This is a genomic window from Sphingobium sp. WTD-1 (assembly GCF_030128825.1).
Taxonomy (GTDB): domain Bacteria; phylum Pseudomonadota; class Alphaproteobacteria; order Sphingomonadales; family Sphingomonadaceae; genus Sphingobium.
In genome coordinates, this window is sequence record NZ_CP119127.1 from 2,671,315 (window position 1) to 2,785,658 (window position 114,344).

The window sequence follows — 114,344 nt, forward strand, 5'->3', positions numbered from 1 at the left end:
ATGTCATATTGGGCGTCGAAATCCGCGCTGATGTTGAGCAAGGCGGGCTTGCCGGCATGGCTTTCGACCAGATTGACCAGCGTGTTGAGCTCCGACAGCACCTGGTCGCGACCGGGCCGCGTGGCGCAGGACGGATCAAACCCCAGCCGGATGACCGGGGGCAGGGCGGCATTGTCGCGCGGCACAGTGGTCATGAACTGGGTCGCCTGATCGACGGCCTTGGCGCACAGGCTATAGTCCAGCGCCGCGCCATAGCGCATGCCCGCGCTGCGTGCGCCGCGCCAGTTGGCGGCGAACAGCGGGTCGCGCAGGCTGGCGCCCCTGGCCGCGCGAATATAGGCGAAATCCGCTCCCTGCGCCGCCAGCGTGCCCCATTCGATCAAGCCGGTGTCGGATGTCACCGACACGCCCTGGGTCGGATATTCGTCACGTTTCGGAGCCCATCCGCGTGCATAGATCCACAGTGCTGAACCCAGCAGCATGATGATTGCCAGAACCGCCCCCAAGCGGATCAGCAAGCCCCCCAAAGTCAAACGCCCGATGATATTACCCCTTGATGTGCAGGACGCAGATCAGTGTGAACAGGCGGCGCGCGGTGTCGAAATCGACCGCGATCTTCCCCTCCAGCCGCTCCTTCAGCATGTCCGCTGCGTCGTTGTGAATGCCCCGCCGGGCCATGTCGACGGTTTCGATCTGCGCTGGCGAGGCATTGCTGATCGCCTGATAATAGCTGTCGCAGATCGCGAAATATTCCCGGATCGGCCGGCGGAAACGGCCCAAGCCCAGGATGATCGCCTCCAGCGGGCTGTCATCCGCGCGGTTGATCTCGATGACCAGACGCCCTTCCTCGACCCGCAGCACCACCTTGTAAGGGCCGGCATAGCCGTCGGCATGGACGCGCTCGGGCGCGAAATGATTATCCTCCAGCAGGTCGAAAATGGCGATGCGCCGTTCCTGCTCGACATCCGCGTTGCGCCACAAGATGGTGCGCTCGTCGAGCTTGATGTCTATGATGCGCGGATCGGCCATGGCGGGTCTGCTGTCAGTGCGGCGGCGGGCCACGAAAAGCAAGCGGGACTTGTGGCGAGGGAGATGCGGTTGTTTCAACCTTCGCCCTTGCGCGACACGCGTCGTGGCGCGATGAGGGCGCCATGGTCGAACTGGTGAAACTCAACGCAGCCCCCGAAGAGGGCGGGCTGGAACTCCCCCGCAATGTCGAAGCGGAGGCTGCGCTGCTGGGCGCGCTGATGATCGACAATCGCATCGCCGAAGATGTGCAGATCAAGCTGAAGCCGGAGCATTTCTTCGAGCCGCTGCATGGTCGCATCTATGAAGCGGTGATGCGCCTGGTCGAGCGCGACATGATCGCCAATCCAGTGACGCTCAAGCCGATGCTGGAACAGGATCCGGCGCTGAAGGAACTGGGCGGCGCGGCCTATCTGGCGCAACTGACAGGCAATGGCGCGGCACTGCTCGGCGCACGCGACTTCGCGGCCCAGATCTATGACCTCGCCCTGCTTAGGCAGCTGGTCAATGTCGGCCGCGAACTGGTTGAAAATGCGATGGATACCAGCGAGGATGTCAATCCGCGCGAGCAGATCGAGCAGGCCGAAGTCTCGCTCTACAAAGTGTCCGAGGGCGAGGGGGAGACCGGGTCGGTCAAGAGCTTCCTCTCCGCCTCCACCATGGCGGTGCAGGTGGCCGAACGCGCGCTCAACAGCGGCGGCCATGTGTCGGGTATCACCACCGGCATCAACAGCCTCAACGAGAAGATCGGTGGTCTGCACAATTCCGACTTGATGATCCTGGCTGGACGTCCGGGCATGGGCAAGACGTCGCTGGCGACCAATATCGCCTATAATGCGGCGTCGCGCTGGCTGCGCGACCATAGCGACGGCATTCCGCCGGAAAAGAATATGGGCGCCAAGACCGCCTTCTTCAGCCTCGAAATGTCCGCCGACCAGCTCGCCACCCGCGTTCTGGCCGAACAGTCGGGCATCAGCGGCGAAGCGCTGCGTATGGGCAAGATCAGCCGGGCGGATTTCCAGAACCTGTCGCGCGCCGCGCGCGACCTGCAGGAACTGCCGCTGTTCATCGACGACACGCCGGGCCTGACGATCGCAGCGCTGCGCACCCGTGCCCGTCGCCTCAAGCGCCGCCATGATGTCGGCTTCATCGTGGTCGACTATCTCCAACTGCTGCAGGGCACCGGCAAGGGCGACAATCGCGTCAACGAAATTTCGGAAATTTCCCGTGGTTTGAAGACGCTGGCGAAGGAGCTTCATGTGCCGGTGCTGGCGCTGTCGCAGCTCAGCCGTGCGGTGGAACAGCGCGAGGACAAGCGTCCGCAGCTGTCCGACCTTCGCGAATCGGGCTCGATCGAGCAGGACGCGGACATGGTCTGGTTTGTGTTCCGCGAGGATTATTATGTCGCCGCCAAGGAACCGGGCAACAAGGAAGGCCCCGAGCATCAGGAATGGGTGCAGGAGATGGAGCGCATCTACGGCCTCGCCGAAGTGATCGTCGCCAAGCAGCGTCACGGTTCGACCGGCCGTATCCGCATGAAGTTCGACGCCAAGATCACCCGCTTCTCGGACCTGGCCGAGGGCAGTTCCTACCTCGAAGACCTCGAATAAGTGGGCATGGCGGCGGATATGTCCGCCGCCACCCGGTTCAGCCGGCGACGAACGCCTTGAAGACGATGCACAGGCCGATCATGCTGGCGAGATAGGCGAGCGAGCGGACCACCGGCACGCCCAGCCCATAGAGCGGCAGGTAGAGCGCGCGCGACACCAGCCACAGCCAGCCGCCGATCGCCGTCCATTCGCTGGTGCGGCCGGCCACCACCACGCCGAACAGGACGATGATCGCGATCGGGAAGGTTTCCAGGAAATTGGCCTGGGCGCGGACCAGCCGGCCGCCGACAGGATCGAGCGGGGGCAGGTTTTCGTCCCGCGCCCCGGTATTCCATTTCAGGCCATATTGCTTGGTCTTGAGGTGCGCCGCCGCGAAGATATGGACCAGCAGCAAGACGCAGGCCCAGGCCAGGATCTTCAGTTCAACCGCCATCATGCCCTCCCTTGATCGCGGCGGCGCATTGCCATCCGCTTATTTGACGATCGGCAACCATATCGCGCTGGCGCCTGCCGCGCCATATTGCACGCTCTGGGTCGCCGGCTTGTAGTCGCCCGGCTTCGCATCGAAGATCGAGGGTACATAGGTCTGCGGGTTGCGGTCATACACCGGGAACAGGCTGGACTGGATCTGCACCATGATGCGGTGGCCCGGCTTGAACACATGGTTCACGTTCGGAAGGCCGAACTTGTAATTTTCCGCCTTGCCCGGCGTCAGCGCCTGCGGCTTGTCGAAGCCATGGGCGTAGCGGCCACGGAAAATGTCGATGCCGATCGGTAGCTCATAGCCGGCCATCACTGGATTGGCGGTGTTTTCCTCCGGATAGACGTCGATCAGCTTCACCACCCAGTCGCTGTCGGTGCCGCTGGTGGCGGCGAACAGGTCGACCATCGGCTGGCCGGCGATATGGACGTCCTTGTCCAGCACCGGCGTGACATAGGTCAGCACGTCGGGGCGGCCATCGACGAAACGCTGGTCCTTCACCAGCCAGGTGCGCCAGGCCTCATTCTGGTCCTGGTGGATCGGCCGGGGCAGATAGGGGACGGGCTTGGCCGGATCGGAGACATAGGAATCGCTGCCCGCCAATGCCGGCTTGGCCCAGGACAGGCTGTAGCTGGCGCCGAGATAGAGCGGGGTCGGCGTGCCGCCCGGCCATTTGGCGCGAGTTTCCCATTTGTCGATGCCGGTCGCATAGGTGAGCGAGCCGGGCATGGTGTAGCCGGCGGGCGGATTGTCCTTGAGATAATGGTCGAGGAAGGGCTTCATCGTGCCGACGCGGAACTGGCGTCCGGTATCACCCTCGAACTGGAGATCGCCCAGGCTCCGGCCCTCATAATTGACGCCGCTATGGCGCCAGGGGCCGATCACCAGGCTGACCATGTCATTCTTCTTGTCCTGCGGTTCCAGCGCCTTGTAGACGGCCGGGGCGCCATAGCTGTCCTCCTGATCCCACTGGCCCACGACCAGCATGGTCGGCACGGTCAGCGTGCGCTTGGCCAGCAGCTTGTCGACCGCCTGTTCCTGCCAATAGCTGTCATAGGCCGGATGTTCGAGCAGCTTGCGGACCGAGGGGAAGGCGTCGAGGCCATAGGCACGGGCGAAGTCGCCGGCCGATCCGGCGTTCAGCATCGTCGTATATTCATCACCATTGCCCATCGGGATCGCGCCGCCGCCCTTCTTGGCGGTCTGCGACAGGCTGTAGCCGAAGCCGAAATTGCGGAAGGCGCCATTGTGGAACCAGTCGTCACCCATCCAGCCGTCGACCATCGGACTCTGCGGCACGGCGGCCTTCAGCGCGGGATGCGGATCGATCAGCGCCATCAGCGAGGTGAAGCCGGGATAGGAGGAGCCGGTGATGGCGACCTTGCCGTTGGTTTCCGGCACATTCTTCACCAGCCAGTCGATCGTGTCATAGGCGTCGGTGCTGTTATCGACATCGGTCTTGTTGAGGGGGCCACGCAGCGGACGGGTCATGACATAGTCGCCCTCCGATCCGTGCAGGCCGCGCACGTCCTGATAGACGCGGATATAGCCGTCATTGACGAAATCCGCGTCCATGACCGGCAGGATTTCCTCGATTTTCTGGCTGCGGTTGCGGCTGGTCGCCTTGCCCGCATCATAGGGGGTGCGGGTCAGCAGGATGGGGCCGTGGCTCGTGCCCTTGCGCATGACGATGACGGTGAACAGCTTCACCCCGTCGCGCATCGGGATCATCACTTCCTTGCGCACATAGTCGGCCTGCGGCCGCGCCGGATCATAGGCATCGACCTTGTCCGGGGTCATCGGATCGGTCTGGGCGGCGATCGGCGCGGCGAGCGCGGCGATCATCAGGGCGGCAGTCGAAATCTGTGCGGCACGAAGCATGGCGATACCCCTTTGTTCTCTTGTAATCATGCAACGGGTCCGGCCTTGAGGAAAGGCCGGACCCGCTTGTCCGTCATCAGCCCTCGGTGAGGGCGCGGGCGCGATCCTCGATCCGCTTTTCCAGGATCGACAGCGGCATCGCACCTTCCTCAAGAACGGCGTGGAACTGCTTGATATCGAACTTGTCACCCAGCAGCGCCTGCGCCTTTTCGCGCGCCTTGGTCCAGCTGCCATGGCCGACCTTGTAGCTGGTCGCCTGGCCCGGCTGGGTGCAGTAGCGCTCGACCTCGCGCTGGCAGCGGGGGCGGGCAAAGCCGGTCTTTTCGACCATATAGTCGGTGGCCTGCTTGACGCTCCACTGCTTGGAATGAATGCCGGTGTCGACCACCAGGCGGGCGGCGCGGAACAGGAAGGACTGGAGATAGCCGGCGCGATCGATCGGCGTCGCATAGCCGCCCAGCTCGTCGGCCAGCTGCTCGGCATAGAGCGCCCAGCCTTCGCTATAGGCGCTCATGAAGGCGACCTTGCGCAGCATCGGCACGTCACCGGCAGTCTGCGCGGTCGAAATCTGGAGATGATGACCGGGCACGCCTTCATGATAGGTGAGGGCGGGCAGGCCATATTTCGGCCAGTCGCCGACATCCTTCAGGTTGATGAAGTAGATGGCCGGGCGCGAACCGTCGAGCGCAGCGCGGTTATAATAGCCGTTGGAGGCGCCATCCTGGATCTCGACCGGCACCGCGCGGATTTCGAGCGGCGTGTTGGGGATGGTCGTGAACGCCTGGGGCAGCTTCGCCTTCATGGCGTCGAGATCGCGGTTGAGCTGGGCAAGCAGGGCGGCGCGGCCGTCCGGGCTGTCGGCATAGAGCTGGGCCGGGTCGACGTTGAGCGCGGCGAGCTTTTCGCCGACGCTGCCCTTGGTGAAACCGGCGCCGTTCAGGATCACGTCCAGCTTGGCACTGATGTCGGCAACCTGTTCCAGTCCCATGGCGTGGATCTGATCGGCGCTAAGATCGGTGGTGGTCGCCTGCTTGAGCGCCGCCGCATAGATTTCGTTGCCGCGCGGGGTCCGCCATACGCCGTCGCCGGCGGCGGTCTTGGGCTTCAACGCCTCGATCGCGGCGATCTGTTCGTCGAGCGCGGGATAGATCGCCTTTTCGACGATGGCGGCGGCCTGTGCCTGCCAGTCACCGGCCACGCCCTTGGCCGCGGCGCGCTTCACCAGCGACTGGACCAGGCTGCTGGTCGCGGCGGGCTGGCCACGCAATTTCTTCATCTGGCCAAGCGTCAGGTCGAGCGACCAGCCGGGGGCGAGATAGCCGCGCGCGGCCTCGTCCCGCTGCAGCGCGGTGTCTGTCCGCAGGTTCCGGGCAAAGGCGTCGAGCCGGGCGACATAGGCCTCGCAATCACCGGCCGTGTTGATGGTGTGTGCGGTGTTCAGGAAATCCGGCGTCTGGAAATAGCTGCCGCCCTGCTGGAAGATGCGATAGGGACGCTGGACGCTGTTGAGGCCGAACTTGGCCGGCGCGACGGTCTGCTGGTCGAGCGAATAGAGGATGACCTCCAGGTTCAGGCGCTGCGCATCCGACAGGGCGGCGCCCTCATAACCCTTGAACTCCTTGATCGCGGCCTGGGTGGCGGCCAGTTTCTTCATCGTGCCCGACTTGCTATTGTCGTCGAGCTGGCTCTTGGCGGCGGAGCGCGCGCCCTTGTCGAGGCCGAGGCTGGTGACCATGGCCGGCGACAGGTCGAGCTGGCGCTCGAAGGCGGTGGCGAAGGCGGCCGACAGGCGCGCATCGTCGGCGCCGGCCGCCTGGGCGAATGCGCGGGGCGTGGCGGTGGCGAGCGCGACCGCGCCCGAGGAAAGCAGGAATTGACGACGATCCATGGGGCGACTCCCTTAAGTCCCGTTGGAAAGGGGGAGTGTATTGCGCTGCTGACACGACAGGTCCAGCGCGCGCCTGCGCTTGTTACGCAATGTTACAATAAGATAGGGGACGGGCGCCCCGCAGGGCGCCCGGTGAGATCAGAAGGCAGGCAGATTTGCCGGGTCTTCCGGATCAATGACGGGAATAGGCGAAACCGGCGAATGGATGCCGCATTCCACCTTGTCCCATCCGCGCCAACGACCGGCACGCGGATCTTCGCCCGGCAGAACCTTCGACGTGCAGGGTTCGCAGCCGATCGACAGATAGCCCTGTGCCTCCAGCGGATGGCGCGGCAGTTGTTCGGCCTCGAAATAAGCTTCCAGATCGGTCTTGGTCCAGTCGCCGAGCGGATTGATCTTCAGCCGGCCGTCCTCGACCTCGAAGCGGGGCAGATTCTGGCGCGTGACCGACTGGAATGCCTTGCGGCCCGAAATCCAGGCGTCCAGGCTCGCCTTGGCGCGCTTCATCGGCTCGACCTTGCGGATTTCGCAGCAGCCGTCGGGATCATAGGACCAGCGCAGGCCGGTCTCATCCTTCTTGGCCAGCACTGCGGCGTCGGGCGCGACGACGCTGCTGTTGGTGAAGCCCAGCCGCGCGACCAGCGTGTCGCGATAGTTGAGCGTTTCGGCGAACATCTTCTGCGTGTCGACGAAGATTACCGGGATGGCCTTGTCGGCCTTGGCCACCAGATCGAGCAGCACCGCGCTTTCCGTGCCGAAGGAGGAGACGACGCCGACATTGCCGGCGAGGCCTTCCGCGAACACGGTCTTGAGCATGGTCAGCGTATCGACGCCCTCGAAGCGCGCGTTGAGCGCATCGGCATCCCCCTGGGTAAAGACGGGGCGGGCATCGATCACATCTACTAGCCGCTCTGGGATCTGGCGGGCAGGTTCAGCCATCAATTTTCTCCGGATGCCGTTTCGCCCAGACGGGCTGACGGCCATCGATCGTCTTCTGATAGACGTCGGCATAGCGGGTGAGCGCACGCTCCACGGCGGCGTCATCCAGGGCTTTGGCGGGGTGGAAACTGTCGAAGCCGCAGCGGCGCATGGCGTTGATCTGGTCGACCAGCACGTCGCCCACGGCGCGCAATTCGCCCTGATAGCCCGATTCCCGCAGGATGCGCGCGGCCGAATAGCCGCGCCCGTCGCCATAGGCCGGGAAGTTTACCTCCACCAGTGAGAGGCGATCGAGATGCGGCAGCAGTTCGCGCGCATCCTCGCCCGGCTCGATGCGAACGGCGGTGGCGTTGGACTGGCCGGTGAAGGATTCGACCGTGACAGCCGGCTCCTGCGCGGCTTCACCGTCGCGGAAGGAGAGGAACTCAACCATAGATCGCCTCCTTGAAGGGCTTCATGCCGATGCGGCGATAAGTGTCGAGGAAACGCTCCCCGTCGGTGCGTTCGGCCAGATAAATGTCCGTGACCTTCTCGATTGCGTCGACCACGCCATCTTCGGAGAAACCGGGGCCGGTGATCTGGCCGAGCGACGCATCCTCCGCGCCCGATCCTCCGAGCAGCAGCTGGAAATTCTCCACGCCCTTACGGTCCACGCCCAAAATGCCGATATGGCCGGCATGATGATGGCCGCAGGCATTGATGCAGCCCGAAATCTTGAGCTTCAGCTCGCCCAGTTCGGCCTGACGCGCGTTGTCGGCGAAGCGCTGCGCGATCTTCTGCGCCAGCGGGATCGAGCGGGCGTTGGCCAGCGCGCAATAATCAAGGCCAGGGCAGGCGATGATGTCGGTGATGAGGTCCAGATTGGCCTCGGCCAGTCCCGCTTCGTCCAGCTGTTGCCAGATGGCGTAGAGATCGGCCTTCTTCACATGCGGCAGGACCAGGTTCTGCGCATGGGTGACGCGCAGTTCGTCGAGGCTATACTGTTCGGCCAGCGAGGCGACCAGTTCGATCTGCTCGGCCGACGCGTCGCCCGGAATGCCGGTCAGCGGCTTCAGGCTGATATTGACGATCGCATAGCCCGGCTGCTTGTGCGTTGCGACCTGACGGTCGACCCACAGGGCGAAGGCCGGATCGGCACGGTCGATCTCTTCGGAGAGGCCCGTTTCATAGGCCGGGTTGGCGAAGAAGGCGCGGATGCGATCCAGTTCCTCGGTCGGCGGGTTGAGGCCCAGTTCGCGCATATGGGCGAACTCTTCCTCGACCTGGCGCTTATATTCCTCGACGCCGATCTCATGGACCAGGATCTTGATCCGGGCCTTGTACTTGTTGTCGCGGCGACCGTAGCGATTATAGACGCGCAGGCAGGCCTCCAGATAGGAGACGATCTCCTCCTCCGGCACGAAATCCCTGATCTGCGGCGCGACCATCGGGGTACGGCCCATGCCGCCGCCAGCATAGACTTCGGCGCCGATGACGCCATCCTTCGACACCAGCTTCAGGCCGATATCGTGCAGGCGCATCGCCGCGCGATCATCGTCGCTGGCAATCACGCAAATCTTGAACTTGCGCGGCAGGTAGGTGAATTCCGGGTGGAAGCTCGACCATTGACGCAGCAGTTCGGCCCAGGGGCGGGGGTCCGCCACCTCGTCGGCGGAGACGCCGGCATATTGGTCGGAACTGATGTTGCGGATGCAGTTGCCGCTGGTCTGGATGGCGTGCATCTCCACCGTCGCCAGTTCGGCGAGGATGTCGGGCGCATCGGCCAGCTTGATCCAGTTATATTGCAGATTCTGGCGCGTGGTGAAGTGGCCATAGCCCTTGTCATATTTCGCCGCGATCTCGCCCAGCTTGCGCATCTGCTTGCCGCTGAGCGTGCCATAGGGGATGGCGACGCGCAGCATATAGGCGTGCAGCTGAAGATAGAGGCCGTTCATCAGCCGCAGCGGCTTGAACTGATCCTCGGTTAGGGCGCCGGTCAGGCGGCGCTGCACCTGGTCGCGAAATTCATCGACGCGGGCGTCGACGATGGACTGGTCGTAGCTGTCGTAGCGATACATGTCAGATCACCCAGTTGCCGGCGTCGGCGTCATTCGGTTTGAGATTGAGGTCGGGGCGCACCGTGGGGCCAAGCGCGCGAATGCGGTCCTTGATATGGGCCGGGCGCACGCCTTCGTCGGTGACGGTCGCGTCGATCACATAGGCGCCGACGACGCGCAGCGCCGCTTCCTCGGTGCGGGCGAGGTCGTCGCCCTGTTCGCCGACATCGGCGCTGTCGCCGACCTGGCGCGACCAGCCATCGCCGGCCCACCAGATGACATCACCGGTCACCAGATCATTGCCCGTCAGGATCTTCACGAACGCATCTCCGAAATACTCTCCCCTTTTGCCGCCCAGTCCGCCAGCACATCGCGTGCCAGGGCATGGGCTGCTACGTCGCCGACCACGATCAGGGCCGGGCTTTTGACATCTTCACGCGCCACCATGTCGCCCAGATCGGCGAGCAGGGTGCGCAGGCTGCGCATATCGGCGCGCGTGCCATTTTCCAGCACCGCGACCGGGATTGCCGGCGACACGCCGTCGGCCATCAGCTTGTCGGCGATGTCGGCGGCGGTCGCGACGCCCATATAGATGACGAGCGTGCGGCCTTTTCCCGCAAGGCCCGACCAATCCTGATCCGTCAGCCCCTTGCACTGGCCGGCAACGAAGCTGACCGCGCTCGACGCTTCGCGATGGCTCAGCGGCAGTTGCGCCTGGGCGGCGGCGCCGATCGCGGCGCTAATCCCCGGCACGACCTCGACCGGTACGCCGGCGGCGCGGCAGGCATCCACTTCCTCGCCACCACGGCCGAAGATGAAGGGGTCGCCACCCTTCAGGCGGACGACCGGCTCGCCAGCCAGGGCAAAGCGGACCAGCAGGGCGTTGATCGCCTCCTGCGGCATGGAGTGGCGGCTGCGCTGCTTGGCGACCGAGACCAGTTCGGTCTGCGGGCCGGCCAGCGCCAATATGTCGTCGGACACCAGCCCGTCATGCACGATCAGGCGCGCGTCGCGGATCAGGCGCACGGCCTTGATGGTCAGCAGTTCCGGGTCGCCCGGTCCCGCGCCCACCAGGTGGACGGTAGCAGGTGCAATGTCAGCCATGCTCGCCACATGGCGAAAGGGCGGCGGAGTTTCAATTCAGAATGGATATGGAGGGGCTTAGGAAAAGTTTTGTCCAGTAGCCGGGTTGTCAATCGCCCATGGCGCTGACGTCGATGTCCTTGAGGCCGATGCCGATGGTGGCGCGGGGCTGTTCGATCTCGGCGGAAGCGACCGGATAGGCGCAATAATCGGCGGCATAATAGGCGCTGGGGCGGTGGTTGCCGGATACGCCGACGCCGCCGAACGGCGCGGTGCCCGACGCGCCATTGGTCGGGCGGTTCCAGTTGATCACGCCGGCGCGGACATTGCCCCAGAATTGCGCATATTGTTCGGGACTGCCGCCGATGAGCGAGGCGGACAGGCCGTAGCGGCTGCTATTGGCCTCGGCGATGGCGGTTTCGAAATCGGGCACGCGCACGATCTGGAGCAGCGGACCGAATAGCTCGACATCGGGCCGTTCCGTCATCGCGGTCACGTCGATGATCGCGGGCGTCAGGAAGGGTAGGCCCTTTTGCGGCCGGACCATATGCTTGATCGGCCGGCCGCCATGGCTCATCAGATAGAGGAAGCTTTCGGTCAGGCCATCGGCGGTCGGATTGTCGATGACCGGCCCCATATAGGGCTGCGGATCGGCATGGGGGTGATCGACGATCAGCCTGTCGGCGACCTTCTTGACCTCCGCGATCAGGGCGTCGGCCATGGCGTCGCGCACGATCAGCCGGCTGGCGGCGGTGCAGCGCTGGCCGCTCGACAGGAAGGCGGACTGGATCACCAGCGCGGCGGCGGCGCCGATTTCCGGCGTGTCCCAGACGACCAGCGGATTGTTGCCGCCCATTTCGAGCGCGAGGATCTTGCCTGGCTGGGTCGCGAACTGGCGGTTGATGGCGATGCCGGTCTGGGCCGATCCGGTGAACAATATGCCCGCGACATCGGCATGGGCGGCCAGCGCCTTGCCTTCCTCCGCGCCGCCGAGCAGCAACTGGACGGCATCGGTCGGGACGCCTGCCTCATGATAGAAGCGCACCAGCATCTCGCCGACCGCCGGGGTCTTTTCCGATGGCTTGAAGATGACGGCATTGCCCGCCAGCAGCGCGGGGATGATGTGGCCATTGGGGAGATGGGCCGGGAAATTATAGGGGCCAAGCACTGCCATCACGCCATGGGGCTTGTGCCGCACCGACTGGCGGGCGCCCAGATTGGCCTCCAGCCGGCGCTGGCCGGTGCGTTCGGAATAGGCAGCGACCGACGTGTCGATCTTGGCCATGACCGCCGTCACCTCGGTCCGGGCGTCCCATAGCGGCTTTCCGGTTTCGCGGGCGATCAGGTCGGCCAGTTCCTCCTCATGGGCGCGCACGACATTGACGAAGCGGCGCAGCGTTTCGATGCGGAAGGCGACCGGCTGCGCGGCCCAGCGCGGCCAGCCGGAGCGGGCGCGGGCGACGATATCGTCCACGTCGCCGCTTTCGCCCTGCCATAGCAGGGCGCCGGTCGCGGGTTCATGGGACGTCAGCGCGGCGGACATGGTGCAGGATATGGCCGAAAATGGTTAATGAAGGAAGAGCGGGGCGGGGAGGGCGCTCTTCTACGTTCGGCCAATAGGAAATGTTCCGCTTAACTTCCCATATTTCCCGCAGATTTCGACATTTAAGAACCGAAGTTGGAAATTTTATGATGCTGGGCCGATCCGGCCGGGGTGGGCGCCCATGCCGGATCGATCCTGTACCATCCGGCCGTCGAATAGGACAGCGCGGCCGCCTGCAAGCGGCGCTCAGAAGCCGTAGCGGATCGACATTTCGGCGCTGCGCCGGGCTTCTTCGTTGCGAACCGCGGCAAGATTGGCCGGCGCCGTCCGATCGGTCAGGCGGTGGAGCAGGAACTGGCCGAAGCTCCATTCGCCCAGGTCCGACGCGGCGTTGATATGGCCGCTTTCGCCCGCGTCGGCGAACTGGCTGCCCCAGAATTGGGCGAGCCGCCGGGCGCTGGCAAAGTCGATATAGGGATCGTTGCGGCTGGCGACGACGATCGAGGGGAAGGGGAGTAGCCCCTTGGGCGTGGGGCCGAAGCCGACGAGGCGGCGGTCGACCGCGCCGCTGTCCACTTCCGGCGGCGCGACCAGCAGGGCGCCGGCCACCTTGTCCCGCAACTGTCCGGTTTCGAACGCTGCCCACCAGGCGACCGCATGGCAGCCAAGGCTGTGTGCGGCCAGGATCACCGGCCCGTCGACCTGGGCGATGGCATGGCCCAGGTTGGTGATCCAGGCGTTGCGATGAGGCGCGTCCCAACTGCCCAGTTCGACCCGATGGCAGTCGGTAAGTGCCTTTTCCCAAAGGCTTTGCCAATGGCCCGGACCACTGTTCATCAGGCCGGGCACGGTCAGGATGGTGGGGGTCTGGTCATCCGACAGGGTGTGAATCGTCATCTGTACCTCCAAATCTATGGGGCGATTTTATCACTACCAATTTGATTGACAATAAAGCTTTGCTGATGCGTGGCGAAGCTGCGGTGGATTACATCGCGCGAAAAATGCCAAATATAAAAATATTCCACCGACTGTTGGTGTAATTTTCGTGTGATAGATTTAATCTGCGCGAACTGGAGCCCGATTTTCCGGGCTTTCGGCAAATTGGCACGGCCCCTGCAATGCTCCTGGCACGACCCGATCGGGGTCGCGGAACGAGATTTCAGGGAAGGAATTTGCTCATGAAGACCATCGCCATCATCGCCGCCGCTACCGCCATGACCGTTGCCGCTGCGCCCGCTTTCGCCCAGCCCGTGGGCAAGTTCGGCAACGCCAAGATCAGCTATGAAGAAAAGACCGACCGCTACTGCTTCCGCGAAGCGCAGTCCGGCACGCTGGTGCCGCGCGTCGATTGCCGCAGCAAGCAGGGCTGGGCCGATGCGGGCCTGACCATCAGCCGCAAGCCGGCCGTCCAGTTGGCCCAGCGCTGAACGCCAGCGCCACCGATCCATCAAAATTAGGGAAGGAATTTGCTCATGAAGACCATCGCCATCATCGCCGCCGCTGCCGCCATGACCATTGCCGCCACGCCGGCCTTCGCCCAGCCCGTGGGCAAGTTTGGCAACGCCAAGGTCAGCTATGAAGAGAAAACCGACCGCTACTGCTTCCGCGAAGTGCAGCCCAGCACGCTGGTGCCGCATGTGGATTGCCGCAGCAAGCAGGATTGGGCCAATGCTGGCCTGACCATCAGCCACAAGTCGGCCGTCCAGCTTGCCCGGCGTTGAGGCGCAGTGCCGCCCGGCGATGCGAAGTCGGGAGGCAGCCCGGATGGGACGGATTTTGCGGCAGGTCGCGCTAGGCTCGCGATCAATTTCGGAACGGTGTCGCCCCGATGCCGTTGGTTCAACGGACGCGGCCCGCGCATGGTTATCACGGGGCGGCCTGCGACCGATGGAGCGTCCCGTCCCGCCTTCCGGGGCAAAGGCGGGACGCTTTTTCTGTGTCACGCTGCTGCGGGCTGCGGCAACTGGTCGGACTGGCCGGGCTTCTTCCCGAAAATTGGTTGCGGGTCTCGACTCGAAATCGACGCGACAGTCGAAGTTCACAGTGTCGTGAGGCTGTTTTTGGGGAAGGCACCGGTGATGCTCCTGCGACGCGCTGACGGCGCGCCTGCAAAGCGACACGCGCATCGAAATCGGGTCATCACTACGCGTCGGTGACGCGACAGCGGGGCGACAGTGAAGCGACGCCCATGCGCCAGCAGGCGGTTGCGGAGCGACTGCGAGATGGCGTGAAGATCTTGTGATTGATCCATTTCCAAGGGTAGATCAGAGAAAGGCGGAATAGGACAGGGAGGGAGTGGCCATTTTCAGCCAATCCGATGCAGGATGTGCTTTCCACAAAGCTGCCGTAGGCGGTCCCATTACCCTGCGGGTATCGACCGGCCTGAGTGGCGGACTGCGCTCCTCTTGCTCATGTCTACCGCGCCTGACACGATGACTGCATGAGGATACGCTGCCTGCCGCTGATCGTGATTGCATTGGAAGCCTGCACACCCACCGTAAGCGAACCGGCAGGACCATGCACAGAGAATTTCTGCCTCCCCGATGGGGCCAAGATCACCCGCACCCAAGAAGGGCCAGATTTCAATGTCCATGATGTCTCATGGATGGGCCAGAGGTTCGGCATCTACGAGGGCAATCATCCCCAAAAGGGGGATCAGGGCAGCCGTGCAGCCGTCAAGCTCCGCATTGACCCCAAGGCCCGCATTGGCGTCGCGGAGGGACGTGGCAGCATCATTGTCGCCACCGGGAAAGGCTGGCCCGCCTTTTTGGACGTAATGGGGCCATGCAGGTCGGATAAGGACTGCACGCTCGTGAAGTTTGCCGAGGGACTGAGGGGACGGTGAAGTCTGAATAGGCCAGAAAGACTGGACGGTCGCGCATCGACCAATTCCAGACCTGTTCCCCCTCCCGCAGGCGGGAGGGGAATGGCGGGAATCCACCCCATTCCGCCACTCGATCAGGTGTGGTGACACTTGCTTTGCCGGGTCTGGGCCTTTCTCACGGCAGCGCTGGCGCTGCCCCATGCGCTTCGCCCATGCGGCGGATGGCGGCGACCTTGGCGTGGAGCAGGGACCAGTCGTCGGACTGGTCGATCGCGCTCCAGATCGCTTCCACTTCATCGATATGCATGGAGCAGGGCGCCTCGTCCGACCAATAGGCGTGGTCGCGGGCGCCGGGGACGGGCGGATGGTCGGCCAGCTGGTCGCGCAGTTCGGCCCAGATGGGTTCGCTGTAGCGTGCCGGGTTACGGGGGCCGCCGCCGCGCCAGTCGTGGAAGAAGATGTCGATCGGCGTCGCCGTGGTCATCATCGCGCGCACGGCGGTTTCGGTCATGGTGGCGGTATCCCCGCCCGGCCGGACGCCGAGGCGCCAGCAGAAGCAGCGCTGCATCGCCTGGGCATAGAGGGCCGGGAAGCGTTCGAGCTGTTCGATCAGCGGCGGCGCTTCGGTAAGCGGCCGCAGCGATACGGCGAGCTGGGCGACGTCCCAGTGGATCGCCTCAGCCTGGCGGGCGAAAGCGTAGAGGCCGGCATGGTCGAAATAGGCGGCGGTGAAGCCGGCGTCCCACAGCGGCGTGAAGCGCCAGGGGCCATAGTCGAAGCTTTCGCCGGTGACATTGATATTGTCGCTGTTGAGCACGCCATGGACGAAGCCGGCGACCATATAGCTGGCGGCAAGGTCGGCGGTGCGATCGACCACGCGGCCGAGCAGTTGGGCGGGCGGGTTGTCGCCGGGCTTCTCCCCATAGAGGTGGGTGAGGGCATAGTCGGTCAGCCGTTCGAGCAACCCGTTATCCTCGATATAGGCGGCGCGCTGGAAGCTGCCGATGCGGATGTGCGAATGGCTGAGGCGGACCATCGCCGCGCCGCGCGTGGGCGAGGGTTCGTCATTGCGCTCCAGCGCCTCGCCGGTCTCGATGATCGAGAAGGTTTTCGATGTGTTGACGCCCAGCGCCTCCAGCATCTCGGTTGCCAATATCTCGCGCACGCCGCCCTTGAGCGTCAGGCGCCCGTCGCCGAAGCGGCTATAGGGGGTCTGCCCCGATCCCTTGGTGCCAAGGTCGAGCAGGCGGCCGTCCGCGTCGCGAATCTGCGCGAAGAGGAAGCCGCGGCCGTCGCCGATATCGGGATTATAGTGGCGGAACTGATGGCCATGGTAGCGCAGGGCGAGCGGCTGCGGGAGCGTGCCGGGCAGGGGCGTGAAGCGGCCGAAATGGGCGATCCATTCCACGTCGCTCAGATGATCGAGGCCGACAGTGGCGGCGGCGCGGTCATTGCGGAAGCGTAGCAGGGTCTGTGGAAAGTCCGCTGCATGCACCGGATCGGCGATGTCGGGCATCAGTGCGTTGATTTCCGTCGCGGGGGCGTAATTGGCGGCTTGCGGCTTCTGGTCCATGCGGCGATATGGGGGAGTATGGGCGGAAGGATCAAGCTTGACCGGCTATAGTGACGGATATTGGTGGTCTCCCGATGGACTGCGGCTGCATTTTCGCGACTATGCGGGCGGCGAGGACGGGCGGCCGCCTTTGCTGTGCCTGCCGGGGCTGACCCGCAATGCGCGCGATTTCGAGCCGCTGGCGCAGCGGCTGGCGGGCGAGTGGCGGGTGATCTGCCCGGATATGCGGGGGCGGGCGGAAAGCGCCTATGCCAAGGATCCGATGAGCTATGTGCCGCTCACCTATTTGCAGGATATCGGCCGGTTGCTGGCGGACCTGGCGATCACCCGCTTCGTCGCGGTCGGCACGTCGCTGGGCGGGATCATCACGATGCTGATTGCCGCGACCCATCGCGAATGGCTGGCAGGCGCGGTGCTGAACGACGTCGGCCCGACGCTGGACGAGGCGGGGCTGGAGCGGATTCGCGGCTATGTCGGCGTGGGCCAGTCGCACCCCAGCTGGGTTCATGCGGCCCGCGCGCTGGAGGACGCGAATGGCGATGTCTATCCGGCCTATGGGCTGGAGCAATGGCTGGCCATGGCCAAGCGCCTCTATCGGCTGAACAGCGGCGGGCGGATCGTGCTCGACTACGACATGCGCATCGCCGAGCCGTTGCGCGCGCCCGGTGGCGAGGCGGGCGTCGACATGTGGCCGGTGATGGCGGCGTTTCAGGGCATTCCCACCCTGCTGCTGCGTGGCGGCCGGTCAGACCTGCTGAGCGCGCCGACGGCGGAGCGGATGGCGCGCGAGGTGGGGGCAAGCGCGGAACTGGTGACGGTGCCCGATGTCGGCCATGCGCCCGCGCTGGACGAGCCGGAAGCGGCGGCCGGGATCGACCGCCTGTTGGAACGCGTGCTGCGTGACTGATGGTGGCGGCGTGATGCGGGGCGACCCGCCGCGCATCCTGCATATCCATGGCAGCTTCACCCTGGGCGGCAAGGAAGCCCGCGCGATCCGGCTGATGAACATCTGGGGCGACAAGGCGCGGCACAGCATCGTCAGCGCCGCGCCCGAGGCGCTGGGTGCCCGCAGCGCGATCGCGCCGCAGGTGCCGGTTGATTTTCCCGAAGCGCCGCCCTTTGCCGGGCGGCCGGGGTTGGCGCGGTTCCGCGCGATCGCGCAGTTCCTGTCCGGCTATGACCTGGTGCTGGGCTATAATTGGGGGGCGATGGACGGGGTTATGGCGCACAGGCTGTTCGCGCGGTCGATGCGCCTGCCGCCGCTGATCCATCATGAGGATGGCTTCAACGCCGACGAGGCGGCGGGGCTGAAGCCGCAGCGCAATCTCTATCGGCGCATGGCGCTGGGACGGGCGCAGGCGCTGGTCGTGCCCTCGGCCCGGCTGGAACGGATCGCGCACCAGGCGTGGAAGCAGCCGGCGGGCAAGGTGCATCTGATCCGCAACGGCATCGATGTGGCGCGCTATGCGCTGGCGCCGGCGCCCGACGCCATGCCGGGCCTGGTGCGCACGCCGGGCAAGCTGTTGGTCGGTACGCTGGCGGGGCTGCGCGCGGTCAAGAATATCCCGCGGCTGGTGCGGGCGGTGGCGACCCATCGCGAGCGGCTGCAACTGGTGGTGGTGGGCGAGGGGCCGGAGCGCGAGGCGATCCTGGCCGAGGCGGCGGACCATGGGCTGGACGATATCTGCCTGGCGGGGTTCATGGCCGATCCCTGGCGCTTCGTCGGCCTGTTCGACATTTTCGCGCTGTCGTCGGACAGCGAGCAATTCCCGATCTCGCTGGTGGAGGCGATGGCGGCCGGGTTGCCGGTGGCATCCACCGATGTCGGCGACGTCGCCAATATGGTGGCGCCGGTCAATCGCTCCTTCGTTGTGGCTGACGAACAGGGGCTGGCGGAAGCGCTGGGCAGGCTGGCGGCAGATGCGGAGTTGCGGGCTGCGCTGGGGAGCGCCAACAGAATGCGGGCGCAGCGCGATTATGACGAGAAGACCATGGTCGACGCCTATGCCGCATTATATGGCGAGGCTCTGGCCAGCCCTCATATTTTGCGCTAGGGCGCGCGTCAGTTCGTCATCCCTGACAAAAACTGTTATAGGACGACATTTCAACCGGTCTGGGGAGGCCGGTTCATTTCGCGGGAGAAGTCGTTGTTCAAGGGTTTGAAACCCATCGTCTATGGTGGCCGTGAAGTCTGGCCGCTGGTCGAAGGTGGCAAGGGTGTTGCTGTTTCCAACCATGCCAGCTCGGGCGCCTGGGCGGCTGCCGGGGGCATCGGCACGGTATCGGCGGTCAATGCCGACAGCTATGACTCCATGGGCAATATCATCCCGCAAATCTATCATGGCCGCACCCGCCGCGACCGCCATGAGGAACTGATCGCCTATGCCATCGACGGTGCCGTCGAGCAGGTGAAGCGCGCTTATGAAATTGCCGGTGGCAAGGGCGCGATAAACATCAACGTGCTGTGGGAAATGGGCGGTGCGCAGCGCGTGCTGCACGGCGTGCTGGAAAAGACCAAGGGCATGGTCGCCGGCGTTACCTGTGGCGCGGGCATGCCCTATAAGCTGTCCGAAATCGCAGCCTCCTACAATGTCAGCTATCTGCCGATCGTGTCGTCGGGCCGGGCCTTCCGCGCGCTGTGGAAGCGCGCTTATTCCAAGGCGTCGGAATGGCTGGGCGCGGTGGTCTATGAAGATCCCTGGCTGGCGGGCGGCCACAACGGCCTGTCCAACGCGGAAGATCCGCGCGCGCCGCAGGATCCCTATCCGCGCGTGCGCGACCTGCGCGCCACGATGCGCGAAGGCGGCATTTCCGATGATGTGCCGATCGTCATGGCCGGCGGCGTCTGGGCGCTGAAGGACTGGAACGACTGGATCGACAATCCCGAATTGGGCGCGATCATGTTCCAGTTCGGCACCCGTCCGCTGCTGACCCAGGAAAGCCCGATCCCGCAGGATTGGAAGGACCGGCTGATGCAGCTGGAACCGGGCGACGTGCTGCTGCACAAATTCTCACCCACCGGCTTCTACAGCTCGGCGATCCGCAATCCCTTCCTGCGCTCGCTCGAAGCGCGGTCGGACCGACAGATCCCGTTCAGCACCGAACAGGCGGGCGACCATACCCACCAGCTCGACGCGGGCGTGAAGGGCAAGAATTTCTGGGTGACGGTCGGCGACCTGCTGCGCGCACGCGAATGGGTTGGCCAGGGCTTCACCTCCGCGCTCAAGACGCCGGACAACACGCTCGTCTTCGTGACCGAGGAAGAGAAGGCGGAAATCCGCAAGGACCAGACCGACTGCATGGGCTGCCTGTCGCAGTGCAGCTTCTCCAGCTGGATGGACAGCGAGACCAACTCGACCGGTCGCCTGGCCGATCCGCGCAGCTTCTGCATCCAGAAGTCGCTGCAGGAATCGGTCCATGGCGGCGATCTGGACAAGAATCTGCTGTTCGCCGGCCATGCCGCCTATCGCTTCAAGCAGGACCCCTTCTATTCGAACGGGTTCGTGCCGACCGTGAAGCAGCTGGTCGACCGCATCCTGACCGGCGACTGATGGCGTCGATGACAACAGGCGATATCCAGGGCCTTGCGGTGCTGCATTATGACACGCCGCATTTCGACATGGTACGGCCGGGGCAGTTCGTGCTCTGCGCCGTATCAGGTGCGCGAATCGACCTCGACGATCTGAAATATTGGAGCGCCGAGTTTCAGGAAGCCTATCGCGGGCCGGAGGAGGCGACGGCATCCTTCCTGCGCCACCGCGGTGCAGCATTTCGCTGAACCGCGGTAAGTGATTGCCGTTATTTGGCTTTTTGGCATCGTTCGATTAGTTGAATGATCGCTGTGCGCTGCAGCGAAAATTTCAAGATGTTGCGATATCCATTCATCGCTCCGGCGGCACGCCTGGTCGCGATATTGCTGTTCCCATGCTGATTTATCTGATGTATTCTTGCTCAACAGGCGGCGCAGATCGTCTTTTGGGTGAAGGATGTGTCAGATGTCTCGAATTGATGTCTTCGGCGATCGTATCTGTCTGGTGAGCAGCCTGCTGATCCTGGGCTGGTTCATTTACAACGTGTCCTTCTAAACAGGGCGCGACCGGGAAAGGCAGGGCGATCCATTTGGCGATGCAAGTCGCTGGATGCGCTTTGTTTTTTTCGGATCTTGCTGGATTTTCCTTTCCTTTTGACAGCGGTATCGGCTGGCAATTGCTGCCGGAACCGATATGAACGCCGGGAATGCTTTTAACAGGGCGTCCTCGGGGCGTCCGTTCACGCCAGTCATGGGAGTTGCCCGCCGTGAAAACCCGCGCCGCCGTCGCCTTCGAAGCGAAGAAGCCCCTCGAAATCGTCGAAGTCGATCTGGAAGGCCCCAAGGCGGGCGAAGTCCTGGTCGAGATCATGGCGACCGGCATCTGCCATACCGACGCCTATACGCTGGACGGGTTCGACAGCGAGGGTATCTTCCCGTCGATCCTGGGTCATGAAGGCGCGGGTATCGTGCGCGAAGTGGGTGCGGGCGTCACCAGCCTGGTGCCGGGCGACCATGTCATTCCGCTCTACACCCCCGAATGCCGCCAGTGTAAGTCGTGCCTGAGCGGCAAGACGAACCTCTGCACCGCAATCCGCGCGACCCAGGGCAAGGGGCTGATGCCGGACGGTACGACCCGCTTTTCCTACAAGGGCCAGCCGATCTTCCATTATATGGGCTGTTCGACCTTTTCCAACTTCACCGTTCTGCCCGAGATCGCGCTGGCCAAGATCCGCGAGGACGCGCCGTTCCAGAGCAGCTGCTATATCGGCTGCGGCGTCACCACGGGCGTGGGCGCGGTGATCAACACCGCCAAGGTGCAGGTCGGCGACAATGTCGTGATCTTCGGCCTGGGCGGCATCGGCCTCAACGTCATCCAGGGCGCGCGCCTGGCCGGTGCGAACAAGATTATCGGCGTCGACATCAATCCCGATCGCGAGGAATGGGGCCGCAGGTTCGGCATGACCGAATTCCTCAACTCCAGGGGCATGAGCCGCGAGGAGGTGGTCGCCGCGATCGTCGCGATGACCGATGGCGGCGCGGATTACACGTTCGACGCCACCGGCAACACCGAAGTGATGCGCGTGGCGCTGGAAGCCTGTCATCGCGGCTGGGGCACCAGCATCATCATCGGCGTGGCCGAGGCCGGCAAGGAAATCAGCACCCGTCCGTTCCAGCTGGTCACGGGCCGCAACTGGCGCGGCACGGCCTTTGGCGGGGCCAAGGGCCGCACCGACGTGCCCAAGATCGTCGACATGTACATGACCGGCAAGATCGAGATCGACCCGATGATCACCCATGTCATGGGGCTGGAGGACATCAACAAGGGGTTCGACCTGATGCATGCGGGCGAGAGCATCCGCAGCGTCGTCGTCTTCTGAACCGATAACCCAACAGGAGAGTGACCATGTTCAGCCATGTGATGGTGGGATCGAATGATCTCGACGTTTCGCGCGCTTTTTATGACGCGCTGTTCGGTGCGGTCGGCGGCAAGCCGGCGATGCAGGACGACAAGGGGCGGCTGATCTACATGCATGACGGCGCGCTGTTCATGGTCACAAAACCGATCGACGGGGAGCCGGCCTGCCACGCCAATGGCGGCACGATCGGTTTCCGCATGACATCGACCGAGCAGGCCGATGCCTGGCATGCGGCCGGGGTCGCGGCGGGCGGCACGGCTTGCGAAGATCCGCCGGGCGTGCGCGAAGGCGGCTTCGGCAAGCTCTATCTTGCCTATCTGCGCGATCCCGCCGGCAACAAGCTGTGCGGCCTGCATCGGATCGGCTGAGGAAGGAATACGGGTGGAAACGGTTTCGACCAACAGGGCCTTTGGCGGTATTCAGGGCGTCTATCGCCATGCTTCGCGCGAGACGGGGACGGAGATGACTTTCTCCGTCTTCGTGCCGCCGCATGCGCCCGGCGCGAAGCTGCCGGTGGTCTGGTATCTGTCCGGCCTTACCTGCACCCATGCCAATGTGACCGAAAAGGGCGAGTTTCGCCGGGCCTGCGCGGAACTGGGGCTGATCTTCGTTGCGCCCGATACCTCGCCGCGGGGCGAGGGCGTGGCCGACGATCCAGACGGCGCCTGGGACTTTGGCCTGGGCGCAGGCTTCTATGTCGACGCGACGCAGGCGCCCTATGCGGCCCATTATCGCATGTGGTCCTATGTGGTGCAGGAATTGCCGGCGCTGATCGCGGACCAGTTTCCCGCCGACATGGATCGCCAGTCGATCATGGGGCACAGCATGGGCGGCCATGGCGCGCTGACCGTCGGGCTGACCTATCCCGATCGTTATCGCGCCGTGTCGGCCTTTGCGCCGATCGTGGCGCCGGGGCAGGTGCCCTGGGGCGAGAAGGCACTGGGCGGCTATCTGGGCGAGGACCGGGCGGCATGGCGCAAGCATGACGCGGTCGCGCTGATCGAGGATGGCGCACGGATCGATGCGCTGCTGGTGGACCAGGGCGCGGGAGACAGCTTCCTGGAGGGGCAGCTACGCCCCCAATTGCTGCGCGCGGCCTGCGATGCGGCAGGCATCGACCTGACGCTCCATCTGCGCGAAGGCTATGACCATAGCTATTATTTCATCTCCAGCTTCATGGACGATCATCTGCGCTGGCATGCCGCGCGACTTGGCTGAGCAATTGGGCTGATCGCGGGCCGTCCGGGCAAAGCCCGGATGGTCGCGGCACAAGATAAGCTATTTTGCCTTTCTCTATTTGATAGGTAGATAGAGTGCCGAGCGTTTCGCTCCGCGGCTTTTGAAGGATGTCAGCTTGCTCCGCGTCACCAACGGCTAAAGCGCACGGTACCCAAGCGACAACGCCCGGTTTCGTGTTCCTCCCGCACAAGGAGAAGACGATGACCCATAAGCAAGCCCGTGTCCGCCAGCAGCGGCAGGACCAGATCCCGCAAGTCCATATTCCCCATAGCAGCTGGTCGCGCGTCGAGCGCAACCGCAGTGCTGAGGCCGTGCTTGCACCGGGCGATTTCTGGGCGCGATTGGGGCTGTAGGGCGCTCTCGCTACAGGCGCCTCTTAAGCGGCAAGTGACGTCTATAGCTTGGTCACAGATAGTCTGCGGTCTGGCCGTCTCGCAGATATCCGAAAACCCGAAATCCCTCGGCTGTCTCTTTGCCTGGAACGTGGATGGTCCGTAGCGCTTGCAGAACATGCGAGCGTTGTGCCGCATCATCGACCAGAATGTCGACATATTGCATCGAGGTGTAGCCGCCGGCTCGGAAATGATAATACCATTCTCGATCGATCGCAGATTGATAGCCCGATAGATCGAATGCGCGCCAAGCTGGACTAGGTGACAGGCCGTACATGGCCAGCCGAATTTCATTCCATTTGGTGTCGTTCATGACGCGCGTGAGAGAATGACTCTGCATCATCGCATTCCTTTACCGGAACACCACCGTCTTGCCGCCATTGCGCAGTACGCGCCGGTCGGCGAGCCAGTCGACGGCGCGGGCCAGCACCTGGGCCTCGATATCGCGGCCGATGCGGATCATGTCGTCGGCGGTGGCGCGATGGTCGACGCGCTCGACCGCCTGTTCGATGATCGGGCCTTCGTCGAGGTCGGCGGTGACGAAGTGGGCGGTCGCGCCGATCAGTTTGACGCCGCGCTCATGGGCGCGGTGATAGGGTCGGGCGCCCTTGAAGCCGGGCAGGAAGCTGTGATGGATGTTGACGCAGCGGCCCGCCAGCCGATCGACCAGATTTTCCGACAATACCTGCATGTAGCGGGCGAGGATCAGATATTCCGACCGGCTGCGATCGAACAGGTCGAGCAGGGCGGCCTCCTGCGCGGCCTTGTCGCCATTGGGCGGCAGCTCATGATAGGGGATGCCGTGCCATTCGGTGATGCGGCGCATGTCGGGATGGTTGGACACCACCCCCATGATGTCGACCGCCAGCGTGCCGGTCTGCCAGCGGTGCAGCAGGTCGGCGAGGCAATGCGATCCCTTCGACACGGCGATCAGCATGCGTGGGCGTTCGGCTGCTTCGGTCAGGCGCCAGTCCATGGCGAAGCGGGTGCCGATGTCGGCAAATTCGTCGCGCAGGCCGGCGGTGTCGAAGCGCATGCCGGTGTCCGTCGCCTCGAACGCGACGCGCATGAAGAAAAGGCCGGCCTCGCGATCGGCATATTGCTGGCTGTCGGTGATGAAGCCGCCCCGTTCGGCGAGGAACTGGCTGACCGCCGCGACGATGCCGACGCGATCGGCGCAGACCAGGGTCAATATCCAGGACGGGATGGTCTTGTCGTTCACTCTGCGGCTCCCAGCAATGCTGCCGAGGCGTTGCCTCAAGCCGGGGCCGCGATCAAGCCTTGGCGCTGGTCATGGCGAAGATGCCGGTGGCATTGCCGGTGTCGAAGGCGAGGTCCAGCCGGCCGGTATCCGGGTCGATATCGCGGCTGATGAATTCGTAGAAGGAGCCGGGCACGCTGCGCAGGTCGCTGTCGGCGAAGAGACGCTCGACGCTGTCGGCGCGGAAGGCGGTCTGGCGGACGCGACCGGTAACGGAGATTTCGAGCTTGGGCTTCATCGGCCGGTCTTCCGCCTTCAGCCGGTCGGCCAGCGCCGCGACATCGGGCACGCGGTCGGTCGCATGGTTGAAGGCATTGCCCTCGGTCGCGATCCAGGCGGCTTCGTTGGAGCGGGAGAGCAGTAGCTCATAATCGGCAAAGGCCGGCGGCTCATGCTGCCGGTCGAAGGCGGAGACGATGATCGGCAGGGCGGTGGCGGCATCATCGAAGCTGACTGGTTCGCCAGCGGCATAGCGGTCGAGCAGGGCAATGGTCGGGGCGTCGAGCGGATCGCGCGAGGTGCCGAAGATGCGGGTCGCGGCCGCGCCAAATTCCGCGTCGAACCGGTCGACATGCAGTTCGGAGAGGAAGAATTGCGGGATCGCCTCGGGTGCGTCGACATGCGCATAGGCGCGGCCGGTCATCCTGAGGCGATCGAGCGGATAGAGGGCGGCCATGCGATAGCCCAAGGGCAGGAAGATGCGGGTGAAGGCATCCTCGCCAGCGGGCAGGGCGCCGGTCGGTCCCTCGGCAAAGCGGATGGTGCGCAGCGCGCCATGGTCGAAGACCACCCGGCCGCCGCGCGCCAGCGTGTCGGCGACATAGGCCGCGCCGCTTGGCACCCGTGCGAGCAGGTCGTGGAACAGGATGATGTTCATCGCCATGGCAAAGGCGGCGCGGCTGACGGTCGGGCCGCTTTGCGCGAGCAGCGCGGGATCGATTTCCAGGGCATCCAGCGCAGCCCGGCCGGCGTCTTCGCCCAGCACCGACTTGACCAGGGTGACGATGCTTCCTTCATTCTGCGACGACATAAGAACGCTCCACGATGACAGCGCCCTTATCGCAGGATAGGGTGGGTCGCGCAAATAGGGAGCTGTCATCACTTGATGCGGAACGGGAATGGATAGGGCGCGCAAATGGCTGCCGCCGATGAGCGCGCTCAACAGTTTCGACGCTGCCGCGACCCATGGCAGCTTTTCGCGCGCCGGGGGGGAGGTGGGGCTGACCCAGAGCGCGGTCAGTCGCCAGATCGCGCTGCTGGAGGATTGGTTGCAGACGCCCTTGTTCGACCGGGTCGGGCGACGGGTGCAACTGAACGAGGCGGGGCAGGCCTATGCCGAGGAGATCCGCCCGGCGCTCGACCGGATCCGGCGCGCGACCCGGCGGGTGGCGGCGCGGCGGGCACAGGGGGCGTTGCGGATCGCGACCCTGCCCAGTTTCGGCATGCGCTGGCTGGCGCCGCGCCTGCCGGGCCTCAGCGCGCTGCATCCCGATCTGGTGGTGGATTTCGCATCGCGGTCCGACCCGTTCGATTTCGCGCAGGAGGAGTTTGACGCGGCGATCCATTATGGCCTGCCGCAGGAATGGCCCGGCGTGGCGCAGGATTATCTGTTTCACGAGCAGATGGTGCCGGTCTGCGCGCCGGACTGGCTGGCGGCCCATGGGCTGCGGTCGCCGGCCGATCTGCTGGGCAAGCCGCTGCTGAGCCAGAGCTCGCGGCGCGACGCCTGGGCACGCTGGTTCGCGGCGGCGGGCGTCGAGGCAGGGCCATTGCCGCCGGGGCCGGCGTTCGAGCATTTCCTGATGCTGGCGCAGGCGGTGGTGGCCGGGGCGGGCGTGGCGCTGATCCCCAGCTTCCTGATCCGGCCGGAGTTGGAGGCGGGCAGCCTGGTCATCCCGTTCGATCGCCCCTTGTCGAGCGAGCAGGCCTATTATCTGGTCTATCCCACCGGGCTTGGTGGCCATCCGGGTCTTGCACGGTTTCGCGCCTGGATGCTGGCGAGCGCGGACGCGGATTAGGCGCCCGCGCGAGCTTAGTTCTTCTTCGGCATGCAGTCGGCGCCAGCGGCCTTGATGCTGCTGCACAGGCGCGAGGCGTCGGCGCTGCTGGCGATCGGTCCGGCCTGAAGGCGGGTGACGCTGCCGGCCTTGACCAGATAGGGTTGATAGCCGGAGAGGCCGCTGACCTTGCGGGTCAACTGGCTCCACAGCGCACGGGCGCGGCCTTCGTCGCCGAACGCGCCAAGCTGGACGCGCCAGTCGCCGCCGGCGGCCGGTGCTGGTGTCCTGGCGGGGGCGGGCTTGGCCGCCGCCGGTTTGGCTGGCGTTGGTTCCGGTTTGGGCGCGGCCAGTTGGGGCTTGGCGGCAGCGACTTGCGTGACGGGCGCGGGGGCTGGCTTCGTCGGTGTCGGGGAGGTCGGTCGCGGCTGCGCCGGTGCTGCCGGCAAAGTCAGGCTCGCGCTGGCCAGGCTCTTTTCCTGCGCTTCCATCGACGTCGCCAAGGCAAGGCCCTGCTTGCGCTGGTCGGCGGGGATATATTTGTCCATCTGCTGCAGGCTGGTTGTTGCCTGTGGCAGGCCGGAGGCGGAGGCGCGGGTCATCATCGCATAGGCGCGGACCCAGTCCTTGCCGACCATGTCGCCGTTGAACAGGGCGGTGCCGACAATATATTGCGCGCGGGTTTCGCCGCGGGCGGCGGCATGCTGCAGATAGGGCATGGCCCCGGCGCGATCGCCCTGCTGGAACATCAGCAGGCCCAGATTATCTTCGGCGCGGGCATGGCCCTGCGCCGTTGCCTTGCGATACCAGTCTACCGCGCTGTTGAGGTCGGCCGGCACGCCGCGGCCGAGCTTGTAGGCCTGGCCCAGATTGAACTGCGCATCGGGATCGCCAGCATTGGCGAGCGGGCGCCATTCGGCGATCGCCTTGGCATAATCGCCCTGCTGCCAGGCGTCGACACCGGCCTTCACATCGGCAAGGGCCGGCAAGGCGATCGCGAGCAGCGTGCCGAACGCAATGGCTCCCCAGATAGGCTTCATATCCATGCTCCAGACCGGAAGTATTGCCCGGCACTATCGTCAAACAAGGTTAACGTCTTCTTAGCATTGCCGGGTCCATGATGTGAAACCGGGGATAGGTGATCCCCAACAAGGTTGCCAGACCAGTTAACCGAATTTTAGGCGGCGCCATGCCAAATCGTTTCGGAACTGGATTTACCTGGGGGAAGGCGCGTGCGCATATTGGCATTGGCATCGCAAAAAGGCGGATCGGGCAAGACGACCCTGTCCGGTCATCTGGCCGTACAGGCACAGCTGGCCGGCGCTGGTCCGGTCGTCCTGATCGACATCGATCCCCAAGGTTCGCTGGCCGACTGGTGGAACGAGCGCGAGGCCGAATATCCCGCCTTTGCCCAGACTACCGTCGCGCGGCTCGCCGCCGACCTTGAAATCCTGCGTCAGCAGGGGTTCAAGCTGGCTGTCATCGATACGCCGCCGGCGATCACCATGGCGATCCAGAGCGTCATTTCGGTTGCTGAGTTGATCGTCGTACCGACCCGGCCCAGCCCGCATGACCTGCGCGCCGTCGGTGCAACGGTCGATCTGTGCGAACGCGCCGGCAAGCCGCTGATCTTCGTCGTCAACGCTGCAACGCCCAAGGCGCGCATCACCTCCGAAGCCGCTGTTGCTTTGTCGCAGCATGGCACGGTGGCGCCGGTGACGCTGCATCATCGCACCGATTTCGCTGCCTCGATGATCGACGGGCGCACCGTGATGGAGGTCGATCCCAAGGGCAAGTCGGCCGCCGAAGTGACGGGCCTGTGGACCTATATTTCCGACCGCCTCGAAAAGAATTTCCGCCGCACGGTCTTTTCCGTGCCCCAGAACAGCGTCGGCACTGCCGCCGCTTCACGTCCCGCCGGTGGTGGCTTCGGCCGCCGCGTCGTGCAGTAAGAAAAGGGGGCTATCATGGCTGAAGCCAAACCGATCGCTTCCCTGACGTCCGGCCTGCTGGCGCGCAAGGGCGCTGCCACGCCGGCGATGCGCCGCCCGATGCTGGGCTTTGGCCGCCCGACCAATGGTGGCATGGTGTCCGACGATCTGGGCTGGAACGACATGGGTTTCGATGTGCCGATGCACGATGACGAGCCTGCCGCACCGACCGCGCCCGTCGCCACCGGCCTGACGCCGATGAGCGTGGTGCTCGCGCCGGTTTCGGTGCCGGCGGTCGTGACCGAACGCGAGGAATTGGCCGAGCGCGTGGCGCAGGTTGTTGTGCCGGAGACGGTGGAGGCCGAGCCGGAACCGTCCGAACTGGTGATGGCTGCCAAGCCGATGCGGGCAAAGCCGGCGCCGGTGCGCGCTGGGCCGCCCAAGGCGATGGCGGTCGACAACGCACGCAAGGCGGCCTTCACGCTGCGGCTGGACGCGGGCCGTCATCTCAAGCTGCGTCTGGCGGCGGCGGTGACCGGCCGGTCGGCGCAACAGGTTGTTACCGAAGCACTGGATGCTTTCCTCGAAGGGCTGCCCGAGATTGATCGGCTTGCCCAGCAATTGCCGCACTGACGCGGCGATCTTTGATTATAGGTGGGTAAGGTCATGAAACGAACGGCATTTGGCAAGGCGGCCGTTTCCTCCTTGATGGTGGCGACGACGATGGTCGGCTGCACCGGCGCGGCATTCCATCCGCGTTCGGCGGCGGTCAAGCACGCCAATCCCGGCAAGCCGGCCGAGGCGGCAGAAAAGGCGCTGGCCGATCGCAACGGCGCAAAGGCCGTGCAGGCGGCGGAAGCGGCCGTGCAGGCGGCGCCCGACAATGCGCAATATCGCCAGCTGCTGGGCCGTGCCTATGTGCTGGATGGCCGCTTCGTTTCGGCCGAGACGGCGTTCACCGACGCGATGACGCTGGGCAGCCGCGATTCGCGCACCATCGTCAGCCTGGCGCTGGTCGAGGTGGCGCTGGGCAAGAATGATGCTGCGCGCGATCTGCTGGCGGCCAATACTGACAATGTGCCGGCGGGCGATTATGGCCTGGCGCTGGCGATGGCCGGTGATCCGACCGAAGGCGTCCGCATCCTGTCCGCCGCGATCCAGGATCCGTCGGCCAATGCGCGCACCCGCCAGAACCTGGCCTATGCCTATGCGCTGGCCGGTCGCTGGAAGGATGCGCGGCTGGTCGCCGGGCTGGATCTGGCGCCGCTTGCCGCCAATCAGCGTATTGCCCAATGGGCCGGCATGGCCGACCCGGCACTGGCGCCGCAGCGCGTTGCCGCGCTGATGGGCGTTACCGTCAACGGGGCCGATCAGGGCCAGCCAGCGGTGCTGGCGCTGGCGCCCGCTGCGCCGGATGCCGCGCCAGTGGCATTGGCAGCCGCATCGACCGAACCGGCTCCGGTGCTGGACCTGCCGACCGGTTCGCCGATCGAGATGGCCGCCGCAGAACCGGCGCCTGCTGTGCCGGCGCTGACCACCCGGATCATCGAAACGGCTGTGCCCGCGTCCACGCCGGCTCCGGCGGTTCAGGCCGCGCCGAAGCCGGTGCGCGTCGCCGCCAAGCGCGACTTCGTCGTCGAAGGTCCGGCGGCCAAGGCCAAGTCGGTCAAGGACAAGGCTGGCCCGCTCGCCAGCCCGGCGGCGCGGATGCAGCAGGTTGCCTATATCAAGCCGGTGACCACGGGCGCGAGCGCCTGGGTGGTTCAGTTGGGTGCTTTCAATTCCCCGGCCGTGGCCAAGGAAAAATGGACGAGCATGGCCCGCGTCAACGGACGCATCGCCGCCTTCCCGGTGCTGACCAGCCAGGCGACCGTCAATGGCCGGACCTTCCACCGGATCGCGATTAGCGGCTTTGGCAGCCGTGCGGATGCGCAGACTTTGTGTCAGTCGATCAAGGCGCAGCACGGCCAGTGTTTCGTGCGGGAAGGCGCACCGAACGCGACGCCGCAGCGCTGGGCCGTGGCATCGACGCGCGGTCGCCAGTTCGCATCGCGCTGATCGCATCGCGCCTTCGGGCGTGACCATGACTTCATGCGGGCTGGACCGAAAGGTTCCGGCCCGCAATGCATTTGCGCGCCGCGAGCGCCGCAATCGTGCGATGTGCTGAATTTCGGATTGCCTGAAGCCAGCCCGGCCTCGCCAAGGGCTGAAATAGTGGCTCCCCGAGTAGGATTCGAACCTACGGCCATTCGATTAACAGTCGAATGCTCTACCGCTGAGCTATCGGGGAGCAGCCCCGCTTGCGCCGGGCAGGCCGCGCATATGCAGCGGCTTGTTCCAAATGGCAAGCGTGAAATTGCAGAAAATTACGCGATGAATTGTTCGGCCGCGATCCGGTCATCCAGCGTATGTTCGGGGTCGAACAACAGGGTCAGCGGAGTGGCGCGGTCGATCTTGACCTCCACCTGGGCTACGTCGCGGACTTCGCGCTGGTCGGCGACTGCGCTGACTGGGCGTTTGACCGGGTCGAGCACAGTGAAGCGAATCGCCGTGCTTTCCGGCAGGATGGCGCCACGCCAGCGGCGCGGCCGGAACGGGCTGATCGGGGTCAGGGCGACCAGGGCCGAGCCCAGCGGCAGGATCGGGCCGTGGGCGGAAAGATTATAGGCGGTGGACCCGGCCGGGGTGGCCACCAGCACGCCGTCGCACACCAGTTCGGGCAGCACGGGGCGGTCGTTGACTTGCACTTCCAGCTTGGCGGTCTGGCGGGTTTCACGCAGCAGCGACACTTCGTTGATCGCGGGGATCGAGAAACGCTCGCCATCGACCGTATCGACCACCATGCGCAGCGGATTGACCTTGAAGCTCTTGGCCTTCTCCAGCCGCTGTTCCAGTCGTTCCAGCCGCCATTCGTTCATCAGGAAGCCGACAGTGCCAAGGTTCATGCCGAAGACCGGCAATATGCGGCGGGATTCCAGCATGGCGTGCAGTGTCTGCAGCATGAAACCGTCGCCGCCCAGCGCGACGACCGTGTCCGCCTGGTCCAGCGGCACGAAATCATAGGCGGCGCGCAACCGCTCTTCCGCTGCTCGTGCAGCCTGGGTCGGGGACGCGACAAGGGCGCGCCGGGGTTCATGCATCATCCGCCGGTAACGCTCATATGTCTTTTGACGGCAGCCGTCGGAGCGCCGGCGCCGATCCGGAAATCATGGGCTGCCGGCTTGCGCCGCAGCGCGCGATCGACCAGCGGCTCGACCGCTGCCAGTCCGCCGCTTCGCAGAGCTGCCTTGAAATCGACATGGTCGTCATGGCCCAGGCACATGTAGATCTTGCCCTCGCAGGTCATGCGCATGCGGTTGCAGTCGGCGCAGAAATTGCGGGTGAGCGGGGTGATGAGACCTAGCCGAATGCCCAGTCCCTCGACAGCATGGTAGCGCGCCGGGCCACCCGTGCGCGCCGCGATCGGGGTGAGGGCATGATGGGCGTCAATCTGCTGTGCGACATGCGACAGCGGCAGATAATGGTCGGTGCGATCCTCGCCGGTTTCGCCCAGCGGCATGGTCTCGATCAGGGTCAGGTCGAAGCCCTGGTCGTCGCACCAGCGCAGCATCGGCAGGATCTCGTCGGCATTGATATCCTTGAGCGCGACCATGTTGATCTTGATCGCGAGGCCCACGGCGCGCGCGGCATCCAGCCCGCGCAGCACGGCCGTCAGGTCGCCGCCACGGGTGACATGGGCAAAGCGATCGGGTTGCAGGCTGTCGAGGCTGACATTGATGCGGCGGACCCCGGCGTCGTGCAGCGCCTCTGCATGATCGGCCAGGCGCGTGCCGTTGGTCGTCAGCGTCAGTTCCTGGAGGCCGGCGTCCAGATGCCGGCCGATTCGACGGATCAGGTCGATGATGTCGCGGCGCACCAGCGGTTCTCCGCCGGTCAGGCGGATACGGCGCACGCCGCGCGCGATGAAGAGATCGGCGAGGAGCGCGATTTCCTCCAGGGTCAGAACCTGGTTTTTCGGCAGGAACTGCATCCGCTCCGCCATGCAGTAGCGGCAGCGCAGGTCGCAGCGATCCGTAACGGAAATCCGCAGATAATCGATCCGGCGGCCAAGGCCGTCGGTCATGGAAGTTGCGGCAGGATCGACCATGGCCATGCCCCTAGCTAGGCCATGGGCATGGCGGGCGCAAGCTGGCCGGTTGCGGGACGATGAAGAGGTCGGTAACCGATTGCTGTTACAAGGGTGTCATGCGCCTTGTCAGGGAGTCGATAAAAGAGTGAGCGGGCAGGCCGCCCCGGACGGGCAGCGCAGCATCTTCATCCTGTCGCCCGGCGACCGCGACCCCCTGTGTCGTGCCGCGCAGGAGGCGGGCTGGCGCGCGATTGGCGCGCGGCGCGCCACCGATGCGCCGCAACGTTTCCTGCGCAGCGATGCCCAGATCGCGCTGGTCGACATGCGCGGTGGGACGGCGGCCAAGCTGATCGCGCCGCTGGTGCCGGCGGTCGATGCGGGCGGCTGCGCGCTGGTGGTGCTGGTCGATCCGGCGGCGGTCGCGACCCTGCCGCAATTGTTCGACGCCGGCGCGACCCATTTTCTGGTCGCACCTGTGACGCAACCTGTGTTGCAGGCAACGCTTGCATCGGCGCAGCGGCTGGTCGAGCGGCTGGGTGGTGGCGCGATGCAGAGCCAGCGGGCGCAACGCATCCGCCGGGGCGACGCGCTTTACTGGGAGATGGACCGCGACGGTGCCGGGCTGCGGCTGAGTGAAAGCCTGGCCCGCAATCTGGGCATAGAGGCGTGGCAGCCGAGGCCATCGACTTTGATCCACCGGCTGGCGCGCAGTGAACGCAAGGCAGTGCTGAATGCCTTGGAGGGGATGATGCAGTCGGGCCGCCCGGCGGCGTTCGCGCATGCCGTGCCTGGGCGGCCGGGCAATCGCTTGGTCCATCATCTGCGCTTCGTCGATGGGACGGTGGCGGCCGATGTGGAGTGGCTGTCCGACGCGCAGGATCAGGATGTAGCGAGCCGTGACAATCTGACCGGGCTGCGTTCGCGCCAGGCGGCGCTGGACTGGCTGGATCGTCGGTCGGGCCTGCCGACGACGGTGGTGCTGCTGTCGATCAGTCAGTTCGATCGCATGAACGCGGCCTATGGCCAGGTGGTGGGCGACGCGCTGCTGGGACGGATCGCGCGGCGGATCGAACAGATTGTCGACAGTGTCGCGGGCCATGCGATGGTCGCCCGGATCGCCGGTACGGAATTTCTGGTCGGCCTGACCGGCGAGCCGGCGGCGGCGGAGAGGGCGACCTATCTGGCGCGGCAGTTGATCGAAGCAATCAGCCGGCCATTCAGCGCGGGCGACCATCTGATCCGTTTGATTGCCCGTTGCGGCATTGCGCAGGCGCGGGCGGAGGATGATGCGACCCAGTTGCTGCGCCGGGCGGGGGCTGCACTGGCCGACGCACGGCAGGGCGGGGGCGAGGGCATTCGCATCTTTTCCACCGAGAAGCGCAGTCGCCAGCTCGACGCGGACCAGCTGGAAACCGACCTGCGGCTGGCGCTGCACCGGGGCGAGATCGGCATCGTGTTCCAGCCGCAATATCCGGTCTACGACCATCGCATCAGCGGGGTCGAGGCGTTGGCGCGGTGGAACCACCCGATCTATGGTCCGCTGGGGGCCGGCATATTGTTCGGCACGGCGGAACGGTCCGACTATATGCTGCCACTGTCGGCGCATATCCAGGCCGAGGCCTTGCGGCAGGCGGCGGCCTGGCCGAGCGCGCTGTCCAATCTGCGCCTGTCGATCAACGTCACGGCGGCGGATATTTCGCAGCCGGGGTTCATGGCCGATTTCCTGGGCCAGGTAGACCGCAGCGGCTTTCCCCGGTCGCGGCTGACGGTGGAGATTACCGAGAGCGGCCTGATCCAGGATGTCGACGCGGCGGCGGCGCTGCTGACCGCGCTGCGTGCCGAGGGGCTGGCGGTGGCGATCGACGATTTCGGCACCGGCTATTCGAGCCTCGCCTATCTTAAGGGCCTGCCGCTCGATTATCTCAAGATCGACTCCAGCCTGGCCCAGGATATCGCCGGGTCCGCGCGGGACCGGATCATCGTGCGCGGGGTGATCCATATGGCGAAGTCGCTAGGCCTGAACGTGATCGCCGAAGGGGTGGAGACGGAGCAGCAGCTCGACCTGCTGGCACGGGAAGGCTGTGATTATTATCAGGGCTTCCTGCGCTCGGCCGGCGTCTCCTCACCCGAACTCATATCCTTGGTGCTACAGGGCTAAGCCGACCTTTCCGATGAGGGCCGACCCGGCGTGGCGGGCGTTGCGGTCGTTAATGTCGGTGTCGCTGTAGCGCAGTTCCGCCGACCAGCGGCCGCGATACCAGGCGATGGCCGCGCCATAATCCCAATAGTCGCCGCCCGGCCGCAGCCGTTGAGACGCTAACGGATCGCGATCCGACCCGGAACTATGACCGACCCGTGCCGAGGCGGTAAGCGGCGTGCCGGGAATGGCGAAGGACGCGGCCGACGACAGATAGAGGGCGTCGCCGCCGATCGCCGACTGGCGCGGGGCATATTGGGCGCCGATGTCGATGCTGGCGGGGCCGATCAGGAATCCGGCGCCGGCGCCCAATTCGCCATAGCCCTGATGATCGGCGCCGGGGAAGAGATGGTAGCGCGCGTCGAGCGACAGGCGCCAGCCGCCCAGTTGGTGGACATAGGAAGGGCCAAGGTCGATCACGGCGTCGGCGCCGCCATGGCGATCGCTGCCCCAGAGGCTGGTGGCGGCGCCATCCAGCGACAGGCCCTGCGCGACCGGCACGGACAAGGTGCCGCGTAGCACCGGATCGCCGTCGCTCCAGCTGAGACCGCGGCGGCGTTCGTCACTGGCGACCTCGACCGTGGCGCTGGGGCCGCTGGCATATTGGGCGGCGGCCGGCAGGGCATGGAGGGCGAGGCCAAGCCCGCCCAGCCATGCCATCGTCGTGGCGCGATCAGTTCGACGCAAGAGCGCGCACCGAGTCCAGTTCGGCCAGCAGCGGCGCGCGATCGGCCTCTGCAACGGCGATCAGGTGCGCCTCGATCTTTTCCTGATACTGGGCCATGTTGCGTTCGCCGGATTGACGACCGGGGGTGCAGGCGCCAGCCTCGCTACCCGAAAAACGCTTGTCGCTCGACACAGTGCGGGCGAGTGCCGGGCCATGATCCAGCTTGCGGTCGACGACGATCGTCGCGGTCCACTGGCAGCGCTGGCTGTCCATCCGGTTGGGTGTCTTGGCGCCGACCGTCTTGGTGCGGATGTCGGCACGGGCGGTGTAGGTGGCACCGACCTGATTGCCGTGATGCTCGACCGACACATTGTGAGTCGCGGCGGCGGCAAGCGCCATAAGGATCAAACTCATTTCATTCTCCTGCTGTGACGCCACGCTTTGTTGCCCGGTCGTCACAGTGGCATGTAGGTTTCGACTGTTGCTGCTTCTTTTCTGGTTGATGATGAATGGCGACATGAGGGGCAGATACGCAGGGTTTTGGGTCACGACAGGGTCATGGTGACGCGTCAGCCGCGAAGTTCACACCGTTCTTGCCCCGTATTTCTGGCCGATTTCGCGAGAAAGGTCATGGCAACGCGCCACGCAAGCGACAGCGACGCGCCAATTGGGTGTCAGTGACGCGACGGTTGGGGCACGGTGACGCGTCATCCAGGTCATCAGGACGCGACAGTTGGGGCATGATCTCATGCGGTGGGTGAGGCGTGGAGGCAGATGGCGTCATCCGACAGGATAGAGCAGAGAAAGTCCAAATAGGAAAGAAGAGGTTGCTGAACGTTTCTGCCGGCTATTGGCACTTGCAAGCCCGCGTCGATCCGCCACTATGAACTTGGGGAATGCAGGAGGAATATCATCATGTTCGCCCTTTTGCTTCTGTTGCAGGCGGCATCGCCCGATATCGTCGTGACGGGCCAGCGGCTGGTGGAGGAGCAGGCGAAATGCGCGCGCGGCGAATGTACGCTGCTGCGCGATGCGCAGGCGACGATCGCCCTGGCCGAACAGCAGTTCCGCAATGGCGAATATGTGCAGGCCAAGGGGCTGCTGGCCGCAGCGATCAGCCGCAACAAGGACAGAGGCGCGGAGGCGCCGCGTGCGGTGGCCGCCATCTATGAAGCGATGGCGACGGTGTCGCTGCATGAGGGCGACCAGGATGATTATCGCCGCGCGGTGGCGGGACAGGTGAAGACGCTGCGAGACAATCTGCCGGCGGATGATGTGGCGGTGCAGGCATCGGCCACGGCGCTGGGCGACATGTGGATCAAGCTGGGCCGCTATCGTCAGGCGGAATCGACCTTTCGGGGGATAGAAGAGCAGGCGCTGGCCGAAGGGCAGGCTTATCCGGCGATGATGGCCGGGATGAAGCGGGTGTGGCTGGCCGGCGCGCTGGGCAAGATGCGCGATGCGCGCGCGATGCTGGACGCGCTGGAGCGGCGGCCGATCGCGCAGGAACCGGGCTTTCGCACCGCCTTGCGCGTGGTGCGTCTGCGGCTGGCGGTGCGGGCCGGCGACGATGCGGAAATCACCCGGCTGGCCGGAACGATCGGTACGGACCAGGGCGGGCCGCCGGTGCTGATCTGGCAGCCATCCTATCCAGGCAGTGCGGCGGTCGAGGCGAATAATAGTGCCCGGACCTTTGATCTGGTGGATGCGGTGCCGGTCAATTCGTCCGATCTGGCCAGCATCCAGTGGGTGGATGTGGGTTTCTGGATCCGGCCGGATGGGCATACCGAGGAAGCGGAGATATTGCGCGGCTCGCGATCGCCCGCCTGGGCGCCGGCGATCCTGAAGCAGGTAGCGGGGCGACGCTATGCGGCGCGCGCGAAAGCGGGAGAGGGGGATGCATCCGGCAGCTATCGGATCGAGCGTGTCACGCCCAAATATCAATATGTGGTTCCCAAGGGATCGGTGATCCGGCGTCGGGTTCCGGCAGCGGGTTTCGAGATACTGGACCTGACCGCATCGGAAGCGGCGATGCCGCCGCCCGGCGAATAAGGCCGGGCGGGGGCATAGCGGTTCGTGTGACGAGGTAGCTGACAGAAAGGAAGGAATCATCATGTTCGCCCTTTTGCTTCTGTTGCAGGCGGCATCGCCCGATATCGTCGTGACGGGCCAGAGGCTGGTGGAGGAGCAGGCGAAATGCGCGCGCGGCGAATGTACGCCGCTGCGCGATGCGCAGGCGACGATCGCCCTGGCCGAACAGCAGTTCCGCAATGGCGAATATGTGCAGGCCAAGGGGCTGCTGGCCGCAGCGATCAGCCGCAACAAGGACAGAGGCGCGGAGGCGCCGCGTGCGGTGGCCGCCATCTATGAAGCGATGGCGACGGTGTCGCTGCATGAGGGCGACCAGGATGATTATCGCCGCGCGGTGGCGGGACAGGTGAAGACGCTGCGCGACAATCTGCCGGCGGATGATGTGGCGGTGCAGGCATCGGCCACGGCGCTGGGCGACATGTGGATCAAGCTGGGCCGCTATCGTCAGGCGGAATCGACCTTTCGGGGGATAGAAGAGCAGGCGCTGGCCGAAGGGCGCGCCTATCCGGCGATGATGGCCGGGATGAAGCGGGTATGGCTGGCCAGCGCGCTGGGCAAGGCGCGTGAAGCGAACACGATGCTGGATGCATTGGAGCAGCGGCCGATTGCGCAGGAACCGGGATTTCGCACCGCTCTGCGCGTGGTGCGCCTGCGGCTGGCGGTGCGAGCCGGGAATGATGCGGAAATCACCCGGCTGGCCGGAACCCTCGCTGCGGACCAGGGCGGGCCGCCGGTCCTGGTCTGGCAACCGCCCTATCCGGGGGATGCGATGGCCGAGGCCAGCAATAATGTGCGGGCCTTTGGCGGCGTCGATGTGACGTCGGTCCGATCCACCGATGTGGCGAGCATCCAGTGGGTGGATGTGGGCTTCTGGGTTCGACCAGATGGGCATACCGAGGAAGCGGAAATCTTGCGCGGGTCGCGCGCCCCTGCCTGGGCGCCGGCGATCCTGAAACAGGTTGAGGGCCGGCGCTATGCGGCGAATGCCGAGGTTGGCGAGGAAAATGCGCCTGGCAGCTATCGGATCGAGCGGGTGACCCGCAAGAACCTATATGCGACCCCCATCGGATCGAATATCCGGCGTCGGGTTCCGGCAGCGGGTTTCGAGATACTGGACCTGACCGCATCGGAGGCCGCCATGCCCCCGCCGGGCGAATGAGGCGGAGGCAACAGCGCAAAGCGCTTTCCACGCCTGGGGTCAGGCTCTAAAGGCCCGCGCTCATCATTTTTCGAGACGGGAAGCCAGCGATGATTCAACCGGGTACGACGTTCAAGGACAATCTTCAGCTGCTGCCGCCGATCGACGGCATTGCCCGCATCGACCTGAAGGATGCGAGCGGCGCGGTCGTCGCCAGCATCGAGAACCAGCCGGGCAAGCAGGGCTCGCTGGCGGTTTATCATTATCTGCAGCAGGTGTTCGGCACGCTGGATGCAACGGCGGCGAAGCATGGACTGGCGGTGTTTGCCGAACATACGGCCGATGCCCGCAACCGGCCGGGCGCGCACCCCAATGTCGATCGGCTGATCGCGATCATGGAAGGTGGCGATGCGCTGGCGATCGGGGTGGTTGCGGGCTGAACAAGGCGGGTAAATCATTGCCTCGACGCGCCATTTCTTTTGCCGCTGTCGGGACATGACGCAGTATCTGCAAAGTCGGGAGGGGGAAATCGGATGAGGACAGGCTGCCCCTCACCCTCCCACGTCTGCGGCGCGGGCCCCTCCCTTTCCCGTTCACGGGAGAGGGGAATTGGCAATGGCGGGGATGGGTGGTTAGCGGACTGCCCGCTTCTAGTCAGATATCTTAACTATCAGACGCTGACATGTCGTCAGAATAGAGGTTTGGAAATTGCTTTCTCTGGCCTTCTGCCGATTGACACTTTGCCGGTCGCTGACGGCCTATTAGTCAATGCTCGCGCTGAGGGTTGCCGTTCCGCCCAAACGTAAAGCGCTTTCAACCCCGCGAGCGAAGCGCTCGACGTCCGAATAAACACACAAAAAGTCGGTAGAGACTTTCCTGCTCCGGTTGTCGTCTGCTGCCAAGCACGCCTGCACACGTAGGCTGCCGCGTCGGTCTGCTGGTTCGATGGTCAGCACCAGCAAGGGACCATCTTGGAACTCTTCCCCAATTGTCAAGGCGATGGGGTCTGAAATCGGGAAACTGGCAAGCCTGTCAAGAAAATCGTTAATTTGATCCGGGGAGGTGACATACCCAGTTTCGCCCGAAAAGCCGTTGGCGGTGACGGTCGCGCTGAATTGGCTTAGGTCATCTCCACCTTCAAACCATAGAATGAATTTGCTCTGATCGGACATGCATCGTGGTTAGCGCAGACAACAACAACTCACCATCGATTATGTCCGTTACCGTCCCATGGCCAATAACAGGCGTTTGCCGTCAGCGTCTCCTTGGCACCGCGCATTTTCGAATAACTGACCGATTTTGGTCGTTTTTAACCGTCATGCCAGCGAAGGCTGGCATCTCAGGCGGAGGCGCAAAACGGTAGGACTGAGCGCTTTCCCAAGCCTATCTCGCCACCGCCTGAGACGCCAGCCTTCGCTGGGGTGACGGAAGAAGGATGGCCGCTTTCGAACGATAGCGTTGCGCCCGTAGCCGTCCACAAATGGTCGGAAGCCGCCCTATCCACATCCGTCATGCCGGGCTTGACCCGCCATCCCGCTTTTCTTCGTCGCCCCAGAAAAGTGAGACCCCGGCTCAAGGCCGGGGTGATAGCCGCAGATAATGGTCGTTTTCTCCCCGCAGGAGAGGGGCAGGATGCGGCTTCACCCCGCCGCCTTGGCCAGCCCCTTCGACAGTTGCAGTGCGCCGTTGAGGCGGGCAGCGGGGTCGGGCCAGGCGCGGGTGACGACGACCTTGCTGTCCGGGCGCAGGCGGGCGACGCCGTCGAGGCGCTGGACATAGGCGACCAGGCCCGCCGGGTTGGGGAAGCGATCCTCGAAGAAGCTGACCAGTGCGCCCTTCGGCCCGACATCGATCTTGGCGATATTGGCCTTGAGGCAATTCTGCTTGATCTCGATGATCTTGAGCAGGTTCTGGGTCGGCGCGGGCAGCTTGCCGAAGCGGTCGATCAGTTCGGCGGCGAAGGCCTCCAGCCCCTGGCGGTCCTCCAGTTCGTTGATGCGGCGATAGAGCCCCATGCGCAGGTCCAGGTCTGGCACGAATTCTTCCGGGATCATGATCGGCGCGTCGACGCTGATCTGGGGCGAGAAGCTGTCACGGCGCGCTTCGAGGCCGGCGCCGCCGGCCTTGGCGTCCATGATCGCGTCCTCCAGCATCGACTGGTAGAGTTCGAAGCCGACTTCCTTGATATGGCCCGACTGTTCGTCGCCGACGAGGTTGCCGGCGCCGCGAATGTCGAGATCGTGGCTGGCAAGCTGGAAGCCGGCGCCCAGCGTATCGAGATCGGACAGCACCTTGAGCCGCTTTTCCGCCGTTTCGGTGATGATGCGGTTGGCGGGCGTGGTGAAATAGGCATAGGCGCGCGTCTTCGACCGGCCGACGCGGCCGCGCAGCTGATAGAGCTGGGCAAGGCCGAAGCGGTCGGCGCGGTGGATGATGAGGGTGTTGGCGCTGGGAATGTCGAGGCCGGATTCCACGATGGTGGTGGAGAGCAGCACGTCATAGCGCTTGTCGTAGAAGGCGGACATGCGCTCCTCGACGTCGGTGGCGCTCATCTGGCCATGGGCGACGATCGGCTTCACCTCGGGCACTTCGGTGCGCAGGAATTCCTCGACCTCGGTCAGGTCGGAGATGCGCGGCACGACGAAGAAGCTCTGGCCGCCGCGATAATGTTCGCGCAGCAGCGCCTCGCGGATGACGACGCCGTCCCAGGGCATGATGTAGGTGCGCACCGCCAGGCGATCGACCGGCGGGGTCTGGATGACCGAGAGTTCGCGCAGGCCCGACATCGCCATCTGGAGCGTGCGCGGGATCGGGGTGGCGGTGAGGGTGAGGACATGGACGTCGGTCTTCAGGGACTTGAGGCGTTCCTTGTGGGTGACGCCGAAACGCTGTTCCTCGTCGACGATGACGAGGCCGAGGCGCTTGAACTCCAGCCCCTTGGCGAGCAGAGCGTGGGTGCCCACGACAATGTCGATCGTGCCGTCGGCGAGGCCCGCCTTGGTCGCCTTCGCCTCCTTGTCGGGGACGAGGCGGGAGAGGCGGGCGATTTCCAGCGGGAAACCGCGGAAGCGCTCGACGAAATTCATATGGTGCTGGCGCGCGAGCAGGGTGGTGGGGCAGATCACCACCACCTGCATCCCGGCCATCGCGGCGACGAAGGCGGCGCGGAGAGCTACTTCGGTCTTGCCGAAGCCGACATCGCCGCAAACCAGGCGGTCCATCGGGCGGCCGGCGCCGAGGTCTTCGATGACATCGCCGATCGCGCGGTCCTGATCATCGGTTTCCTGATAGGGGAAGCGGTCGACGAAGGCGGGATAGCCGGCGGCGTCGGGTTCGGCGATTTCGGCCGGGCGCAGGGCGCGTTGGGCGGCGGTCTTGAGCAGTTCGCCCGCAATCTCGCGGATCCGCTCCTTCATCCGCGCCTTGCGTCGCTGCCAGGCCTCGCCGCCCAGCTTGTCGAGGCTCACGCCCTCGCTGTCGGAGCCGTAGCGGGAGAGGACTTCGAGATTTTCGACCGGCACATAGAGCTTGTCGCCGCCGGCATAGGAGAGGGCGACGCAGTCATGCGCGGTCTTGCTGACCGGAATCTGCGTCAACCCCTCATAGCGGCCGATGCCATGGTCCATATGAACGACCAGGTCGCCGGGGGAGAGGGTGGCGAGTTCGGCGAGGAAGGCGTCGGCGCTCTTCTTGCGCTTGGCGCGGCGGACCAGGCGATCGCCCAGCATATCCTGTTCGGTGAGGACGGCGACGTCGGGCGCGGTGAAGCCATGGTCGAGGCCGAGGACGGTGAGGACGGCGCTGCCGCCCGTCGCGGTGCCGAGTGCCTCCTGCCAGCTGTCGGCAGCGGCGAGGCGGGCGACGCCATGATCGGCGAGCAGGCCCGACAGGCGCTCGCGTGCGCCGGCCGAATAGCTGGCGATCACCACCTTCTTCTTCGTGCGGCGCAGCGCGTCGATATGCTTGCCGACCGCCTCATAGACATTGGCGTTCTGCGCGCGTTCCGGCGCGAAATCGCGCGGGCCGTCGACGGCGAAATCGAGCACGGTGGCGCTTTCGGGCTCGTGGAAGGGGGTGGTGGCGTGCATCGGCCAGCTGGCGGCGGCGGCGTCCCACTCGGCGGCGTCGAGATAGAGAGCTTCAGGCTTCAGCGGGCGATAGGCGCCGGGATCGGCCGATTTCGCGGCGATGCGGTTGGCATGATAGTCGCGGATCGCCTCGAACCGGGCGTCGGCCGCGCCGACCACGCCATGGTCGCGGATGATGATCGCGTCGTCGCCCAGATGATCGGTCAGCGGAACCAGCTTTTCCTCGAACAAGGGCAGCCAATGTTCCATGCCGGCGAGGCGCCGACCCTCGCTCACCGCCTGATAGAGCGGGTCGCCGGTCGCGGTCGCGCCGAAGGTTTCGCGATAGCGGCCGCGGAAGCGCTTGATCGTGTCTTCATCCAGCAGCGCTTCGGATGCAGGAAGCAGGGTGAAGCCGTCGACGCTGCCGGTGGTGCGCTGGTCGGTCGGGTCGAAGCGGCGCACCGTCTCGATCTCGTCACCGAAGAAGTCGAGCCGCAGCGGCTGGTCCTCGCCGCCGGGGAACAGGTCGACGATGCCGCCGCGAATGGCGAACTCGCCGCGATCATGCACCGTGTCGGTGCGGACATAGCCGTTCGATTGCAGCATGTCGGCGAGGCGCGTGATCGCGATCCGCTCCTTGGGGGCAAGGCGCGCGACCAGTTGGCGGACGCGAAACGGGGTGAGGGTGCGCTGGGTCAGGGCGTTGAGGGTGGTGAGGACCAGTTGCGGTCCCTTTGGTTTTGCCTGGAGCGCATGAAGGCCGGCGAGGCGCGCCGACGCGGTGCGCAGCGAGGGACTGGCCCGGTCATAGGGCAGGCAGTCCCAGGCGGGAATTTCGATGAGCTCGATCTCTGGCGCGAAATAATGGGCGGTGTCGGCGACCGCGCGCATCAGTTGCTCGTCGGAGGCGACGAAGACGGCGCGTGTCGCATCCGAACCATGGGCGGCGCGGGCAATGTCCGCCAGCAGCCAGGGCTGGAAGCCGGCCGGCACGCCGGACAGAGTGAGCGGCGCCTTCGCCTTCAGGATTTTCTGGAGATCGGTCATTGTCGTCTCTGTTCCCCTCCCGCAAGCGGGAGGGGCTAGGGGTGGGCAAATGCAACAGAGGTGGCGCAGGCCTACCCCCTAACCCCCTCCCGCTTGCGGGAGGGGGAACTTGTCAGTTTTCGATCTTGACGAAATCGAGCTTCAGGAACTGGTCCATCATCGGGCCCTTCCATTCTTCCGGCACGGGGATGGTGCCGAGCGCCCAGCCGATGATGTCGGCATCCTGTTCGTCCATGAAGCGTTCGAACCAGGCGATCTGTTCGTCGTTCCAGCTCGCATGATAGCGTTCGAAGAAGCCGCCGACCGTATAATCCGCCTCGCGCGTGCCCCGGTGCCAGGCGCGGAATTTCAGGCGACGCATCAGCGGGTTGTCGTTCACAATTTGTTCCTTTAACGGACGTGCCGAAACAGCCGATCGGATATTTGAATGACCGTCCCGGCTGGAATGGGGCCTGACCATCCCCGAACTGCTCGTCATTGCGAGCGTAGCGAAGCAATCCACCGGTCAGGCATGGATTGCTTCGCTACGCTCGCAATGACGTTCACACAGGAACGATCACGCGTTACAGCCGTCAGATAGCCATGCGACCCGATATTCTCAATCCGCTCTTTGCCGAAATCTCTGCGCTCAAGGGCATTGGCCCGGCGCTGGCCCGTCCGCTCGAACGGCTGGGGCTGGCGCGGGCGGTCGATGTCGCCTTCCATCTGCCGGTCAATTATGTCGACCGGAAACTGATCGACGAACTGGACATGGCCGACGCCGGCAAGGTGATCGGCATCATGCTGACCCCGGTCGATTATCGCGCCAGCGGCAATGTGCGCGCGCCGTTCCGGGTGCAGGCAGTGGACGCCCATGGCAACGCCGTCTCCCTTGTCTATTTCGGCCGCAACAGTGCCTGGCCGCGCAAGCTGCTGCCGCTCAACGAACCCAAGTTCGTGTCGGGCAAGCTGGAGGCCTATGGCGACAATCTCCAGATGGTCCATCCCGACTATGTGCTGCCGCCCGAGGAGGCCGACACCGTGCCGGCGCGCGAGAGCGTCTATGGCCTGTCGGAAGGGCTGACCAACAACCGGATGCGCGACCTGGTGGGGCAGGCGCTGGCCCGCGCGCCCGAACTGCCCGAATGGATCGAGCCGAGCCTGCTGGCGCAGAAGGGCTGGCCGGCCTGGCGCGCGGCGCTGGAGCGTTTCCATGCCGATCCCACCGACGCGCAGGCGCGCGAGCGGCTGGCCTATGACGAGATTTTCGCCGGGCAACTGGCGCTGATGCTGGTGCGGCAATCGTCGCGGCGGCGGCGCGGCGTGCCGATCAGCGGGGATGGGCGGCTGCGCGCGATGCTGAAGCTGCCTTTTGCGCCGACCGGTGCGCAGCGCCGCGCGATCGGCGAGATTGAGGGCGACATGGCGCAGGCGACCCCGATGTTGCGGCTGCTGCAGGGCGATGTCGGATCGGGCAAGACGCTGGTGGCGCTGATGGCGCTGCTGAACGCGGTCGAGGCCGGGATGCAGGGGGCGATGCTGGCGCCGACCGAAATCCTTGCGCGGCAGCATTATGAGACGCTGCGGAAAATGGCGTCGGGCCTGCCGATCGAGATCGCGATCCTGACCGGACGCGAGAAGGGGAAGGTGCGCGAGGCGACGCTGATGGGGCTGGCCGATGGCAGCATCCACATCCTAGTCGGCACGCACGCGATCTTTCAGGAGAAGGTGCTGTATAGGGCGCTGGGGCTGGCCGTGATCGACGAGCAGCATCGGTTCGGTGTGGCGCAGCGGATGATGCTGGCGAGCAAGGCCGAGCGATCGCCGCATCTGCTGGTGATGACGGCGACGCCGATCCCGCGCACGCTGACCCTGACCTATTATGGCGAGATGGACGTGTCGCGGCTGGACGAGATGCCGCCGGGCCGTCAGCCGATCCAGACGCTGGTGATGTCCGCCAACCGGCTGGACGAGGTGGTCGAGGGGCTGGCCCGCCATGTCGAGGGCGGCGGGCAGGCCTATTGGGTGTGCCCGCTGGTCGAGGAAAGCGAAACGAGCGACCAGGCGGCGGCCGAGATGCGCGCCGAGACGCTGCGCCAGCGCTTCGGCGATCGGGTGGGGCTGGTCCATGGCAAGATGAAGGGGGCGGACAAGGATGCGGCGATGGAGGCCTTTGCCGCCAACCGCACCCAGATATTGGTGGCGACCACGGTGATCGAGGTCGGCGTCGACGTGCCCAATAGCAGCCTGATCGTGATCGAGGGGGCGGAGCGCTTTGGCCTCGCCCAGTTGCACCAGTTGCGCGGTCGGGTGGGAAGGGGCGACAAGCCGTCGGTCTGCCTGCTGCTGCGCGGCAATGCGCTGGGCGAGACGTCGCGGGCGCGGCTGGCGCTGATGCGCGAGACCAATGACGGTTTCCGCATCGCCGAGGAGGATCTGAAGCTGCGCGGCGCGGGCGAGGTACTGGGCACGCGCCAGTCGGGCGAGGCGGAACTGAAGATCGCGACGCCCGAACATGTGTCGGCATTGGTGGACGCGGCGCGCGACGACGCCCATCTGCTGATCGACCGCGACGGCGGGCTGGACAGCGAACGCGGACAGGCAGCGCGCACCTGCCTCTATCTGTTCGAGAAGGATGCGGCGGTGGGATTACTGCGTGGGGGGTAGGTTTGACCGCAATCAGGCCAGTGTGGCCACTTTGTGGAACCCGATGCTGAGCGAATTTTCAATTCTCTGTGGAAATTCCATCTTTGTCTGTCAGGTAAAATGCAATTGCCAATCTTGCGCGGAGTGCCTGGTTGCTGATCCTTATTTTTATGTTGCCGGCTAAGGATCTGCATGCGGTGGCATTGTTTTTTAGAGTTTTTAGCATTTTATTTTCAGCGTCGCTGCTGAATTTTGTCATGAAAATTCGAAATATCTCGCCTGAATTTTTACGCACTTCGCATTCGCTGAAGACATTCAGCAACATGCCTTCCCGGCCGTCATTATTCCCCCACGCCAATGCCATTTCTATGTCGGTAACGGGTTTCGCATCCTGCAGGTTCGGAACCGGCCTGGACGCATATTTATCCTTCAATAGTGCTTCGGACAACGCGCCTCGGAAGTTCCAATAATCCCAATTGCCAGATTGATCGCAGCCGGACCGGGGAACGACCGATTCAAGCTCTTTGTAGATTAGGCCTGGCCCGTCCCAACTGACCCAAGCCCTCATTCGCTCGGCATCATATTGAACCAGACATTCGGCAAAAATGCCTAACGAATTGGAGGCGCGCGCGTCACTGGCTGAAATCGAAAATCCGAAAATGATGATGAGCATGTAAAAGATGGTTTTCATGACACAATCTCCATCATCGGTTCATCCATTTGCGCGATACTTTTAATAATAGGAAGGGCCTGCCAAACGTCATTCGACAACAATGAAAGGAAATTTCGGAAGGCAATAGGGTATCTAAAAACCCTGCTGCACCTGCGAAACAAAATGTGGGGCGGTCGCGTTGCCCTTGGCATGACCGACATCAGCCTGACCTATATCACGCCGATGGCCGCCCTTTCGATCGCGCTGTCGGTGGTCGTCGCTTTCGCCGTTCATGGCGCGCTTTACTGGATTGCAGTGCGGATCGTCCGCCGGGCGCGGATCGAGCCTCTGTTGTTGCCGGCCATCTTCCAGCCAACGCGCTGGCTGGTGGTGCTGCTGGCGCTGGGGGCGGGGCTCAAGTCGATCGAGATGGGGCCGCGGATCGAGGATATCTGGTCGATCGGGGCAAGGATGGTGTTTGCGCTGTTGGTCGGATGGCTGGTGTTTCGCGCGATGCGGGCGGGCAAGGCGATGCTGGAGGCGCGTGCCGACATCAGCGTCGAGGATAATCTGAAGGCGCGGCGGCAGCGCACCAAGATCAGCATCCTCTATCGCATCTGCCAGTGCATCGTCGGCTTCTTCGTGATCGCGATGATGCTGATCGCCATTCCGGGCGTGCGGACGATCGGCGTGTCGCTGATGGCATCGGCAGGCCTCGCCGCGCTGGCGGTGGGCGCGGCGGCGCAACCGGCGCTCAAGAATCTGATCGCCGGCATCCAAATGGCCTTTTCCGAGCCGATCCGGCTGGACGATGTCGTCATCATCGAAGGGGAATGGGGGCGGATCGAGGAGATCAGGCTGACCTATGTGATCGTGCGCATCTGGGACGATAGGCGCATGGTGGTGCCGGTGTCCTATTTTCTGGAAAAGCCCTTCCAGAACTGGACCACGAAGACATCGGACCTGCTGGGCACCGTCTTCCTCTATGTCGATCCGACCGCCGATATCGAGCGGATCCGCGCGCGCTTCGTCGAGGCGGTGAAGGCGAACGGGCGCTGGGACGGACGGGTGGCGATCCTGCAGGTGACCGATCACCGTGCCGATGCGCTGGAGCTGCGCGGGCTGTTGTCGGCGCGCAATGCCGGGATCGCCTTCGACCTGCGCTGCGAGGTGCGGGAGGCTATGCTGACCTTCCTGCGGACCGACATGCCCGAGGCGCTGGTACGTGGGCGTCAGACGCTGGAGAGGGATGAGGCCTTTACCAGGCGGTCCGGCGTGGTGGGATGAGCGCCATCATGGCGTCATAGCCGGCAGTCGGAACTGGCTCGGCAAATTCGAGGCCGATGCGGCCTTCCTCGCTCCAACGGACGAGGGCGCGACGATCCTTGAGCACCGGCAGCCAGATCAGCACCCGGCCGCTCAGCGTGAGCAACTCTTCCGTGCGGCACATCAGGCCGAGCGGCGAGATGTTGATGATCCGCACGCCATGGGTGCGGCCTTCTGCAGTGATGTGGCTGACCATGTCGACCAGGTCGCGCGCCGCCCGCCGCTGATCGACGGACGGGTCGCGCGACCGCATGACATGGCCAAGATTGGCGAAAACCGAGGAGGACATGGGTTTCAGCCTAGCGGGCGGAAAGTGGAGGCTTTCCTACCTGTTAGCGTTAACTGGGCTGAAACCCTGTTTGTCCTCAGGCGGTGACCAGACCGTGCTTCTTGGCGCCAAAGCTGAGCTTGTCGCCGGCCTTGAGCGTGACGGCCGGGTCGGTGACGACTGCGCCATTCACCTTGATCGCGCCCTCGGCCAGCTTGCGGCGGACTTCCTTGTTGGAGGTCGCAAAACCAAGGCCGGTGGTCGCCTGGATGACGGTCAGCCCCTCGGCGCCCAGCGCAACGGTGGGCAGGTTGGCGTCCGACGCGCCTTCCTCGAAGGTCTTGCGCGCGGTTTCGGCGGCCAGAGCGGCGGCTTCGATGCCACGGCAGAGCGCGGTGGCCTCGTTCGCCAGGATCTTCTTGGCCTCGTTGATCTCCGCGCCCTGCAGCGCGGCGAGGCGGTTGACCTCGTCCATCGGCAGATCGGTGAACAGGCGCAGCCGGTTGAATACGTCGGCATCGGCGGTGTTGCGCCAGAACTGCCAATAATCATAGTCGGACAGCTGATCCTGGTTCAGCCAGACGGCGCCGCCCACGGTCTTGCCCATCTTGGTGCCGTCGGCATTGGTCAGCAGCGGCGTGGTGAGGCCGAACACCTGCGTGCCGTCCACGCGGCGGGCCAGTTCGACGCCGTTGACGATATTGCCCCACTGGTCCGATCCGCCCATCTGCAGGCGGCAATCGCTGCGGCGCGACAGCTCCAGGAAGTCATAGGCCTGGAGGATCATGTAGTTGAATTCGAGGAAGCTGAGCGACTGCTCGCGATCGAGGCGCAGCTTCACGCTGTCGAAGCTCAGCATCCGGTTGACGGAGAAATGCTGGCCGATGTCGCGCAGGAACGGGATATATTCGAGCTTGTCGAGCCAGTCGGCATTGTCGACCATGATCGCGTCGGTCGGGCCGTCGCCGAAGGTCAGGAAGCGTTCGAACACGCGCTTGATGCTGGCGACATTTTCCTGGATCAGGTCGACGGTCAGCAGCTTGCGCGCCTCATCCTTGAAGCTGGGATCGCCGATCTTGCCGGTGCCGCCGCCCATCAGGACGATCGGCTTGTGACCTGCCTTCTGCAGCTGGCGCAGCATCATGATCGACACGAGGTGGCCGACATGAAGCGACGGCGCAGTCGGGTCGAAGCCGATATAGCCCGGCACCACCTGTTTGGCGGCCATGGCATCAAGCCCTTCCGCGTCGGTCAGCTGGTGGATGTAGCCGCGTGCTTCGAGCAGGCGGAGGAGATCGGACTGATAGTTGCTCATGACGCGCGCCTGTAGCATTGGGGCAGCAACTGGAAAAGAGGCGGAGTTTTCGATCATGTTGGCAATCGGTCTGATGTCCGGCACCTCGCGCGACGGGATTGACGCCGCGCTGATCGAGACGGACGGCAAGGGCCAGGCCGAGGCAATCATTTTCCACGCCCAGCCCTACAGCGATGATTTTCGCGAGCGTCTGGCTGCCGCCTGTGCGCGGGCGATGGCGATGGAGGCGCCGGGTGATGACCCCCTGATCCGCGCGGTGGAGATGGACCTCACCAATTTCCATATCGATGCGATTGCCGACATGCTGGGCCGCAGCGGCCATGTGGCGGAGGATATCGGGGTGATCGGCTTCCATGGTCATACCGTTGCCCACCGACCCGAGCGGCGCTGGACCTGGCAGATTGGCGACGGCGCGGTGCTGGCGGGCGCGTTCGGCATTCCCGTGGTCGCCGACCTGCGCAGTGCTGATGTGCGCGCGGGCGGGCAGGGGGCGCCGTTGATGCCGGTCTATCATCGGGCATTGTCCGATGGTCTGGCCAAGCCGGTCGGCATCCTCAACCTGGGTGGGGTGGCGAACATCACCGCGATCGGATCGGACGGCAGCCTGGTTGCCTTCGACACCGGCATGGCGAGCGGCCTGATCGACAACTGGATGCAGGCGCATGGGGATGCCGCCTATGATGCGGGCGGCGCGACCGCCGCGCAGGGCCAGGTGGACGAAGTGCGGCTGGCGGCGATGATGGCCGATCCCTGGTTCGCCGCGCCGCCGCCCAAGAGCATCGACCGCGAGGCCTTCACCATCGCGCCGGTCGAGGGATTGTCGCTTGCGGATGGGGCGGCGACACTGACCGCCTTTTCCGCGCAGGCGGTGGCGCGCGGTGTTGACCATCTGCCCGAACGGCCGGCGCGCATCTATGTGGCGGGGGGCGGGCGTCATAATGCGACGCTGATGGCGATGCTGGCGTCGCGGACCTGCGCCGATGTCCGGTCGGTGGACGAACTGGGCTGGGATGGCGACGCGCTGGAGGCGCAAGGCTTTGCCTATATGGCGGTGCGGCACCTCAATGGCCTGCCGATCAGCTTTCCCGGCACCACCGGCGCACCGGAACCGATGACCGGCGGCGTGCTGTTCCAGCCCTGAAAAAGGGGGATGGGGCGGCCGGGCGCCGCCCCTGATCCTTATTGGCGCAGACGCTCGATCGCCTGGGCAAGGGCGACATAGAGCTTGCCCATGTCGGACGAGAGGATGGCGACGCCCAGAGCATTGCCATCGCGCGCCGACAGGATGATCCGCAGCATCGCCTCGAAATCGTGGATGTAGCGGTTCACATGCTCGCGGAAATCGGCGTCATTGTCGTAATGGAGCGCGATTTCGCGAGACTCGCCGGCGTCGAGCAGCTTGACCGCGCGACGGGTGAAGACGCCGCGATCGCCCTTGAGATAGGCCGACCAGTTGGTGTCGGTCACATCGTTGGACAGGATCTTGGCGACGTCGATCGCGGTGCTGTTGAGCGATTCGATCAGCAGGGCGGAGCGGCGCGAGAAATGGTCGCGGTCGCGTTCCTCGGCGGCGCGACCGCCTTCCTCGATCCGCTGTTCCAGCACGGCGCTGGTATCGGCGATCGTCATCAACTGGCGGGTCAGCCGGTCCGAGGCATTGTGCGCGGCGCGCACGGCCTCTTCCGCGACATCGGCCAGCTTCTCGATCTGGGCCGAAACCTGATCGCCGACCGCCTGCTGCATCGCCTGCTCGCTGGCTTCGGCCAGGTTCTGCACCGCGTCGGGGATGGCCCGGCCGAGCGCCTGACGGGCGCGCTCGGCGGCCTGTTCGGCGGTGTCCTTGACGCGGAGCAGCGCGGTGATGAGCAGCGGGCCGGCACCTTCGGTGATGCGGGTCGTGTCCTCATGCGCGGCGTCGAGCGCGGTGCGTAGCTTTTCCACCAGTTCGCGGTTGGATTCGATGCCGCTCTGGGTGCTTTCGAGCCATTCGGAGAGACGGCGACCCTGGCCGCGCAGCATCTCCTCGGCTTCCTGGGTGCGGCCGACCAGCGCTTCCGAAATGGCTTCCAGCCGTTCCAGCTCGGGCGTCGCGGCGCCCAGCATGGCGCGGCTGGTTTCCAGTCGGGCGTCGAAGCGGGCGAGCGCGCCGGGGTAGGTTTCGTCCAGTTCGCGTACGCTGGAGTCGAGCGCGACCATCAGCGTTTCGGCATTGCCGATCAGCTTTTCGGCGGTGGTGCCGCCGTCATGCAGCGCCGTGTCGATCCGGCGGGTTTCCTCGGTCAGGCGGGTCAGCGCGTCGGTCAGCTTCTGGCTGCGGGCGAGGGCATTATCCTCCAGCGCGGCAAAGCGGGCCTCGGCCTGGTCGATCGTCTGGTTGAGCGTGCCGTGCAGCCCGGCCATCAGGCTGCGCTGTCCTTCGACCAGATCGTTAATCTGGTGCAGGCGGCTTTCGACTTCGCCAATATCGTCGGCAAGGCCGGCGACGGTATCGGTGCCGATCGCGGCGATGCTGTCGCGCGAGCGGGTGATGAGGCTGTCGAGCGCACCGGCCTGATCGCGCAGCCCGGCATCGGTCAGAGCGAGCGTTTCGCGGGCCTGAAGCAGGGTGGCGTCGAGCCGCTGGCGCAGATCGTCCTCGATCGAGCCGAGATCCTGACCCAGCGCAGCGAGCGCATTCTGGCTGGTGGCGGTGATGCTGGCCTGGGCACGGGCGACCAGCGCCTCCAGCGTGGCGCGCTGGGTCGAAAGTCCTTCCTGCGCGCGCTCCATCGTGTCGCGCACCTGATCCATCGAGGTTTCGAGGCGACCGCGCAGCGATGCCTCGACCAGATCGAGATCCTGGGTGAGGGCGCGGACCGCGCCGTCGCTGGTTTCGCCGAGCGACAGGGCGACGCGGCTGACCAGCGCCTCCAGCGCGGCCGACTGCGTATCGATATCCTGCCGGGTCTGCTCCATCGCGGCCCGCGCGCTCTGCGCCGATGTCTCGATCCGCCCGGCGGCGATGTCGGCCAGGCCGTTCACCTCGTCGGTGGCGCTGCGGGTCGTCTCCTGCAACTGGCCAAGCTGGCTCGACAGGCTCTTGGTCGCGGACAGGGTGCGGGTGCGGGTGTCGTCGGACAGTTCGCCCAGCGCGTGGAGACGCGCTTCGAGCGTGTCGATCCGTTCGGCCAGCGCATGGCCATTGTCCATGATCTGCGCGGCCATGCGCACGGATCGTTCTTCGAGCTGCGGCATGGCGGCGATCAGCGCGTCCATCCGTGCGACCAGGGCGGTGCCGGCCCGCTCGGCGCTTTCGGCGCGATCGGCGGTGGTCTGGGCGCGGCCGGCGATCAGTTCGGCCGATGCCTCCATATTGCTGCTGGCGGCGGCGCCATAGCTGTCGAGCAGTTCGGCCTGATCCTGCATCGTCTGGCGTGCGGATTCGAGCCGGTCGGCGATCCGGCCGAGGCGCAGTTCGAGCAGTTCGGCCTCGGTCCGCAGCGCATGGGCGGTATCGAGATAGCGGCGGGATTCGGCGCGGCTGTTACGCACGATCAGCAGATAGGCGATGCCGAGCAGGCTGATCGGCACCAGCAGCGTGGCGACGAGCGCGGGCCAGGCGGCCGGGCCGGCCCGCCACTGATCCGATACGATCGTTGCCCAGAGCGCGAAGCCGAGCCAGAGCGCGGCCAGCAGGCCGAGCCCGATCCGGGCATTGCGCACCAGCTTTTCGCCTTCCCCCTGCGCGTCGTCAGGGGCATCATCAATGTCCAGTACGGCCTGCTTCAATAGCAGGATGTCATCCGCGGCCGGCGCGTTGCCGGTCGCGTTTCCCTCGTCTCGCCAGAATTCGACGATTGTGCTGCCCCCATTCATGGGTGTGATCCTATCATCTTTTCCGTCTGCGCAAATGCCTTGTTACCAAAACTTAACGCAATTTCGATAGCTTCCGTCCCCATGTCCTATGATCCTGGCGCTCTTAATGCGGCATTGGCCGCCGCCGTCGGCGAAGACGCGGTGCTGATCGCCGATCTGCGCGTGGCTTTCCTTGAAAGCGCAGAGCGCCATCTCGACCTGATGAGCCGGGCGCGCTGCGACGCCAATTGGGAATTGGCGGCCTGGCGTTTGAAAGGTCTGGCGGCGAGTTTCGGCCTGACCAGCCTGATGGCGCTGGCGGACGAGGCGGTCGAGGCCGCGCCGGGCGATCCGCGCGTCTTGCAGCGTTTGCGCAGCACGATCGCGCTGTTGCAGCAGGGCTGACCGACGGCTTGAAACCGGCGATTTGAAAGCACCTGCTTGCGCTGCGTCGTTCGGCTTGCAAGAAGATCGTCGCAATCAAAACGGGTCGGTTTCCAGACAATATGACATTCGCGGCCATTCTCAGTGCCAGCCGGGCTTCAAGTGATTCGCCTGCAGCGCTTCGCGCTACCCTGCATTTCGCCGGCCAGACGCTGGTCGAATATCAGGCGCGACAGGCGGTCCGGGCCGGTGCGGACCGGATCATGATCCTGGTCAGCGTCATCACGCCGGCCATTTCGCAGGCGGTCGATCGGCTGAGCGCGGACGGCATTGCGGTCGCCCTGATCCGCGACATGGTGTCGATGGTGCGCGATGCGCCACGCGATGCCGATGTGCTACTGGTGGCCGATGGCGCGGTGGTGGCACAGGGCCATTATGATGCGCTGGCGGGGCAGGCGGGCAATGCTTTGCTTGTCACCGACGACAGCCGCGCCAGCGCGCCGTTCGAGCGCATTGACGCAGGCCAGCGCTGGGCCGGGCTGGCGCGGATCAATCCGGCGCTGCTGTTCGGCACGCTGGACATGATCGGCGACTGGGATCTGGCGCTGACGCTGGTGCGATCGGCGGTGCAGGGCGGTGCGGTGCGAATCACCGTGCCGCAGGATGATCTGCTGGAAGGCCGAGTCGCGCTGGTCGACGGGCAGGAACAGGCGGACCTGGCCGCGCAGGCGGTGATGTCGACCGGGACGCGGTCGGGATCGTCCAGCCGCGGCGGGATCGAACATTATCTGTTCGGGCCGCTGGCCCGGCTGCTCGGCCCAGCGCTGATGCGCAGCCAGGTGCCGGCAATGCAGGTGCGGATCGGTTCGATCGCGCTGGCCGGCATTGCGCTGATGCCGCTGGAACTGGGCTGGCCGGGCGCCGGGCTCAGCCTGTTGCTGCTCGCCCTGCTGCTGGCGGAATTGGCCGATCGGCTCGATGAAATGGCGCTGCGCCGGCCGCCGAGCGGCTGGATCGCCTTTCTGGCGCCGGGGCTGGCGCTGATCGGGGTGATGCTGTCGGGCAGCGGGATGGTGCCAAACTATCTGGCGCTGCTGTTGGGCATCATCACGGTTGCCGATCGCTGGCGCCGGACCGGGGCAGCGCGCCCCTGGATGATCTTCACGCCGGGCACCGCGCTTTCGGTGCTGCTGGCAGCCCTGCTGACGGGCGCGGAGGCACTTGGTTTCGACGTTGCGATGCTTGCGGCAATCGGATCAATCGGGGCGATCATCCTGTCGCGTCGGGGCGGATGATTTTTGTCGCTCCGCGACGCGTGAATTTGCTTTCAGGGTTTAGTGCATTTTAACGACGTGGGGTTATGCTGCCTTGCATGAGCGCCCACACGTCCCTTGCCGGATCCATCATGGCGGACAGCTGGCCCATGGCACATGTCATGGCCGGCATGTCGGCCGTGCCCGTCGGCCATGCGATTGATCTCGCCTTTTTCTTCCCGGTCGAGGACCGGGCGCGCCATGATGCGCTGATCGCCGGGACGCGCCGTCATCTGGGCGGATGCCTGACCGCGATCGAGACCGCGCTGCGGCTGAGCCTGGCAGGCGATCCTGCAATTGCCGCCGCGCTGGGGCGTTGGCCCGATGGGTTGTGCTGGCCGACCATCTGTGCGCAGCCGACCCTGCTGGGGCCGGCCCTGCTGGCCCATATGCAGATGCGCGCGGGGGTGAGCCTGTTGCTGCGGCAGATCGGGCGCCCCGATGGCGAGCCGCCGGAACAGCCCGAGGCCGAATCGATCCTGTCGTCGGACGATCCCGAAATTGGCGATGCGATCGTCGCGCTGGCGCTGGCCGAGGGGCAGTGGCAGGCGATGGGGGGCGAGGATCAGCCGATGCGCCCCGATCTGCCGGCCGAACATTTCGCCGAACTGGTGTGGACGGCGGCCGCCTGTCTGGCGGCGGTGGTGCAGCGGACCGCGCTGGAGCCCGACAATCAATTGCTCGGCGCGTTCGAGCGGGCGGGCTGGGCACTGCTCGCCAGCCATGACGAAAGCAATGGCCCGATCGCGGCCGCCGACCAACTGGTGCGCCGATTGGGACCGCAGGCCGATGCGCCTGACCTTCTGGGCGCGGCGCTGGGGCAGCGGCGTTTCCTGCTGTTCGCGGCGCTGGCTGGGCGACGGCTGCGCCTCGGCACCGCACAGGTGACGGACATATTGATCATGGGGCCGGTGATGCAGGTGGCGACACTGTGCCGGGCGCTGGGCGGAACCGGGGCGGATTATCGACATCTGCTGCTGGCGCTGCGGCCGGTGCGGCCGGGCCTGTCCGACGCGGTGATCGTGGCCGAGGCCGACCAATATCAATTGCTGAGCGATGGGAAGGCGGAAGCCGTGGTGGGCGCCTTGCGTGCGCCGGCCGCCTTCCGCGCGAAGCTGGATCATTTGCGGCGCGTCACGGGATGAACATGACGCTCCACCCCTCCATTGTCCGGGCGACGGCATCGGCGGACGGCACGCTTCTGAGTGCCGACGCGCCGCTGCTTGCCCTGCAACGGGAGGCGGGGAGTGATCTGCTGGGGCCGCTCGCCATTCCGCAACTGGCCGCCGTGGTGCGGCTGGCGGCGCGGCTGGGTGTCACCGTATCGCGTCCTGTAGTCGCGGCGGCCGAGCGGGGCGATATCGACATGTGGGTGCGGGCGCGCAGCGACGAAGGGCCGGACGGACGCATCGTGTCGCTGGCGGTGGTCGACTGGAACGAGCGGCCGCCGCTCGCCAATGCCGGTGACCATAGCCGGCGCGAGGCCGACCTGGCGGCGCTGGCCGATGGCTGGACCTGGCAGATCGACACCCAGTTGCAGTTCCAGATGGCGATTGCCGGGACCGACCGGCAGGGTGCATTGCCGACGCAGCCGCCCCTGCCGGGCAGTCGTTTTTCCAGCTATTTCGAACTGCAGAGCGATGGCGAGGGCGACATGGCGATCCTGCGCGGCTTTACCCAGCGCCGCGCCTTCCGCGATCAGGTTGCGACACTCGTGCATGATCCCGAACAGCATGTGCGGCTGGCGGGCTTTCCACTGTTCGACCTGGCCGGCCATCTGGTCGGCTATCGCGGCAAGGCCTGCCCGATCGAGCGGCCGCCGGCGCTGGCGCGGGCGGATATGACGCAATTGTCGCTCTATCCCGGCGAGTTCGGCAAGCGGCTTGATCGCTCGCTGCGTCAGCCGCTGGGGCGGATCATCGCCAATGCCGACACGATCGGCGCACAGCTGGAAGGGCCGTTGCGGCCCGATTATGCCGACTATGCCAATGATATCGCGACGGCCGGCCGTCACCTGATGGCGCTGGTCGACGATCTGGCGGATCTGCAGGCGATCGACCGACCCGATTTCGGCGTGATCATCGAGGATGTCGACCTCGCGGACCTGGGCCGGCGGTCCGGCGGCCTGCTGACGGTCAAGGCGCTGGATCGGCACATCAAGATTCATTGCCCGGACGTCGATCAGGTGCTGATGGCGAAGGGCGAGTTCCGCCGTGTGCTGCAGATACTGGTCAATCTGGTCGGCAATGCGGTGCGTTATTCGCCCGAGGGATCGCAGGTCCGCATCGTCGTCGAGCGCGAGCATCGGCAGGCACGGGTGCTGGTGATCGACCAGGGGGCGGGCGTGGCGCTGGAGGATCGCGAGAAGATTTTCGACAAGTTCGAGCGACTGGGGCGCGACGATCCGGGCGGCAGCGGGCTTGGCCTCTATATCTCGCGCAAACTGGCGCGGGCGATGGGCGGCGACATCAGCATCGGCGGCACTCCGGGCGAGGGCGCGCGCTTCATCCTGACCTTGCCCGCGCTCGACTGACGCGCGCGCGATCGCGCTTATATGAGATAAAGAGCGCTTGTTTGTCCGGCGGATGCCGCCCCGATAGGGTGGCGGCATGGACAGATCGCATTGCCTGGCCACCTATGGCACGCTGGCGCCCGGACGGGCCAATCATCATCAGCTGGCGGAACTGCAGGGCCGTTGGCAGGCGGGGCATGTGACCGGCCATCTGGTCGCGCATGGCTGGGCCGCGTCGATGGGTTTTCCTGCCTTCATTCCCGACGAGGGCGGCGCAGCGGTGCCGGTCCAGCTGTTCCGCTCGCCCGACCTGCCGGCGCATTGGGCGCGGCTCGATGCGTTCGAGGGGACGGATTATCGCCGTGTCGCGATCGATGTCGTTACCGATCAGGGGCGGGTGCCGGCCTGGATCTATGTCTATGCAGGGGTAGGCGGCTGAGCCTTAACGAAAAACGGCGCCCGATGGGGCGCCGTTCCTCTTGTCTCTTGTGACCGCGTCTTAGCGCTTGTCGACGGCGACATAGTCGCGCTGCGTCGGGCCGGTGTAGAGCTGACGCGGACGGCCGATCTTCTGCGCTGGGTCCGAAATCATTTCGTTCCACTGCGCGACCCAGCCCACGGTGCGGGCGAGGGCGAAGAGCACGGTGAACATTTCGGTCGGGAAGCCGATCGCCGAGAGGATCACGCCCGAATAGAAGTCGACATTCGGGTAGAGCTTCTTCTCGATGAAGTAGGGATCGTTGAGGGCGATCTGCTCCAGTTCCTTAGCGACGTCGAAGATCGGGTCGTTGACGCCCAGCTTCTCAAGCACGTCCTTCGCGGTCTTCTGCATCACGGTCGCGCGCGGATCGTAATTCTTGTAGACGCGATGGCCAAAGCCCATCAGGCGGAACGGATCGTCCTTGTTCTTGGCGCGGGCGATATATTCCGGGATGCGATCGACGGTGCCGATTTCGCGCAGCATGTTGAGCGCGGCTTCGTTCGCGCCGCCATGCGCCGGACCCCACAGGCAGGCGATGCCAGCGGCGATGCAGGCGAAGGGATTGGCGCCCGACGAACCGGCGAGGCGGACGGTCGAGGTCGACGCGTTCTGCTCATGATCGGCATGCAGGGTGAAAATCTTGTCCATCGCGTCGACGACGATCGGATCGATCTTATACTCTTCCGCCGGGACCGAGAAGGTCATGTTCAGGAAGTTGGCGGTGTAGCTGAGGTCGTTGCGCGGATAGACGAAGGGCTGACCCACCGAATATTTGTACGCCATCGCAGCGATCGTCGGCATCTTGGCGATCAGGCGGTGGCTCGCAATGCGGCGCTGTTCCGGATCGTTGATGTCGGTCGAGTCATGATAGAAGGCCGACAGGGCACCGACGACGCCAACCATGATCGCCATCGGGTGGGCGTCACGACGGAAACCGCGGAAGAAGGCGGTCAGCTGTTCATGCACCATGGTGTGGCGCGTGATGGTGTTGGTGAACTCGGCCAGTTCCTTGGCCGAAGGCAGTTCGCCGTTCAGCAGCAGGTAGCAGACTTCCATGAAGCTGGACTGTTCGGCGAGCTGGCCGATCGGATAGCCGCGATGCAGCAGGATGCCCTGGTCGCCATCGATATAGGTCAGGCCCGATTCGCAGCTGGCGGTCGAGGTGAAACCCGGATCGTAGGTGAACATGCCGGTGTTGGCGTAGAGCTTGCGAACGTCGATGACCTGGGGACCGACGGTGCCATCCATGATGGCATAGTCCTTGGCCTCTCCGCCAACGGTCAAACTGGCATTATTATCCGACATGTTTTTCTCCTTAACTGCCGTCAACCGGCCACCGCGTGCCCTGCGGCGGTCAGTCGCTTCAAGCTTTCCTCTTTCCCCAGAAGGAAGAGGACATCAAAAATACCCGGCGAGACCGTGCGCCCGGTGAGCGCCGCACGAAGCGGTTGTGCCACCTTGCCCAGGCCAAGCCCCGCATCCTCTGCCACGCGGCGTATCACTTCATCGATCGCTTCAACCGTCCAGGACTGGACGGGCTGGAGAGCGTCGGCTGTCTTTTTCAGCAGCTCACGCGCGGGTTCATCTAGCAGAGCAGACGCCTTCTCGTCAAAATCGAGCGGGCAAGATTTGAACAGAAACTCCGCGCCTTCTGCAATTTCGTTAAGCGTCTTGGCCCGCGGCTTGAGCGAAACCATCGCCTGGGTCAAAATATCGCGCTGGGCGTCATTCAGTTGCGTATCAAGACGCGACTCAACGCGCGGGGCGACCAGAGCGGCCAAGCGCGCCTCGTCAGCCTCGCGTAGATAATGGCCGTTCAGATTTTCCAGCTTCTTGATGTCGAAGCGCGAGGGCGAGCGGCCGACGCCGTCGATATCGAACAGTTCGATGGCGCGCTCGATCGAGATGATCTCTTCATCGCCATGACCCCAACCCAGGCGCAGCAGATAGTTGAGCACCGCTTCGGGCAGCATCCCCATCTCGTCGCGATAGGCGTCGACGCCGAGCGCACCGTGGCGCTTCGACAGCTTCGCGCCGTCCGACCCGTGAATCAGCGGGATATGGCCATAGACCGGCTCTTCCCAGCCCATCGCCTTGATGATCGCCAGCTGGCGGAAGGCGTTGTTGAGATGATCGTCGCCACGGATGACATGGGTGACGCCCATGTCATGGTCGTCGACCACCACGGCCAGCATATAAGTGGGGGTGCCGTCCGACCGTAGCAGGATCATGTCGTCCAGTTCGGCATTCTGCACCACGACGCGGCCCTGCACCGCATCCTCGATCACCGTTTCGCCGGTCCGAGGGGCCTTGATACGGATGACGAAGGGCGCGCCTTCGGGCGCTTCCTCCGGCGAACGATCGCGCCAGCGGCCGTCATAGCGCATCGGCTGCTTGGCGGCGCGCTGCTGTTCGCGCAGTTCGGCCAGCTCTTCCTGCGTCGCATAGCAGCGATAGGCATGGCCATTGGCGAGCAGCTGGTTGGCGACCTCGGCATGGCGCGGGGTGCGCTCGAACTGGAACACCGCCGGCTCATCGCCACCCAGGTTCAGCCATTCCAGGCCGTCGAAGATGGCGGCCACGGCTTCCTCGGTGGAGCGGGCGCGATCCGTATCCTCGATGCGGAGCAGGAACTTGCCGCCATGATGGCGCGCAAACAGCCAGTTGAACAGCGCGGTGCGGGCGCCGCCAATATGCAGGAAGCCCGTTGGCGACGGGGCGAAACGGGTCACCACCTGCTTGTTCAATCCCGTTGCACTTGCCGTCATATTCGCTGACATTCTTCCTGCCTGATCCATGGATGCGACGCCCCCTAGCATGGCTTTTGAGCCACGACAAACGTCCGTTGGGCGCAGGACGGTGCGTATTGCGCACAATGGATTTGCGCGGATCGAACAATGGCTGGAGGTGGAGCGCGAACAGCTCGCCTTGTGGGTGCCGGTAGCGCTGGGCGCGGGCATTGCCGGCTGGTTCGTGCTGCCGGGGCCGGCACATTGGCTGGCCTGTTGCTGCGGGGCGCTGGGGCTGGCCTGTCTGGCACTATTGCTGCCGGTGGGCGCGCGATTGCGGCACATGCTGGTGGCGGGCGGGCTGCTCGCCTGCGTCGGTTGCCTGCTGGTCTGGGGCAAGGCGACATGGCTGGGTCAGCCGCCGCTGGCGCGTCCCATATTCGTACAGGTGACGGGACAGGTGACGGCGGTGGCCAAGCTGCCGGCGCAACAGATGGTGCGGGTGGGCCTGCGGCCGATCGCGGCGCCGGCGCTGCCCGCGGCGATCCGGGTGAATATCGCGGAGGCGGACGTGCCCGAAGGGCTGGGCAAGGGGGCGGTGCTGCGCTTTCGCGTGCGGCTGATGCCGCCCGCGCCGCCGAGCGTGCCTGGCGCGTTCGATTTTGCGCGACGCGCCTATTTCCAGGGGATCGGGGCGACCGGGCGGGCGCTGGCGCCGGTCGAAATGGTGGAGCAGGCGCGCGAGGGGCCGACGCTGCGGGCGCGACTGTTCGATCATATCAGCGGGCAGGTGGCGGGCGCACCGGCGGGGATTGCGGTAGCGCTGGCGACCGGCGACCAGGGCGCGATTGCCGAAGCGGATGCGGAGGCGATGCGGCGCAGTGGCCTTGCCCATCTGCTGTCGATCAGCGGGCTGCATGTGACGGCGCTGGTCGGGGCGGTGATATTCCTGTTGTTGCGCTTGCTGGCGCTGATCCCCCGCGCGGCGCTGGACTGGCCGCTGATGCTGATCGCGGCGACCGGCGGCGCGTTGGCGGGGATCGGCTATACGCTGCTGACCGGGGCGGAGGTGCCGACGGTGCGATCCTGTGTCGCGGCGCTGCTGGTGCTGGGCGGGCTGGCGCTGGGGCGCGAGGCGATTACTTTGCGGCTGGTGGCGACCGGGGCACTGGTGGTGCTGGCCTTCTGGCCCGAGGCGCTGATCGGCCCGAGCTTCCAGATGAGCTTTGCCGCCGTGGTCGCGCTGGTGGCGCTGGGCGAACATCGGCGGTTCAAGGCGTTTGCGATGGCGCGGGACGAGCCTTGGTCGCGCAAGGCCGGGCGGACGGTGGCGGCAATGCTGTTGACGGGGCTTGCCATCGAACTGGTGCTGGCGCCGATCGCCCTTTTCCATTTTCACAAGGCAGGTTTGCTCGGCGCGGTGGCCAATCTGGTCGCGATCCCGCTCACCACCTTCGTCATCATGCCGCTGGAGGCGCTGGCGCTGGGCTTCGACCTCGTCGGGCTGGGCGCGCCCTTCTGGTGGCTCACGGCTAAGGCGATCGCGCTGTTGCTGGCGGTGGCGCATGGCGTGGCGGCGAGCCCGATGGCGGTGATGCTGGCGCCGGCGGTGCCGGGCTGGATTTTCGGGATCATTGTCGTTGGTGGTCTGTGGTGCCTGCTCTGGCGTAGTCGCTGGCGCTGGCTGGGGTTGGGGCCGGTGGCGATCGGCCTGATCGGCATCGCGCTGCTGACGCCGCCCGATATCGTGGTGACGGGCGATGGGCGGCATGTCGCGGTGCGGACGCCGGCGGGGACGATGGCGCTGCTGCGCGAGGGGGCGGGCGACTATGTCCGCGACGTGCTGAGCGAGAGCGCGGGCTATGACGGGACGCTGGAGGCGATCGCTAAGATGCCTCAGGCGCGCTGTTCGACTGATCTATGTGCGGTGACGTTGCCACGGGGCGGCCGCGACTGGCGCTTGCTGGTGACGCGCAATGCGATGCTGGTCGATAGGCCGATAATGGAGCGGGACTGCGCGGCGGCCGATATCGTCATCAGCGACCGGGGCCTGCCCCGGTGGTGCCGGCCGCGCTGGATGAAGATCGACCGCCGGCTGCTATCGCGCACCGGGGGCCTGTCGATTGGCCTTGAAGGCGGCAAAGTTCACACCGTCCATCGGCCCGGCGACGCGCATCCCTGGATCGTGCGACCGGCGGCGCGGCGGCGGGTGTCAGGGCAGTTTGGCGGAGGTTGATATCTGGCCGCTGGTGAGGTGACCGATCAGGCCGGTCACCGCGCCGGTGGGCGACCGGGTGAAGACCAGCAGGTCCGCGCCGCCGGGGATGGCGAAGGCGCCCGGACCGACATGGATCAGGGCAGTCGGCGCATCCTGTGACGTCGATTGGCCGTAGAGCGTGCCGTCGCGCGCGGTGATGAAGTCCGTCAGGCCGGCGGCCGAGCGATATTGGCCGACATAAGCGTCGAGAGGGTCGGTATCGGCGGGCACGGGGGTGGGCGGGTAGAGGATCGAACTGTCCTGCCGGTGCAGATAGAGCCAGCGGCCGCCCTGACGCACGAAGATATCGCTTTCGTGCCAGCCGCCGACGGCATCGGCCATGTCCTCGCGGATTTCGGCATCGACCAGAGCGATGTCGTCGAGGATGCGGGCGTGGATCGACTGGATGGCATAGGTGCGCGCCGGGTTGGAGATGGTCGGCAGATAGGCGGGCAGGTCGGCGCGGGTGCGGCGCTCGCCCAGATCGGAAACGACGACATAATCCTTGTCGAGCATCGCCATATATTTGGGGATGTCGCCGCTCTTGAGCGCGGCCAGGCGCGTTTCGATCAGGCTGCGGAAAGGGGCAAGGGTCTGTTCGTTATCCTGCGCGAACGCAGGAGAGGCACATAGCAGGATGATGGCCGGACAGATGGAGCGCAAATAGGACATGGGCCAGACCCCCTGTAACGCGGCGCCATGCTATCATGGTTGCAGCGGGCTGCCCATGCGGGATTGCAAGTCGGAAGCGGCGGAACGCTGGTCCGCCGCTCACCGGGTCAGTTGTAGCGGCGCAGCAGCCCGGCGAGCTTGCCCTGGATGCGGACCTGGCGCGAATCGTAGATCTGCGGTTCATAGGCGGCATTGGCGGGATCGAGCCGAACCCGGCTGCCTTCGCGGCGGAAATATTTGAGCGTGGCTTCAGCGTCGTCGATCAGGGCGACGACGATCTGGCCCTCGCGCGCGACATCGGTGCGCTGGATCAGCGCGAAGTCGCCGTCGAGAATGCCGGCCTCCATCATCGAATCCCCCGACACTTCGAGCGCATAATGATCGCCCGAGCCGAGCAAGGCGGCGGGGACGGAGAGCATGGTGTGGCTTTCCATCGCCTCGATCGGCACGCCGGCGGCGATGCGGCCGTGCAGCGGGATTTCGATCACGTCATTGGCGGCGGTCGGCAGCAGCACGGCGGGCGCCGATATCTTGGGCGTCGGAATGGCCGGAGCCGGCGCGCGATGCATCGCGTCGGGCAGCTTGAGCACTTCGAGCGCGCGGGCGCGGTTGGGCAGGCGGCGGATGAAGCCTCGCTCCTCCAGCGCATTGATCAGCCGGTGGATGCCGGACTTGGAGCGCAGGTCGAGCGCGTCCTTCATCTCCTCGAACGAAGGGGACACGCCGCCTTCTTCCAGCCGGGTCTGAATGAAGCTCAGCAATTCCTGCTGCTTGGGCGTCAACATCGGCGGTCCTCCATGGAACGAATGAAGAACGCATAGGAAACGGAAAGGGGCAAGTCAAGCGCGTTAAGCCATGCGCCGCTTTTGCCGGCCCGGTCGTCAGGCAGTCAGATAGTCAGGCGGTCAGGGGGATGATGTCCACCATGTCGCCGGCAATGGCGGGGGCTGAGCCGGCCGGGCGGCGGATCAGGCAGTCGGCCAGCGCCATGGCGGCGGTGGCGGCGCTGTCCTGCGCGGTGACCGAGACGATGCCGTCAGCCCCGCGATACGCCCGCAGATAATCGTCGCGTTCGGCCGTCGCACCGAGCGGCGCGGCAAGGCGGGCCTGCACGACCGGCGGCAATGGCGCGCGCGATCCGGCGAGATGGCGGACCAGCGGACAGAGGAACAGCGTGCCGGTGACGAAGGCGGAGACCGGGTTGCCCGGCAGGCCGAGAAAGATTGCATTGCCGAGGCGTCCCGCCATCAGCGGTTTGCCCGGCCGCATCGCGATCTTGTAGAAATCGAGCGTGCCGCCGGCGGCCGCGAAGGCGGGGCGGACATAGTCATGGTCGCCGACCGAGGCACCGCCGGTCGAGACGATGATGTCAGCCTGCGCCGCCTGTTTCAGCGCCTGCGTCATGGCGCCAAGATCGTCGGGCACGATGCCAAGGTCGATCACGTCGCAGGGCAGGGCGGCGAGCAGGGCGGCGAGCATCGGCGCGTTGGAGGAGGGGAGATAGCCCGGCGGCGTCGGCGCGCCTGGGGGAACAAGTTCATTACCGGTCGAGAGTAGGGCGATGCGGGGCCGGGCGCCGACGGGCAGGCTGCCATGGCCGCCCAGCACCGCAAGTGCGATTCGGCCCGGCGTGAGGCGGCTGCCGGCACTGACCAGCGGCGTGCCCGCGCGGAAATCGGAGCCGAGCGGGCGGACATGCTTGCCGGGCGTCAGGGCACCGTCATGGGCGGATAGCTTGTCGCCATCGCGGGTGGCATTTTCCTGGATCAATATGGCGTCGGCGCCGGCCGGCAAGGGCGCGCCGGTGAAGATACGGCAAGCCTGGCCCGGTTGCAGGGCCGGGATATCGGCATCGCCGGCGCTGCTGGTGGCGACCAACTGCCACGGCCCGGCGCCTTCGGATGCGCGCACGGCATAGCCGTCCATCGCGGAAAGATCGGCCCAGGGCTGGTCGCGGAGTGCGCTGATGTCGGTGGCGAGCCAGCGGCCGGCACAAGCGGCGACGGACACAAGTTCGGCCGGCAACGGATCGGCAAGGGCAAGGAGCCGCGCCTGCGCGTCCGCGACCGGCATCAGGCTCATCGGCTGGCATGCTCCGGTGCGGTCCAGTCGCCCGACTTGCCGCCGCGCTTGGCGAGCAGGCGAACCTCGCCGATTATCATGCCCTTATCGAGCGCCTTGGCCATGTCATAGATGGTCAGGAGCGCGGCGGTCGCGGCGGTCAGCGCCTCCATCTCCACCCCGGTCTGGCCGGCGGTGCGCGCGGTCGCGGTGACGGTGACGCCGTCGTCGTGCAGGGCAAAGTCGATGGTGACGGCGCTCAGCGGGATCGGATGGCAGAGCGGGATCAGTTCGGCGGTGCGCTTGGCCGCCATGATACCGGCGACACGGGCAACGGCCAGCACATCGCCCTTCTTGACGAGGCCGGCGGCGATCGCCTGCGCGGCATCGGCCGCCATGGTGACGCGCCCGGCGGCCACCGCTTCGCGCGTTGTCACGGCCTTGGCCGAGACATCGACCATGCGGGCGGCGCCGTCTTCGTCCAGATGGGTGAGGCCGGTCATGCGCCTGTCAGCAGGGTACGGGTCGCGGCCTCGACATCGGCCTGGCGCATCAGGGTTTCGCCGACCAGGAAGCAGCGCACGCCATGATCGGCCATGGCGGTAAGGTCGGCATGGGAACCAAGGCCGCTTTCGGCGACGAAGGTGCAGCCGTCGGGCGCCTTGCCGACCAGTTCATAGGTGCGGGCGAAATCGACGCTGAAATCGCGCAGGTCGCGGTTGTTGACGCCGATCAGGCGCGAGCGGAGCTTGAGCGCGCGCTCCAGTTCGGCCTCGTCATGCACCTCGATCAGGGCATCCATACCAAGGCCGAGCGCGGCATCCTCGATCTCCTGCATCTGGCTGTCGTCCAGTGCTGCGACGATGATCAGGATCGCGTCGGCGCCGAGCGCGCGGCTTTCGAGGATCTGCCAGGGATCGACGATGAAATCCTTGCGCAGCACCGGCAGGGCGCAGGCTGAACGGGCGGCCATCAGATAATCGTCATGGCCCTGGAAATAGGGCTCGTCGGTCAGCACCGAAAGGCAGGCGGCGCCGCCGGCGGCATAGGCCACCGCATGGGCCGGCGGATCGAAATCGGCGCGGATCAGCCCCTTGGACGGGCTGGCCTTCTTCACCTCGGCGATCAGGCCGAAGCCCGAGCGGGCGGCATCGTCCAGCGCCCTGCGAAAGCCGCGCGGCGGGGTCTGCTCGCTGGCGCGGGCGTGGAGCGATGCGATCGTGGTCGCGGCCTTGCGGCGGGCGACATCCTCGCGCTTGAAATCGCAGATTTCGATGAGCTTGTTAGTCATTGATAGGCAATCCAGCAATTGAGGAGCGCGTTGGCAAGGCCGTTGTCGATCGCTTCGGCGGCCTGTTCGACGCCCTCCTGGAAATCATGGGCAGCGTCAGCCACCACCAGAGCGGCGGCGGCGTTGAGCAGCACGGCGTCGCGGTAGGCGCCGGCCTCGCCCTGGAGCAGGGCGCGCAGCGCCGCAGCATTATGGGCCGGGTCGCCGCCGCGAATGGCGGTGACGGGATGGGTCGAGAGGCCGAGGTCCGCAGCGGTCAGGCGGCGCATCGCGACCACGCCGTCGGCCGTCACCTCGGCAATGTCGTTGCCGCCGGCGAGCGAGAGTTCGTCGAGCCCCTCGTCGCCCGACACGATCATCGCATGGGTGGCGCCCAGCTGACCCAGCGCATCGGCATAGATGGGGACGTAAGCGGGGCGGGCGATGCCGACCAGTTGGCGGCGGACATTGGCGGGATTGGCGAGCGGCCCCATCAGGTTGAAGATTGTGCGTTCGCCGATCGACCGGCGGATCGGGCCGAGGCGCTTGAGCGCTGGATGATAATTTTGCGCGAACAGGAAGCAGATGCCCAGATCCTTGAGCGTCGCTTCCGCCGTGGCGGCCGCGCGATCGAGATCAAGGCCCAGCGCTTCGAGCGTGTCGGCGGCCCCCGCCTTGGACGAGGCAGCGCGATTGCCATGCTTGGCGACCGGCACGCCGGCGGCCGCGACCACCAGGCTGACGGCGGTCGAGACGTTGAGCGTATGATGGCCGTCGCCGCCGGTGCCGCAGACGTCGATCGTGCCGTTGGGGGCGTCGACCGGGATCATCCGGGCGCGCATCGCACGGGCGGCGGCGGCGATCTCCGTCGCGGTCTCGCCGCGCCGCGCCATGGTGACGAGGAAGCCGGCAATCGCCTCGTCCGACAGGTCGGCGTCGAACAGCAGGTCGAAGGCGCGGGCGGCTTCGTCGGCGGCCAGGGGCGCGCTGGGATCGGGCAACAGGGTCATGGGCCAAGCCTTTAGTCCCGGCCACGCGCGAAAGTCGAGGGCGACATGCTATTTGCCCGCCAATTGGAATTTTGTTGCGTGGTCCGGCAATTGGCTTGACGGGTGGGGCTTGACGTGGGCGCCAAAGGGGCGTTGTCGGGAAAGCCATGCGTCGTTCCTGGTCGACCCTGTTCTGGAGCCTTGCCATCCGCCAACGCCGCCGGTTGCGCGAGAGCGAGGCGGCCTTCATCCTGCTCGCCATACTGGCGGGCGTGGCGGCGGGGCTGATCACCAACCTGTTGCAGCTGATGGCGCACGGCATTCAGGAACTGCTCTATGGCGTCAGCATCAACCGGCTGAGCGCGCTGGGCGAAATCCGCCATCCTTGGCGATTGCTCGGCCTGCCGCTGGGCGGGCTGGCGCTGGTGCTGCTGGCGCGGCTCCTGCGCCGCCGACAACGGCCGCTGATCGACGTGGTGGAGGCCAATGCGCTGCATGGCGGGCGCATCCCGATGGCCGACAATCTGGTGATTGCCGGGCAGACGGTGCTGTCGAACGGGGCTGGCGCCTCGGTCGGACTGGAGGCGGCCTATGCGCAGATGGGCGGCGGCGTCGCATCGCTGCTGGGGCAATGGCTGAAGCTGCGGCGCAACGATCTGCGCACCTTGGTCGGGGCGGGCGCGGGGGCAGGCGTGGGGGCGGCCTTCGGCGCACCGCTGGCCGGCGCCTTCTATGCGTTCGAGATCGTGATCGGCCATTATACGCCGGCCGCGATCGCGCCGGTGGTGGCGGCTGCCCTGAGCGCCGCCTTCGTGACGCGCGCGCTGGGCGTCGAGCCCTGGCTGATCGCGACCACGGCGGACCGGATATTGGGGACGGCGGACTATCTTCTCTACGCGCTGCTGGGCCTGCTCTGCGCGGGGCTGGGCATCCTCATCATGCGGATGGTGACCTTTGCCGAGATGCGGGTGCAGGGCTGGACCTGGCCGGGGCGGTGGCGGCCGGTGATCGGCGGCCTGCTGCTGATGCCGCTCGCCTGGCTGACGCCGCAGACCTTGTCGGCCGGGCATGGCGCGCTGCACCTCAACCTCATCCTGCTGCCCGACTGGACGGTGCTGTTGATGATCCTGTGCCTCAAGATCGCGGCGTCGGTGATTTCGCTGAGCTTCGGCTTTCGCGGCGGGCTCTTCTTTGCGTCCTTGTTCCTGGGATCGCTGGCGGGGCAGATTTTCGCGCAGCTGGTCGACCTTGTCGGGATCGGCTGGTCGCTCGACCCCAATGATGCGGCGTTGGTGGGGATGGCAGCACTCAGCGTCGCGATCGTCGGCGGGCCGATGACGCTGGGGCTGCTGATGCTGGAGACGACCCATGATTTCCAGCTGATGGGCGTGGTGCTGACCGCGTCGCTGCTGTCGAGCGCGGTGACGCGGGAAATGTTCGGTTACTCCTTCTCCACCTGGCGGCTACATCTGCGCGGATCGACCATCCGCAGCCCGCGCGACATTGGCTGGGTGATGAACCTGACCGCCGGGCGGATGATGCGGCGCGACTGGGTGTCGGTGCCCGATACGATGAGCGTCGGCCAGTTCCGCGCGCTGGTGCCGCTGGGGTCGGCGAGCAAGGCGATCATGATTGACGGCGCGGGCGGCTATCTCGGCATCGTGCCGACGGCTGCGGCCTATCGCCCCGAACTGGCGGAGGATGCGCCGATCGCGCCGCTGGCAACGATGGCCGATATCTCATTGCGGGCCGATGCGGATATCCGCGCGATCCTGCCTTTGTTCGACAAGGCTACGGCGGACGAGTTGGTAGTGGTGGACGAAAGCGGGCTGGTGCTGGGCGTGCTGACCGAGAAACATGCGCGGCGGCGCTATTTCGAGGAGATCGAAAGCTCGCAGCGGGCGTTGTTCGGAGAAGGATAAGGGGCTGTGCCGCACTGAACGCAGCCCGCCCCAAGCAGCGGCCTTACGCCGCTTCGCGCTCGCGGACCGGGATGCCGGCGATCTTCATGAAATTGGCCAGCATGTCATGGCCATGTTCGGTCGCGATGCTTTCCGGGTGGAACTGGACCGAATGGATCGGCAGGGTCGCGTGGCGGAAGCCCATGACCGATCCGTCCTCGCTGGTCGCGTTGACCACCAGATCGGCCGGAATATCCTCGACGATCAGCGAGTGATAGCGGGTCGCCGTGAAGGGCGAGGGGAGGCCGGCGAACAGGCCGGTGCCGTCATGGCGCACCGGCGAGGTCTTGCCGTGCATCAGCCCGCCGCGGACCACCTTGCCGCCGAAATGCTGGCCGATCGCCTGATGGCCCAGGCACACGCCCAGCAGCGGCGCGCCGGCATCGGCGCAGGCCGCGACCAGATCCAGGCTGACACCGGCCTCATTGGGGGTGCAGGGACCGGGCGACAGAAGGAAGGCCTTGGCCCCGCTCGACAGGGCCTGGCCCGCCGAGATGGCGTCGTTGCGCACGACCTCTACCTTGGCGCCCAGCTCCATCAGATAATGGACCAGGTTCCAGGTGAAGCTGTCATAATTGTCGATGACGAGGATCATGGGACACAGCCTATAGGCGCGGATGACGATGGGGGGAAGGCCGATGATTGCCGCTTGGCAAAGAGAGGGCGATGTCGTTCAATTGATCGCATGATGAAACGACTGCTGATCTCGATATGCCTCCTGGGACTGGCCAGTTGCGATCGCGCCGGCCTCGATCGGCAAACGATGCTGGCTGCGCAGATCGAGAAGCAAGTAAAGCTGCCAGAGGGAGCGGCCAAGCTCGCCGACTATGGCCGAAACTATGCCTTCAAGGAGGCTGGTATCGTGACGGGCATCTATCTCATTCCGATTGGCACAGAAGAGCGTGACGAGGGGTGTGAAGTGATGCTGGCCAATATGGCATCCCGCCCTTGTTCGGAGCAGGAAATGACGGGCATTTCCGACATGCAGCGTGCAATTAACGATGGCCAGGCAAAGGCGGGTGAGAGCCGATGGTTTTCCAGCGAGAAAGAACTGCCCTACATGAATGACGGGGGCTGCAGTCAGGTCAGTCTGGAATATGATGTTCAGCAGAAGCGTGTGGTGAGGATTGGCTGCAACGGCGAGGCATAAAGACCTTCAACGCTGTTGATGTCATTCCCGCGAAGGCGGGGCGCGCAGCGCATCGCAGGTAATCCATCCTCGGACCTCGCAGCTGGGGCTATGGTGGGAGATGGATCCCCGCCTTCGCGGGGATGACGGTAAAAAAAAAGCAGGGATGATGATGTGGGCGGTGGCGGCAGCGCTCCGCCGCGCACCCTTCACCGCTTCTTGTACTTGCCCCGGCTGCTGCCGATGTGGCGGATGTTGGTGGGGCGGCCGCGGTGAATTTTCGGGCGGGTGCGGTCGCGCTTGAGCGGGCCGCCGCGCGGGGCCGGATTGTCGGGCAGTTCGAAGCGCAGCGCGCCGTTGATCGGGTCGGCTTCGGCCAGACGCAGTTCCAGCCGCTGGCCGACCGTATAGCGGTCGCCGCTTTCGACGCCCTGCAGCGCCTTGCCCGCTTCGTCGAAGAAGAAATGTTCGGCGCCCAGCGTCGAGACCGGCACGAGGCCGTCGCCGCCCAGCCCCTCGACCGTGGCGAAGAAGCCGAAATTCTGGACCCCGGTGATCCGTGCCTTCACCACCTCGCCGACATGGGTCGACAGGAAGGCGGCGACATAGCGGTCGATCGTCTCGCGCTCCGCCTCCATCGCGCGGCGTTCATGGCCCGAGATCATCTCGCCGACCCGGCCCATATTCTCATAATCCTCCTGGCTGAGGGAGGAGCGGTCGGGGATCGCCCTGTCCTTGGGCGCGGGCAGTTCGAGATCATAGGCGCCGACCAGCGCGCGATGGACCAGAAGGTCGGCATAGCGGCGGATGGGCGAGGTGAAATGGGCGTAGCTGCCGAGCGCCAGGCCGAAATGCCCCATATTCTGCGGCGCATAATAGGCCTGGGTCTGGGAGCGCAGGATCTGGGTCATGATCTGCTCCTTCTCCTCCGACTCGCCGACCTTCTTGATCAGCTGGTTAAAGGTGGACGGGCGGATCACCTGGCCGAGCGCGAAGTCGATGTCGAAGGTGGCGAGATATTCCTTGAGCGCGACCAGCTTGTCGCGGCCCGGCGTTTCATGGACGCGATACATGACCGGCGCCTTCTTCGCTTCCAGCGCCTTGGCGGCGGCGACGTTGGCGGCGATCATATAATCCTCGATCAGCATATGGGCGTCGAGCCGTTCGCGCACGGCGACGCTGACGATCTTGCCCCATTCGTCGAGGACGACGCGCCGTTCGGGCAGGTCGAGCGCGAGCGGGTCGCGCTTTTCGCGGGCCTTGCGCAGTAGCGCCCAACAGGCCCAGAGCGGTTTCAGGGCATGTTCCACCAGATCCACTCCGTTCGGGCTGAGCGAAGTCGAAGCCGCTTGCTGAGCCGCAGGCGAAGCAGCCTCACCTTCGGCTCGGCCCTGCCCTTCGACAGGCTCAGGGCGAACGGAAGAAAAAGCATCGATCGCCGCCTGCGCATTTTCATAGGCGAGGACGGCGGCGACGCGGATGATGGCGCGGGAGAAGCGGAAGCTCTTCACCTTGCCCTGCGCATCGATCACCAGATGGCAGGCCATGGCGGCGCGGTCCTGCCCGGCGCGCAGCGAACACATGTCGGACGACAGCTGATGCGGCAGCATCGGCACGACCAGGTCGGGGAAATAGACGCTGTTGCCGCGCTTGCGGGCTTCGCGGTCGAGCGCGTTGCCGGGGCGGACATAGTAGCTGACATCGGCGATCGCGACGATCGCCTTGTAGCCGCCTTCATTGGTTGGGTCTTCGTCCGGCGCGGCCCAGACGGCATCGTCATGGTCGCGGGCATCGACCGGGTCGATCGCGACGATCGGCAGATGGCGCAGATCCTCGCGCTTGTCCTCATGCAGCGGCAGCTTCGACGCGGTGACCGCTTCCTCCTCCACCGCTTCGGGGAAGACATGGGGGATGCCATGCTTGTGAATGGCGATCAGGCTGAAGCTGCGCGGGGCGAAGGGATCGCCGAGAATGTCGGTGACGCGCGCGCTGATCCGCGGCGGGCGGCCGGTCGGCTCGGCCAGGACCAGGTCGCCCTTCTTGGCGGTGCCGATGTCGCTGATCGGCGTATCCTTGCGGATGCGCTTGTCGACCGGGCGCAGCCAGAGCTTGCCGTCGGCCATTTCCTCGACCACGCCGAGCAGCATCTCGGTCGCCTTGGCGAGCTTCTTCATCGGATGGGCGAGCCAGCCCTTGCCTGCTTCCTCGGTGCGGGCGAGGATGCGGTCGCCGATCGTCAGCGCGCCGCGCTTGCCGCGTTCGACCACGCGGATGCGGGGCGCGGGCTGGCCTTCCGCCTCCCAGCGTTCGGGGGTGGCGATCAGGGTGGTGTCGTCGACATCGACGATGCGCAGCACCGTCACCTTGGGCACGCCGCCCATCTTGTGGAAGGCGCGGGCCGGGCCGATGTCGAGCAGCCCCTCGTCCGCCATGTCCTTGAGCAGCGCCTTCAAGGCGATCTTTTCCTGCCCCTTGAGGCCGAATGCCTTGGCGATTTCGCGCTTGCCGGCGGGGGTGTCTGACTCGGTGATGAAGTCCATCACCTGCTGCCGGGTGGGGAACCCGGCGGGACGGACTTTCGCGCGGGCCGGGGCCGCCTTCTTCTGCTTCTGGGTCGATGCCATGGCTCCGCTATAGGGGGCAGGCCGCATGGGCGCCAGTGGCATGGCGGGATGGGACGGGCGGATCGTTGGAAAGGGCATGACGATATTGCTTCTCCCCCTGTTGCTCGCTGCCGCACCTGATGCCCCGATCGCGCCGATCGATAAGGCCAATGCCGAACATTATGTCTGGGGCGGCAGCAATGATGGCTGGCATCTGGTGAAGCGCGACGAGATGTCGGTGATCCAGGAACGGATCGTGCCGGGCGGGGCGGAAGTGCGCCATTATCACCAGCGGGCGCGGCAATTCTTCTATGTCCTGTCGGGCGAACTGACGCTGGAGGCGGGCGGGGTGACCCATGTGCTCAAAGCGGGCCAGGGGCTGGAAGTGCCGCCGGGTGTGCCGCACCGGGCGCAGAACAGGAGCGCCGAGCCGGTCGATTTCCTGGTCAATTCGACGCCCAAAAGCCATGGCGACCGGGTCGATGCGCCGGCGGAAAAATAGGAAATCCCCCGCTTAACTTCGCATATTTCCCGCACATTCTGATATTTTGGAACAATTGTTGGAAATCTTGTTGCGCGCAAGCCCGCTCGCTTTTCTGCGCCGTGCAGCGAGGACTATGCGGGCTATCAATCGGGCTGATACCAGTAGATATCATGGCCAATCTTGGAGAAGAGTGGGCCTGACGGCGGACCTTTCCGGCTATCGAGCGTGATGAAATAGCCCCAGCCGCCGTCAAAATAGGGCTTTGTCAGAATATCGACGCCATCGGGGGAAATCGTGACGCTCATGGGGTCGAGCTGCGCAATGTGATGTGGCCAACGGCTTTGGGGCACGAATTGTTGGCTGGCGGGCGTTTGCGCAGCCAGGGCTTTGGCTTCCCGTTCGATCGCCTGCAGGGTGGCAGTGTCTTGAACAGGCTGCCGGCACCCGGTGAGCGAGGCAAGGATGACCATGATGGCGAGGCCGCCAATAGGAATTGCTTGCATATACTCCCCCGATGCACAGCGCTGCCGCTTATGAAGTGGGTCTAGCTGATCGCCTCACTGTAGGACAGGCTTGCGTCACTGCATGGCTGGGATAGAGGGGCGGGATGCAGCTTCTTATCGATGGTGAGCTGGTCGATGGCGCGTGCGCGATCGACCTTGTCAATCCGGCGGACGGGCAGGTCTTTGCCGCCGCGCCCTGTGCCGATGCGGCGCAGGTGGAGCGGGCGGTGGCGGCCGGGCAGCGGGCCTTTGCCGGCTGGCGCGCGCTGGACTTTGCTGCGCGTGGCGCGCGGATTGCGGCGCTGGCCGATGCGCTGGAGGGGCGGGCCGCGGAGTTCGCCGCGTGTCTGACGCAGGAACAGGGCAAGCCGCTGGCCGAGGCGCGGGGCGAGATAGAGGGGGCGGTGGCGGCGCTGCGCTATCATGCCGGGCTGCGGCTGGAGCCGGTGGTGCTGAAGGACAGCGCGACCGAGCGCGTGGTCGAGCAGCGCCATCCGCTGGGCGTGGTCGCGGCGATCGTGCCGTGGAATTATCCGCTGCTGCTGCTGGCGCTCAAGCTCGCGCCGGCGCTGATCGCGGGCAATGTCGTGATCGCCAAGCCGGCGCCGACGACGCCGCTGACGACATTGATGCTGGGCGCGCTGGCGGCCGACATCTTCCCCGCGGGGGTGGTGCAGATGCTGGGCGATGCCGGCGATGTCGGGCCGATGCTGACCGCGCATCGGGGAATCGCCCATGTCAGCTTCACCGGATCGACAGCGACCGGGCGGCGGGTGATGGCGGCGGCGGCCGACACGGTGAAGCGCTTCACGCTGGAACTGGGCGGCAATGATCCGGCAATCCTGCTGGACGATGCCGATGTCGCGGCGGTGGCGCCGATCCTGTTCGACGGGGCGATGGGCAATGCCGGGCAGGTCTGCCTGGGCGTCAAGCGCATCTATGCGCCGCGCGCGCTGATGCCGGCGTTGGGCGCGGCGCTGGTCGAATGTGCGGAGCGGGCGGTGGTCGGCGACGGTCGGGCGGCCGGCACGACGATCGGCCCGGTGCAGAATGCGGCGCAATATGCGCGGCTGGTCGATCTGCTGGCGGAGGCGCGGGCGCAGGGGCGGGTGCTGCATGGCGGCGCTCCCGTGGAAGGAGGCGGCTATTATATTGCGCCGACGATCGTCACCGACCTGCCCGACGAGGCACGGCTGGTGCAGGAGGAACAGTTCGGGCCGATCATCCCGCTGCTGGCCTATGATGACGAGGCGGAACTGGTCCGCCGGGTGAATGACGGCCCCTATGGGCTGGGCGCGTCGGTGTGGACCGCCGATGCAGCGCGCGGGCAGGCGATGGCGGCGCGGATCGACAGCGGGCTGGTCTGGGTCAACCGATTGTTCGACCTGCCCTTCGACGTGCCGATCGGCGGCGCCAAGCAATCGGGCATCGGCCGGCACCAGGGGCTGGCCGGGGTGGAGGAGTTCACCCAGATCCGCATCGTCAACGCGGCGCTGGGCTGAGCGGAGGAGCGTGGTGATGACCGAGATATTGCTCTTTTCCTATGGCACGCTGCGGCTGGCGGAGGTGCAGATGGCGCTGTTCGGCCGGCTGGTGCAAGGGGAGCCGGATGCGATGCCGGGCTATCGCCAGCGTCTGATCGAGATCAGCGACCCGGACGTGATCGCCAAGAGCGGCACGTGCTGGCACCCGATGGTCGAGCCGAGCGACGATCCCGAGGATGCGGTGGAAGGGACCCTGTTTCGCCTGACCGAGGCGGATGTCGCGAGCGCCGACGCCTATGAGGTCGACTATGTCCGGCGCGAAGTGCTGCTGCGGTCGGGACGGCGGGCCTTCGTCTATGGAGGCAAGGGGGCTTAACCGGGCCAGTTCGGATGAGTGGCGGACTGTCGACTTCGATCGACGCTCCTGCGCCCGAGAGCGGCCTGCTAAATAAGCGCTTCGGAGAGAACTTTAAATTTAACCTTGGGAACGCGAAAACAAAAAGGATCGTTCGTCGCTCCTAACTCGCTGAGTAAATGGCCTGGCATGAATTCGCTCACCGAAAGTGGCACGATTGAAGATATGTCTATCGGCAGGTCGATTTCGGAGATCGCGATTTTATTTATTACAGAAACAGATGCGATTGCGACCTCCTGAAGGCAAAGTGATTGCAGCGCATCCGCATATCCTGCGAAGAACGGTTCGAAGGCTGTCGGTAACGAAAATTGCTCGACGTCCTCTGTTTGCATCTCCCATGAGGGGGTGCTTCCTTGGCCATTAACTTGGGTGATCCAGGACCTGCCGCGACGCTGATGGTTAAAGTCCATGGCTCGATGTGCGTGCATCACATCGCTGAAAATGCGGGTTCCTATCGCGTAGAGATCGCTATCGAAAATATTGGCAAGGAAGAGCACGGTCGGCTTCGCTGGTTTCTTGCCAGCGACTGACTGCACATAAAGCCGCCAATTGCTTTGTAACGGTGAAGGAAAAAGGCGCCGGAGGGGGCCGGCGGCAGAAGGTCCGAAATGGCCATGGGCGTAAGTCAGGATGGTCAGGATCGTTTTGCCGTCAACATCAATCACTTTCACACCAGGTGGGATGAGATGATCCACAGCCGCCAAGGGGACATTCCAATTGGCATAGACAATGTTGCTTACATCGCTTTCAAGGGTCGGAAAGGGCAGTCGTGCCGATATCGTCCGGCGCACCTGTTTAGGAAGCTGCATATTCGCCAAACTATTTTGAAGCCACCCCAGGAAACCTTTGCGGGGCGAGACGAAATAAGCAGGTTCCATATTCGGCAGCCTAGAGCTTGGCGATAGCGGGTGCAACTGGCGCAAGCGACCGCTTTGAAGGAGCGATTGGCGCTGCTTAAAAGGCAAAAAGTCGAATGCTCGTTCGGAGCGGTCACAAGCATGTTCGTCTCTAGGTAGTGGACCAATGGAAGGGGATGCGGCTGTTGCCAGTGACGTTACCCTGGGCGTTGAAGCGGCGTTCCAGCGCCAGGCCGGTGCCGTCCGGGGCGATGGCGAGGATGCTGCTGCAACGTGTGCCATAGATGGGGTTGCGGATGAAGATGGGGGAGAGGGGCGGCTCAAGCGGGGCGTCGGACGGTGTGGCCGGGGCGATGCCGGTGGCGGGCAGGCTCTCGCGGCGCAGGGGGGCGAACAGGTCTTCGGGATCGGTCGCACCGGCGACCAGCCATTGCAGCATCGCATCCTTGAGCGCGAGCGTCTTGGGCCAGGGCTGGTCGAGCGGGCCGTTGGAGAGGCCGTAGAGGCCGGGCGCGAGCAGGCTGCACTGGGGTTCGGGCCGGTTGGTGAGGAAGACGAGCCGGTCACGGTCGGCGAGCAGCAGGTTGAACGGGTTGAAATCGTCGAGCGCTGCGGTCTGGGGATCGGCATAGGTGCCGCTGCCGGTCAGCAGGTCGGTCACCAGCGCGCCGCGTGAGGCGCGCTCGGGCAGGGGATCGCCGAAACCGCGCAAATTGGTGATGACGGCGGCCCGGCCATCCTCGTCCGCGCCAAGCCAGGTGCCGCCCGATTGCAGGTCGCGCCCGGCGATCAGCCCCGGCCGGTCGTCCCAGCGCGCCATCGCGGCGGCGGGGCGGGCATGATATTCGTCGCGATTGCCGATCAGGACGAGCTGCCAGCGCGGGTGCGCCCGCCAGGCCAGTGCCACGATACACATTTGCTGCCTCCATCCTGCAACACCGGCTTGATAAATCGCGCGGCCGCCGCCATATAGGGGGTGCCGGGTTCGCCCGGCTATGGTGATAAATCGTGTCGTATAATAGACGCAGCGGACCCGGGGGCAGTACCCGGCGGTTCCACCACATGTCCCGGAAGGCCTTTGGTCTGGCGGGGTGTCTGATGGGGCCGAACTAGGATCGACGTGTGTTCAAAGGCGATGCTTTTACCCGGCCCGTGTAAGCCGTTAAACTGTGCAAAACTCACAAGTGCCAACGATAACGAAGCACTCGCCATTGCAGCGTAATTGAGGGCCTCACGGCCTGACATTACTCTAAAATAGCGCGGTTGAACCCACCGGGCAACAGAAGGGAATTCAGCGGCCCCCGGAGGCGCCGGGCAACAGAAGCCTCCGGACCCAATCCGTCAGACGATGTTTTTTCAGGCCACGCCGCTTCCGGCGCATGGCCTTTTTGCGTCTCCATGATGCGATTCGAATCGGGCGAAATTTGCATGCCGCATTCGATTTCACTTTTATGACACTGATGTGAAAAACGCATAAGTCAATGAAATCATGTAAATATAAAATGAAATCCGCGCCCATGGCCGATCTTGTGTCGATGTCATCAAGATGAAATAATTCCGGCTATGTTGGAAAGTTTTTTTCGGAGAAAATCGATGTTCAAGGCGGCGGCAGTTGCGGGCTTTCTTCTGGCTTCGGCAGTGCCAGCCATGGCGTCGGCGGCGGATGATGTGATCGTCAGCGTCGTGCCGGATGCGGGTCTGGCCGCGTCGGCGCTGCTCGCCCATGATTTCGACAAGGCCGCCCGCAAGCTGCAGGCGGTCTGGCCCGACACCATCAACGATCCGGCGCGCCTGATCAACCTGGGCAATGCCTATGCGGGGATGGGGCGCACCAGCGATGCGCGTGAGGCCTATGCTGCGGTTGCGCGCGTGCCCGACATGACGCTGGTGCTGGCCGATGGCAGCGAGGAATCCTCGCGCTCGATCGCGCAGCGCGCTTCGGCCCGCCTGAATACGAGCTATGCGATGCGCTGAACGCCCTGTTTCAGTGGCTCGCGCAGGGGCGTCGTCCGGTGGACGGCGCCCCTTTCTGTTGCTGTGGCAGCTGGGCCACTGTCTTTAAACTGTAATTTTACCGACCCCGATATGTCATAAAAGGAAAATGAGGCTGTCATTTACCGCGCCTACCTGCCGCTTCCGAGGGCGACAGGGGGCGTTGTCCGATTCGCTTTTCCCCCTTGCGCTCCGCATCGCAACAAACCCGGCAGAAGCCGGAGCGGAGACGACATGGCCAAGATCAACCGTATCCATAATATCCTGATGGCGGGCTGCGCCTGCGCGGCGCTGGCCGCCTGCGGCGCGGACGACATCGCTTCGCCCGGCACCGGCGGCGACGTCATCATCAACCCGACGCCGACCCCCACGCCGACGCCGACCCCCACGCCGACCCCGGCTGCCGTTACCCCGGCTGCCGGCTGCCCGACGATCGCCGACCCCAAGGGTCTGACCGACGAAGGCACCATTTCCAGCTCGAACGGTGATGTCTGGCGCGTCTGCACGCTGCCCTCGATCATCGCCAAGAGCATCACCCTGCCCAAGATCGCCGGTCTGGTTTACCAGATGAAGGGCCGCGTCGACGTCGGTTGCGACAGCGGCTTCGCTGCGCCCACCACCTCGGCGCCGGTCACCAGCTCGACCGTGGGTTGCACCGCTGCCAATGGCTTCAGCCTGACCAGCGGTCAGCTGACCGCCGACACCAACGTCACCCTGACCATCGAGCCGGGCGTCATCGTCTATGGCGGCACCGGCACCAGCTGGCTGGCCGTCAACCGCGGCAACAAGATCAACGCCGTCGGCACTGCGACCTCGCCGATCATCTTCACCAGCCGCGACAATATCAACGGCAACGCCACCGAGACCTCGATGGGGCAGTGGGGCGGCGTCGTGCTGATGGGCCGTGCGCGCACCACCGACTGCAACAGCGGTTCGGTCGGCGCCGACACCTGCGAGCGTCAGACCGAAGGTTCGGCCGATCCGGCGACCTTTGGCGGTCGTGACGACGCCTATAATGCGGGCACCATGAAATATGTCCAGATCCGCTATTCGGGCTATGTTCTGGGCGCCAACACCGAATTGCAGGCGCTGACCGGCGAAAGCATCGGCAGCGGCACCACGCTGGACTATATCCAGAGCTTCAACAGCTCGGACGACGGCGCGGAATTCTTCGGCGGCACCGTGCGCATGAAGCATTATATCGCTACCGGCGCGGATGATGACAGCCTTGACGCCGACACCGGCATTCAGGGGCGCTTCCAATATGTGCTGATCGTGCAGCGTCCGGGTCAGGGCGACGCGCTGATGGAAATCGACAGCAACGGTCTGGAAAGCGATACCCCGCGCCAGAAGACGATCGTCGCCAACTTCACCGCGATCCAGTCGCAGGTCAGCAGCAACAACGAAGCCAATGACCAGGCATCGATCCTGAACCGCGGCAACAGCGACCTGTCGCTGGTGAACGGCATCGTCGTGTCGCCGAACAACGAGTGCGTCCGCCTGCATGGCACCGGCACCGCTTCGACCCGCGCCACGCTGACCGCCCGTTCGGTGCTGATGCAGTGCAACGCGACCAAGTATATCGGTTCGGGTAGCGGCGCGACCGCCTACACCGCCGCCGATGTCGCCGCCATCTTCAGCGGCAACAACAACAATGATGCCTACACGGCTTCGCTGAGCGCGGTGTTCATCAACGGTGCGGCCGAAACCGCCGCCACCGCGATCGACGCCAAGACGCTGGACAGCTTCTTCGACACGACGACCTATGTCGGCGCGGTCAAGGACGCCAACGACACCTGGTTCGCCGGCTGGACCTGCAATTCGGCCTACGCGCCGTTCGACAGCACCAGCACCGCGCGCCGCGCCTGCACCTCGATCCCGCTCTAAGACGGGACGGACCTGATGCGGGGCGGGATGCGGCCATGATCGGCCGCATCCCGCCCCGAAACGTGCAATGACCTTATCTAGGGGATATTCGATGGCGACGCCGCTCAAGTTCGCGGGCCTGCTGCTGCTTTCCACCGCGCTGGTCGCGCCGGCCGCGCTGGCACAGGAAGTGACCGCGCCCGCCGATGCCACCACGTCCGACCCGCAGGCGGCCGATCCTGCTGCCGCTGCCGGTCGTTCGACCGCCGAGGATCCGGAGGCGGCGCCCGACATTTCGGTCCCCGGTTCCGACATCATCGTCACCGGCCGCCGCAGTGCCAACGTCCAGAAGAATATTCCGGCGGTGGTTTCGGTCCTGTCTTCGGCCGATATCGCCCGGACGGGCGACGGCAATATTGCCGGCGCGCTGGGCCGCGTCACCGGCCTGTCGGTGGTCGGCAACGGCTATGTCTATGTCCGAGGCCTGGGCGATCGCTATTCGCTCGCGCTGCTGAACGGTTCGCCGCTGCCCAGCCCCGAGCCGCTCAAGCGCGTCGTGCCGCTGGACCTGTTCCCGACCAACATCGTTTCCTCCTCGATGGTGCAGAAGAGCTATTCGGCCAATTATCCCGGCGAGTTCGGCGGTGGCGTCATCAACCTGACGACCAATGCGGTGCCGGCGGAAAGCTTCCTGACGATCAGCGGCGGTATCGGTGCCAACACCGAAACCACCTATCAGATGGGCTATAGCTATTATGGCAGCAAGAGCGACTGGACCGGCTTCGACAATGGCAGCCGCGACATTCCGCCGGCGCTCGCGGCCTTCTTCGCCAGCGGCGAACGGATCAGCTCGGGCAATGTCGATACCACCGCGATCGCGGCGGAAATGGTGCGCTTCAGCAAGGGCACCGTCCAGCGCATCAAGGATATCGACCCCAATTATTCGGCGACCATTTCGGGCGGCACCTCGTTCGACCTGGGCGGTTCGACCCTGGGCCTGATCGCTACCGCCGGCTATAGCAACAAGTGGACGACGCGCGACCAGCGCCAGCAAAATTCGATCACGCCCGACCTGTCGGCGCTCAATTCGGATTTCCAGCGCGTCACGACCGACAATCGCATCGTCGTGAACGGCCTGCTGGGTCTGGGCCTTGAGTTTGGCGAGAACAAGATCCGCTGGACCAACCTCTATATCCGCGACACGCTCAAGCACACCCGCTTGGGCCTGGGCAACACCCAGACCCAGCCGACGTCGGACATCATGGAGCAGGATACCGCCTGGTATGAGCGCCAGCTGATCGACACGCAGGTGGTCGGCGAGTTCAAGCTGAGCCCGGCGTTCAGCCTGGACGTGCGCGGCGGCTTTGCCAATTCGCAGCGCGAAGCCCCCTATGAACTGTCGTTCGAATATATCCGCACCAATGCGGCGGCGGACCCCTATGGCAATCTGTTCGTCAACCGTCTGAACGGCAATACCGGCCAGACCGCGACGGTCAGCTTCTCCGACCTCAACGAGGATCTGTGGTCGGGCGGCGCGGACCTGACCTGGAAGCCGTCGGCCGACATGGCGCTGACCGCTGGCTATGCCTATGTCGACACCAACCGCACCAGCTCGCGCCGCGACTTCCAGTTCCGCGCGTCGAGCGACATGCCCGAGGGCGTGGGCGTGCTGCGCCCGGACCTGCTGCTGGCACCGGGCATCGTCAACTATTATGACATCAGCCTGATTGAGACCAACGAAGGCAATCCTGCCTTCCGCGCGACGCTCAAGAACCATGCCGGCTATGGCAAGCTGAACTGGCAGATACTGGACGACCTGTCGCTCGACGCGGGCGTGCGCTACGAAACCGCCAAGCTGACCGTGTCGCCGATGCAGGTGTTCAACACGCCGGGCGCCAGCACGGCTTCGACCCAGCTCGACAATGATTACTGGCTGCCCAGCGGCACGCTGACCTGGCAGATGCGCGACGACATGCAGGTGCGCCTGAACGCGTCGAAGACCATTGCCCGGCCGCAGTTCCGCGAGCTGATCTATCAGTTCTACTTCGACCCGGACACCAACCGTCGCTATCAGGGCAACCCCTATCTGCAGGACAGCAAGCTGTTCAACGCGGAAGCGCGCTATGAATGGTATTTTGCGCGGGATCAGCGCTTCTCGCTGTCGGGCTTCTTCAAGAAGATCGACAACCCGATCGAAACCTTCATCACGCTCAACGGCGACAATTTCGTCACCAGCTTCGCCAACGCGCCCAAGGCCGACCTCTATGGCGGCGAAGTCGAGCTGCAGAAATATTTCGACCTGTCGCGTCTGTCGGACGGCGAATTCTTCTCGACCCGCCGTCTGGTGACGATCGCCAACTATACCTACACCAAGTCGAAGCTGAAGGTGAAGGAAGGCGATACGACCGCCGTGTTCGGCGCGTCGTCGACGCTGGCGACCGACTATTTCCGCAACGGTTCGCCGCTGACGGGCCAGTCGGACCATCTGGTCAACTTCCAGTTCGGCCTGGAAGACCAGGACAAGCTGTCGCAGCAGACGCTGATCCTGTCCTATGCCAGCAAGCGCGTGACCAGCCGTGGCCTGGCCAACCAGGACCAGCCGGACGTCTATGAACATCCCGGCATCAACCTGGACTTCGTGGCGCGCCAGGGCGTCTATGTCGCGGGGCGCCAGTTCGACGCCAAGTTCGAGGTGCGCAATATCCTGGGCAACGACTATGAGGAAAGCCAGTCGAACGGCACCAACAAGGTCATCTACAACGCCTATAATTATGGCACGACCTTCAACTTCTCGCTGTCGACGACCTTCTGAGGGAGCGGCAGAGCCGAAACGGAAAGGGCGCCCGATCGGGCGCCCTTTTGCGTTGAGGGCATTGGTGGGCAACATGGTGTTGGGCTTTGACGGCTTCCGACCATTTGCAGACGCGAGCGTGATGGCGAATAAGATGCTGCTATGAGACGTAACGCATTAGGTTTCGTGGACAAAGGTTGACAGCAGGATCGGGCGTTGATTCAAGGCTGCCTTTTGGAGGTGGCGTTGGGCGAGCGTATTGGGCTGACGGAGGACGAGTGGGGGATCATCGGCACATTACTGCCATCTGAGCGTGGTCGTGGCTGTCGTCCAGCACAGGACAACCGGCTGTATTTCGAAGGCATGATGTGGATCGCCCGCACAGGTTCGCAATGGCGCCACTTGCCGGATGAATATGGCAAGTGGAACAGCGTTTTCCGCCGCTACCGGCGCTGGGTTACGACCGGGGTGTTCGAGGCGATGCTCGAGACACTGGGCGAAATGGTGGCTCGTGATGCCACTGCGGACATGATCGACAGCACCGTGGTCCGAGCACATCATTGTGCCGTCGGCATAAAAAAGGGACTCAGGAAACCGAGGCGCTTGGCCGATCGCGAGGCGGATTCAGCACAAAGCTCCACGCCCGCTGCGATGCCAAAGGCCGACCGCTCGGCTTTGTCCTGACGCCGGGCCAGAGCCACGATATCCAAGGCTTTGGCCCGCTGTTCCGTTTGATTGCTCATAAGATCGAGGCATTGTTGGCGGACAAGGGCTACGATGCAGATGCCATCCGCGAGGAATTGGCCAATGCTGACGTTGAGGCTGTCATTCCCGCCAAAAGCAATCGGCGCGATCCAATCCCACACGATCGCGAAAAATACCGTTGGCGCAATCTTGTCGAACGCCTCTTCAACAAACTCAAGAACTGGCGGCGTATCGCAACTCGATACGACAAAACCAAAGAGTCCTACCTCGGCTTCGTCAATCTCGTCTCAGCCCTGCAATGGATACCCTTTGTCCACGAAACCTAATTCTCGCCCTTGCCGCAATACCCCTTTGTGGTTGCGAGCCGCTGCGAGGTGTCGTGTCCGAGAGAGATCTTCACACGCCCGCCGATATTGGATGCGTGGATAAGACGCTCCGAAAGGCCTTTGGCAAGATCGAGCGGTGGGATTACGTTGATGATGGCAGCACCTTTCCGAAGGGCACCAATGTAGCGCAGTTCGCCTATTACAAAACCGAGGACAGCGCGGGCCGGGCGACTTTGGATATCGGACGAGTGAATGATAAAACGCGTGTAACTCACTCGTTCACTGGCATTGGGGCCGAACTCCCACAGCAGTCTTTTCCCCCTGCCATACGCGCAATGGAGAAGGCAGGCCGCGTTTTGAAGGCGGATTGCAATCTCGATCTATCTGGCATGGAATTGAAGGCTGTAGGGCAGAGTGTCGAAGCCTTGAACTGAAAGCCGCCATTCCGCTCTCCACCCTTTTCGTCCATTCGACGGGCACCCGATTTTCCTTGCCGCCTAGTCCCCCAACTGCCTGGCGACCAGCGGCGCGACCTTCGCGGTGATACGCTGCACGCCTTGTGGGTTGGGGTGGATGCCGTCGGGCAACAGCAGGCTGCGCTGGCCGATCACGCCGTCGAGGAAGAAGGGGTAGAGTGGCACGCCATGTTTCTTCGCCAGATCGGGGTAGATGGGATTGAAGGCGGCGGCATAGTCCGGCCCCATATTGGGCGAGGCCATCATGCCGGTCAGCATCGCGGGAATGCCGCGCTTGGCGAGTTCGGTGAGGATCGCGTCGATATTGGTCCGGGTCGCCTGCGGGCTGAGGCCGCGCAGCATGTCGTTGCCGCCCAGGCCCACGAGGACCAGGTCGGGCTTGCGCGGCAGGCCGTCGAGACCGAAGGCGAGGCGGGCGAGGCCATCGGCGCTGGTGTCGCCCGACACGCCGGCATTGACGACGCGGGCCTTGATCCCCTGTTTTGACAGGGCTTGTTCAAGTGTGGGTGCAAAGCCCTGATCCTGCTGAAGATTATAACCGGCATAGAGGCTGTCGCCGAATACGACGACCAGCTTGCCATCGGCGATTGGCTGTGTCGCCTTCGCTGTCATGTTCGCGGCGCCATTGTCGGCGGGGGCTAGCGCCTGCTCCTTCGTTGGGGAACAGGCGGCGAGCAGTTGGACAAGCAGCAGCGAGAACCCATATAGCCGGAAACCGTTCGCCAAGGAGCCTTCCTTCTTCATGCATGCGACCATCGACGCCCCCCATATCGCGATCCAGGCGCGCAATGTCACCCTCTCGCTCGGCAACACGCAGATATTGAAGGGCATCGACCTGGATATTCGTCGCGGCGAGAGCCTGGCGATCTTGGGCGCGTCGGGATCGGGCAAGTCGTCGCTGATGGCGATCCTGTCGGGGCTGGAGCAGGCGAGCGGCGGCACGGTCAGCGTGGCCGGCGTCAATTATCGCGCGCTCGACGAGGATGGGCTGGCGCGGGCGCGGCGCGGGCGGATCGGCATCATCCTGCAATCCTTCCATCTGTTGCCGACGATGACGGCGCTGGAAAATGTCGCCGTGCCGCTGGAACTGGCGGGGCTGGCCGATCCGTTCGAGCGGGCGGCGCGGGAATTGAAGGCGGTGGGCCTGGGCCATCGCCTGTCCCATTATCCCGCCCAGCTATCGGGCGGCGAGCAACAGCGCGTGGCGATCGCGCGGGCCATGGCGCCCGATCCGGCGATATTGTTCGCGGACGAACCCACCGGCAATCTGGATCAGGCGACCGGCACGGCGATCATCGACCTGCTGTTCGCCCGGCAGCAGGCGAGCGGCGCGACCCTGCTGATCATCACCCATGATCCGGCGCTGGCGGCGCGGTGCGACCGGACCGTCGAGATGCGGGACGGGCAGCTGAGCGGCGAGGTTGCCGCGTGACGACATTGGGGTGGGGGGCAAGCTGGAGGATCGCGCGGCGCGACCTGCATGCCGGATTCCGCGGCTTGCGGCTGCTGTTCGTCTGCCTGTTCCTGGGCGTGATGACGCTGGCGGCGATCGGCAGCCTGACCAGCGCGATCACTGGAGAGATTTCCGCGCGGGGACAGATGATCCTGGGCGGCGATGTCGAGATCGCCATGACCCAGCGGGTGATGGACGCGCGCGACCAGCAGGCGATCGCGCGGCTGGGCCGGATGAGCGAGACGGTGCGGCTGCGCGCCATGGTCCACAAGGGCGGGGCGCGCGCGGCGGCGCCGCTGCTGACCGAGCTGAAAGGCGTGGACGATGCCTATCCGCTCTATGGCACGCTGGCGTTGCAGCATGGCCGCTATGCGCCGCTGGCGGCCGACCGCATCCTGATCAGCCCGGCCCTGGCGGAGCGGATGGCGATCGGCGTCGGTGACGCGCTGCGCTATGGCACGGCCGATTTCACCGTCGCTGCGATCATTGCCGACGAACCGGACCGGGTGGGCGAGGGCTTTACCCTGGGGCCGGTGGCGATCGTGTCGATGGATGGACTGCACCGCACCGGGCTGATCCAGCCGGGCAGCCTCTACCGCTCCAAATATCGGCTGCGCCTGCCAACCGGGGCGGATGCGCAGGCGCTGCGCGAGCGGTTGGAGAAGCGCTATGTCGAGCAGGGCTGGGAATTTAAGGACCGCGAGCGGGCTGCGCCGGGCACCAACCGCTTCATTGAGAATATGGGTCAGTTCCTGTCGCTGATCGGCCTGGCTGCGCTGGTGATCGCCGGGATCGGCGTCAGCAATGGCGTCGCATCCTATCTGGCGATCAAGCGCGGCGCGCTGGCGACCTTCAAGGTGCTGGGGGCGACATCGGCCGATATCCAGCGCATCTATCTGCTCCAGATCGGGGTGGTTGCGGGGCTGGCCATATTGGCCGGGCTGGTGGCGGGCGCGCTGTCGCCGCCCTTGCTGGTCTGGGTGGCGGGCGACATGCTGCCGGTGGCGCCGGGCTTCCACCTCTATCCGCTGCCGCTGGTGACGAGCGCGGCCTATGGCCTGCTGATCGCGCTGATCTTCACGCTGCCGCCGCTGGCTCGTGCGCGCACCGAGCCGGTGGCGGCGATCCTGCGCACCCTGGTCGACGGGCGGCAGCGGATCGACCGGCGCACGCTGGCGCTGGTCGGCGGGGCGATCGCGCTGCTGGTCGCGGTCGTGCTGCTGACGGCGCGCACGCCGATGTTCGCCGCGGCGATGCTGGGTGCCATCATACAGACCCTGTTGCTGCTGCTGGCGATGGGGCAGGGGATAAGGTGGCTGGCGCGGCGCATGCCCCATGCGCGGCGACCGTTGCTGCGGCTGGCGCTTGCCAACCTCCATCGGCCCGGCGCGCAGACGGCGGCGCTGACCGTGGCATTGGGGCTGGCGCTGACCCTGTTTGTCACGCTGGCGGCGATCCAGACCAGCATCCAGGCGGAGATCGGCCGGACCGTGCCGAAACAGGCGCCGAACCTGTTCATACTCGACATGCCGGCCGGGGCGGAGGCGCAGTTTCGTGCGCTGATAGCGAAGCGGGTGCCAGCGGCGAAGCTGAATGTCGTGCCGATCCTGCGCGGCACGGTGACCGGCTATTCGGGCAAGCGCGTCGCCGACCTGAAGGAGAAGCCGGAAGGGGCGTGGATCCTGCGCGGCGAGCGCGGCGTCACCTATAGCGCGAGCCTGCCGGAGGGGAGCGAGATCGTCGAGGGGCGCTGGTGGCCGCGCGATTATGTCGGGCCGCCGCTGGTGTCGCTGGATGCCGACCAGGCCAAGGCGCTGGACATCTGGGTCGGCGATCGCATCACCGTATCGATCCTGGGCCGGGAGATCGAGGCGCGGGTCGCGTCGCTGCGCAAGATCAACTGGGACACGATGGGCTTCAACTATGTGATGGTCTTTTCGCCCAGCACGCTGGCGTCGGCGCCGCACAGCCTGACCGCGACGATCAGCCTGCCCGACAACCGCCAGGAGCAGGCGGTGACGAGCGCGCTGCTGGCGAGCTTTCCCGGTGCGTCGGTGATCGAGGTGGGACAGGTGATCAGCCAGGTGTCCGGCCTGCTGGATCAGATGTCGGGCGCGATCCTGGCGGCGGCGTCGGTGACGGTGCTGGCGGGGGTCGCGGTGCTGATCGGGGCGATCGCGGCGGGGCGGCAGAGCCGCAGCTATGACAGTGTCGTGCTGAAGCTGCTGGGCGCCACGCGCGGCCAGATATTGGGGACGCAGGCGCTGGAATATGGCGTGCTGGCCGGGTTGCTGGCGCTGGTGGCGCTGCTGCTGGGCGGGGCCGCCGCCTGGTATGTGGTGGTGCAGGTCTTCAGCTTTGGCTGGGCACCGGACTGGGGCGTGGTGCTGGCGACGCTGGCAGTCGGGGCCGTGTTGACCCTGGGGATCGGCCTGGCCGGATCGATCCCGCTGATGTCGGTACGGCCCGCGCGGGCGCTGCGCCAGCTATAGGCGAAGATGTCCTGGCGTTATTGCGGGGGCATCTTCATATAGAGCGGCAGGGTGAGGCTGAGGAAGAAGGCCTCGCCCTTCAGCCGATTGGTGGCGTCGAGTTCCTTGAACGCGCGCAGGCGGAAGGTCGCGGGCGAGCGACCCATCATGACGTTGAGTGCGGCCGTGCCGCCGACGCCGACCACCTCGCCACGGAAGGCGCCGAGCAGGGCGCCGCTGCTCTTGTCATCGCTGATCTGCTTTAGCCAATAGCCCTGGGCGCCGAGGGAGAATTTCTTCGACAGGGCCTTTTCCACCGATCCTTCGAGGTGGAACTCGTTGCCGCTATCATATTCCGTATAGTCATTCTTGCCATTGAAGGTGACGCCGGCCTTGCCTGTGAGATCCCAGCCGCTTTCATCGTCATGCAGGCTGAGCGCCAACGAGGTGTCGACTGCCCAGCGATGCAACGCCAGATTGGCCAACTGGTCCTCGCGATAATGGCCGACCGGGATATTGACCATGCTACTGGCCTGAATGTGGAGCTTGCCGGCCTTCCAGCCGAGCATGGTGTTGAACACGGGGTCGCCGACGACGAGCGCGGAATCATGGACGTTGAGGCTGCGCAGATTGCCGAACGGGCCGGTGACGACCGCATTGGCGTCGAGCATCGGCGCGCCGACCGGAAGGGTGACGCCCATGGACAATGTGCCGCCCAGGAAATTGGTGGAGGGGACGACCAGAGTGGTCAGGAAATCGGCGACGATTGTTGCGTCGAGGCCGGCGACGACATTGCCGCCGACGACGAATTCCTTGCTGGCGCTCGCGCTGCCATTGTAGATGTAGATGGTGTCGTCGAAATAGACGCCCTCCAGCGGCGGCATCACCGCAGTGGCGGGACCACCAGTGCCGGGAACATAGAGGCTGGCTGCGCCCTCGACCGCCTGGGCCGAGGTGCTGATGGCGGCGGCCAGTGGCAGGATGGCGCCCAGCAGGCAGGTCTTCATGTTACGCATCATTCGTCCCCATTGTCCCTGAAGGGCGGAAAGCCCGGCGCCATCATCCATCGACGCCTCGGGTGGGGCCATCGGGATAATCCCCGAGCCGATTGGGGAAAGCTTGCATCGCCGGAAACCCTGTACTTGGCGCTAAGATAACGAAAAGGCGTGATATTTGCGCTTTGCTCTCGCCAAGAGTGCCAGAGCATGGCAGATTTCGACCCGCTATCGATCGTCCCGGAGAGGGCGAGGGGGCGGATATGCGGTCGCTTTGTGCGTGGTCAGGGCAATATCGGCTGATGCGGGGGAAAACCCCCATTGTTTCGGGCCGCCATGCCGCAATGATAGATAGGCTCATCATGGGCGCCATCGGGAGTGGACAGGGGTAAGGGATGAGCAAGCCATTGACGCGGATATTGATTGCCGACGATCATCAGGCGTTGCGGCAGGGCGTTCGGACTTTCCTCGAAACCCAGGATCGCTGGCAGATCGTCGCCGAGGCGTCGGATGGGCATGACGCGCTGAAGGCGGCGCGCGAGACCCAGCCGGATATAGCGATCCTGGATTATTCCCTGCCGTTGATGAACGGGCTGGAACTGACCCGCGCGCTCAAGCAGGAATTTCCGCGGATCGAGATCTTGATCTATACCATGCACGATCGGGAGGATCTGCTGGTCGAGGTGCTGCGTGCCGGCGCGCGCGGCTATGTGCTCAAATCCGACAGCGACCAGCATCTCCAGTCGGCGGTCGAGGCGCTGTCGCTGCGCAAGCCCTATTTCTCGGCGGCGATCTCCGAAACCCTGCTTGACCATTATGTGAAGAGCAGCGTGGCCGGTAGCAATGTCGCGACGCTGACCCCGCGGGAGCGCGAGATCGTCCAACTGATCGCCGAGGGCAAGATCAACAAGCAGATCGCCCATCTGCTCGATATCAGCGTGAAGACGGTCGAGACCCATCGCGCGGCGGCAATGCACAAGCTGAAGCTGGGGACGACGGCTGAGTTGGTGCGCTACGCAGTGCGCAACAACATCGTAGAACCCTGATCTGCATGTGATCGGCGGGTGGGGCTGATCCCCCGCCGCCGATCAGGCACGATCAGTCACATAGACGGCGACGCGGGATGGTTGCGGTGACGAGCGTGCCCGTACCGGTACGACGCACCTCCAACTGGCCGGCAAGCGCGGTGACACGCTCCCGCATGCCTGACAGGCCGACACCGACAATGTCGCGACCCTTACCGTTGAGGATATGTTCGGGCACGCCCCGGCCATCATCCTCTATCTCCAGGATGAAGTCGGTCTGGGTCCGCCGCAGCCGGACCACGGCGTGGCTCGCGTCGGCATGTTTATAGACGTTGGCGAGCGCTTCCTGGGCCACGCGATAGAAGGCGATCTCCATGTCCGGGTTGCGCCTGATCGGCCCTGACAGGCAACGAAATTCGACCTGGAGACCCGACCGGCGGGCGAAGCCACGGCTGAAATGGGCCAGCGCGGCTTCAATCCCATCCTCGGCCAGTTCGGGCGGATGCAGCAGATAACTGAGCGTCCGCACCTGATCCTGGATCGCCTTGAGCGAGGTTTCCATCGCCTGGTAGGCGTCGCTGGCCTGGGCGCTCATGTCGGTGCTGCTTAGCGTCATCAGATTGAACTGGATCAGCGCCAACTGCTGGAAGGTTTCGTCGTGCAGTTCACGGGCGATCCGCTTGCGTTCCTCTTCCTCTGCCCGCAGCATCGAGAGGTGATAGCGGCGAGGATTGGCGGTTTCGCTTTCCGGGTCTTCGTCGTCCAGATGACTGAGGATGAAAAGATCCTCCACGCCCGGCAACCGCTCACCATGGACGACCATGCGGATATCCTGCCCGGCAAGCGGAAAGCTGATGGTCTGGCTAAAGGCCGTGTTGTGCTGGCAGAGCATCGCGACATGTTCGCTCACGCTGCGCGCATCCAGCGGCGGAGCGCCGAAACGTTCCTTCACCGCATAATAGCTCTGGCCTGAGACATTGTTGAGGTCGAGGCCGACCGCTCGCAAATAGGGCTCACAAGCGCGGTTGATGGCTAAAATCTGTGCGTGACGATCAATCACCACGATCTTGACCGGGATACTGTTGATCAGTCGCTGAAGGTCTGCCTGCGATGTCGTCTGGGACTGGCTTGGCGGGGCCAAATACATTTGCGCGGGCAACGTCGTGCTGCCATTTGGTCCGCCGAAAAAATCCGGATAATGGGCTGCCCCCGCTTGATGTGGTTCGAGCATGACGTCTCCCTCACCAGCTAAAAATGCGCTCAGCCATGCGACCGGGCTGAATGTATCGGCGCACAAGATCATCTGCGCGGCGGACACCACGCTGAAATCGACTAACTAACGAGCGACCCTGTTATCGGTAAGTATACGGGGGGTAATTCTATGTAGCAATGGTTGAGCTTGGACAGGTGTTGTGGTTTTACGTTGCCGTAAACCGTTCCATTGACTGTTCGTGAAATGACCGGATTTTGGCTGGAAAGCTATAGAAAATGGGTGTTTAGCAGCCGATATGGACTTAAGTACAACATTGTATACTTTGGAAAATTGTGAGTTTTGTGTATAATTTTGCGCCTAAGGAAATCTACGTAGGATAGGGCCCGGCAGGTGGATAAGGCGCCTGGTCATCCCCGAGTCGGGATTTTCTTAATCCAGGTTAACAATAATCTTTTGCGAGCGGGGAATTACCCGGAGAGGGGGCGATCATTTCGCTGGCGATTTTCCGCCGCTTTCCAGATCGATGCTGCCGCTGCCGTCGGGAAAACCCCGGCATTATTCCCCGCACTCCTAGGAAATGACCCCGATGCCCAAATCCGGGGCAAAGGCGCACAAGTTCCAAGGGCATGGTTGCCATGCCCGAATGGACGGCCGCTGGCCGCAGGGAGGAAGAAATGGCGCGTCAGAGCATCGGGCTTGCCAGCATCTGTGTCTTGATGATGGGGGCTGCCGCTGCGCCCGCAAAGGCGCAATCGCTTGACGACAAATATTGGGCGGAAGTGGGCGCCTATTGGCCGTCGGTCAGTTCCCATGTCCGGGTCGCACCCGCGTCCAATCCGGATGGCGGCACGAATATCGACCTGGAATCGGACCTCGATCTCGACAAGCACAAGGCGTTGCCACAGGTCGCGGCGGGGATAAAATTGGGCGGCAACTGGTCGGTGATGGGAGAATATTATTCGCTGAGCCGCAACGGTTCCAAGACGGTGGCGCGCGATATTGTCTTTGACGATGTCACCTATCCGGCCGGGGTGCGAGTGGAAAGCGGCTTCGATAGCGACGTCTATCGACTGACCTTCGGCTATGCCTTCGTGAACACGCCCGACACGCGGGTCGGTGCGGCGCTGGGTGTGCATGCGACCGATTTCACCCTGACGCTCAAGGGGGATGCCCGATTGGGGGAAACGCAGGTGAGCGGCACGCAACGTCGTCGCAAGGCGCTGGCGCCGCTGCCGACGGTGGGGCTGTTCGCGTCGCAACGGATCGCGACTGACCTGACGCTGAGCGCGCGGGCGGACTATCTGTCGCTCAAGATCAGCGATTATAAGGGGCGGCTGCTCAACACCGAAGCGGCCATGACCTGGCGTTTTGCCAAGAATGTCGGGATCGGCGCGATGTGGCGCTACGTCAATTACCGGGTCGACGTCGACAAGGATAATTGGGCCGGCCGGATGAAATATCGGTTCAGCGGGCCGGCAGTCTTCATGCAGGTCGGGTTCTGACAAGAAAGGGCGTCGTGCGGATCGGCGCGACGCCCTCTAACCTTGTCAGACCGCGCGGATCACGCAGCGGAAGCCGATATGACTGGTCGAGGAGTCAATCGCCTGGGCATGGCGCGCAGCCGGCCGATAGCGCTGGCAATAGCTGGGGGCGCAGAGGTGCGAGCCACCTTTCAGAACGCGGCGCGGGATCAGTATGTCCGGCTGTTGTGGATCAAAACTGGCTTCGCGTGCCTGGTTGAGCGGGTTGCGCGGGGCGCAGCAGGGGCGCGATGGATCGGCTTGATGTCGGGCGGCGTAGAAATCCTCGGTCCATTCCCAGACATTGCCGATCATGTCGAACAGACCATAACCATTGGCGGGAAAGCTGCCGACCGGCGAGGTGCGTTCGTAGCCGTCGATCAGCAGATTTTCGAACGGGAAATTGCCCTGCCAGAAATTCGCCATCGCCTTGCCGTCGGGCATCAGTTCGTCGCCCCAGGCAAATTCCTGGCCATCGACGCCGCCACGCGCGGCAAATTCCCATTCGGCTTCGGTCGGCAGGGACTTGCCCGCCCAGGCGGCATAGGCAGCGGCATCGTCATAAGTGACATGGATCACCGGATGATCGTCGAGATCGTCGATCGAAGAGTCCGGACCTAGGGGATGGCTCCAGTCGGCATCGAAGACATAGCGCCACCACTGGCTCCAGTCATGCAGCCGCACGGGGCGATCAGTCGGCGTGAAGACCAGCGAGGCGGGGCGCAGCATCTCCGGCTGGGCGCCGGGATAGTCATCCGGATTGGGCGCCATCTCCGCCGTGGTGCGATGGCCAGTGGCTTCAACGAAGCGACGAAAGTCCCTATTGGTGACGGGGGTGGCGTCGATCCAGAAGGCGTCGACCTCGACCGGATGGGCTGGCGCTTCCTCGGGATAATGATGGTCGGATCCCATGACGAAGCGGCCGCCGGGGATATGGATCATGTTCTCCGGCGCGGTGGCCGCAGGGGAGAGGGGGGATGGCACGGTCAACCGAAACTCCTTGTCTGTCAGTCCTGTGATGCGCCTATACGGCACGCGTCGCAATGGCGCCGAACAGGGCGATCCCCGCAATGCACATGATCAGCGCCATCAACAGGACCGGCCTTTTAAGGCTGAACTGATCCATCTGCTTGAGGTCGGTTAACGTCATCCAATAGCCCAATGTGCCGAGCAGAATGGCAAGTGTGCCCATGCCAGCAAGAAATAGCCCGATATGCTGTGGGCTTTCAGAGTCCCCGTGGCCCGCTTTCTCTGTCGCGGTGTCGAGAAACTTGTAGATGGTGAAACCGAAGCTCAGCATCGATAGCGACGTGCGTATCCATGCCATCAGCGTCCGATCGGCGGCCATGATGGTGCGTGTCGTGCCAAGATCCGTGGGCAATTTAGGAGGGGCGTCCATCATCATTCACTCCGGCAGATGGAGGATTTTGTCGATATCCTAGGTTGTGTGGCGGAGGTTGGCGATCATGATAAACCCTAGGTCGGGTGAGTAACAACCCATTGTCGGATTGGATGGGCCAAAGCCACAAAGCGTTGGATAGCAGGATGTTGTGGTTGCATCGGCCGACAGGCATTGAAGACGGTATCGATCAGGGCAAATCCCGACTTGGCCGGCTCTGCCGGCGCATTAGCTTCATGATGGCGCAAATCGGCCGCGATCGCCGGCCAGTGAGATGATTGTCACCCATCCCCCGGGTGCGGTCATGCATCAGGCGGAAAGAAGGACTGCACTTTCCGCCTGATGCTCCATCGGACTCAGGTGTGGCTCGGAAAGAAATGCGCCCAAATCGGCAATTATCCCGATGGGCCACCCCGTCTGAACGGCGATAGTCGGCGGCAAGGGAGATGGCGTCCAATTCCAGCATCGCGCATCTCGCCGTGCGTCCGGTCCGGGCAGAAGGAGCTTGTCATGAGGTCTAGGATAAAATGTCTCTGTATGCCGCTGGCTTTGCTGGCCGCGTCCACAGCCCATGCGCAGACGACCGCGCCGGCTGCGGACGTGGTCGAGCCGGCGGCGCTGACGGCGATGGACAAGATGAGCGCCAAGCTGATCAGCTTGCCGGCGTTCGCGTTGAAAGCCGATGTCACGACCGAGCAGGTGCTCGATACGGGCCAGAAGCTGCAATATGGCGGCACGGTCGATATTCGCGCGCACCGGCCCGATGCGTTCAAGATTTCGGCGGTGTCCGACATCCAGCATCGCGATTATTATTTTGGCGGTGGCAAGTTCACGATTTTGGCGCCCCGGCTCAACTATTATGCCTCGGTACCGGCCACCGGGTCGATCGGTCAGGCGCTGGACAAGCTGAAGACCAGCTACGGCATCGAGCTGCCGCTGGCGGATTTGTTCACCTGGGGCACGGACCAGTCGCTACGGATGCGGATCAAGTCAGGCTATCTGATCCGGCCGGAAAAGATCGATAGCCGCACCTGCACCCACTATGCCTTCCGGCAGGAGCAGGTCGACTGGCAGATATGGATCGACGACAGCGATCAACTGCCCTGCAAGCTGGTCATCACAGACACGACCGATCCTTCGATGCCGCAATATGCAGCGGTCCTGCACTGGGATCTGCAGGCGCAACCGAGCGCGGCCGACCTGGCCTTTGCCCCGCCTGCTGACGCGCATCAGATCATGCTGGTCGATCTCGCCAAGGGAGACAAGAAATGAAGCGCCCGACCAACAGCCTGGCCGCGATCGCGTCGCTGGCGATCATGGCCCAGCCGGTCACGGCCGGCATGACGGCCCTTTCCGCCGGGGGATTCCTGCTGGTGGTAGCTGCTTCCGATAGTGCGGAAGCTGCGCCGCCACGCAAGCGTCCTGGCGGTGGTGGCGCGCGGCCCAGCCGGCCAGCAGGCGGCGGCGCACACCGCCCCTCGGGCGGCGGTGGCCGACCGGCCGTGCGCAACAATGGGCGAACCAATGTCAATCATGGCGGCAACCGGAACAATATCAGCAACAATAATGTCAATGTGAACGTCAATCATGGCGGCAACCATTATGATGGCGGTCATCATGGTCATCATGATCGGTGGGATGACGATTGGGACGATCACTGGCACCCTGTGGCGACGGCGGCGGCCGTCTCGCTGACGGCGGCGGCGATCGGATCGATCGTACGCAGCGTACCGCCAGATTGTTCGACCGTGATCGTCAACGGCATCAGCTATTCGCAGTGCGGCAATACCTGGTACCAGCCGCAATATGCAGGGTCGTCGGTGCAATATGTGGTGGTCAATCCGCCGCGCTGAGGCGCCGGTCGATCAAAGTAAAAAGCGGCCGTCCGAAAGGGCGGCCGCTTTTTTGTGGGGCAGGTGCCGGACGGGCAAGGAGTGCCCGCTCAGCGGTATGATCAGAACTTGACCGAGGCGTTCACGAAGAAGGCGCGGCCATAGACGTCGTAGGTCGACGGATAGGTGTTCGACTGCTGCTGGTTGTCGCCCATGATCGGCGGCTTCTTGTTGAACATGTTATTCATGCCCAGCGACCAGCCGAAGGTTTCCGTTGCCTGCACCTGGAGGCCGAGGTCGAACAGGTTATAGGCCTTGATCTTCTCGACGGTATAGGTGGTCGTATCGTCGTCGTCGCGGACGCTCGACAGATAGCGATGGGTCAGGCCCAGGGTGATCGGCCCGCTGCTCCAGGTGATGCGGTTGTTGAGCCGCAGCTTGGAATAGGGATCGCCGCAATAGACGCCGAAGCGGCCGGCGCAGCTCTGGTTCAGTTCCGGGATCGCCGCGACCGGGTTCAGGTCATAGCGGATCAGGCGGGTGCCCGCGACGCGGAAGCTGAGCTTGCCGGTCTTGGCTCCGAACACGCCGAAGTTAAGCGGCAGGCTGTAATTCATCTCGAAGTCCACGCCCTCGGTCTTGAGACCGCCGGTGTTGGACAGGAGATTCTCCGCGCCTTCGATCGCGTAGCTGTTCTCGTTGCGCGGCAGCAGCGAGCAATAGCTGCTGTCATAGGGCGTCCAGCCGTTGGACTGATCGCCATAGCAGGCCTTGATGATGTTCGCGGTGCCCGGCGTCGAGATATAATTGTCGATCTTGATATGGTAATAATCGACCGTCAGGCTGAAGCGCGGCAGGAAGCTGGGCTGGAGCACGACGCCGGCGGTCCAGGTGTCCGACTTTTCCTCGCGCAGGTTCGGGTTGCCGCCGGTGATCGAATCGATCTGCGAGCTGCCACCGTTGATGTCGGTGCCGAGCGCGCTCGATGGCACGCCGGTCGCGACGCAACTGGCCGCCAGGCTGGCATTGGTGGTCGCGTCCTCGGTCGAGCAGGGATCGTTCGCAGTCGGGAAGTCCTGCGACTGGCCCGAATAGAGATCCGCGACGGTCGGCGCACGTACCGCCCGGCTATACTGGCCGCGGAAGGTGACGTCCTTGATCGGCGCGTAGATGAGGCCGGCCGAGAAGGTGCCGACATTCTTGGCTGCGGTCGAGTAATGCGAGAAGCGGTAGGCGCCGTTGAAGTCGAGCTTGTGGACCAGCGGCAGGTCGGCGAGCAGCGGCACGTCGATTTCGGCGAACAGCTCCTTCACATTATAGCCGCCCGACAGGCCTTCACCGGCGTTGAAGCCGACGACGTCGCCCGAGGACAGGGCATAGTCCGGATCATAGCTGCCATGTTCGGAGCGATATTCGGCGCCAAAGGCGATACCGGCCGGGCCGGCACCCAGATCGAACAGATTGCCGTTGGTGACGGCGAAGCTGGCGACCTGTTGGGTCACGGTGCTGACATTCTTGACCGGGATCGAGATGAAGGCTGCGGCTTCGCTGCTGATATTGCCTTCGCCGAAGATGTTCAGCGGGACGCAGCCATTGCTGGTGTCCGAACAGACCAGATTGCCGTCGCTGTCATAAGTGGTCTTGAGCGCCTGCTCCACGCGGCTGCGCGATACGTTGCCGGTCTGGGTTTCGACCTGCTTGGTGCGCGAATAGCTGTAATAGCCGTCATAGTTCCAGTCGCCGGCAATCTGGCCCTTGGCACCGATCAGGGTGCGATAGGCGGTGTTGTCGACGTTGGAGATGCGGGCGCCGACTTCGCTGAGGCGGCGATAGATGGCGGCGGTGGCATAGCCGTCGCCGTCGGTATCGGCGGCCGACAGCAGTGCCTGCGATTCCGGCGAGAGGAAGGAGGAGTCAACGTCGAGCGAGACCGAGCCGGTGAACGGCGTGGGCGCCAGGCGGTTCTTCACCCGGTTGTTGATGAACTGACCCTCGGCATAGACGGTCAGGTGATCGTTGACGTCATAATGGGTCTGGGCGCTCAGCAGGATGCGCTTCTGGGGCACCTGCAGATAATTGTCGGGCGCATAGTTGTAGGCGTCTGTGGACGAGTCATAGGCCGAATAGCTGCCGTCCTGATTGAACTTATACTGGGTGCCGGACAGGGCGAAGCGGGTGCCGGGGATCGAGCCCGAGCCGCCGGCGGCCAGGCCGCCATCGCCGTCATCGGTATAGGCCTGCTTGGTATAGCTGCGGGCCGACTGCTGCACGGCGTCGCGCTTTGTGTAATCGATGTAGAAGGTGGCGTTGCCGCGACCGTCGGCGAAATTGCCGCCCATCAGCAGGTTGGTGTTGAAAGTGCCGCCGTCGCCGGCCTGGTTGATGCGATAATTGGCGTTTGCTTCCACGCCGGAAAAGTCGCGCTTGGTCACGAAGTTGATGACGCCGGCGATCGCGTCCGAGCCGTAGACAGCGGACCGGCCGCCCGACACGACCTCGACATGGTCGATCAGGCCCGCCGGAACGGTGTTGAGATCGACGATCTGGTTGGAGTCATAGGAGACATAGCGACGACCATCGACCAGCACCAAGGTGCGGTTGGCGCCGAGGCCACGCAGGTCGGCCGTCGACACGCCGCCGCCCGGATTATTGGATGCCGCCGTCGTGCTGGGGATCAGCTGGGGCAGGTCGTTGATGATCGATTCGACATTGACCTTGCCGCTGAGCTTCAGTTCCTGCGCGCTGACGATCGCGATCGGCGATGCCTGCTGCAGGTCGGGGCGAGCGATACGCGAGCCGGTGACGACGATGGTGTCGCTGGTCGCGCCATCATCCGCCGCGCTGGTCTGCGCGAAGGCCGGGGTCGCCAGGCCGAGCAGGATGGTCGACGCCGAAAGGCGCCGCATGATGTGAGACGGCATGAAAATAATCTCCCTTGGGATATTCTATCCCGGTCCGCGCCCTGTTGGTTTGTCCTTGGGATGGCGCGAGCCGATGGAGAGATTTGTATGCGTGCGACGAAGTGCGTCAACGCGATTTGCCGTGTTTCACAAAGGTTTAACAAAGCTGTTGCCAATAAAAAACAGATATGACGATAGTTTTTATTATGTTGTGAAATGTTGCGTATGTTTCACCGAATTTCATGATTTATGAAATGTCGTAATTATATTTGATTTATGACGAAAAAATCCCCGCATATTTTCATATGCGAGGTGGTAAATCTGATTTTTATTGTGATCAGTTGACGGCGTTGCCAGCCGTGACGGGGTGGACGAAGATATAGCCTTCGTTGCGCACGGTGCGGATCGTCTGCCCCTTGAGGCCGCCAGCCGACAATTTGCGACGCAGACGGCACAGCTGGACGTCGATGGCGCGGTCATAATGATCGCTTGACGCGCCATAGACCTGATCGAGCAACTGGTGGCGGTTGAGTACCTGACGCGCATTGGCCACGAAGACGCGCAGCAACTGATATTCGCCCTCGGACAGCGAGATGGTGCCGCCGCTCGGATCGAACAACTGGCGCGTGGTAAGGTCGAATCGCCAGCCCTGGAAGGCGACCCAGCTATTGTCGCGCGGTGCCGTAGCCATGGTGCCGGCATCGGCCTGGCGGCGACGGGCACGCAGGGCGGCATTGGCGCGGGCGAGCAGTTCGCGCGCGTTGCAGGGCTTGGTCAGATAATCTTCCGCGCCCATTTCCAGGCCCAGGATGCGATCGATGTCGCTGCTGGCGCGGCTGTGGATGATGACCGGGATGCGCCGCTCGAACGCAAATTCGCGCAGCAAGCCGGCGGTATGCTGGCCCGGCATCATCGGTTCGGCGATCAACAGGTCATAATGACCCTCTTCCGAAAGGCGGCGCATGTCGGCGAGATTGGCGGCGGTGTCGACGTCGAAGCCATAGCGGCCGAAATAGTCCGACAGCGACGTCAGCAGTGCTGCGTCATCGTCGGCAAGGAGGATGTGGCTGTTCTGCATGATCGAGCATAGGACGGCGCCGGTCCGGCCATCCCGTCGCGTGATTTCGCGTCGCGGCATGTCTGTTGTTCCAGTCGGTCGGCAATGGCGGCCTCGCCATGCCGATAATAGTCGTTGAAATGGGCGATCGCGCCCTCGTCCAATATGTCGCGCATGCGCAGCGGGCGGCCGAAGCGGCCCGATGCATTGGCGCGGCGGAGCAGCTTGCGGCTGAGCCCATACCAGCCGGGCAGATGGAGCAGGCAGTCCTTGTCCGCGACGGCGCGTCGGGTGAAGAGCTTGGCGGCGCGAAAGGCCCAGAGCAGCAGCCGGCCGGGGGAGGGGTTGCGTGTGCTCCAGTCCAGCCGGTCGAGCGCGACATCCAGCCCGAAACGGGCGGCATAGGCGGCGGCGAAGCCGCGCGGATCGGCGCGAAAATCCTCATAGCGGAAGACATGGACATTGTCCGCGCCGAACAGCCGATCATAATGAGCGATCAGCCGGGCATAGTCGAAATGCTCGCGGCGGAAGCCGGGCGCCTCGTCACGCTCCGGCGCCACCGGGCCGAGCCGGTCTCGGCCGAATAGATAACGATGAATGCCGAATGTGCCGCCGCCCTTCACATATTGGAGATAGGCTGACGCGATGGCCGAGCAGGGATCACGCACGAAGATGACGATTTGCGCGCCGGGCAGCGTATCGCGGATGCGGCCGGCGACATCCTTGGAAAGATTGCCGGCCAGCCCGCCATTATGCAGCCCGCCGCTCAGATTTTCCTCGCACAGGATGATGTCGTCGCGGTCCTGGCCCAGTCTGTGGCGGGCCTGGTCAGGCTCGAAATGGAGCGCGCCGGCCTCCAGGAAGGCGGCCCGCGCAACGGCGCGGGGCAGGTAGCGACGATTGCGGACGGCGGGATAGAAAATATCCTGGAACCAGGTGGTTCCGGTCTTGTGATAGCCGATATGGATGATGGGGCCCCTGTAGATGCGCATCCTATCTTCCTTCGGTGAGTGCGGGCGTGCTGCGAGACGGGGCAGGGCGGCGGGTCGGCAGTTCGTGCAGCACGAGGTGACAATGCCGTTCCCACGACAGATTGTTCGCGGCCCAGATCCGCGCCTGATCGCCCAGCCGGCGGCAGAGGGCGGGATCGCGCGCCAGCAGCGCGAGCGCCGCGCGCATTGCGCTGGGGGAATTGCCGTCGACGACCAGGCCGGTGACGCCGTCGCGGACCAGTTCGGCCGGGCCGCCATCCGCGCCGACGATGCAGGCCAGCCCCTGTGCCATGGCGTCGGCGACGCTGAGGCCGAAGCCTTCGACCTCGGCGCCATCCTCCAGCGCGATTTGGGGGTGGAGGAAGATGTCGGCATCGCGATATTGCTCGGCCAGTTCCGCGTCGGCGACATAGCCGGCCAGCTGGACATGATCCTCCAGTTGGTGGCGGCGCACGGTCTGCTGGATACGGATGCCATCCACGCCGCGGCCGACGATGGTGTAGTGGAGTGAGGCCTCCTCGCGCAGGCAGGCGGCTGCGGCGTCGATCGCGGCCGGAATATTCTTGCGCGCGACCAAGCGACAGACAGTCAGCACTTGGGCCGGCGCGTTGCCATTATGGAAGGCGGTGGCGGGACGGTCGGCCGGCATGCGCACCCCGTTCCAGGCGACGATGGTGCGCGCGGCGAGATCGGGCAGGCGCTGCACCAGAATGTCACGGGTGACGGCACTGACCGCGACGATGCGCCGGGCGCGGCGCAGCACCAGCCGCAGCAGGGCGAAGGCGCTGCCGGCCGGGCGACCGACTTCCCGGCCATGGATCGTCACGATGAGGGGGCGGGGAAAGAGGAGGGCAGGCAGGGCCGCGCGCCAGGTGCAGGCATGGATCGCCTGTGGGCGCTCGCCGCGCAGCCAGGCGCCGGCCATGGCGCGGAACAGCCGGCCATAGACCCGCATGCGCGAGGTCGGGCCGACATCGATCAGTTCGATGCCGTCGCTGCTGACCCGGCGTGGGCCGGCCGAGGATTTGGCGAACAGGGTAACGCGCCAGCCCAGCGCGGCATAGGCGCGGGCGGTTTCGGCCACATAGGTCTGGACCCCGCCTTCATCGGGCGCATGGACGCGGGCGACGAGCCAGAGGCGACGATCGGCATCAGCCATGACGCACCGCCTCCCGCAGCGGATAGGGTGTCGGAACCGGCCTGGCTGCCGGCGTGCCGCGCGTCAGATAATCCGCGACCGCCCTGGCCGCGCGTGCCGAGGCCGGCGCGCCGCCGCTGGTGAAGGTATCGGATAGGCCGCGTCGCTGGGCGGCGTCATACATGCCATGGGCGGCCATGGCGGCGGCGACCTTGTCCGGGATGCGATCGGCGGATTCATGGACCGGGCCATAATGCCAATGGGCATAGTTGGGATCGTCGCGCCACTGCGCGCCATGGCCGTTGAGGAAGAGGCAGGGGCGCGGCGTGGCGATGAATTCATAGATCTGGCTCGACACGTCGCCGATATAGGCGGCGGCAAGCTGGACATAGCTCATGTCGACGCTCGCCCGGCTGCCCAGGTCGACATGGATATGCGGCCGGCCGGCAAATTCGGCCAGCATGCGCTCGGCCGCGGCGCGCTTGCGGCGATTGTCGAACAGGCGGACATGGGGCGCGACGATCAGGTTGAAGCGGTCATCGGCCGCGAACTGGCGCAGCACATCCATGCCCATCGCCTGCCAGGAGGAGAGGCGCGGCGAGAAATGCGGGTTGTAGAGGATGATCGGGCGATTGTCGGTGAAGGGGCTGGCCGGGCGCTGGCCCTGGGTCAGGTCGAACTTGCCATAGCCGGCAATGGCGTAATGATCCTCGCGGATCAGGCCCTGTGCCAGCATCCGGCGGCGCTGCTTCTCGCCCGCCAGCAGGACGAAGTCGAACAGGGCAATGCGCGGATCATAGCCGACCGCGCGGTCGCCCGCGCCATGACAGGTATGGATGAAGCGGCTGTCCGCCAGCCCGAAACGGCGCAGCAGCAGCGAGGTGCGTTCGGGCACGACGATCGCGTCATAGCGCGCGAGGCGGCGGCGCGCGGTGAGCAGGGTGGCGAGCTTGGGCGGGCTGGCATGGCCCGACAGGTGGGACAGGGTGCGCAGCCAGATATTGTCGAGATGGATGAAGTTCAGCCGGCCGCCGCCATGACGGGCTGCCAAGTCGCGGGCCAGCGCAATATGATCGGCCCCGGCCGCGATGATATCGACGCGAAAGCGCGGATCATGCGACAATTCCAGTGCCAGCGGCATGGCGTGCAGGAGATGATGGATCTGCGCGTTGAAGAAGAAGCAGATCGACTGCGTCGTCCTGCTTGTCTGGTCGGTCCGGGCCGGGAAATTGATCGGCTGTTGTATCACGCTGCACTCCGCGTCTGACGCTGGTCAGGCGGAGTGTCTGCGTGTGATTTTGCCCGGCGATTTCAGATTACGGCGATGTCTGTAACATTGTGCGCCGGGTTCGGCATTTCAATGTCAGTCTTGCCTGGCCGCGAACTTCCTTATTTTCGGACGACGGCTGCGTTGAGGAACGGATCATTGCCGATGAACATCGGCGTGCTGTCGAACAGCGAGATGCGCCATTCGCCGTCCGCATCCCGCCGGAATTCCATGCGGCAATCGGCGACGATGGTCGGGCCGACCAGGTTCAGGATCGGCGCTTTGCCCTCACCCGAATAATTGACCAGCATAAACTGCGCGTTGCCATGGTCGGCGGCCGGGAATTGAATGCGCATATTGGTGATGGTGTGCCGCTGGGTTCGGACGCCGTCCTTTTGTTGGGTGGCGACCCGCTCGTTGCGCGCGGTGTAAAAGGCGGTGATGGGGCGATGGCCCTGATGCAGCGTGCCGCCGACCAGATAATGGCAATCGTCGGTACAGAGCGGCGCGACATTCATGCCGCCGTTGAGGTCCAGATCATAGCCCCAGTCGATCACCAGTTGCTCGATCTCCAGCGCGGCAATGGCGGTTTCGGCGGTGAAGCGGGGCATTATCCTCATCCTTTCCTGTGGCATGCTGCTCTTTCCGACAGCTTGTGCGCATGGGGATGGACGCCCGCAAGCATAGAGGGCTCCGCCGTGGCGATGCTTGGCAGTGGCGCGGGGGCACCGGTCAGGGCTGAGGCGCGACCGCATCCATGATCGTGAGCTTCTCGCCGGTCGAGGCGCCGACACTGGAATCGGTGACGAGGATGGTGGTGCCCGGCTTCAACTGGCTGCGGATCTTGTCATAGAAGCCGCGCGGCAGGCGCACCCGGTTCAGCACGGCTTCGTCCACGACATTCTCGACATCATTTTCATGGCCCGGCAAGCCGACATAGAGCCAGTGGGTCTTGCCATCCTTGCCCGTGGTGAGGGTGATGACATGGGAGCCGGGATCGCCATCCTTGATCTCGGCGACACTGCGGCCGATTTCCGTGCCGTTGCGCAGCACGACGATCCGCTGTTCCTTCTTCGAGACGATGATGGTCAGCGGGCCGCTGGTCGCCAGTTCAGGCTGCCAGCGATATTCCTCGTCCTTGAGCGGGCGATATTCGACCTGCTCGCCTTTGTCGTTGATCGGCGACAACAGGCTCGCCTGGCTGGTGCGCATATGGGTGGCGGCATTGCCCTGAACCACCACGGTCGCGCCCAGGCTGGTGATGGCGAACAGTTCCTGCGAGAATTTATAGGGCAGGTGGATGCAGCCATGGCTTTCGGGATAGCCCGGCAGGCCGCCGGCATGGAGCGCGACCCCGTCCCAGGTCAGGCGCTGCTGATAGGGCATGGGCGCGTTATTATAGGTGCTGGACCGATGGTCCTTGTCCTTTTGCAATATGGTGAAGACGCCGGTCGGCGTTTCATGCCCTTCCTTGCCCGAGGAGATGGTGGCGACGGCAATGCGCACCCCGTTGCGATAGACGGTCGCGATCTGGCGCGAGAGATCGACATAGACGAGCAGCGGCCCGGTCGGCGACACCTGCGGCGCCCAGACCCATTGGCCCGGCTTCAGATTGTCGGCGCGGCGGGCAAATTCGGGCGGCGATGTGGCGCGATCGCCCTGGGCGAAGGCTGGATAGGGGAGCAACAGCAATGCGCAAAACAGGTGACCGTGGCGAACCATATTGCGGCAATTCATCTGCACGTCGTGTCCCCCTGACTATCGTTTGGCAGGGATATCTTCGATACCCGTGCAAATCCATAGGGGCCGACCCTGAGGCGTTGGCAGGACAGGATTGGAGGACCATGCGGCAAGCACTGCCGGCGTGAGCAGCTATGCTGCGCAGGCCCCACATGAAGATGGCGAATAAAAAAGGCGACGCCGGAGCGTCGCCCTTATCTGGTGCGTACTGACACTTGTTAGGGTCAGGACTCATAGGTCATAGCCAGAAGATGACGGTGGCAGCGAGGGCGATGGCGGCGAAGAAGGCGGTTGGGCATCGGTCGTAGCGTGTGGCGACGCGGCGCCAGTCCTTCAGACGTCCGAACATGATCTCGATGCGGTTGCGGCGACGGTAGCGGCGCTTGTCGTATTTGATGGGTTCATTGCGCGATTTTCGGCCCGGGATGCAGGGCTTTATGCCTTTCTCCTGCAGCGCGTCCCTGAACCAGTCGGCGTCATAGCCCCGGTCGCCGAGCAGCCATTGCGCCTTCGGCAACGGGACTGTCAGGATTTCCGTGTGCGGCCGGGCGGTTGATCATCAGGCCGCCATGGCTCTGATGAAACGTTCGCCGAAGATCACGGCAAATTGCGCCTTCGCCATGGTCCACTCACGTGGTGGCATCTTCCACTCTTTCTCCGACCGATTCAAGATCAGGTAGAGCAGCTTGGTGGCGGCCTCGTCGCTGGGGAAGTGTCCCCTGGCCCTGACAGCCCGCCTGAGCTTCGAGTTCAAAGCTTCGATGGCGTTCGTAGTGTAGATGATCCGGCGGACCTCGTCGGGGAACGCAAAAAACGGGATCACCTCGCCCCAGGCGCGCCGCCAGCTCTGGCCGATGGCGGGATAGCGCTGCCCCCAAGGGCCAGCCTCAAATGCTGTCAGCGCCTTTTCGGCGGCATCTGCGTCGGTGGCACGGTAAATCTCCTTGAGCGCGCTGGCGAGGTTCTTTCGGTCCTTCCAGGAGACGAAGTCCATCGAGTTGCGCAGCAGGTGAACGATGCAGGTCTGGACGATCGCATCGGGGAACACTGCGGTGATCGCATCGGGAAAGCCCTTCAGGCCGTCAACGACGGCCAGCAGGATGTCTTCAACGCCACGGTTGCGAAGCTCGTTCATCACCCGAAGCCAGAACTTGGCACCCTCATTCTGCTCGAGCCACAAGCCGAGCACCTCCTTTGCGCCGTCGGCGCGGACGCCCAGCGCAATGTGGATCGCCTTGTTGCGCACCATGCCCTCGTCGCGGATCTTGACCCGGATCGCGTCGAAGAAGACCAGCGGGTAAACCGGATCGAGCGGCCGCTGCTGCCAAGTGGCGACCTCATCGAGCACGGCGTCGGTCACCGTGCTAATCAAATCGGGTGAGACGTCGATGCCGTATAGATCGTGCAGGTGCCTGGTGATCTCGCGGGTGCTCATGCCGCGCGCGTACATCGACACGATCTTGTCGTCGAAGCCGGGAAAGCGGCGTTGATACTTGGCGATCAACTGCGGGTCGAAGCTCGACTGGCGATCGCGCGGCACGTCGATCGCCAACTTGCCGGTGTCGGTCATTACCGTCTTCCGACCGTAGCCGTTGCGCATGTTGCCGGCGCCGTCTTCGCCAGCGAGGTGGTGATCCATCTCCGCATTCAGGGCACGCTCTGTCAGCGCCTTCTTCAGCGAATCGAGCAGACCGCCCTGCTCGAAGGCGGCACTGGCAGCGCCGCCCGCCAAAAGCTGATCGAGAAGCTCATTCGGTATGGCAGGTTCTTTGCGTCGTGACATAGTGGGACTCCTTGTTGCCCATTATGCCCGGCCGCACACGGAAATCCTGACAGTCCCATCTTTTCGGCATTCCCTATGCCGGCTATTAGCCGCTTGTTGCAGGCAGGGTCAGCATTCAGTGTCCGAGGGGAGCTGCCGCTGATCTGAGATTCTCCAGAACATGGGTTACATCATCACGATACCTTTCGTTCCGGGTCGCCCATAGCCGCCGCAGGAGCGCTTCATCGACGAAGTCGTCGAGCTTCGCTGTTCGGAGGCCCGCGACGAAGTCCGATAGATCCTCCATCGGTGGGCAATCGCCCGCTTGACGTAGAACTGAAGCCAGTTGCTCAGGTGTTACGTCCACTGCGGTCACGCCGACGTCGTGGACAGCGACCTCGATGCCTGCGCTCATGAGAACGATCGACAGCACCGAATTTACAGCCGTACCGCGCCAGGTGATGACATGGGTGTCGCGCGCCGCTGGCAGGAGTGCGCGCCGATCAAGGCCGAGTTCGCGGAATGCAATCCGCCCCTGCAGAAGGAACTCCTTTCCGGTCGCGTCGAGATATGCCGGGACCTCGTGGTCGGACAGCACCTCCAACATCGTCGCAGTGACGCGGTCATGCAGCTGCTCGTTTGCGGGTCGGTCGAAACGGGGCAGCTTGCCGGATCGATGGGGAACGACGTCGAGCACCTTGGCGCGGTCGTCGACAGCTTCCACCCGCCACCTCCGCCCTGCGAAGCCGACCAGCGATCCTATTCCGAGGACATTGGTGAGCGGAACGGTTCCGAGTGTCCGACCGCTTGAAATCAGGCGCCATTCCTCGTCAGTTTTGAAGACCGCATAGAAGTCTCGCGCTTGGACCAATTCCTCTCCGGTCTTCCCAAGCATAAGGATGCCGTCTGGCGATTGCTCGAGAAGGTCGGAGCCTTGGGGGCCGGCTCCTCGCAGGAGGTCGGCGTAATCCGCAGGCGCGAAAGCTAGGTAACTGTCTTGGCCGAACAGGAGCTTGTGCGCAGCGGCTGCTCGGACCCCGCCCTGCGCTGCAATGAGTGACAGGGTCTGATGCAGTGCCACCGTAGCGAGCGAGGAGTCCTCAGTTGATGGCTCGACCCAGTTTGCCTGCAGGAGCCGGACGCAGGCGACAGCCCTCACCGTTTCCAGCCGCAGCTTGTCGAGAGGATCGGAATCCGGATCGAGATGATCCTCACGAACGTAAATCCGAAGCACCGCCGGGGTCCCGCGGCGACCGCTCCTGCCGAGACGCTGCTTCAGACCTGAAAGCGATCTGGGCGCGCCCACCTGCGCGACCGACTGGACACTGCCAAGATCTATTCCGAGCTCGAGCGTCGTCGTCGCGACGGCGGTGGTTGGCTGGTCGCCGGCTTTAAGGCGGGTCTCCAGCGTCTCGCGCAGGTCCTTTGAAAGACTGCCGTGATGGGGAAAGAACTCCTCTGGCACATTGTCGCGCTCCGACCGTTCGCGCAGACGGTCGGCAAGGGCCTCAACCGTGCGGCGTGATGCAGCGAATGCGAGATTGTTCGATCCGCGCAAGTTTGAGAAGATATGGTCGGCAATCTGGCTGAGCGCATCGCTCGCACCGTTATCCGCGATCTCGTCGATCGCGGTTCCCTCGGGTGGCTCCTCATAGCCGCGGATTTGCAGCCTAACGCCCGGACCAGTTTGCGGCGCGCGAAGCACATCGACGCTGAGCGGGATTGCCGCGTTCATCCAGCGGCAGGCGGCGTCGGCATCACCAAGCGTGGCGGAGAGCCCTACCCGTCGCGGACGTCCGGACGCTATCCTGTCGACGCGACGGAGGAGGGATGCCAGGTGCAGCCCGCGCGGTCCTTGCAGAAACGCATGGAGCTCGTCGACGACGATCCCATGCACGCCACGAAACAGTTTGGCGGCATCAGCGGGGCGACGTAGGAAAAGTGCCTCGATAGATTCAGGCGTGATCAGGGCTACGCCGGCCGGCGTTTTGAGCAGCCGCGTCTTCGGTCCCTGCGGCGCGTCACCATGCCAACGGGTAATCGGCAGGCCAAGACGTTCGCATAGTGGTTCCAGGCGCCGGAACTGGTCGTTGATGAGAGCCTTTAGGGGACTGATGTAGAGGAGCCGAAGGCCACCGCCTGTCATTTCTGCTGCTTCGGTGAGCAGCGGCAGGAACGCGGCCTCGGTCTTGCCCGACGCCGTGCCTGCCATGATGATCACGTCGCTGTCCGACCCCAGGATCGAACGGATCGCAGTGTCCTGTATCTCACGCAGGCCGGTCCATCCCTCGTCGCGAACCCAGCGGCGGATTTCAGGATGAAGCCGATCATAGGAAGGGACGTCAGATGCGGAGGTCGACAAGCTCGTCGTCCGCCTCTGGCTCTTCAGGCTCCTCCTTGTCAGGCGACACCGCGCCTATCAGTTCGTGCCACTGCGTGTCGGGGTTCTGCTCCAGGACAGATAGGAACTGGACGAACGCCTTGATCGTGTTGCGAGGCGTTCGGAAGTAGGCTTCTCCGATCCGCTTGTTGCAATGCTCCATGAATGCGGTCTTTGCCTCGTCAGGGACTAGAAAGGCCGACGCATCTCCGAGTGCGAAGACCGACCTGATGTTTCCCAGCAGCACGAGGAGATCCTCGGGCGAGAGGCTCTGCAGCCGTATAACAGGTCCGCTGAGGTCGATCCGCCCCTCGGTTGCGAAGCTGTTTTCCTCCAGACGCGACTGGAGCGCCTTGTAGCTGTAGAGGCCGCGCCGACTGTCGAGCAGGAATTCTGGCGTCCCCCCGAACACGAAGCCAAGACCCTCGACGTTACCCTGAAGCACGTCGTTGAGCATCCTCAAAAGCTGCTCGTAGTTCTGGTTGCGCGCCTGAGAGCTCTGCAGCTTGTAGAGGTTGACCATCTCGTCGAACACCACGAGGAGGCCGGAGTAGCCCGCAATGCGAACGAAAGCGGAAAGTAGCTTGAACGTGTCGTAGACGTCGGCATCGTCAATGATGCTGCGGACCGGGAGAGCCTGCCGCGCCTCGGTCTTCGTTGGGTATTCCGCCCTTAGCCAACGCAGTGCGGCCGCTTTGAGGCTGTCGTCGCCCTCCTCATGAGCGCGCCAGTATGTCTTGAGGACCGTGGAGAAGTCATGACCGCCTAGCATCTCCAATAAGGGAGCAAGGCGCCGGTCTATGATGCGCTCGACCGGTGAGCCGCCATCTTCGGCTTCCCTGACGCATTCGGTTACGAACCGCTCTACGATGCTGGGGAGTGCGCCGCCCTCCGGTTTCGTGCGCGTGGCCATGTTTCGGATGGCTTCGGCATAGAGGCCCCGTGCCTGGCCCCCAGTTGCGTGCAGCCTTCGGTCGGGAGCTAGATCGGCGTGAACAGTCACGCACTTCCGTTCAAGCGCGATCAAGCGAATGAGATTGAGGAAGAACGTCTTTCCCGCTCCATACTCACCGATGACGAAGCGCACTGCCGACCCTGCATCTGCGATGCGGTCAATGTCGCGGACAAGTGCGCCGACCTCCTGCGAGCGGCCCACCTGGATATGCTGAAGGCCTACTCGCGGAACGACGCCAGCCGATAGGGCCTGAATGATGAGATCCCGGTCCTTGCGTCGAATTGTGCTCAAGCGGCAACTCCCATTGGTTCAATTTGGTCAATTACTTCAGAGAAGACGCGCACGTCGTCGTCATCCTCGACTATAGGCTCGCCAAGAGTGTCGAAGCCCCATTCGTTGAGGGTTTCGATGGCTCCGTCCGGCATCAGGCGCAGCTCCGTCGCCAGCGCGTCGAAATCAGTCCTGGACATCGGTCCCGCCAGAATGCGAACGAGAAGGTCTGAATGAGGGACGTCGAGGCCTGCAAAGGCTGATGCGGTGACACTTGCTTTGGGTGGCGGAGCGGGGGCCGGCTCAGGCTCTTCCTCCACGAAGATGGCTGCGAGCATGGCCGATACCTGGGTCGTCTCGCCCCGGATCCTCTCGAGCCGTGCGGTGTCGATCGATACGCCGGACCGCTTAGGCTCAGCGGGCAGCGGCACTGTTCGTTCGTCGATGGCTGATACGACCTCCACCGGTCCGACATCCTCTCCACTACGATGCAGCGCCGAATAGAGCGCACTTGCGGGAAGTCCGAGGGCGACGTGGAGGGCCTCGAGAAATCTCACCTCGTCCGGCAGGACACGACCGTCCGCCAGCACCGCCTCGACCGCTGAGTCTGCAAGCGCCGCCCGGCTCTCCGGCGCGACGTCCGCCAGCTTCTTCAGCGCTGCGCGGACCTTTGGCGGATCCGCCGCAAGCGCGCTCCCGCAAGCGAGGAGCCGGGTGATCTCCTCGTCCTTAAGTTCGGGTGTCGAGCGGAGCCGGCGCTCGATGGCGTCCATCTCCGATGAAGCGACTGTTCCGTCGGATACTGCGGCCAGCATAGCAACCTCGACCATCCCGCGGGCAGAGGCGTAGGCACCACGGTCAGGGTCTACAGCCCCGCCGAGCCTCGCCGCGAACAGCGCGATGCGCCCGTCCGCCTTCAACGTGGCGGCTGGTCCGTATCGACGATCTGGCTCGAACCCAAGATCGAGTGCATCGAGGGCGAGGCCCATCTGTCGAACTAAGGAGGCAGGGAGCTTGTCGGCGCCTGGCTCCAGCTCCAAACCAAGCGCCCGAACCACGTCGGCGACCGTAGCAAGCCCACCGACCGTTGAAAGGCCGAGCGCGCTCCGACATTCAGCAAAGGACGGCCGTTCCCGACGTAACTCCAGCGGCAGTAGAAGGTCGCCACGCAGTTTTCCACGAGCCTCAGGATCGCGACCCAGCA

Annotated in this window: 101 protein-coding genes, 1 tRNA gene, 1 other RNA gene and 2 pseudogenes (2 of these 105 only partly in view); 46 read left to right on the forward strand and 59 right to left on the reverse strand. The window is 64.6% G+C overall.

Features of this window, described 5'->3' with window-relative positions; genetic code table 11:
• Together N6H05_RS13325 and N6H05_RS13330 are read right to left on the reverse strand one after the other, a co-directional pair.
• Window positions 1–482, reverse strand: partial view of a GH25 family lysozyme gene (locus N6H05_RS13325; protein WP_284114231.1) — the 5' portion only. The gene continues 151 nt to the left of window position 1, outside the view; 482 of the gene's 633 nt are visible here — the first part of the coding sequence; it begins with the start codon at window positions 480–482; its stop codon lies beyond the left edge, outside the window.
• Between the two features lie 64 nt (window positions 483–546).
• Window positions 547–1,029 (reverse strand): UPF0262 family protein, encoded by a 483-nt coding sequence (locus N6H05_RS13330; RefSeq protein WP_010339983.1) that lies wholly within the window; start codon window positions 1,027–1,029, stop codon window positions 547–549.
• A 122-nt stretch (window positions 1,030–1,151) separates the two neighbouring features.
• Between N6H05_RS13330 and N6H05_RS13335 the strand changes: the two genes are divergently transcribed.
• Window positions 1,152–2,636, forward strand: a complete 1,485-nt coding sequence (locus N6H05_RS13335; RefSeq protein WP_284109948.1) for a replicative DNA helicase — start codon at window positions 1,152–1,154, stop codon at window positions 2,634–2,636.
• Between the two features lie 37 nt (window positions 2,637–2,673).
• On the opposite strand, the gene N6H05_RS13340 is transcribed toward N6H05_RS13335, so the two are convergent.
• The 10 genes from N6H05_RS13340 to N6H05_RS13385 form a co-directional block, all read right to left on the reverse strand.
• Window positions 2,674–3,069, reverse strand: coding sequence for an MAPEG family protein (locus tag N6H05_RS13340; RefSeq protein ID WP_004212218.1), 396 nt, complete (start codon window positions 3,067–3,069; stop codon window positions 2,674–2,676).
• A gap of 39 nt (window positions 3,070–3,108) precedes the next feature.
• A complete protein-coding gene (locus N6H05_RS13345) occupies window positions 3,109–4,998 on the reverse strand; it encodes a CocE/NonD family hydrolase (protein ID WP_284109949.1) in 1,890 nt (629 codons plus the stop codon).
• 76 nt (window positions 4,999–5,074) lie between these two features.
• Window positions 5,075–6,886: a DUF885 domain-containing protein gene (locus tag N6H05_RS13350; RefSeq protein ID WP_284109950.1), complete on the reverse strand. Its 1,812-nt coding sequence runs from the start codon at window positions 6,884–6,886 to the stop codon at window positions 5,075–5,077.
• A gap of 138 nt (window positions 6,887–7,024) precedes the next feature.
• Window positions 7,025–7,825 (reverse strand): phosphoadenylyl-sulfate reductase, encoded by an 801-nt coding sequence (locus N6H05_RS13355; RefSeq protein WP_284109951.1) that lies wholly within the window; start codon window positions 7,823–7,825, stop codon window positions 7,025–7,027.
• On the reverse strand, window positions 7,818–8,258 hold the full coding sequence (locus N6H05_RS13360; RefSeq protein WP_004212223.1) for a DUF934 domain-containing protein: 441 nt from the start codon (window positions 8,256–8,258) through the stop codon (window positions 7,818–7,820). Before N6H05_RS13360 ends, N6H05_RS13355 begins: the two co-directional genes overlap by 8 nt.
• Complete coding sequence (locus N6H05_RS13365; protein ID WP_284109952.1) at window positions 8,251–9,882, reverse strand: nitrite/sulfite reductase; 1,632 nt, start codon at window positions 9,880–9,882, stop codon at window positions 8,251–8,253. Before N6H05_RS13365 ends, N6H05_RS13360 begins: the two co-directional genes overlap by 8 nt.
• Before the next feature lies 1 nt (window position 9,883).
• A complete protein-coding gene (locus tag N6H05_RS13370; protein WP_004212225.1) occupies window positions 9,884–10,180 on the reverse strand; it encodes a DUF2849 domain-containing protein in 297 nt (98 codons plus the stop codon).
• Window positions 10,177–10,965, reverse strand: a complete 789-nt coding sequence (gene cobA / locus N6H05_RS13375; RefSeq protein WP_284109953.1) for a uroporphyrinogen-III C-methyltransferase — start codon at window positions 10,963–10,965, stop codon at window positions 10,177–10,179. Before cobA ends, N6H05_RS13370 begins: the two co-directional genes overlap by 4 nt.
• Before the next feature lie 88 nt (window positions 10,966–11,053).
• A complete protein-coding gene (astD, locus tag N6H05_RS13380; RefSeq protein WP_284109954.1) occupies window positions 11,054–12,487 on the reverse strand; it encodes a succinylglutamate-semialdehyde dehydrogenase in 1,434 nt (477 codons plus the stop codon).
• A gap of 246 nt (window positions 12,488–12,733) precedes the next feature.
• On the reverse strand, window positions 12,734–13,384 hold the full coding sequence (locus N6H05_RS13385) for an RBBP9/YdeN family alpha/beta hydrolase (RefSeq protein ID WP_284109955.1): 651 nt from the start codon (window positions 13,382–13,384) through the stop codon (window positions 12,734–12,736).
• Window positions 13,385–13,665: 281 nt separating this feature from the next.
• Between N6H05_RS13385 and N6H05_RS13390 the strand changes: the two genes are divergently transcribed.
• The 3 genes from N6H05_RS13390 to N6H05_RS13400 all read left to right on the forward strand — a co-directional run bounded on the left by N6H05_RS13390 (window position 13,666) and on the right by N6H05_RS13400 (window position 15,332).
• Complete coding sequence (locus N6H05_RS13390; RefSeq protein WP_284109956.1) at window positions 13,666–13,914, forward strand: hypothetical protein; 249 nt, start codon at window positions 13,666–13,668, stop codon at window positions 13,912–13,914.
• A gap of 45 nt (window positions 13,915–13,959) precedes the next feature.
• Window positions 13,960–14,208 carry a hypothetical protein gene (locus N6H05_RS13395; protein WP_284109957.1) on the forward strand — a complete coding sequence of 83 codons (249 nt, stop codon included), beginning with the start codon at window positions 13,960–13,962 and terminating at the stop codon, window positions 14,206–14,208.
• A gap of 719 nt (window positions 14,209–14,927) precedes the next feature.
• Window positions 14,928–15,332 carry a hypothetical protein gene (locus N6H05_RS13400; protein ID WP_284109958.1) on the forward strand — a complete coding sequence of 135 codons (405 nt, stop codon included), beginning with the start codon at window positions 14,928–14,930 and terminating at the stop codon, window positions 15,330–15,332.
• 154 nt (window positions 15,333–15,486) lie between these two features.
• Here the strand turns inward: N6H05_RS13400 and N6H05_RS13405 are convergent, their stop codons facing one another.
• A complete protein-coding gene (locus N6H05_RS13405) occupies window positions 15,487–16,884 on the reverse strand; it encodes a protein adenylyltransferase SelO family protein (RefSeq protein ID WP_284109959.1) in 1,398 nt (465 codons plus the stop codon).
• A gap of 37 nt (window positions 16,885–16,921) precedes the next feature.
• Here N6H05_RS13405 and N6H05_RS13410 point away from each other — a divergent pair, with 37 nt between their 5' ends.
• From N6H05_RS13410 to N6H05_RS13445, 8 genes are all read left to right on the forward strand, one after another.
• A complete protein-coding gene (locus N6H05_RS13410) occupies window positions 16,922–17,791 on the forward strand; it encodes an alpha/beta fold hydrolase (RefSeq protein ID WP_284109960.1) in 870 nt (289 codons plus the stop codon).
• 13 nt (window positions 17,792–17,804) lie between these two features.
• Entirely contained in the window at window positions 17,805–18,938 is a 1,134-nt protein-coding gene (locus tag N6H05_RS13415) for a glycosyltransferase (RefSeq protein ID WP_284114232.1), read from the forward strand.
• A gap of 93 nt (window positions 18,939–19,031) precedes the next feature.
• The gene (locus N6H05_RS13420) at window positions 19,032–20,435 is read left to right on the forward strand and encodes an NAD(P)H-dependent flavin oxidoreductase (RefSeq protein ID WP_004212237.1); all 1,404 of its coding nucleotides are present in this window, start codon (window positions 19,032–19,034) and stop codon (window positions 20,433–20,435) included.
• 8 nt (window positions 20,436–20,443) lie between these two features.
• Window positions 20,444–20,662 carry a DUF2093 domain-containing protein gene (locus N6H05_RS13425; protein ID WP_188082802.1) on the forward strand — a complete coding sequence of 73 codons (219 nt, stop codon included), beginning with the start codon at window positions 20,444–20,446 and terminating at the stop codon, window positions 20,660–20,662.
• A 518-nt stretch (window positions 20,663–21,180) separates the two neighbouring features.
• Window positions 21,181–22,293 (forward strand): S-(hydroxymethyl)glutathione dehydrogenase/class III alcohol dehydrogenase, encoded by a 1,113-nt coding sequence (locus tag N6H05_RS13430; protein ID WP_048937047.1) that lies wholly within the window; start codon window positions 21,181–21,183, stop codon window positions 22,291–22,293.
• 26 nt (window positions 22,294–22,319) lie between these two features.
• A complete protein-coding gene (locus N6H05_RS13435; RefSeq protein ID WP_004212241.1) occupies window positions 22,320–22,700 on the forward strand; it encodes a VOC family protein in 381 nt (126 codons plus the stop codon).
• A 13-nt stretch (window positions 22,701–22,713) separates the two neighbouring features.
• The gene (gene fghA, locus N6H05_RS13440; RefSeq protein ID WP_284109961.1) at window positions 22,714–23,550 is read left to right on the forward strand and encodes an S-formylglutathione hydrolase; all 837 of its coding nucleotides are present in this window, start codon (window positions 22,714–22,716) and stop codon (window positions 23,548–23,550) included.
• 221 nt (window positions 23,551–23,771) lie between these two features.
• Entirely contained in the window at window positions 23,772–23,924 is a 153-nt protein-coding gene (locus tag N6H05_RS13445; protein WP_284109962.1) for a hypothetical protein, read from the forward strand.
• A 52-nt stretch (window positions 23,925–23,976) separates the two neighbouring features.
• Here the strand turns inward: N6H05_RS13445 and N6H05_RS13450 are convergent, their stop codons facing one another.
• Genes N6H05_RS13450 through N6H05_RS13460 form a run of 3 tightly spaced genes read right to left on the reverse strand, consistent with a single transcriptional unit; the run spans window position 23,977 to window position 26,254 of the window.
• On the reverse strand, window positions 23,977–24,306 hold the full coding sequence (locus N6H05_RS13450; RefSeq protein ID WP_235654702.1) for a DUF6678 family protein: 330 nt from the start codon (window positions 24,304–24,306) through the stop codon (window positions 23,977–23,979).
• Window positions 24,307–24,315: 9 nt separating this feature from the next.
• Window positions 24,316–25,185 carry a formyltetrahydrofolate deformylase gene (gene purU, locus N6H05_RS13455; protein WP_284109963.1) on the reverse strand — a complete coding sequence of 290 codons (870 nt, stop codon included), beginning with the start codon at window positions 25,183–25,185 and terminating at the stop codon, window positions 24,316–24,318.
• Between the two features lie 52 nt (window positions 25,186–25,237).
• Window positions 25,238–26,254 (reverse strand): DUF1338 domain-containing protein, encoded by a 1,017-nt coding sequence (locus tag N6H05_RS13460; RefSeq protein ID WP_284109964.1) that lies wholly within the window; start codon window positions 26,252–26,254, stop codon window positions 25,238–25,240.
• A gap of 88 nt (window positions 26,255–26,342) precedes the next feature.
• On the opposite strand from N6H05_RS13460, the gene gcvA reads away from it, so the two are divergent.
• Entirely contained in the window at window positions 26,343–27,242 is a 900-nt protein-coding gene (gene gcvA / locus N6H05_RS13465; protein ID WP_284109965.1) for a transcriptional regulator GcvA, read from the forward strand.
• Between the two features lie 14 nt (window positions 27,243–27,256).
• Here the strand turns inward: gcvA and N6H05_RS13470 are convergent, their stop codons facing one another.
• A complete protein-coding gene (locus N6H05_RS13470) occupies window positions 27,257–28,267 on the reverse strand; it encodes an SPOR domain-containing protein (RefSeq protein ID WP_284109966.1) in 1,011 nt (336 codons plus the stop codon).
• A 186-nt stretch (window positions 28,268–28,453) separates the two neighbouring features.
• On the opposite strand from N6H05_RS13470, the gene N6H05_RS13475 reads away from it, so the two are divergent.
• Genes N6H05_RS13475 through N6H05_RS13485 form a run of 3 tightly spaced genes read left to right on the forward strand, consistent with a single transcriptional unit; the run spans window position 28,454 to window position 31,210 of the window.
• Window positions 28,454–29,173 carry an AAA family ATPase gene (locus tag N6H05_RS13475; protein ID WP_284109967.1) on the forward strand — a complete coding sequence of 240 codons (720 nt, stop codon included), beginning with the start codon at window positions 28,454–28,456 and terminating at the stop codon, window positions 29,171–29,173.
• A gap of 15 nt (window positions 29,174–29,188) precedes the next feature.
• On the forward strand, window positions 29,189–29,785 hold the full coding sequence (locus N6H05_RS13480; protein ID WP_284109968.1) for a hypothetical protein: 597 nt from the start codon (window positions 29,189–29,191) through the stop codon (window positions 29,783–29,785).
• Between the two features lie 33 nt (window positions 29,786–29,818).
• A complete protein-coding gene (locus N6H05_RS13485) occupies window positions 29,819–31,210 on the forward strand; it encodes an SPOR domain-containing protein (RefSeq protein ID WP_284109969.1) in 1,392 nt (463 codons plus the stop codon).
• 157 nt (window positions 31,211–31,367) lie between these two features.
• Here the strand turns inward: N6H05_RS13485 and N6H05_RS13490 are convergent.
• The 3 genes from N6H05_RS13490 to moaA all read right to left on the reverse strand — a co-directional run bounded on the left by N6H05_RS13490 (window position 31,368) and on the right by moaA (window position 33,305).
• A tRNA-Asn gene (locus N6H05_RS13490) sits at window positions 31,368–31,442 on the reverse strand.
• 76 nt (window positions 31,443–31,518) lie between these two features.
• Entirely contained in the window at window positions 31,519–32,295 is a 777-nt protein-coding gene (locus tag N6H05_RS13495) for an NAD kinase (protein WP_284109970.1), read from the reverse strand.
• Window positions 32,292–33,305 carry a GTP 3',8-cyclase MoaA gene (gene moaA / locus N6H05_RS13500; protein ID WP_284109971.1) on the reverse strand — a complete coding sequence of 338 codons (1,014 nt, stop codon included), beginning with the start codon at window positions 33,303–33,305 and terminating at the stop codon, window positions 32,292–32,294. The genes N6H05_RS13495 and moaA overlap by 4 nt, the downstream gene beginning before the upstream one ends.
• Before the next feature lie 121 nt (window positions 33,306–33,426).
• Between moaA and N6H05_RS13505 the strand changes: the two genes are divergently transcribed.
• Window positions 33,427–35,439, forward strand: a complete 2,013-nt coding sequence (locus N6H05_RS13505) for a putative bifunctional diguanylate cyclase/phosphodiesterase (RefSeq protein ID WP_284109972.1) — start codon at window positions 33,427–33,429, stop codon at window positions 35,437–35,439.
• Here N6H05_RS13505 and N6H05_RS13510 read toward each other — a convergent pair.
• Together N6H05_RS13510 and N6H05_RS13515 are read right to left on the reverse strand one after the other, a co-directional pair.
• Window positions 35,428–36,165, reverse strand: coding sequence for a TorF family putative porin (locus N6H05_RS13510; protein ID WP_284109973.1), 738 nt, complete (start codon window positions 36,163–36,165; stop codon window positions 35,428–35,430). The genes N6H05_RS13505 and N6H05_RS13510 overlap by 12 nt on opposite strands.
• Window positions 36,152–36,559 (reverse strand): hypothetical protein, encoded by a 408-nt coding sequence (locus N6H05_RS13515; protein ID WP_284109974.1) that lies wholly within the window; start codon window positions 36,557–36,559, stop codon window positions 36,152–36,154. Before N6H05_RS13515 ends, N6H05_RS13510 begins: the two co-directional genes overlap by 14 nt.
• 501 nt (window positions 36,560–37,060) lie before the next feature.
• Between N6H05_RS13515 and N6H05_RS13520 the strand changes: the two genes are divergently transcribed.
• From N6H05_RS13520 to N6H05_RS13530, 3 genes are all read left to right on the forward strand, one after another.
• Window positions 37,061–38,197, forward strand: coding sequence for a tetratricopeptide repeat protein (locus N6H05_RS13520; protein ID WP_284109975.1), 1,137 nt, complete (start codon window positions 37,061–37,063; stop codon window positions 38,195–38,197).
• Between the two features lie 61 nt (window positions 38,198–38,258).
• The gene (locus tag N6H05_RS13525; RefSeq protein WP_284109976.1) at window positions 38,259–39,395 is read left to right on the forward strand and encodes a tetratricopeptide repeat protein; all 1,137 of its coding nucleotides are present in this window, start codon (window positions 38,259–38,261) and stop codon (window positions 39,393–39,395) included.
• 89 nt (window positions 39,396–39,484) lie between these two features.
• Entirely contained in the window at window positions 39,485–39,814 is a 330-nt protein-coding gene (locus N6H05_RS13530; RefSeq protein ID WP_284109977.1) for a DUF2322 family protein, read from the forward strand.
• 321 nt (window positions 39,815–40,135) lie between these two features.
• Here the strand turns inward: N6H05_RS13530 and N6H05_RS13535 are convergent, their stop codons facing one another.
• The 3 genes from N6H05_RS13535 to N6H05_RS13545 form a co-directional block, all read right to left on the reverse strand.
• Window positions 40,136–40,546, reverse strand: a complete 411-nt coding sequence (locus N6H05_RS13535) for a hypothetical protein (protein ID WP_284109978.1) — start codon at window positions 40,544–40,546, stop codon at window positions 40,136–40,138.
• Between the two features lie 468 nt (window positions 40,547–41,014).
• The gene (gene mfd, locus N6H05_RS13540) at window positions 41,015–44,491 is read right to left on the reverse strand and encodes a transcription-repair coupling factor (RefSeq protein WP_284109979.1); all 3,477 of its coding nucleotides are present in this window, start codon (window positions 44,489–44,491) and stop codon (window positions 41,015–41,017) included.
• 112 nt (window positions 44,492–44,603) lie between these two features.
• A complete protein-coding gene (locus tag N6H05_RS13545) occupies window positions 44,604–44,870 on the reverse strand; it encodes a succinate dehydrogenase assembly factor 2 (RefSeq protein ID WP_284109980.1) in 267 nt (88 codons plus the stop codon).
• A 203-nt stretch (window positions 44,871–45,073) separates the two neighbouring features.
• Between N6H05_RS13545 and recG the strand changes: the two genes are divergently transcribed.
• Window positions 45,074–47,137: an ATP-dependent DNA helicase RecG gene (gene recG / locus N6H05_RS13550; RefSeq protein ID WP_284109981.1), complete on the forward strand. Its 2,064-nt coding sequence runs from the start codon at window positions 45,074–45,076 to the stop codon at window positions 47,135–47,137.
• 58 nt (window positions 47,138–47,195) lie between these two features.
• On the opposite strand, the gene N6H05_RS13555 is transcribed toward recG, so the two are convergent.
• A complete protein-coding gene (locus N6H05_RS13555; RefSeq protein ID WP_284109982.1) occupies window positions 47,196–47,807 on the reverse strand; it encodes a hypothetical protein in 612 nt (203 codons plus the stop codon).
• 144 nt (window positions 47,808–47,951) lie between these two features.
• Here N6H05_RS13555 and N6H05_RS13560 point away from each other — a divergent pair, with 144 nt between their 5' ends.
• Window positions 47,952–49,055 (forward strand): mechanosensitive ion channel family protein, encoded by a 1,104-nt coding sequence (locus tag N6H05_RS13560; protein WP_349666189.1) that lies wholly within the window; start codon window positions 47,952–47,954, stop codon window positions 49,053–49,055.
• Here the strand turns inward: N6H05_RS13560 and N6H05_RS13565 are convergent.
• Together N6H05_RS13565 and tyrS are read right to left on the reverse strand one after the other, a co-directional pair.
• Window positions 49,027–49,383: a PilZ domain-containing protein gene (locus N6H05_RS13565; RefSeq protein WP_284109984.1), complete on the reverse strand. Its 357-nt coding sequence runs from the start codon at window positions 49,381–49,383 to the stop codon at window positions 49,027–49,029. The genes N6H05_RS13560 and N6H05_RS13565 overlap by 29 nt on opposite strands.
• A 76-nt stretch (window positions 49,384–49,459) precedes the next feature.
• Entirely contained in the window at window positions 49,460–50,677 is a 1,218-nt protein-coding gene (gene tyrS / locus N6H05_RS13570; RefSeq protein WP_284109985.1) for a tyrosine--tRNA ligase, read from the reverse strand.
• Between the two features lie 55 nt (window positions 50,678–50,732).
• Between tyrS and N6H05_RS13575 the strand changes: the two genes are divergently transcribed.
• Window positions 50,733–51,818 carry an anhydro-N-acetylmuramic acid kinase gene (locus N6H05_RS13575; protein WP_284109986.1) on the forward strand — a complete coding sequence of 362 codons (1,086 nt, stop codon included), beginning with the start codon at window positions 50,733–50,735 and terminating at the stop codon, window positions 51,816–51,818.
• A 38-nt stretch (window positions 51,819–51,856) separates the two neighbouring features.
• On the opposite strand, the gene N6H05_RS13580 is transcribed toward N6H05_RS13575, so the two are convergent.
• Complete coding sequence (locus N6H05_RS13580) at window positions 51,857–54,532, reverse strand: coiled-coil domain-containing protein (RefSeq protein ID WP_284109987.1); 2,676 nt, start codon at window positions 54,530–54,532, stop codon at window positions 51,857–51,859.
• Window positions 54,533–54,613: 81 nt separating this feature from the next.
• Here N6H05_RS13580 and N6H05_RS13585 point away from each other — a divergent pair, with 81 nt between their 5' ends.
• From N6H05_RS13585 to N6H05_RS13605, 5 genes are all read left to right on the forward strand, one after another.
• A complete protein-coding gene (locus N6H05_RS13585) occupies window positions 54,614–54,916 on the forward strand; it encodes an Hpt domain-containing protein (protein WP_185705118.1) in 303 nt (100 codons plus the stop codon).
• A 101-nt stretch (window positions 54,917–55,017) separates the two neighbouring features.
• A complete protein-coding gene (locus N6H05_RS13590) occupies window positions 55,018–56,190 on the forward strand; it encodes a hypothetical protein (protein ID WP_284109988.1) in 1,173 nt (390 codons plus the stop codon).
• A gap of 77 nt (window positions 56,191–56,267) precedes the next feature.
• Window positions 56,268–57,353 (forward strand): DUF2336 domain-containing protein, encoded by a 1,086-nt coding sequence (locus N6H05_RS13595; RefSeq protein ID WP_349666190.1) that lies wholly within the window; start codon window positions 56,268–56,270, stop codon window positions 57,351–57,353.
• The gene (locus tag N6H05_RS13600) at window positions 57,350–58,741 is read left to right on the forward strand and encodes a sensor histidine kinase (protein WP_284109990.1); all 1,392 of its coding nucleotides are present in this window, start codon (window positions 57,350–57,352) and stop codon (window positions 58,739–58,741) included. Before N6H05_RS13595 ends, N6H05_RS13600 begins: the two co-directional genes overlap by 4 nt.
• 76 nt (window positions 58,742–58,817) lie before the next feature.
• Complete coding sequence (locus N6H05_RS13605; RefSeq protein WP_284109991.1) at window positions 58,818–59,159, forward strand: gamma-glutamylcyclotransferase family protein; 342 nt, start codon at window positions 58,818–58,820, stop codon at window positions 59,157–59,159.
• A 60-nt stretch (window positions 59,160–59,219) separates the two neighbouring features.
• Here N6H05_RS13605 and N6H05_RS13610 read toward each other — a convergent pair whose 3' ends face one another.
• Both N6H05_RS13610 and gltX read right to left on the reverse strand, forming a co-directional pair.
• The gene (locus tag N6H05_RS13610) at window positions 59,220–60,506 is read right to left on the reverse strand and encodes a citrate synthase (RefSeq protein WP_284109992.1); all 1,287 of its coding nucleotides are present in this window, start codon (window positions 60,504–60,506) and stop codon (window positions 59,220–59,222) included.
• A 20-nt stretch (window positions 60,507–60,526) separates the two neighbouring features.
• Window positions 60,527–61,981, reverse strand: coding sequence for a glutamate--tRNA ligase (gene gltX, locus N6H05_RS13615; RefSeq protein WP_284109993.1), 1,455 nt, complete (start codon window positions 61,979–61,981; stop codon window positions 60,527–60,529).
• A 37-nt stretch (window positions 61,982–62,018) separates the two neighbouring features.
• Between gltX and N6H05_RS13620 the strand changes: the two genes are divergently transcribed.
• On the forward strand, window positions 62,019–64,166 hold the full coding sequence (locus N6H05_RS13620) for a ComEC/Rec2 family competence protein (protein WP_284109994.1): 2,148 nt from the start codon (window positions 62,019–62,021) through the stop codon (window positions 64,164–64,166).
• On the opposite strand, the gene N6H05_RS13625 is transcribed toward N6H05_RS13620, so the two are convergent.
• The 6 genes from N6H05_RS13625 to trpD form a co-directional block, all read right to left on the reverse strand.
• Window positions 64,143–64,859, reverse strand: coding sequence for a nuclear transport factor 2 family protein (locus N6H05_RS13625; protein ID WP_284109995.1), 717 nt, complete (start codon window positions 64,857–64,859; stop codon window positions 64,143–64,145). The two genes, N6H05_RS13620 and N6H05_RS13625, sit on opposite strands and share 24 nt — an antisense overlap.
• A 107-nt stretch (window positions 64,860–64,966) precedes the next feature.
• The gene (gene lexA / locus N6H05_RS13630; RefSeq protein ID WP_284109996.1) at window positions 64,967–65,644 is read right to left on the reverse strand and encodes a transcriptional repressor LexA; all 678 of its coding nucleotides are present in this window, start codon (window positions 65,642–65,644) and stop codon (window positions 64,967–64,969) included.
• A gap of 112 nt (window positions 65,645–65,756) precedes the next feature.
• Window positions 65,757–66,941 (reverse strand): molybdopterin molybdotransferase MoeA, encoded by a 1,185-nt coding sequence (locus tag N6H05_RS13635; RefSeq protein ID WP_284109997.1) that lies wholly within the window; start codon window positions 66,939–66,941, stop codon window positions 65,757–65,759.
• On the reverse strand, window positions 66,938–67,423 hold the full coding sequence (gene moaC, locus N6H05_RS13640) for a cyclic pyranopterin monophosphate synthase MoaC (protein ID WP_284109998.1): 486 nt from the start codon (window positions 67,421–67,423) through the stop codon (window positions 66,938–66,940). The genes N6H05_RS13635 and moaC overlap by 4 nt, the downstream gene beginning before the upstream one ends.
• Window positions 67,420–68,211, reverse strand: coding sequence for an indole-3-glycerol phosphate synthase TrpC (gene trpC / locus N6H05_RS13645; RefSeq protein ID WP_284109999.1), 792 nt, complete (start codon window positions 68,209–68,211; stop codon window positions 67,420–67,422). Before trpC ends, moaC begins: the two co-directional genes overlap by 4 nt.
• Window positions 68,208–69,200 carry an anthranilate phosphoribosyltransferase gene (gene trpD, locus N6H05_RS13650; protein WP_284110000.1) on the reverse strand — a complete coding sequence of 331 codons (993 nt, stop codon included), beginning with the start codon at window positions 69,198–69,200 and terminating at the stop codon, window positions 68,208–68,210. Before trpD ends, trpC begins: the two co-directional genes overlap by 4 nt.
• A 146-nt stretch (window positions 69,201–69,346) precedes the next feature.
• Between trpD and N6H05_RS13655 the strand changes: the two genes are divergently transcribed.
• Window positions 69,347–71,101: a chloride channel protein gene (locus tag N6H05_RS13655; RefSeq protein ID WP_284110001.1), complete on the forward strand. Its 1,755-nt coding sequence runs from the start codon at window positions 69,347–69,349 to the stop codon at window positions 71,099–71,101.
• A gap of 43 nt (window positions 71,102–71,144) precedes the next feature.
• On the opposite strand, the gene N6H05_RS13660 is transcribed toward N6H05_RS13655, so the two are convergent.
• Entirely contained in the window at window positions 71,145–71,735 is a 591-nt protein-coding gene (locus tag N6H05_RS13660) for an anthranilate synthase component II (protein ID WP_007708936.1), read from the reverse strand.
• Between the two features lie 90 nt (window positions 71,736–71,825).
• Here N6H05_RS13660 and N6H05_RS13665 point away from each other — a divergent pair, with 90 nt between their 5' ends.
• Window positions 71,826–72,290 (forward strand): hypothetical protein, encoded by a 465-nt coding sequence (locus N6H05_RS13665; RefSeq protein WP_284110002.1) that lies wholly within the window; start codon window positions 71,826–71,828, stop codon window positions 72,288–72,290.
• Window positions 72,291–72,478: 188 nt separating this feature from the next.
• Here N6H05_RS13665 and N6H05_RS13670 read toward each other — a convergent pair whose 3' ends face one another.
• Window positions 72,479–74,893, reverse strand: a complete 2,415-nt coding sequence (locus N6H05_RS13670; protein ID WP_284110003.1) for a ribonuclease R family protein — start codon at window positions 74,891–74,893, stop codon at window positions 72,479–72,481.
• A 76-nt stretch (window positions 74,894–74,969) separates the two neighbouring features.
• Here N6H05_RS13670 and N6H05_RS13675 point away from each other — a divergent pair, with 76 nt between their 5' ends.
• Window positions 74,970–75,374 carry a cupin domain-containing protein gene (locus N6H05_RS13675; protein ID WP_284110004.1) on the forward strand — a complete coding sequence of 135 codons (405 nt, stop codon included), beginning with the start codon at window positions 74,970–74,972 and terminating at the stop codon, window positions 75,372–75,374.
• Between the two features lie 125 nt (window positions 75,375–75,499).
• On the opposite strand, the gene N6H05_RS13680 is transcribed toward N6H05_RS13675, so the two are convergent.
• Window positions 75,500–75,859, reverse strand: coding sequence for a hypothetical protein (locus N6H05_RS13680; protein WP_284110005.1), 360 nt, complete (start codon window positions 75,857–75,859; stop codon window positions 75,500–75,502).
• A 104-nt stretch (window positions 75,860–75,963) separates the two neighbouring features.
• Between N6H05_RS13680 and N6H05_RS13685 the strand changes: the two genes are divergently transcribed.
• Entirely contained in the window at window positions 75,964–77,361 is a 1,398-nt protein-coding gene (locus N6H05_RS13685; RefSeq protein WP_284110006.1) for an aldehyde dehydrogenase family protein, read from the forward strand.
• Window positions 77,362–77,377: 16 nt separating this feature from the next.
• Window positions 77,378–77,719, forward strand: a complete 342-nt coding sequence (locus tag N6H05_RS13690) for a gamma-glutamylcyclotransferase family protein (protein WP_284110007.1) — start codon at window positions 77,378–77,380, stop codon at window positions 77,717–77,719.
• 68 nt (window positions 77,720–77,787) lie between these two features.
• Here the strand turns inward: N6H05_RS13690 and N6H05_RS13695 are convergent, their stop codons facing one another.
• Together N6H05_RS13695 and N6H05_RS13700 are read right to left on the reverse strand one after the other, a co-directional pair.
• Window positions 77,788–78,636 carry a DUF2071 domain-containing protein gene (locus N6H05_RS13695; protein WP_284110008.1) on the reverse strand — a complete coding sequence of 283 codons (849 nt, stop codon included), beginning with the start codon at window positions 78,634–78,636 and terminating at the stop codon, window positions 77,788–77,790.
• Window positions 78,637–78,766: 130 nt separating this feature from the next.
• Window positions 78,767–79,531, reverse strand: coding sequence for an NRDE family protein (locus N6H05_RS13700; protein WP_284110009.1), 765 nt, complete (start codon window positions 79,529–79,531; stop codon window positions 78,767–78,769).
• Between the two features lie 23 nt (window positions 79,532–79,554).
• Here N6H05_RS13700 and ssrA point away from each other — a divergent pair.
• From ssrA to N6H05_RS13730, 6 genes and pseudogenes are all read left to right on the forward strand, one after another.
• Window positions 79,555–79,909, forward strand: a transfer-messenger RNA (tmRNA) gene (gene ssrA, locus N6H05_RS13705).
• A gap of 299 nt (window positions 79,910–80,208) precedes the next feature.
• The gene (locus N6H05_RS13710; RefSeq protein ID WP_004207460.1) at window positions 80,209–80,589 is read left to right on the forward strand and encodes a hypothetical protein; all 381 of its coding nucleotides are present in this window, start codon (window positions 80,209–80,211) and stop codon (window positions 80,587–80,589) included.
• 252 nt (window positions 80,590–80,841) lie between these two features.
• On the forward strand, window positions 80,842–82,494 hold the full coding sequence (locus N6H05_RS13715) for a beta-helix domain-containing protein (protein WP_284110010.1): 1,653 nt from the start codon (window positions 80,842–80,844) through the stop codon (window positions 82,492–82,494).
• A gap of 91 nt (window positions 82,495–82,585) precedes the next feature.
• Window positions 82,586–85,285 carry a TonB-dependent receptor domain-containing protein gene (locus N6H05_RS13720; RefSeq protein ID WP_284110011.1) on the forward strand — a complete coding sequence of 900 codons (2,700 nt, stop codon included), beginning with the start codon at window positions 82,586–82,588 and terminating at the stop codon, window positions 85,283–85,285.
• 219 nt (window positions 85,286–85,504) lie between these two features.
• Window positions 85,505–86,295, forward strand: a pseudogene (locus N6H05_RS13725) (IS5 family transposase).
• 95 nt (window positions 86,296–86,390) lie between these two features.
• Window positions 86,391–86,729, forward strand: a complete 339-nt coding sequence (locus tag N6H05_RS13730) for a hypothetical protein (RefSeq protein ID WP_284110012.1) — start codon at window positions 86,391–86,393, stop codon at window positions 86,727–86,729.
• A 63-nt stretch (window positions 86,730–86,792) separates the two neighbouring features.
• Here the strand turns inward: N6H05_RS13730 and N6H05_RS13735 are convergent, their stop codons facing one another.
• Entirely contained in the window at window positions 86,793–87,515 is a 723-nt protein-coding gene (locus N6H05_RS13735; RefSeq protein WP_284110013.1) for an arylesterase, read from the reverse strand.
• On the opposite strand from N6H05_RS13735, the gene N6H05_RS13740 reads away from it, so the two are divergent.
• Window positions 87,514–88,203, forward strand: a complete 690-nt coding sequence (locus N6H05_RS13740) for an ABC transporter ATP-binding protein (protein WP_284110014.1) — start codon at window positions 87,514–87,516, stop codon at window positions 88,201–88,203. The two genes, N6H05_RS13735 and N6H05_RS13740, sit on opposite strands and share 2 nt — an antisense overlap.
• A complete protein-coding gene (locus tag N6H05_RS13745; protein ID WP_284110015.1) occupies window positions 88,200–90,716 on the forward strand; it encodes an ABC transporter permease in 2,517 nt (838 codons plus the stop codon). The genes N6H05_RS13740 and N6H05_RS13745 overlap by 4 nt, the downstream gene beginning before the upstream one ends.
• Before the next feature lie 17 nt (window positions 90,717–90,733).
• On the opposite strand, the gene N6H05_RS13750 is transcribed toward N6H05_RS13745, so the two are convergent.
• Window positions 90,734–91,702 (reverse strand): SphA family protein, encoded by a 969-nt coding sequence (locus N6H05_RS13750; RefSeq protein WP_284110016.1) that lies wholly within the window; start codon window positions 91,700–91,702, stop codon window positions 90,734–90,736.
• Window positions 91,703–92,085: 383 nt separating this feature from the next.
• On the opposite strand from N6H05_RS13750, the gene N6H05_RS13755 reads away from it, so the two are divergent.
• Complete coding sequence (locus N6H05_RS13755; protein WP_284110017.1) at window positions 92,086–92,736, forward strand: response regulator; 651 nt, start codon at window positions 92,086–92,088, stop codon at window positions 92,734–92,736.
• A 52-nt stretch (window positions 92,737–92,788) separates the two neighbouring features.
• Here the strand turns inward: N6H05_RS13755 and N6H05_RS13760 are convergent, their stop codons facing one another.
• On the reverse strand, window positions 92,789–93,946 hold the full coding sequence (locus N6H05_RS13760) for a sensor histidine kinase (RefSeq protein ID WP_284110018.1): 1,158 nt from the start codon (window positions 93,944–93,946) through the stop codon (window positions 92,789–92,791).
• 656 nt (window positions 93,947–94,602) lie between these two features.
• Between N6H05_RS13760 and N6H05_RS13765 the strand changes: the two genes are divergently transcribed.
• Window positions 94,603–95,430 (forward strand): outer membrane beta-barrel protein, encoded by an 828-nt coding sequence (locus N6H05_RS13765; protein WP_284110019.1) that lies wholly within the window; start codon window positions 94,603–94,605, stop codon window positions 95,428–95,430.
• Between the two features lie 45 nt (window positions 95,431–95,475).
• Here the strand turns inward: N6H05_RS13765 and N6H05_RS13770 are convergent, their stop codons facing one another.
• Window positions 95,476–96,390: a formylglycine-generating enzyme family protein gene (locus N6H05_RS13770; RefSeq protein ID WP_284114233.1), complete on the reverse strand. Its 915-nt coding sequence runs from the start codon at window positions 96,388–96,390 to the stop codon at window positions 95,476–95,478.
• 82 nt (window positions 96,391–96,472) lie between these two features.
• Window positions 96,473–96,853 (reverse strand): YidH family protein, encoded by a 381-nt coding sequence (locus N6H05_RS13775; RefSeq protein ID WP_284110020.1) that lies wholly within the window; start codon window positions 96,851–96,853, stop codon window positions 96,473–96,475.
• Between the two features lie 531 nt (window positions 96,854–97,384).
• Here N6H05_RS13775 and N6H05_RS13780 point away from each other — a divergent pair.
• Both N6H05_RS13780 and N6H05_RS13785 read left to right on the forward strand, forming a co-directional pair.
• Window positions 97,385–98,119, forward strand: a complete 735-nt coding sequence (locus N6H05_RS13780) for a DUF2092 domain-containing protein (protein ID WP_284110021.1) — start codon at window positions 97,385–97,387, stop codon at window positions 98,117–98,119.
• A complete protein-coding gene (locus tag N6H05_RS13785; protein ID WP_284110022.1) occupies window positions 98,116–98,700 on the forward strand; it encodes a DUF6515 family protein in 585 nt (194 codons plus the stop codon). Before N6H05_RS13780 ends, N6H05_RS13785 begins: the two co-directional genes overlap by 4 nt.
• A 101-nt stretch (window positions 98,701–98,801) precedes the next feature.
• Here the strand turns inward: N6H05_RS13785 and N6H05_RS13790 are convergent, their stop codons facing one another.
• The 12 genes and pseudogenes from N6H05_RS13790 to N6H05_RS13845 form a co-directional block, all read right to left on the reverse strand.
• On the reverse strand, window positions 98,802–101,600 hold the full coding sequence (locus N6H05_RS13790; protein WP_284110024.1) for a TonB-dependent receptor: 2,799 nt from the start codon (window positions 101,598–101,600) through the stop codon (window positions 98,802–98,804).
• Window positions 101,601–101,916: 316 nt separating this feature from the next.
• Window positions 101,917–102,657, reverse strand: coding sequence for a winged helix-turn-helix domain-containing protein (locus N6H05_RS13795; RefSeq protein ID WP_284110025.1), 741 nt, complete (start codon window positions 102,655–102,657; stop codon window positions 101,917–101,919).
• A complete protein-coding gene (locus tag N6H05_RS13800; RefSeq protein WP_284110026.1) occupies window positions 102,609–103,628 on the reverse strand; it encodes a sulfotransferase in 1,020 nt (339 codons plus the stop codon). Before N6H05_RS13800 ends, N6H05_RS13795 begins: the two co-directional genes overlap by 49 nt.
• 1 nt (window position 103,629) lies before the next feature.
• Window positions 103,630–104,787, reverse strand: a complete 1,158-nt coding sequence (locus N6H05_RS13805; protein WP_284110027.1) for a glycosyltransferase family 4 protein — start codon at window positions 104,785–104,787, stop codon at window positions 103,630–103,632.
• Window positions 104,780–106,015 (reverse strand): CDP-glycerol glycerophosphotransferase family protein, encoded by a 1,236-nt coding sequence (locus tag N6H05_RS13810; RefSeq protein WP_284110028.1) that lies wholly within the window; start codon window positions 106,013–106,015, stop codon window positions 104,780–104,782. Before N6H05_RS13810 ends, N6H05_RS13805 begins: the two co-directional genes overlap by 8 nt.
• A gap of 140 nt (window positions 106,016–106,155) precedes the next feature.
• Window positions 106,156–106,644 (reverse strand): nuclear transport factor 2 family protein, encoded by a 489-nt coding sequence (locus N6H05_RS13815; protein ID WP_284110029.1) that lies wholly within the window; start codon window positions 106,642–106,644, stop codon window positions 106,156–106,158.
• Between the two features lie 121 nt (window positions 106,645–106,765).
• The gene (locus N6H05_RS13820; RefSeq protein WP_502958975.1) at window positions 106,766–107,770 is read right to left on the reverse strand and encodes a L,D-transpeptidase; all 1,005 of its coding nucleotides are present in this window, start codon (window positions 107,768–107,770) and stop codon (window positions 106,766–106,768) included.
• A gap of 241 nt (window positions 107,771–108,011) precedes the next feature.
• A pseudogene (locus N6H05_RS13825) lies at window positions 108,012–108,290 on the reverse strand (transposase); the annotation flags it as partial.
• 42 nt (window positions 108,291–108,332) lie between these two features.
• Complete coding sequence (locus N6H05_RS13830) at window positions 108,333–109,556, reverse strand: IS256-like element ISSpwi2 family transposase (protein WP_014082638.1); 1,224 nt, start codon at window positions 109,554–109,556, stop codon at window positions 108,333–108,335.
• 115 nt (window positions 109,557–109,671) lie between these two features.
• Window positions 109,672–111,897 carry a DEAD/DEAH box helicase gene (locus tag N6H05_RS13835; protein WP_284110032.1) on the reverse strand — a complete coding sequence of 742 codons (2,226 nt, stop codon included), beginning with the start codon at window positions 111,895–111,897 and terminating at the stop codon, window positions 109,672–109,674.
• A complete protein-coding gene (locus tag N6H05_RS13840) occupies window positions 111,878–113,161 on the reverse strand; it encodes an ATP-binding protein (RefSeq protein ID WP_284110033.1) in 1,284 nt (427 codons plus the stop codon). The genes N6H05_RS13835 and N6H05_RS13840 overlap by 20 nt, the downstream gene beginning before the upstream one ends.
• Window positions 113,158–114,344, reverse strand: the 3' portion of a protein-coding gene (locus N6H05_RS13845) for a tellurite resistance TerB family protein (RefSeq protein ID WP_284110034.1). 823 nt of this gene lie beyond the right edge of the window; 1,187 of the gene's 2,010 nt are visible here — the last part of the coding sequence; its start codon lies beyond the right edge, outside the window; it ends in the stop codon at window positions 113,158–113,160. The genes N6H05_RS13840 and N6H05_RS13845 overlap by 4 nt, the downstream gene beginning before the upstream one ends.

Bases quoted from the DNA above. Each gene is read 5' to 3' on its own strand.
- N6H05_RS13355 (WP_284109951.1), bottom strand. From the start codon at position 7,825: ATGGCTGAACCTGCCCGCCAGATCCCAGAGCGGCTAGTAGATGTGATC.
- N6H05_RS13395 (WP_284109957.1), top strand. From the start codon at position 13,960: ATGAAGACCATCGCCATCATCGCCGCCGCTGCCGCCATGACCATTGCC.
- N6H05_RS13435 (WP_004212241.1), top strand. From the start codon at position 22,320: ATGTTCAGCCATGTGATGGTGGGATCGAATGATCTCGACGTTTCGCGC.
- lexA (WP_284109996.1), bottom strand. From the start codon at position 65,644: ATGTTGACGCCCAAGCAGCAGGAATTGCTGAGCTTCATTCAGACCCGG.
- N6H05_RS13715 (WP_284110010.1), top strand. From the start codon at position 80,842: ATGGCCAAGATCAACCGTATCCATAATATCCTGATGGCGGGCTGCGCC.
- N6H05_RS13520 (WP_284109975.1), top strand. From the start codon at position 37,061: ATGTTCGCCCTTTTGCTTCTGTTGCAGGCGGCATCGCCCGATATCGTC.
- N6H05_RS13700 (WP_284110009.1), bottom strand. From the start codon at position 79,531: ATGTGTATCGTGGCACTGGCCTGGCGGGCGCACCCGCGCTGGCAGCTC.
- N6H05_RS13530 (WP_284109977.1), top strand. From the start codon at position 39,485: ATGATTCAACCGGGTACGACGTTCAAGGACAATCTTCAGCTGCTGCCG.
- N6H05_RS13340 (WP_004212218.1), bottom strand. From the start codon at position 3,069: ATGGCGGTTGAACTGAAGATCCTGGCCTGGGCCTGCGTCTTGCTGCTG.
- N6H05_RS13565 (WP_284109984.1), bottom strand. From the start codon at position 49,383: ATGTCCTCCTCGGTTTTCGCCAATCTTGGCCATGTCATGCGGTCGCGC.
- N6H05_RS13670 (WP_284110003.1), bottom strand. From the start codon at position 74,893: ATGGCATCGACCCAGAAGCAGAAGAAGGCGGCCCCGGCCCGCGCGAAA.
- N6H05_RS13460 (WP_284109964.1), bottom strand. From the start codon at position 26,254: ATGTCGTCGCAGAATGAAGGAAGCATCGTCACCCTGGTCAAGTCGGTG.
- N6H05_RS13790 (WP_284110024.1), bottom strand. From the start codon at position 101,600: ATGCCGTCTCACATCATGCGGCGCCTTTCGGCGTCGACCATCCTGCTC.
- N6H05_RS13795 (WP_284110025.1), bottom strand. From the start codon at position 102,657: ATGCAGAACAGCCACATCCTCCTTGCCGACGATGACGCAGCACTGCTG.
- N6H05_RS13775 (WP_284110020.1), bottom strand. From the start codon at position 96,853: ATGATGATGGACGCCCCTCCTAAATTGCCCACGGATCTTGGCACGACA.
- N6H05_RS13525 (WP_284109976.1), top strand. From the start codon at position 38,259: ATGTTCGCCCTTTTGCTTCTGTTGCAGGCGGCATCGCCCGATATCGTC.
- gcvA (WP_284109965.1), top strand. From the start codon at position 26,343: ATGGATAGGGCGCGCAAATGGCTGCCGCCGATGAGCGCGCTCAACAGT.
- N6H05_RS13685 (WP_284110006.1), top strand. From the start codon at position 75,964: ATGCAGCTTCTTATCGATGGTGAGCTGGTCGATGGCGCGTGCGCGATC.
- N6H05_RS13400 (WP_284109958.1), top strand. From the start codon at position 14,928: ATGAGGATACGCTGCCTGCCGCTGATCGTGATTGCATTGGAAGCCTGC.
- N6H05_RS13390 (WP_284109956.1), top strand. From the start codon at position 13,666: ATGAAGACCATCGCCATCATCGCCGCCGCTACCGCCATGACCGTTGCC.
- N6H05_RS13405 (WP_284109959.1), bottom strand. From the start codon at position 16,884: ATGGACCAGAAGCCGCAAGCCGCCAATTACGCCCCCGCGACGGAAATC.
- N6H05_RS13820 (WP_502958975.1), bottom strand. From the start codon at position 107,770: ATGAATTGCCGCAATATGGTTCGCCACGGTCACCTGTTTTGCGCATTG.
- N6H05_RS13675 (WP_284110004.1), top strand. From the start codon at position 74,970: ATGACGATATTGCTTCTCCCCCTGTTGCTCGCTGCCGCACCTGATGCC.
- N6H05_RS13450 (WP_235654702.1), bottom strand. From the start codon at position 24,306: ATGATGCAGAGTCATTCTCTCACGCGCGTCATGAACGACACCAAATGG.
- N6H05_RS13595 (WP_349666190.1), top strand. From the start codon at position 56,268: ATGAGCGCCCACACGTCCCTTGCCGGATCCATCATGGCGGACAGCTGG.
- N6H05_RS13830 (WP_014082638.1), bottom strand. From the start codon at position 109,556: ATGTCACGACGCAAAGAACCTGCCATACCGAATGAGCTTCTCGATCAG.
- N6H05_RS13575 (WP_284109986.1), top strand. From the start codon at position 50,733: ATGTTGGCAATCGGTCTGATGTCCGGCACCTCGCGCGACGGGATTGAC.
- N6H05_RS13735 (WP_284110013.1), bottom strand. From the start codon at position 87,515: ATGAAGAAGGAAGGCTCCTTGGCGAACGGTTTCCGGCTATATGGGTTC.
- N6H05_RS13635 (WP_284109997.1), bottom strand. From the start codon at position 66,941: ATGAGCCTGATGCCGGTCGCGGACGCGCAGGCGCGGCTCCTTGCCCTT.
- N6H05_RS13590 (WP_284109988.1), top strand. From the start codon at position 55,018: ATGACATTCGCGGCCATTCTCAGTGCCAGCCGGGCTTCAAGTGATTCG.
- N6H05_RS13690 (WP_284110007.1), top strand. From the start codon at position 77,378: ATGACCGAGATATTGCTCTTTTCCTATGGCACGCTGCGGCTGGCGGAG.
- N6H05_RS13625 (WP_284109995.1), bottom strand. From the start codon at position 64,859: ATGTCCTATTTGCGCTCCATCTGTCCGGCCATCATCCTGCTATGTGCC.
- N6H05_RS13785 (WP_284110022.1), top strand. From the start codon at position 98,116: ATGAAGCGCCCGACCAACAGCCTGGCCGCGATCGCGTCGCTGGCGATC.
- N6H05_RS13750 (WP_284110016.1), bottom strand. From the start codon at position 91,702: ATGAAGACCTGCCTGCTGGGCGCCATCCTGCCACTGGCCGCCGCCATC.
- N6H05_RS13720 (WP_284110011.1), top strand. From the start codon at position 82,586: ATGGCGACGCCGCTCAAGTTCGCGGGCCTGCTGCTGCTTTCCACCGCG.
- N6H05_RS13620 (WP_284109994.1), top strand. From the start codon at position 62,019: ATGGCTTTTGAGCCACGACAAACGTCCGTTGGGCGCAGGACGGTGCGT.
- moaC (WP_284109998.1), bottom strand. From the start codon at position 67,423: ATGACCGGCCTCACCCATCTGGACGAAGACGGCGCCGCCCGCATGGTC.
- moaA (WP_284109971.1), bottom strand. From the start codon at position 33,305: ATGGCCATGGTCGATCCTGCCGCAACTTCCATGACCGACGGCCTTGGC.
- mfd (WP_284109979.1), bottom strand. From the start codon at position 44,491: ATGACCGATCTCCAGAAAATCCTGAAGGCGAAGGCGCCGCTCACTCTG.
- N6H05_RS13740 (WP_284110014.1), top strand. From the start codon at position 87,514: ATGCATGCGACCATCGACGCCCCCCATATCGCGATCCAGGCGCGCAAT.
- N6H05_RS13495 (WP_284109970.1), bottom strand. From the start codon at position 32,295: ATGATGCATGAACCCCGGCGCGCCCTTGTCGCGTCCCCGACCCAGGCT.
- gltX (WP_284109993.1), bottom strand. From the start codon at position 61,981: ATGTCAGCGAATATGACGGCAAGTGCAACGGGATTGAACAAGCAGGTG.
- N6H05_RS13655 (WP_284110001.1), top strand. From the start codon at position 69,347: ATGCGTCGTTCCTGGTCGACCCTGTTCTGGAGCCTTGCCATCCGCCAA.
- N6H05_RS13585 (WP_185705118.1), top strand. From the start codon at position 54,614: ATGTCCTATGATCCTGGCGCTCTTAATGCGGCATTGGCCGCCGCCGTC.
- N6H05_RS13470 (WP_284109966.1), bottom strand. From the start codon at position 28,267: ATGGATATGAAGCCTATCTGGGGAGCCATTGCGTTCGGCACGCTGCTC.
- N6H05_RS13710 (WP_004207460.1), top strand. From the start codon at position 80,209: ATGTTCAAGGCGGCGGCAGTTGCGGGCTTTCTTCTGGCTTCGGCAGTG.
- N6H05_RS13415 (WP_284114232.1), top strand. From the start codon at position 17,805: ATGCGGGGCGACCCGCCGCGCATCCTGCATATCCATGGCAGCTTCACC.
- astD (WP_284109954.1), bottom strand. From the start codon at position 12,487: ATGTCCGCCGCGCTGACGTCCCATGAACCCGCGACCGGCGCCCTGCTA.
- N6H05_RS13770 (WP_284114233.1), bottom strand. From the start codon at position 96,390: ATGATCCATATCCCCGGCGGCCGCTTCGTCATGGGATCCGACCATCAT.
- N6H05_RS13515 (WP_284109974.1), bottom strand. From the start codon at position 36,559: ATGAGTTTGATCCTTATGGCGCTTGCCGCCGCCGCGACTCACAATGTG.
- N6H05_RS13385 (WP_284109955.1), bottom strand. From the start codon at position 13,384: ATGACGATTCACACCCTGTCGGATGACCAGACCCCCACCATCCTGACC.
- N6H05_RS13680 (WP_284110005.1), bottom strand. From the start codon at position 75,859: ATGCAAGCAATTCCTATTGGCGGCCTCGCCATCATGGTCATCCTTGCC.
- trpD (WP_284110000.1), bottom strand. From the start codon at position 69,200: ATGACCCTGTTGCCCGATCCCAGCGCGCCCCTGGCCGCCGACGAAGCC.
- N6H05_RS13660 (WP_007708936.1), bottom strand. From the start codon at position 71,735: ATGATCCTCGTCATCGACAATTATGACAGCTTCACCTGGAACCTGGTC.
- N6H05_RS13580 (WP_284109987.1), bottom strand. From the start codon at position 54,532: ATGAATGGGGGCAGCACAATCGTCGAATTCTGGCGAGACGAGGGAAAC.
- N6H05_RS13480 (WP_284109968.1), top strand. From the start codon at position 29,189: ATGGCTGAAGCCAAACCGATCGCTTCCCTGACGTCCGGCCTGCTGGCG.
- N6H05_RS13560 (WP_349666189.1), top strand. From the start codon at position 47,952: ATGTGGGGCGGTCGCGTTGCCCTTGGCATGACCGACATCAGCCTGACC.
- N6H05_RS13765 (WP_284110019.1), top strand. From the start codon at position 94,603: ATGGCGCGTCAGAGCATCGGGCTTGCCAGCATCTGTGTCTTGATGATG.
- N6H05_RS13800 (WP_284110026.1), bottom strand. From the start codon at position 103,628: ATGCGCATCTACAGGGGCCCCATCATCCATATCGGCTATCACAAGACC.
- N6H05_RS13600 (WP_284109990.1), top strand. From the start codon at position 57,350: ATGAACATGACGCTCCACCCCTCCATTGTCCGGGCGACGGCATCGGCG.
- N6H05_RS13555 (WP_284109982.1), bottom strand. From the start codon at position 47,807: ATGAAAACCATCTTTTACATGCTCATCATCATTTTCGGATTTTCGATT.
- N6H05_RS13365 (WP_284109952.1), bottom strand. From the start codon at position 9,882: ATGTATCGCTACGACAGCTACGACCAGTCCATCGTCGACGCCCGCGTC.
- cobA (WP_284109953.1), bottom strand. From the start codon at position 10,965: ATGGCTGACATTGCACCTGCTACCGTCCACCTGGTGGGCGCGGGACCG.
- N6H05_RS13755 (WP_284110017.1), top strand. From the start codon at position 92,086: ATGAGCAAGCCATTGACGCGGATATTGATTGCCGACGATCATCAGGCG.
- N6H05_RS13760 (WP_284110018.1), bottom strand. From the start codon at position 93,946: ATGCTCGAACCACATCAAGCGGGGGCAGCCCATTATCCGGATTTTTTC.
- recG (WP_284109981.1), top strand. From the start codon at position 45,074: ATGCGACCCGATATTCTCAATCCGCTCTTTGCCGAAATCTCTGCGCTC.
- N6H05_RS13805 (WP_284110027.1), bottom strand. From the start codon at position 104,787: ATGGCTGATGCCGATCGTCGCCTCTGGCTCGTCGCCCGCGTCCATGCG.
- N6H05_RS13610 (WP_284109992.1), bottom strand. From the start codon at position 60,506: ATGTCGGATAATAATGCCAGTTTGACCGTTGGCGGAGAGGCCAAGGAC.
- N6H05_RS13345 (WP_284109949.1), bottom strand. From the start codon at position 4,998: ATGCTTCGTGCCGCACAGATTTCGACTGCCGCCCTGATGATCGCCGCG.
- N6H05_RS13780 (WP_284110021.1), top strand. From the start codon at position 97,385: ATGCCGCTGGCTTTGCTGGCCGCGTCCACAGCCCATGCGCAGACGACC.
- N6H05_RS13695 (WP_284110008.1), bottom strand. From the start codon at position 78,636: ATGGAACCTGCTTATTTCGTCTCGCCCCGCAAAGGTTTCCTGGGGTGG.
- N6H05_RS13445 (WP_284109962.1), top strand. From the start codon at position 23,772: ATGACCCATAAGCAAGCCCGTGTCCGCCAGCAGCGGCAGGACCAGATC.
- N6H05_RS13425 (WP_188082802.1), top strand. From the start codon at position 20,444: ATGACAACAGGCGATATCCAGGGCCTTGCGGTGCTGCATTATGACACG.
- N6H05_RS13350 (WP_284109950.1), bottom strand. From the start codon at position 6,886: ATGGATCGTCGTCAATTCCTGCTTTCCTCGGGCGCGGTCGCGCTCGCC.
- N6H05_RS13535 (WP_284109978.1), bottom strand. From the start codon at position 40,546: ATGTCCGATCAGAGCAAATTCATTCTATGGTTTGAAGGTGGAGATGAC.
- N6H05_RS13815 (WP_284110029.1), bottom strand. From the start codon at position 106,644: ATGCCCCGCTTCACCGCCGAAACCGCCATTGCCGCGCTGGAGATCGAG.
- N6H05_RS13335 (WP_284109948.1), top strand. From the start codon at position 1,152: ATGGTCGAACTGGTGAAACTCAACGCAGCCCCCGAAGAGGGCGGGCTG.
- N6H05_RS13360 (WP_004212223.1), bottom strand. From the start codon at position 8,258: ATGGTTGAGTTCCTCTCCTTCCGCGACGGTGAAGCCGCGCAGGAGCCG.
- N6H05_RS13605 (WP_284109991.1), top strand. From the start codon at position 58,818: ATGGACAGATCGCATTGCCTGGCCACCTATGGCACGCTGGCGCCCGGA.
- N6H05_RS13330 (WP_010339983.1), bottom strand. From the start codon at position 1,029: ATGGCCGATCCGCGCATCATAGACATCAAGCTCGACGAGCGCACCATC.
- trpC (WP_284109999.1), bottom strand. From the start codon at position 68,211: ATGACTAACAAGCTCATCGAAATCTGCGATTTCAAGCGCGAGGATGTC.
- tyrS (WP_284109985.1), bottom strand. From the start codon at position 50,677: ATGAGCAACTATCAGTCCGATCTCCTCCGCCTGCTCGAAGCACGCGGC.
- N6H05_RS13665 (WP_284110002.1), top strand. From the start codon at position 71,826: ATGATGAAACGACTGCTGATCTCGATATGCCTCCTGGGACTGGCCAGT.
- N6H05_RS13485 (WP_284109969.1), top strand. From the start codon at position 29,819: ATGAAACGAACGGCATTTGGCAAGGCGGCCGTTTCCTCCTTGATGGTG.